This is a genomic window from Marilutibacter penaei (genome assembly GCF_014145395.1).
GTDB lineage: Bacteria > Pseudomonadota > Gammaproteobacteria > Xanthomonadales > Xanthomonadaceae > Marilutibacter > Marilutibacter penaei.
Genome location: NZ_JACHTE010000003.1, coordinates 282380 through 367762 on the forward strand (window position 1 = coordinate 282380; position 85383 = coordinate 367762).

74 protein-coding genes and 1 riboswitch (1 of these 75 running past the window's edge) are annotated in these 85383 nt (G+C 68.0%); of the genes, 51 read left to right on the plus strand and 23 right to left on the minus strand.

Features of this window, described 5'->3' with window-relative positions; translation table 11 throughout:
• From H4F99_RS05540 to H4F99_RS05600, 13 genes are all read left to right on the plus strand, one after another.
• Positions 1-913, plus strand: partial view of a pyridoxal-phosphate dependent enzyme gene (locus tag H4F99_RS05540; RefSeq protein WP_182668729.1) — the 3' portion only. It extends 464 nt beyond the left edge of the window; 913 of the gene's 1377 nt are visible here — the last part of the coding sequence; its start codon lies beyond the left edge, outside the window; its stop codon occupies positions 911-913.
• A 103-nt stretch (positions 914-1016) separates the two neighbouring features.
• The gene (locus H4F99_RS05545) at positions 1017-2195 is read left to right on the plus strand and encodes a cystathionine gamma-synthase (RefSeq protein ID WP_182668730.1); all 1179 of its coding nucleotides are present in this window, start codon (positions 1017-1019) and stop codon (positions 2193-2195) included.
• Positions 2192-3034 (plus strand): ABC transporter permease, encoded by an 843-nt coding sequence (locus H4F99_RS05550; protein WP_182668731.1) that lies wholly within the window; start codon positions 2192-2194, stop codon positions 3032-3034. Before H4F99_RS05545 ends, H4F99_RS05550 begins: the two co-directional genes overlap by 4 nt.
• Positions 3035-3037: 3 nt before the next feature.
• On the plus strand, positions 3038-4213 hold the full coding sequence (locus H4F99_RS05555) for an ABC transporter ATP-binding protein (RefSeq protein WP_182668732.1): 1176 nt from the start codon (positions 3038-3040) through the stop codon (positions 4211-4213).
• Between the two features lie 22 nt (positions 4214-4235).
• A complete protein-coding gene (locus H4F99_RS05560) occupies positions 4236-5621 on the plus strand; it encodes a class I SAM-dependent methyltransferase (RefSeq protein ID WP_182668733.1) in 1386 nt (461 codons plus the stop codon).
• Positions 5622-5682: 61 nt separating this feature from the next.
• Positions 5683-7533, plus strand: coding sequence for a glycosyltransferase (locus tag H4F99_RS14605; RefSeq protein ID WP_182668734.1), 1851 nt, complete (start codon positions 5683-5685; stop codon positions 7531-7533).
• The gene (locus tag H4F99_RS05570) at positions 7526-8815 is read left to right on the plus strand and encodes a glycosyltransferase family 4 protein (RefSeq protein WP_182668735.1); all 1290 of its coding nucleotides are present in this window, start codon (positions 7526-7528) and stop codon (positions 8813-8815) included. Before H4F99_RS14605 ends, H4F99_RS05570 begins: the two co-directional genes overlap by 8 nt.
• Positions 8812-11313 (plus strand): LicD family protein, encoded by a 2502-nt coding sequence (locus H4F99_RS05575; RefSeq protein ID WP_182668736.1) that lies wholly within the window; start codon positions 8812-8814, stop codon positions 11311-11313. Before H4F99_RS05570 ends, H4F99_RS05575 begins: the two co-directional genes overlap by 4 nt.
• An 18-nt stretch (positions 11314-11331) precedes the next feature.
• Positions 11332-11787, plus strand: coding sequence for an adenylyltransferase/cytidyltransferase family protein (locus H4F99_RS05580; RefSeq protein WP_182668737.1), 456 nt, complete (start codon positions 11332-11334; stop codon positions 11785-11787).
• A 49-nt stretch (positions 11788-11836) separates the two neighbouring features.
• On the plus strand, positions 11837-12874 hold the full coding sequence (locus tag H4F99_RS05585; protein WP_182668738.1) for a hypothetical protein: 1038 nt from the start codon (positions 11837-11839) through the stop codon (positions 12872-12874).
• Complete coding sequence (locus tag H4F99_RS05590; RefSeq protein ID WP_220481045.1) at positions 12871-13701, plus strand: CatB-related O-acetyltransferase; 831 nt, start codon at positions 12871-12873, stop codon at positions 13699-13701. Before H4F99_RS05585 ends, H4F99_RS05590 begins: the two co-directional genes overlap by 4 nt.
• 4 nt (positions 13702-13705) lie before the next feature.
• Positions 13706-14413 carry a class I SAM-dependent methyltransferase gene (locus H4F99_RS05595; protein WP_220481046.1) on the plus strand — a complete coding sequence of 236 codons (708 nt, stop codon included), beginning with the start codon at positions 13706-13708 and terminating at the stop codon, positions 14411-14413.
• 100 nt (positions 14414-14513) lie between these two features.
• Positions 14514-17249 (plus strand): glycosyltransferase family 2 protein, encoded by a 2736-nt coding sequence (locus tag H4F99_RS05600; protein ID WP_182668739.1) that lies wholly within the window; start codon positions 14514-14516, stop codon positions 17247-17249.
• 76 nt (positions 17250-17325) lie between these two features.
• Here the strand turns inward: H4F99_RS05600 and H4F99_RS05605 are convergent, their stop codons facing one another.
• From H4F99_RS05605 to H4F99_RS05645, 9 genes are all read right to left on the minus strand, one after another.
• Positions 17326-18444 carry a polysaccharide pyruvyl transferase family protein gene (locus H4F99_RS05605; RefSeq protein ID WP_182668740.1) on the minus strand — a complete coding sequence of 373 codons (1119 nt, stop codon included), beginning with the start codon at positions 18442-18444 and terminating at the stop codon, positions 17326-17328.
• A gap of 53 nt (positions 18445-18497) precedes the next feature.
• Positions 18498-19619 (minus strand): polysaccharide pyruvyl transferase family protein, encoded by a 1122-nt coding sequence (locus H4F99_RS05610; RefSeq protein WP_182668741.1) that lies wholly within the window; start codon positions 19617-19619, stop codon positions 18498-18500.
• A gap of 60 nt (positions 19620-19679) precedes the next feature.
• Positions 19680-20306, minus strand: coding sequence for a sulfotransferase family 2 domain-containing protein (locus tag H4F99_RS05615; protein WP_182668742.1), 627 nt, complete (start codon positions 20304-20306; stop codon positions 19680-19682).
• 7 nt (positions 20307-20313) lie between these two features.
• The gene (locus H4F99_RS05620) at positions 20314-22881 is read right to left on the minus strand and encodes a glycosyltransferase (protein WP_182668743.1); all 2568 of its coding nucleotides are present in this window, start codon (positions 22879-22881) and stop codon (positions 20314-20316) included.
• A gap of 4 nt (positions 22882-22885) precedes the next feature.
• Entirely contained in the window at positions 22886-24343 is a 1458-nt protein-coding gene (locus H4F99_RS05625) for a DUF6212 domain-containing protein (RefSeq protein ID WP_182668744.1), read from the minus strand.
• Positions 24344-24616: 273 nt separating this feature from the next.
• Positions 24617-24973 carry a hypothetical protein gene (locus tag H4F99_RS05630; protein ID WP_182668745.1) on the minus strand — a complete coding sequence of 119 codons (357 nt, stop codon included), beginning with the start codon at positions 24971-24973 and terminating at the stop codon, positions 24617-24619.
• Between the two features lie 236 nt (positions 24974-25209).
• A complete protein-coding gene (locus H4F99_RS05635; protein WP_182668746.1) occupies positions 25210-26151 on the minus strand; it encodes an electron transfer flavoprotein subunit alpha/FixB family protein in 942 nt (313 codons plus the stop codon).
• Entirely contained in the window at positions 26151-26897 is a 747-nt protein-coding gene (locus H4F99_RS05640; protein ID WP_182668747.1) for an electron transfer flavoprotein subunit beta/FixA family protein, read from the minus strand. The genes H4F99_RS05635 and H4F99_RS05640 overlap by 1 nt, the downstream gene beginning before the upstream one ends.
• Positions 26898-27011: 114 nt before the next feature.
• Entirely contained in the window at positions 27012-27863 is an 852-nt protein-coding gene (locus tag H4F99_RS05645; protein WP_182668748.1) for a D-hexose-6-phosphate mutarotase, read from the minus strand.
• 129 nt (positions 27864-27992) lie between these two features.
• Here H4F99_RS05645 and H4F99_RS05650 point away from each other — a divergent pair, with 129 nt between their 5' ends.
• From H4F99_RS05650 to H4F99_RS05665, 4 genes are all read left to right on the plus strand, one after another.
• Positions 27993-29405 carry a mannose-1-phosphate guanylyltransferase/mannose-6-phosphate isomerase gene (locus tag H4F99_RS05650; protein ID WP_182668749.1) on the plus strand — a complete coding sequence of 471 codons (1413 nt, stop codon included), beginning with the start codon at positions 27993-27995 and terminating at the stop codon, positions 29403-29405.
• 83 nt (positions 29406-29488) lie between these two features.
• Complete coding sequence (locus tag H4F99_RS05655; protein WP_220481047.1) at positions 29489-30226, plus strand: CoA transferase subunit A; 738 nt, start codon at positions 29489-29491, stop codon at positions 30224-30226.
• Positions 30227-30264: 38 nt separating this feature from the next.
• Positions 30265-30891 carry a CoA transferase subunit B gene (locus H4F99_RS05660; RefSeq protein ID WP_182668750.1) on the plus strand — a complete coding sequence of 209 codons (627 nt, stop codon included), beginning with the start codon at positions 30265-30267 and terminating at the stop codon, positions 30889-30891.
• Positions 30892-31028: 137 nt separating this feature from the next.
• Positions 31029-33341 (plus strand): reprolysin-like metallopeptidase, encoded by a 2313-nt coding sequence (locus H4F99_RS05665; RefSeq protein WP_182668751.1) that lies wholly within the window; start codon positions 31029-31031, stop codon positions 33339-33341.
• A gap of 140 nt (positions 33342-33481) precedes the next feature.
• On the opposite strand, the gene H4F99_RS05670 is transcribed toward H4F99_RS05665, so the two are convergent.
• Positions 33482-35125 carry an electron transfer flavoprotein-ubiquinone oxidoreductase gene (locus tag H4F99_RS05670; RefSeq protein ID WP_182668752.1) on the minus strand — a complete coding sequence of 548 codons (1644 nt, stop codon included), beginning with the start codon at positions 35123-35125 and terminating at the stop codon, positions 33482-33484.
• A gap of 71 nt (positions 35126-35196) precedes the next feature.
• Here H4F99_RS05670 and H4F99_RS05675 point away from each other — a divergent pair, with 71 nt between their 5' ends.
• Positions 35197-35787, plus strand: a complete 591-nt coding sequence (locus tag H4F99_RS05675; protein WP_182668753.1) for an alpha-ketoglutarate-dependent dioxygenase AlkB family protein — start codon at positions 35197-35199, stop codon at positions 35785-35787.
• A gap of 4 nt (positions 35788-35791) precedes the next feature.
• On the opposite strand, the gene H4F99_RS05680 is transcribed toward H4F99_RS05675, so the two are convergent.
• From H4F99_RS05680 to H4F99_RS05695, 4 genes are read right to left on the minus strand one after another with little or no spacing between them, the layout of a single operon-like run.
• Positions 35792-36442 (minus strand): ABC-type transport auxiliary lipoprotein family protein, encoded by a 651-nt coding sequence (locus H4F99_RS05680; protein WP_182668754.1) that lies wholly within the window; start codon positions 36440-36442, stop codon positions 35792-35794.
• Entirely contained in the window at positions 36439-37365 is a 927-nt protein-coding gene (locus tag H4F99_RS05685) for an MlaD family protein (protein WP_182668755.1), read from the minus strand. Before H4F99_RS05685 ends, H4F99_RS05680 begins: the two co-directional genes overlap by 4 nt.
• Entirely contained in the window at positions 37365-38189 is an 825-nt protein-coding gene (locus H4F99_RS05690; protein WP_343064146.1) for an ABC transporter ATP-binding protein, read from the minus strand. The genes H4F99_RS05685 and H4F99_RS05690 overlap by 1 nt, the downstream gene beginning before the upstream one ends.
• Position 38190: 1 nt before the next feature.
• Entirely contained in the window at positions 38191-39309 is a 1119-nt protein-coding gene (locus tag H4F99_RS05695) for an MlaE family ABC transporter permease (RefSeq protein ID WP_182668756.1), read from the minus strand.
• A 98-nt stretch (positions 39310-39407) separates the two neighbouring features.
• On the opposite strand from H4F99_RS05695, the gene H4F99_RS05700 reads away from it, so the two are divergent.
• On the plus strand, positions 39408-40703 hold the full coding sequence (locus H4F99_RS05700) for a threonine/serine exporter family protein (protein WP_182668757.1): 1296 nt from the start codon (positions 39408-39410) through the stop codon (positions 40701-40703).
• An 83-nt stretch (positions 40704-40786) separates the two neighbouring features.
• Here H4F99_RS05700 and H4F99_RS05705 read toward each other — a convergent pair whose 3' ends face one another.
• The 3 genes from H4F99_RS05705 to H4F99_RS05715 form a co-directional block, all read right to left on the minus strand.
• Complete coding sequence (locus H4F99_RS05705; RefSeq protein ID WP_182668758.1) at positions 40787-41149, minus strand: H-NS histone family protein; 363 nt, start codon at positions 41147-41149, stop codon at positions 40787-40789.
• 169 nt (positions 41150-41318) lie between these two features.
• Entirely contained in the window at positions 41319-43031 is a 1713-nt protein-coding gene (locus tag H4F99_RS05710) for a proline--tRNA ligase (protein WP_182668759.1), read from the minus strand.
• 104 nt (positions 43032-43135) lie between these two features.
• Complete coding sequence (locus H4F99_RS05715; RefSeq protein WP_182668760.1) at positions 43136-43573, minus strand: DUF4124 domain-containing protein; 438 nt, start codon at positions 43571-43573, stop codon at positions 43136-43138.
• Between the two features lie 85 nt (positions 43574-43658).
• Here H4F99_RS05715 and pssA point away from each other — a divergent pair, with 85 nt between their 5' ends.
• Genes pssA through rimI form a run of 3 tightly spaced genes read left to right on the plus strand, consistent with a single transcriptional unit; the run spans position 43659 to position 45390 of the window.
• Complete coding sequence (pssA, locus tag H4F99_RS05720; protein ID WP_182668761.1) at positions 43659-44441, plus strand: CDP-diacylglycerol--serine O-phosphatidyltransferase; 783 nt, start codon at positions 43659-43661, stop codon at positions 44439-44441.
• A gap of 5 nt (positions 44442-44446) precedes the next feature.
• Complete coding sequence (locus tag H4F99_RS05725; protein ID WP_182668762.1) at positions 44447-44896, plus strand: hypothetical protein; 450 nt, start codon at positions 44447-44449, stop codon at positions 44894-44896.
• 17 nt (positions 44897-44913) lie between these two features.
• Positions 44914-45390 (plus strand): ribosomal protein S18-alanine N-acetyltransferase, encoded by a 477-nt coding sequence (gene rimI, locus H4F99_RS05730; RefSeq protein ID WP_182668816.1) that lies wholly within the window; start codon positions 44914-44916, stop codon positions 45388-45390.
• Between the two features lie 6 nt (positions 45391-45396).
• On the opposite strand, the gene H4F99_RS05735 is transcribed toward rimI, so the two are convergent.
• From H4F99_RS05735 to H4F99_RS05745, 3 genes are all read right to left on the minus strand, one after another.
• Positions 45397-48246 carry a valine--tRNA ligase gene (locus tag H4F99_RS05735; RefSeq protein ID WP_182668763.1) on the minus strand — a complete coding sequence of 950 codons (2850 nt, stop codon included), beginning with the start codon at positions 48244-48246 and terminating at the stop codon, positions 45397-45399.
• Between the two features lie 64 nt (positions 48247-48310).
• Entirely contained in the window at positions 48311-48736 is a 426-nt protein-coding gene (locus tag H4F99_RS05740) for a DNA polymerase III subunit chi (RefSeq protein WP_182668764.1), read from the minus strand.
• Between the two features lie 10 nt (positions 48737-48746).
• Positions 48747-50228 carry a leucyl aminopeptidase gene (locus H4F99_RS05745; RefSeq protein ID WP_182668765.1) on the minus strand — a complete coding sequence of 494 codons (1482 nt, stop codon included), beginning with the start codon at positions 50226-50228 and terminating at the stop codon, positions 48747-48749.
• A gap of 146 nt (positions 50229-50374) precedes the next feature.
• Between H4F99_RS05745 and lptF the strand changes: the two genes are divergently transcribed.
• A complete protein-coding gene (gene lptF, locus H4F99_RS05750) occupies positions 50375-51457 on the plus strand; it encodes an LPS export ABC transporter permease LptF (protein WP_182668766.1) in 1083 nt (360 codons plus the stop codon).
• Complete coding sequence (gene lptG, locus H4F99_RS05755) at positions 51406-52557, plus strand: LPS export ABC transporter permease LptG (protein ID WP_425487994.1); 1152 nt, start codon at positions 51406-51408, stop codon at positions 52555-52557. Before lptF ends, lptG begins: the two co-directional genes overlap by 52 nt.
• Before the next feature lie 14 nt (positions 52558-52571).
• Here the strand turns inward: lptG and H4F99_RS05760 are convergent, their stop codons facing one another.
• Positions 52572-53030, minus strand: coding sequence for an RDD family protein (locus H4F99_RS05760; protein WP_182668768.1), 459 nt, complete (start codon positions 53028-53030; stop codon positions 52572-52574).
• A 29-nt stretch (positions 53031-53059) separates the two neighbouring features.
• On the opposite strand from H4F99_RS05760, the gene xerD reads away from it, so the two are divergent.
• The 16 genes from xerD to H4F99_RS05840 all read left to right on the plus strand — a co-directional run bounded on the left by xerD (position 53060) and on the right by H4F99_RS05840 (position 72281).
• The gene (xerD, locus tag H4F99_RS05765; protein WP_182668769.1) at positions 53060-54022 is read left to right on the plus strand and encodes a site-specific tyrosine recombinase XerD; all 963 of its coding nucleotides are present in this window, start codon (positions 53060-53062) and stop codon (positions 54020-54022) included.
• A gap of 105 nt (positions 54023-54127) precedes the next feature.
• Positions 54128-55003 carry a DsbC family protein gene (locus tag H4F99_RS05770; protein WP_182668770.1) on the plus strand — a complete coding sequence of 292 codons (876 nt, stop codon included), beginning with the start codon at positions 54128-54130 and terminating at the stop codon, positions 55001-55003.
• A gap of 126 nt (positions 55004-55129) precedes the next feature.
• Positions 55130-59086, plus strand: coding sequence for a phosphoribosylformylglycinamidine synthase (purL, locus tag H4F99_RS05775; RefSeq protein WP_182668771.1), 3957 nt, complete (start codon positions 55130-55132; stop codon positions 59084-59086).
• A gap of 237 nt (positions 59087-59323) precedes the next feature.
• The gene (gene gspE, locus H4F99_RS05780; protein WP_182668772.1) at positions 59324-61054 is read left to right on the plus strand and encodes a type II secretion system ATPase GspE; all 1731 of its coding nucleotides are present in this window, start codon (positions 59324-59326) and stop codon (positions 61052-61054) included.
• Between the two features lie 4 nt (positions 61055-61058).
• Positions 61059-62276, plus strand: coding sequence for a type II secretion system protein XpsF (xpsF, locus tag H4F99_RS05785; RefSeq protein WP_182668773.1), 1218 nt, complete (start codon positions 61059-61061; stop codon positions 62274-62276).
• A gap of 191 nt (positions 62277-62467) precedes the next feature.
• Positions 62468-62902: a type II secretion system major pseudopilin GspG gene (gspG, locus tag H4F99_RS05790; RefSeq protein WP_182668774.1), complete on the plus strand. Its 435-nt coding sequence runs from the start codon at positions 62468-62470 to the stop codon at positions 62900-62902.
• 18 nt (positions 62903-62920) lie between these two features.
• Positions 62921-63418 (plus strand): type II secretion system protein XpsH, encoded by a 498-nt coding sequence (gene xpsH, locus H4F99_RS05795; RefSeq protein WP_182668775.1) that lies wholly within the window; start codon positions 62921-62923, stop codon positions 63416-63418.
• The gene (gene xpsI, locus H4F99_RS05800; protein WP_182668776.1) at positions 63415-63846 is read left to right on the plus strand and encodes a type II secretion system protein XpsI; all 432 of its coding nucleotides are present in this window, start codon (positions 63415-63417) and stop codon (positions 63844-63846) included. Before xpsH ends, xpsI begins: the two co-directional genes overlap by 4 nt.
• Positions 63843-64493, plus strand: a complete 651-nt coding sequence (locus tag H4F99_RS05805; RefSeq protein ID WP_182668777.1) for a prepilin-type N-terminal cleavage/methylation domain-containing protein — start codon at positions 63843-63845, stop codon at positions 64491-64493. Before xpsI ends, H4F99_RS05805 begins: the two co-directional genes overlap by 4 nt.
• Complete coding sequence (locus tag H4F99_RS05810; protein ID WP_182668778.1) at positions 64493-65377, plus strand: type II secretion system minor pseudopilin; 885 nt, start codon at positions 64493-64495, stop codon at positions 65375-65377. Before H4F99_RS05805 ends, H4F99_RS05810 begins: the two co-directional genes overlap by 1 nt.
• A complete protein-coding gene (locus tag H4F99_RS05815) occupies positions 65374-66732 on the plus strand; it encodes a PilN domain-containing protein (RefSeq protein ID WP_220481048.1) in 1359 nt (452 codons plus the stop codon). The genes H4F99_RS05810 and H4F99_RS05815 overlap by 4 nt, the downstream gene beginning before the upstream one ends.
• Positions 66729-67346, plus strand: coding sequence for a type II secretion system protein GspM (gene gspM, locus H4F99_RS05820; protein ID WP_343064147.1), 618 nt, complete (start codon positions 66729-66731; stop codon positions 67344-67346). Before H4F99_RS05815 ends, gspM begins: the two co-directional genes overlap by 4 nt.
• Positions 67333-68154: a general secretion pathway protein GspN gene (locus H4F99_RS05825; protein ID WP_182668779.1), complete on the plus strand. Its 822-nt coding sequence runs from the start codon at positions 67333-67335 to the stop codon at positions 68152-68154. The genes gspM and H4F99_RS05825 overlap by 14 nt, the downstream gene beginning before the upstream one ends.
• A gap of 10 nt (positions 68155-68164) precedes the next feature.
• On the plus strand, positions 68165-70432 hold the full coding sequence (gene gspD, locus H4F99_RS05830; protein ID WP_182668780.1) for a type II secretion system secretin GspD: 2268 nt from the start codon (positions 68165-68167) through the stop codon (positions 70430-70432).
• A 44-nt stretch (positions 70433-70476) separates the two neighbouring features.
• On the plus strand, positions 70477-71415 hold the full coding sequence (locus H4F99_RS05835; protein ID WP_246371315.1) for a glycosyltransferase family 2 protein: 939 nt from the start codon (positions 70477-70479) through the stop codon (positions 71413-71415).
• Positions 71412-72281 carry a glycosyltransferase family 2 protein gene (locus H4F99_RS05840; protein ID WP_182668781.1) on the plus strand — a complete coding sequence of 290 codons (870 nt, stop codon included), beginning with the start codon at positions 71412-71414 and terminating at the stop codon, positions 72279-72281. The genes H4F99_RS05835 and H4F99_RS05840 overlap by 4 nt, the downstream gene beginning before the upstream one ends.
• 9 nt (positions 72282-72290) lie before the next feature.
• Here H4F99_RS05840 and pyrF read toward each other — a convergent pair whose 3' ends face one another.
• Together pyrF and ettA are read right to left on the minus strand one after the other, a co-directional pair.
• A complete protein-coding gene (gene pyrF, locus H4F99_RS05845; RefSeq protein ID WP_182668782.1) occupies positions 72291-73103 on the minus strand; it encodes an orotidine-5'-phosphate decarboxylase in 813 nt (270 codons plus the stop codon).
• 77 nt (positions 73104-73180) lie between these two features.
• Entirely contained in the window at positions 73181-74842 is a 1662-nt protein-coding gene (gene ettA, locus H4F99_RS05850) for an energy-dependent translational throttle protein EttA (RefSeq protein ID WP_182668783.1), read from the minus strand.
• A gap of 189 nt (positions 74843-75031) precedes the next feature.
• Between ettA and glyA the strand changes: the two genes are divergently transcribed.
• The 11 genes from glyA (at position 75032) to H4F99_RS05905 (ending at position 85278) form a co-directional block, all read left to right on the plus strand.
• Positions 75032-76300 (plus strand): serine hydroxymethyltransferase, encoded by a 1269-nt coding sequence (gene glyA / locus H4F99_RS05855; RefSeq protein ID WP_182668784.1) that lies wholly within the window; start codon positions 75032-75034, stop codon positions 76298-76300.
• Between the two features lie 16 nt (positions 76301-76316).
• Entirely contained in the window at positions 76317-76835 is a 519-nt protein-coding gene (gene nrdR / locus H4F99_RS05860; RefSeq protein WP_182668785.1) for a transcriptional regulator NrdR, read from the plus strand.
• Between the two features lie 42 nt (positions 76836-76877).
• On the plus strand, positions 76878-77999 hold the full coding sequence (gene ribD, locus H4F99_RS05865) for a bifunctional diaminohydroxyphosphoribosylaminopyrimidine deaminase/5-amino-6-(5-phosphoribosylamino)uracil reductase RibD (RefSeq protein WP_182668786.1): 1122 nt from the start codon (positions 76878-76880) through the stop codon (positions 77997-77999).
• Positions 78000-78002: 3 nt separating this feature from the next.
• Entirely contained in the window at positions 78003-78770 is a 768-nt protein-coding gene (locus tag H4F99_RS05870; RefSeq protein WP_182668787.1) for a methyltransferase domain-containing protein, read from the plus strand.
• Positions 78771-79367: 597 nt separating this feature from the next.
• Positions 79368-79542: riboswitch (FMN riboswitch) on the plus strand.
• Between the two features lie 132 nt (positions 79543-79674).
• Positions 79675-80286, plus strand: a complete 612-nt coding sequence (locus tag H4F99_RS05875) for a riboflavin synthase (protein WP_182668788.1) — start codon at positions 79675-79677, stop codon at positions 80284-80286.
• A complete protein-coding gene (gene ribB / locus H4F99_RS05880) occupies positions 80283-81407 on the plus strand; it encodes a 3,4-dihydroxy-2-butanone-4-phosphate synthase (protein ID WP_182668789.1) in 1125 nt (374 codons plus the stop codon). Before H4F99_RS05875 ends, ribB begins: the two co-directional genes overlap by 4 nt.
• 77 nt (positions 81408-81484) lie before the next feature.
• The gene (gene ribH, locus H4F99_RS05885) at positions 81485-81997 is read left to right on the plus strand and encodes a 6,7-dimethyl-8-ribityllumazine synthase (protein ID WP_182668790.1); all 513 of its coding nucleotides are present in this window, start codon (positions 81485-81487) and stop codon (positions 81995-81997) included.
• The gene (nusB, locus tag H4F99_RS05890) at positions 81994-82452 is read left to right on the plus strand and encodes a transcription antitermination factor NusB (RefSeq protein WP_182668791.1); all 459 of its coding nucleotides are present in this window, start codon (positions 81994-81996) and stop codon (positions 82450-82452) included. The genes ribH and nusB overlap by 4 nt, the downstream gene beginning before the upstream one ends.
• A 28-nt stretch (positions 82453-82480) precedes the next feature.
• Positions 82481-83437 carry a thiamine-phosphate kinase gene (gene thiL / locus H4F99_RS05895; protein WP_182668792.1) on the plus strand — a complete coding sequence of 319 codons (957 nt, stop codon included), beginning with the start codon at positions 82481-82483 and terminating at the stop codon, positions 83435-83437.
• 492 nt (positions 83438-83929) lie between these two features.
• The gene (locus tag H4F99_RS05900) at positions 83930-84784 is read left to right on the plus strand and encodes an N-formylglutamate amidohydrolase (RefSeq protein ID WP_182668793.1); all 855 of its coding nucleotides are present in this window, start codon (positions 83930-83932) and stop codon (positions 84782-84784) included.
• Positions 84781-85278, plus strand: a complete 498-nt coding sequence (locus H4F99_RS05905) for a tyrosine/phenylalanine carboxypeptidase domain-containing protein (RefSeq protein WP_182668794.1) — start codon at positions 84781-84783, stop codon at positions 85276-85278. Before H4F99_RS05900 ends, H4F99_RS05905 begins: the two co-directional genes overlap by 4 nt.
• Positions 85279-85383: the final 105 nt, after the last annotated feature.

Sequence of the window (85383 nt, forward strand, 5' to 3'; positions counted from 1 at the left end):
GCACGAGCACGGCACCGGCCCCGAGATCCTCGCGCAGATGGCCGAAGCCGGTGGCCTGGACGCGATCGTGTTCGGCTGCGGCAGCTCGGGCACCATGAGCGGCCTCTCGAAGTGCTTCGCCACGCAGTCCCCGGGCACCGAGCTGATCCTCGCCGATCCGGTCGGTTCGATCCTCGAGGAATACGTCAACCGCGGCACGCTGTCGGAAAAGTCCGCGAGCTGGATGGTGGAAGGCATCGGCGAGGATTTCCTGCCGACGATCTCCGACTTCAGCCGGGTCACGAAGGCCTACGCGATCGACGACCGCGAAAGCTTCCTGACTGCCCGCGCGCTGCTCGAGAAGGAGGGCATCCTGGGCGGTTCGTCGACCGGTACGCTCGTGGCCGCCGCGCTGCGCTACTGCCGCGAGCAGACCACGCCGAAGAACGTGCTGGTGTTCGTCTGCGACACCGGCAACAAGTACCTGTCCAAGATGTACAACGACTACTGGATGCTGGACAACGGCTTCCTGGAGCGTGACCCGAGCGGCGACCTGCGCGACCTGGTCCTGCGCCCCTATTCCCAGCGGGACACGGTCGTCGTTGGCCCGGCGGACCTGCTGGTGACGGCCTGGCAGCGCATGAAGCTGTACGACGTGTCCCAGTTGCCGGTCATGGATGGCGACGCCATCGTCGGCATCGTCGACGAGAGCGACGTGCTGCTGCACGTCTACGGTGACGAAGCCCGCTTCCGCGACCCGGTGTCGACCGCCATGGTCAGCAAGCTGGACAAGGTGCCGGTATCGGCGCCGATCGAATCGCTGCTCCCGATCTTCGACCGGGGCCATGTGGCCATCGTGATGGACGGCGAGCATTTCGTCGGCCTGATCACCCGGATCGACCTGCTGAACTACCTGCGGAGGCGGGTGCAGTAACGCATCGCCGCGGCGACCTGAACGGGGGTTGGGCGCCCCGGCGATGCTAGACTCCGCGGTCGGTCGCAGTCGTGCGTGCGACCCAGGAATGGAACCAGAGGCAATGAAAGAACGACATCCGGATGGCGGGGCGGGACGGCCCGGCCTGGGCACCCTCGCGATCCACGGCGGACAGGCGCCGGACCCGAGCACCGGCGCGGTCATGCCGCCGATCTACGCGACGTCGACCTATGCGCAGGCCAGCCCCGGTGACCACCAGGGTTTCGAGTATTCGCGCACCCACAACCCGACGCGCTTCGCCTACGAGCGCTGCGTCGCGGCGCTGGAAGGCGGCACGCGCGGCTTCGCCTTCGCCTCGGGCATGGCGGCCACCTCGACCGTGCTGGAACTGCTGGATGCCGGCAGCCATGTCATCGCCATGGACGACGTCTACGGCGGCACCTACCGCCTGTTCGAGCGGGTGCGCCGCCGCACCGCCGGCCTGGACGTCAGCTGGGTCGACCTCAGTGACGAGGCCGCGTTCGAGGCCGCAATCCGGCCCGAAAGCCGCATGGTCTGGATCGAGACGCCGACCAACCCGATGCTCAAGCTGGTGGACATCGAGCGGATCGTCGCGATCGCCCGCCGGCACGGCCTGCTCGTCGTCGTCGACAACACCTTCTGCTCGCCGATCCTGCAGCGCCCGCTGGAAAAGGGCGCGGACCTGGTCATGCATTCGGCGACCAAGTACCTCAACGGCCACTCCGACATGGTCGGCGGCATGGTGGTGGTTGGCGCCAACGTGGACCTGGCCGACCGGATGGCCTTCCTGCAGAACTCGGTCGGCGCGGTGCAGGGACCGTTCGACAGCTTCCTCGCCCTGAGGGGGCTGAAGACGCTGCACCTGCGCATGAAGGCCCATTGCGAGAACGCGATGGCCCTGGCGGAGTGGCTGCAGGACCACCCGGCCATCGAAAAAGTGATCTACCCCGGCCTTGCATCGCACCCCCAGCACGATCTGGCCAGACGCCAGATGGACGGCTTCGGCGGCATGATCAGCATCGTCCTGAAGGGTGGCCCCGAGGCCGCGAAGCGCTTCTGCGAACGCACCGAACTGTTCACGCTCGCCGAATCGCTGGGCGGCGTGGAAAGCCTCGTCAATCACCCCGCGATCATGACCCACGCGTCGGTGCCGGTGGAGCGGCGCGAACGGCTGGGACTCAGTGATGCGCTGGTGCGGTTGAGCGTGGGGGTGGAGGCGTTGGAGGACTTGGTGGGAGATGTCCGAGGAGCGCTCGCGTGAGTGAGCCGGCGGCGGTGGATTCCCGCGCGGGCATGGGACGGTCGGTGTATAGAGGCGCTTTCTGGCTGGAACTGGCGGCAAGCTGGCGAAGTCCGGAATTCTGGGCCCTGTCGAGTTGGCTGGAAATTCTGGCGAAGGCCCGCAAGTCGCGATTCGGCCTCCTTTGGCTGCTTGCGCCGTCAATTGTCTACATTTTTGGTCTGGGTTCGTTCTTCGCGGGCATGCAGGGCCGTAGCATCTACCAGTTCGCTGCGCACATTGCCTTGGGTGCGATGGTTTTCCGGACGGTTATTTCGGCGGTGATCAATAGCGCGGGTGTCTTCAGCTCGAATGTATCGTTCATCATGGACGGCCATGTGCGTCTCACCGATTACTTGATGCAGTCGCTGGCCAAGGCGCTGTTCGACATGTGCATGTACCTGCCGGCCACCATCGTGGCCGTGGTGATGTTCCGCGACGTGCACTGGACCGGGCTCCTGTTGGCGCCCCTGTCGCTGGCCCTGATCTTCATCAACGGCCTGTGGATGGGCACGATCTTCGCCCTGATAGGCGCCCGCTTCAATGACCTCGGCCAGCTGGTGAGCAACATTTCCATCTTCCTGTTCCTGTTGACGCCGATCATCTGGTACCCGGAGCAGATGCCCGCCGACAATTTCCGGGGGCAGTTCATGCGGTTCAACCCGTTCTTCCACCTGGTGACGATCTTCCGCGCCCCGATCCTCGGCGAGCCGGTGGGGTTGTCCACGCTGGTGTACGTGGGGGTGATGACGGTCGTCGGGCTCGTCGCCGCGACCTTCCTGTACCGGCGCTACGCACGCTTCGTCCCTCTCTGGATCTGACCGATGAGCGCGTACATCAAGGCCAAGGGGATCTGCCTGGACGTCCCGGCGTTCCTGCAGCGTGAGCGAGAGGCCAGCGGCTGGCTGGGCCTGTTCATGGGCGCAGCCTTCGATCCACCGAAGCGACGGCTGATGCGCCTGCTCAGTGACATCGACTTTGAACTGCACGAAGGTGACCGGCTCGCCATCCTCGGTCGCAACGGAGCGGGCAAGTCGACGTTGTTGAGGGTGCTCAACAACGTCTACCAGCCCACCAGCGGCACACTGGAGGTCAACGGCTCCTGCCAGGCACTGCTGAACATGTCGCTGGGCTTCAGTGGCGAGGCGACCGTCCGCGAGAACATCTACCTGCGCGGTATTGCGATGGGCCTGAAGGCCGCCTTCCTGCGCCACCAGGTGGATCCCATCCTGGAGTTTTCGGGGCTTCGCGAGAAGGCGACGCATCGCTTGCGCACGCTGTCCTCCGGGCAGAAGATGCGCTTGGGCTTCGCGATTTCGACCAGCGTGCAGAACGACATCATGCTGATGGACGAGTGGGTCGGTGCGGGCGACGCGGAGTTCATGGCGAAAGCCAAGGATCGCATGCAAGATCGGGTGGGTGGGGCGAAGATCCTCGTCCTGGCGAGCCACAGCGTGGGTCTTTTGCGGAACATCTGCAACCGCGGCATCCTCTTGGAGCAGGGTCGAATCATTTACGAGGGTGACATCACCTCGGCGCTGAAGAACTATCACGAACTGCTGGCCGAACTCCGTGCACGCAACGTCGTTCCCGAAGTGGCGGAGGAGGCCGCGGGGGGTGCGCAGGTGTATGGCTGCGCGGAGACGATCCGTCTGGAAGACGGCCTTTTCGTCGTCAAGGGCTGGATCCTCAACTCGGAGGGTGCGGTGCCCGGTGGAGTGGTCGTGGAAGTGGATGGACGGCGCTACATCGCCGACCGGGTGGAGCATCACTCGCGTCGGGACGTTGCAGCTCACTTCGGCCTGGCCGACGATCGTTGTGGCTTTCATGCCTACCTCGATATCCCCGGTGCCGAATCGGTCCGCGACCTCGGCGACTCGATCCAGGTATTTGGTGGCGATGCGCCCGAGCGCGCGGACGCGCCCCTGCGCGTGGCGCCCGGCTTCACCACCCAGCTTGTCAACGCACGTCGCAACCGAACGAAGGCAAAGCAGCATTGAAGATCGAGAGAGGCAATACCTGATGGCTCAATACCAGTCTTTTCCGGGCGCACCCGGGGACTCGCTGACGCTGGAAAAGCTGAAGTTGCTATCGCTTCCCGACCTGGCCGGCCGGAGCTTCCTCGACGTGGGCTGCAACGAAGGGTTCTTCTGCGGGTTCGCGCGCTCTCAGGGTGCGGATCGCGTAGTAGGCATCGACCATTCCGCGGGCTACATTGCCCGTGCACGCGAGCGTTTCCCGGAGTGCGAGTTCCATGCCCGGGGTTGGGACGCGCTGCCGGAAGGTCCTTTCGACGTGATCCTGCTGGCGTCTGCATTGCATTACGCCGAGGACCAGGAGGCGCTGCTCCATGAGCTGGCCGGCTTGCTCTCCCGTGACGGCGTACTGGTCGTCGAGCTGGGGATCTTCTCGTCCAGGAAAAGCGAATGGGTGAAGGTCAAGCGCGGCAGCGATGATCGCCTGTTCCCGACCATGCCTAAATTGAAGGAAATACTCGTCGATTACGCTTGGAAATGGATGGGCCCGAGCGTGTCCCAGTCGGGAGACCCGGTGGGTCGCCATGTTGTGCATATTTCGCGCAGACGCCCTGCGGCGTACCTGCTCATGCAGCCGCCTGCCTTCGGAAAGTCGAGTATCGCCCGGTCCTTGTTCCCGAAAGCGGGCATCCCACATGTATCGGGCGACCTGCTGATCGGGCAGGTCGCGGGTTCCAAGGTAAGGGCGTCCGAAGCGCTGACGCGCGCGATCAAGGAGTCCCACTCCCCGTTCCAGCTGGACCAGACGATCCAGCGGGTGTTCGACAGGGGGCTGGCGGGGGACCTGGTGGCGCTCTGGCTCGAGCAGGCCGGTGACGGTGACTTCGCCTTGGATATGTACGTGCCCGCGGAACACCAGGCGAAGCTTCGTGAACTGATTCACGATGCTGGCTATCTGCCTGTCGTGCTGGACTGGGAGCGTCCGGGACCCCGGTTCGTTCCCAAGCAGGTGATCGTCGAAAGGGCGGAGACTTTCTATCTCTCGCTCGACGAGGGCGTCGTTGCCAGTGCACCCCGTTCTGGCGGGATGGTCGGATTTGTCGACGAACTCGCCGTATCCGAAGGCAAGGTCAGGATTCGTGGCTGGGCATCCGATGCCAACGGCGTCATGCCCGATGCACTGTCGCTCACGCTCGGTCGCCGACGCTACGACGTCAAAGCTTTCGAGAAGGAGCTTCGTCCCGACGTGCAACGACACCGTGACCTGCCCCATGCCCTGGTCGGATATCGCGCATGTATTGACGTGCCAGGTGTCGGTTGTCTCGCCGACCTGGAGGGCGACATCGTGGTGAAGGGTTTGTCGGAGAGTTCGGGAGACAATCCCGCATTTACCTTGTCATCGACGGTGAGCGAGCAGTTGAAAGGAGCGTGATGCGGTCCCGAGCCCGACCAAGAGAGGTGTTCATGCCCCCGTACCATGGAGCCAACACAACGTGAACGTCCTCAAGCGAGCCATGCGGCGTCTGCCGCTCCTGCGCGGCCCAAGTGCCCAAGTCAACATCCAGGACGCGCCGATGGCGTGGTCGCCGGATGGCGGCGGCACCCGCGTCGAGACCAAGGTCGATCATGTCGCCCGCATCGGCCGATCCGTTCTGGCCAGTGGCTGGTCGAGCTCGAGTGGCGTAGGCCTTGGCCTTTCCGTCGGTGGTTCGCCCATCGACTGCATCGTGTTCAGGGTCGAGAGGCCCGATGTCAATCGCTACCTCGGTCAGTCGTCGGATGTACGGTTGGGGTGGGTGCTGCTTGCCGTGGATGCCCCGATGGGCGAAGTATCCCTGCAGTGTCTGGGAGCCGGCGGCGCGCCGGTACGGACTGCGGCGCTCCATATTGGACATGGCACGATCAGCCGAGACGCCAGTGTCCAGTTTGAACCAGCGCTTGCGACGCTGAAGCAACGGAACCTGCTCGACGACGCGGAGATCGGACGGCTCGCGTCCGCGTCACTCACCGTGGTGTCCACGAACGGACTTGGCAGCGGAGCACTGGACGACGCGCGCTGCAGCAGCGTAACGGGGGGGGCGGTCGTATCCGGATGGCTGGTGACGGCGAGCGGCGTCGATGCATGGCTGGAGGACTCCAACGGACGCCGGTTCGACCTGGATGAGGCCTACCGCGGTGAACGAAGCGACATCGAAGCTGCTTTGCCCGTGTCTTTCCGGCACCGGGCCCAAGCGGCCGGATTCCTGGCGCGCTTGGACGGCATTGCTCCGGACGAACGCATCAAGCTTGTGGTCAGCGACGGCGACAAGGAGGAGCGGCTGTCCGAGCTGACATGTGTGGACTGGGCGTTGGAACTGGATGCGGCAAGTCGTTGGCTGATGAGTTATCCGACTAACTTGAATGCGCTGGCCGAGCGTATTCGGCGCATCGACCTGCCGCTGCTGGCCCCGATGATCGAGGCGGTTCATGATCGATGGCAAGAGCTCGATGTTTCGGTCGCGCAGGTCGGCATGCCGCCCGCAGCACCACGCGCAAGCCTGATAATTCCGTTGTATGGCCGGTTTGACTTCGTTGAGCACCAATTGTCGGAGTTCGCGCGGGACGCAGCGTTGCTCGCGCACGTCGAAGTAATCTACGTAATAGATGACCTTAATCTCGTGCAGCGAATGGCGAGCGAAGCCCATGTGCTACACGGTTTGTACAAGGTGCCGTTCAAATGGGTCTGGGGAGGTGCGAACCGGGGCTTCTCGGGGGCCAACAACCTTGGAGCCGCACACGCCAGCAGCGATCTGCTGGTGTTTCTCAACAGCGATGCTTTCCCAGTCGAAGCCGGCTGGGTGCAACTCATGGTCGACGCGCTTGATTCGAATCCCGGCGTCGGAGCCGTGGGTGCCCGCCTGCTGTTCCCGGATGGTTCGCTCCAGCACGCGGGAATGGAATTCCGGGCTCGTGATGACCTCGGTATCGTCGTCAATGCCCATCCGATGATGGGCCTGGACCCGGCCCTCGACACCCGTGATGGGCTGGTGCAGGTGGCAGCCGTCACCGGGGCGTGCCTCGCGATCAGCCGGGCCGACTTCGATGCGGTCGGTGGCTGGGATACCGGTTACCTCATCGGCGACTTCGAAGATTCGGATCTCTGCATGAAACTTACACGTGCAGGCAAGGTGATCGGATACCTGCCCTCGGTCACGCTCGTTCACCTGGAGCGCCAATCCTTCAAGCTTCTCGGCGATGGCGACTTTCGAACGCGCGTGGTGATCTTCAATGCGGTGCGTCACCAGACGCGTTGGCCCGACCTGCTTGCGGCGAACCGGATGGCAATGGAGCGCGCGGATGGCTGAATCCATGTTCAAAGAACGCATTCTGGTCGTTGCGCATGCGCATCCCGATTTCAGCTTGGGCGGTGGCGAGATCGCCGCGTACAACCTGTTCAGGGCCTACCGCGAGTGCAGCCAGGTCGAACAGGCCTGGTTCCTCGGGCGTGCCGACAGGGGCAGGAAGAACAGCGGTAGCCTGGGCATGCGTCGCCAGGACGAATACATCTGGGAGCAAGGCATCGGCGACTGGCACCTGATGAAGGCGGCCAATCGCGAAGCTGTCCTCACCTCGTTCGCCGAGTTGGTGCGCTCGCTGAAGCCCACGATCGTGCATGCCCACCACTACATGCACCTGGGGCTGGAGTTCATTCGCGTCATCAAGAACATCGATCCGACGATCCGCATCTACCTCACCCTGCACGAGTACATGGCGATCTGCCGCAATAACGGGCAGATGATCAAGACCGACGGCAAACGCCTGTGCAGCAGCGCGTCTCCCGACGAGTGCCGGGCCTGCTTTCCGCAACACACGCCGGAGGATTTCTGGCTGCGCGAGCATGCATTCAAGCGAACCTTCGACCTGGTGGATGGCTTCGTTTCACCTTCGCATTTCCTCAAGCAGCGCTATGTGGATTGGGGCATCGATCCGGAGCGGATCGCTGTAATCGAGAATGGCCAGGAAGCCCTGTCGCAGGTGGCTCCGCGTGTACCGGAGGAGGGCGAGGGTCGCAACCGCTTCGGCTTCTTTGGCCAGATCACGCCCTACAAGGGCCTGCACGTCCTGCTGGAGGCATTGGCTTGCCTCAAGCGGAAGCAGCGTCGAAGGATCGTGCTGGAAGTGCATGGCGCCAACCTTGAATTGCAGACGGACGAGTACCGCAAGCGCATCGAAACGCTGCGCCAACCCCTGCTCGATGAGGGCGTGGTGCAGTGGATCGGCCCCTACCAGCCCCATGAAATGCGACACCGGATGGCTGGCGTGGACTGGGTGGTCGTACCCTCGATCTGGTGGGAAAACTCGCCGATGGTGATCCAGGAATCCTTTCTTTGCGGGCGCCCTTTGCTGGTGTCCGATATCGGAGGCATGGCGGAGAAAGTCAGGCACGGCGTCGATGGGCTGCATGTAGCCACTGGCAACAGTGTGCAGTGGGGACGTTCGATGTTGGCCGCATCAGAACCCACGGGCCTTTGGGAGCGCGCCCGGGCGGCCATTCGGCAGCCGCTCGCCCATGACGCCTGCGCCCAGGCACACCTGGCCTGGTTCGCCGCCAGGGCGAGCAGTGGTACGACGCGGTGGCACCGATGAGCGCACGTGGGGATCTCCCAGGGGCTTTCACCTTTGTGGCCCACGTAGGCGACGGAAAGACCGGGACGTCGGCGATCCAGAAATCGATGGCTAGCCAGCGCGAGCGCTTGCTCGCACTGCGCGTGTTCTACGCCGGCTTGATGTTCGAGCATATCCCTGCACGATTCGATTGGCAGCGTGCATCCCGTATCGAGGCGTTCCATGCGCTTCCAGCGGAGCGCGCGATCGAGGAGATGACCGCCGTCATCCGTGACACTCTGGCGCTTGCACGCGAACGTGGCTGCACCACGATCGTGCTTAGCAACGAGACGCTGCTTGGTCGCAGCGGACCGATGATCGAGGCACTTGCGCGCGTTGCCGAGGAAGGGGTGACGGTGAAGCCGGTCGCCTACGTTCGCCGGCATGACGCTTGGGCACGATCGGCCTACCTGCAGTGGGGCTTGCGCCACAAGACTTACGAAGGCCCGATCCGGAACTTCGAACAATGGTCAGGACGCCGTGACTTCGGAATCTATCGGAAGCTGGGGCCTTGGCTTGCAGCATTCCCCGATGCCGTCGTGCTGCGAAATTTCGATGCCGTGCCGGATGCGGCACTCGACTTCATGGAAGTGCTCGGCGTAAAGGCTGAAGACACGCGGACGGTGAGAGCCAACGAAACACCTGCCTACGAGGAACTGGCACTACGGGCGCTCTTCAACCATGGCCAAAGAGAACGCGTGACCCCTGCGCGCTTCAATCAGTTGTTCCAGACGCAGGCCATGGACTTCCGGCTGCCGCTGGGAGAGTGGTTACAGGCGCAGTTGCCCAGCAACGCGCAGTTGTCCGCCATTGCGGACCACTGCGCGGATGATCGCAGGCGGCTCAATGAGCTCCTGGTCGCGGGTGGCCAGGCTCCCCTTGAAGCCAACATGCTGGACGAGCGGCCCTTCGACTTTCATCCCGAAGTGGTGATGTCCACCCTATTCCAGATCCTTGGCAGCCAGGCGAAACGCATCGAGGCTCTTGAGAAGCGGATCGAGGGCATTCCTGCGCCAGAAGCGCATTCGGGCGCGTCGACCTCGATCGATTCCAACGTGGCTGAGTCGTTTGCGCAGGTCGATCCCGCCGTCGCCGAGGCATTGGCACCGTCGCTGGGCTACTTCGGTGCCAATCGTTTCGACACTTTGTCGCTTCCGGTACCTGGCCCCATTCGAGAGTTGCGGCTGACCGTCGAAGCGGACAAGCCCACGTTCCTGAATCTCAGGAAGCTCGAACTACTATGCGGCGGTAAAGTGGTCGGCGTCGATGCCGCGCGCGTTGCGGTTGAGCAAAGCAGCGTCGCTGGTGATGAGAGGGTTAACGGAGCACACGCGCTCATGCATGGCGCAGGTATCCACAGTGCGGCGGAGCAGCAGCCGTGGTGGCGTGTGCGTTTCGATTCGCCCCTCCAAGTGGATGAGCTGCGCATATGGAACAGGAGCGATGGGTGGGGCTGTCGCTCCAAGCACCTCAAAGTTAGCGTCGTGGACGTGCACGGCGCGGAACGCGTGCTGTATCGGGGCGGCAGCCAAGTGACGCTCGAAGGGACGCTGGCCGCGGTAGCGCATGCCGCGGGGGTCGGGATGCCCGTACTTCCCGGTTCCGCTGCTGAAGCGGAGACCCTTCGTCGCTCGCTCCTTGCAGGCGTGGCCACTCGAATCCGCTCCGAGAAGATGGACGTTACCAGCATAGACTGGCGCTCCACCATGGCGATGCTCGATATCTGGCGCGATGTGGAGCCTAGTGCCGATGAATGGGGGGTTCTAGCGGGGTATCTTTTCGCTCAGTATCGAGCTAAAGGCGGGACCAGCATCAAGTCCTTCTCCTTGTTGCTGAATACACGGGAGCGCTTGGCTCGGCTCCAGAATGAGCTGAATATTCTCGGTGAGATGCACGAAGGCACTCGCTTCATGCTGACCCGGCATGGCGTGAAGTCCGAAGGGGTGTTGAGGAAGGAACCAGAGCGGTTTCTCGCTCATATGGCCGCAGTCATGGCCGTCCTGGAAGAAGCAGGCCGCGAACCCATGATGGCGTACGGAACGCTTTTGGGCGCGGTGCGCGACCAGAATTTCATCGCCCATGACGACGACATCGATATCCTCTATCACGCTAAAGCGGGCTCTCGAGCGGCGGTGGAGGGGGAATTGATGGAAGTGAAGTCGCTCTTTCAGAGAGCGGGCTTCAAAGTCGTCGACCTGCTGCCCAACAGCATGAATCTGCACGTGATTGACCCGAGCAATGGTTCGGTGATGGATGTCTTTCCCACGTGGTTGGAGGAGGGACAGATGCAGATGCACATGGAGGCCATGAAAGTTCGAGGCATTGAACCAGCCATCCTCTTTCCACGGGGGAAGATGAGCTTCCTTGGCCGGACATTTCCCACGCCCGCTGATCCTCCGGGCTACCTGCTTGAGCGCTACGGGCCGGACTGGAAGGTTTCCGATCCGTTCTTCGAATGGCCCTGGAAGCTAAGTAACTAGGCCCGTCGGAGGGCTGAAATGACTACTGTAATTACTTACGGCACGTTCGACCTGTTCCATGTCGGGCATGTGAACCTGCTTCGCCGGCTCCGGGACCTGGGTGACCGCCTGGTGGTCGGTGTGTCCACTGACGAGTTCAATGCCAGCAAGGGCAAGTCGGCGGTAATGCCGTACGGTCATCGCGCCGAGATCGTCCGTTCGCTCCGTTACGTCGACGATGTGTTCCCCGAGTCTTCCTGGGACCAGAAGCGCGCGGATATCGCCCGCGAAGGTGCTGACATATTTGCGATAGGTGAGGACTGGGTGGGGAAATTCGACGACCTCGGCGACGTTTGCGACGTCGTGTATGTACCCCGGACGCGCGACATTTCCACGACGGACCTGAAGCAGGTGCTGCAATCCATGCAGGAAGAGCGCGTCCAGGAGCTGAAGCGCGCGACCGAGCACGTACTGCAGCTCGTATCGCGGCTCTGAGCCTGAGATGGCACCTGGATCACGCCCGAGCTGCCTGCTCCACGTAGGCATGCACAAGACGGGAAGCTCGGCCATCCAGCTTGCCTTGTCGCGCTCGTTCGACGGCTATGTCGACCTGGGGCGTGGTCCCAACCACAGTGGTGCGCTGCACGCGGCATTCGCCGAAAACCCGGGTGCCTACCACTTCTTCCGCAGGCTCGGGCTGGATGACCAGGAGCTGGCGGGAATCCGCCAGCAGGTCCTGGAACGGCTGGCCACCGCGCTGGCGGACGGCCGCCAACGCTATGTACTCTCCGGGGAGGACATGTGCTCCCTGGACGACAGCGAGCTGGAACGCCTGAAAGCGTTCATCCTCGGCTACGTCGACACGGTCGACGTGGTGGCGTACGTCCGTTCTCCCGCATCGTTCATGGGGAGCGCCTTCCAGCAACGTATCCGCGGAGGCTATTCAAGCTTCAACCTGATGGCCCTGTATCCACAGTACCGCAAGCGACTGCAACGCTTCGACCGCGTGTTCGGGCGCGCACGCACGCGGTTGATGCCTTTCTCGCCGCGGCGTTTCATCGGCGGGGATGTGGTGTCGGATTTCAGCGAGCGTATGGAGCTGGGCTTGGAGCCCGATACGGCTCGTGCGCACGTGAACGTCGGCCTGTCAGGGCCGGCGACCGCCCTGTTGTATGTGTACCGCAAGTTCGGAAGTCCCAGGGGGGAGGGGCGGGAGGACATCCGGATCAATCGCGCCCTGGTCTGGGCCCTGGGGCAACTGCCGGGCGACAAGTTCCAGTTACGCCTCGCTGCGCTGGAAGGCGTGTTGGCCAGGTTCCGGGCCGACATCGACTGGGTCGAGGGTCGCATGGGGAAGTCCTTCGAAGCGGAAATCGAGCATCCCGGCTTCGGCGTCGCGGCGGAGCCTGATCTCATCCGCGTTTACGAAGCGCAGTTGGCATGGCTTCGGGATCTCGATCCCAACCTGCCGGTCGACATGGCTTCGGGGCCCGACGAGGTCGCCCGAGCCGTGCATTCGGTCGTTCCCTTGGTGTTGGAGCGGTACGCCCACGCCAGGAAGCTGGAGAGGTTGGCCGGATGATGGTCGATCGCCCAACGCAGCGCCAGAGCATCGCGCGCGACCTCCACGTCACCAAACCGCTGCTCGAGGCCCTCGCCTCGCATGGCATCATGCTCCGCTACAACCAGCGGGGGCCGGGGCCGTCGCGCATGGGGTGGCTCGAGGTTGGCGACATCCTGAAAATTCGCCGTCGCTATTCTGTGGAACAGAATGTCGGGTTCTACGGAGGGCCCTACATGGGGTTGAAGGGGAGCAGGCCGGCGTCCGGGTTCTGCCCCATGGGCGCGTTCAGCTACTCGTACTCACCGCTTCCGGAACGCTGTTCCGTTGGCCGCTACTGCTCGCTTTCGTCCGGCATCCAGTTCCTGGATTCCCTGCATCCCAGCGACGCGCTGACCACCTCCGCCTTGCTGGTGAACAGCAAGAACGCGCTGTTCCTTCCTGCCGCTACCGATGCGACGCAGGCGCATGCCAAGGCATACAGCGTTTCCCAGGGCAAGCCTTTCCCGACGATCGGGAGCGATGTGTGGATCGGCTGCGACGTGACGCTGGCGTTGGGCATCACCATCGGGACCGGTGCGATCGTGGCGGCCGGCAGTACCGTCACGCGCGACGTGCCGCCTTATGCGGTGGTCGCCGGCGCACCGGCACGGGTGCGCAAGTACCGCTTCGATGAACCCACCATTGAACGACTGCTCGCATCCCGGTGGTGGGAGTTGGATCCCCAGGATGTTTTCGCCGCGGACTTCGATGATCCTTTGGCCTGGCTCGACAGGTTCGAGGCGGCGCCCGGACGTTTCCGGCCTTTCCAACCGCGTCTATTCAGCTTCCACGACTACGAGGAATAACCCGATGAGTGAAGAAAGCAGTCCGCCCCTGACGCCTGAGAGCCTCGTGGAAGCCTTGGAGAAGTGGTTGGGGCATCGCCACACGGGTTATGACTTCGTGAAGATCGGCAAGATCATGGCCGCTGCCGACACGGCACGCTTTGTCCAGGAGCACATGCCGCTCGCGCCGGTGCACCGCCGGAAGCGGGCGTTGCACGAGGACGGCTTCAAGCTCGCCCGTCCCGGAGGACTGTTCCTGGAGTTCGGGGTTGCCGGTGGGCATTCGATCAATTTCATCGCCGACAGCAACAAGGGCGCGACCATCCACGGGTTTGACAGCTTCGAGGGCCTCCCCGAGGCATGGACGGCCACTTACAAGAAGGGCCACTTCGCGCAGGGATTGCCCGAGGTCCGGGACAATGTCGAACTGCACGTGGGTTGGTTCGACCAGTCGCTTCCCCCCTTCCTCGAGTCGCATCCAGGCCCGGTCTCCTATCTGCACGTGGATTGCGACCTGTATTCGTCGACCGTGACCATCTTCGAACTGCTGTCGGAACGGATCGTCGAGGGCACCGTGATCGTGTTCGACGAATACTTCAACTATCCGACCTGGCGCGATCACGAGCACAAGGCGTTCATGGAGTTCGTCGCTCGGCGTAACGTCAGGTTCCGCTACTTCGGCTCGGTGAACTGCAACAAGCAGGTGGGTGTGGTCATCGAAGCGATCGGATGAGCAACGCCGTAGGAAGTCCGGGGTGGGGATATGATCTCGACGCCCGCGCGGTGCTCCGTATCGGGCGTCGCCGGTCCAGGAACATCGAAGGTCGCATCGCATGAAATCGAAGCAACCCGCGCAACTCGACCCGGGCTGGCACCTCGTCTCAGGGATCGCCCCCGGAGGCCTGCCCGAAGGCGCGCACGGCTGGCTACGGAGCGTGGGCACGAAAGACGCCCCACGCCTGCCTCTCGGCCCGCTGCAGGCCGGCGAGCGGTTCGAGGTGGTCCTGTCCGTCGACGGTGGTGAGTTCGAGGCCTTTGCCGAACTGCCGGGTGCGGAGGCGGAACATGGGCCTATCAACGTGGAAACCTTCGCCATTGGTCGCAGGGCGGCATTGTCCCGGATGCTCCGGGGTGAAGGGCGCAGCGCGTCGGCGGGCGCAGTCGCGAGTCGGCTGGCCCGGGCGCTGATGGGACTCCTTCGTGGAGGCGCGCGCGGGGGCGTCTATGCGCTCGCCTCTGCGTACCAGGTGCCCCTGTGGCCCGACATGGGGCGCCATGGCATTCCCTGCACGGTGACGCTCCAGACAGGTATCGGTTGGCGAAGTGCATGGGTGCCGGTGAATGAACTCGCCGGTGCCTGCGGTGAAGACGGCACGGACGTCATCGAGTGGACGGCCCTGGGGGCCGATCCGCAGTTCCAGCTCCGGCGTTCGGGCTTGCCGTTCGGGCTTCCCGCGGGCTGGTACGAGATCCAATTCGAAGCCGAGGTCCTGGAAGGATCGCTGTTGAGCCCTACACTGTTTCCCGACTATGGCCGGGGCTGCCAGCACCATGAGCAGATCCGCCTGCCCGAACCCGGGCCATCGGGCGTGTTGCGAGCGACGGTGATGCTACGCGAGCCGGTCTCCGCGCTCAGGTTCGACCCCAGCGTCCGACAGGCACGTTTCCGTGTGCAGCGCTTCACACTGCGCAAACTGGGCCGCGTGCGCGCCCTGATGGGGCTGCTGGGGGCCCGACGCGAAGCCGATGGGAGTCTCGACTACCGGGCCTTGGCCAACCGCTCTGCGCGTTTCCTGCGTGACGCCACCCGCGACGGGCTTTCCAACGCTGCGACCCGCCTGCATCGGCACGACGACAGCGATGCAGGGGCGACATACGAGAGGTGGGTGCATCTCTACGATACGTTCGACCGGAACGACGTGGCCATGATGCGCACGCGCGCCTCCCGTCTCGTCCATCGCCCCCGATTCTCGATCCTGCTTCCGGTGTACGAGACGCCCGAGAAGTGGCTGCGGCGCTGCCTGGACAGCATCCTTTCGCAAGCCTACCCGGAGTGGGAGCTCTGCGTCGTCGACGATGCCTCGAGCTCCCCGCATGTCAGGCAGGTCCTGGAGACCTACCTGGCGAAGGATTCCCGGATTCGCGTCACCTGGCGTGCCACGAACGGACACATCTCGCGAGCCTCTAACGACGCGCTCGCCATGGCGACCGGTGACTACATCGCGCTGATGGACCACGACGACGAGCTTCGCCCGCATGCGCTCCTCGAAATGGCCGAGCGCATGCAGGCCGATCCCGGCCTGCGGCTGCTGTACTCGGACGAGGACAAGATCGACGTCGAGGGGCAACGGATGCAGCCCTATTTCAAACCGGACTGGAATCCCGACCTCCTGCTGTCGCAGAATTACCTGTGTCATTTCACGGTACTGGAACGGCAGCTGGTGGAGGACGTCGGCGGCTTCCGCGAGGGTTTCGAGGGCAGCCAGGACCACGACCTATTCCTCAGGTGCACCGCAGTGCTGACGGGCGAGCAGATCGGACACGTCCACAAAGTCCTCTACCACTGGCGTGCCATACCGGGCTCGACCGCCCACGAGCGCAGTGCCAAAGACTACGCCTCAAACGCGGGCCTGCGTGCGGTGGCCGACCACCTGGCGCGCCATGCCCCGGGTGCCGAGGTGCTCGACCTGGCCCACGGGCACTACCGGGTCGTCTGGCCGCTGCCGGATCCGGCGCCCCGCGTGAGTATCCTCATCCCCACCCGCGACCGGGTGGACCTGCTGTCAACGTGCGTCGAATCCCTGTTGGCGCTGACGGACTATCCCGACATCGAGATCATCGTCGTCGACAACCAGTCGGAGGATCCCGGAACGCTTTCCTACCTGGAAAGCCTGCGCGAGCGTCCGGGGATCCGGGTCCTCGCCTACGACGCGCCGTTCAACTATTCGGCGATCAACAATTGGGCCGCCTCCCAGGCCTCCGGGGACGTGCTTTGCCTGCTCAACAACGACATCGAAGTCGTGGACGGCGCCTGGCTGCGCGAGATGGTGGGGCACGCGCTCCGCGACGAGGTCGGCGCGGTGGGCGCGATGCTGCTCTACCCGGATTACAGGATCCAGCATGCCGGCGTGGTGCTCGGCCTGGGGGGGGTCGCCAACCACATCTACTGCGGCCTCCCGGACGGAGCTGCCGGGCATGGCGCGCGTGCGCTGGTGGCCCAGGACATGTCGGCGGTGACCGCCGCCTGCCTGGTGGTACGCAAGGCCGTGTACGTTTCAGTCGGCGGCCTGGACGAACGCCTGCAGGTGGCGTTCAACGACGTCGATTTCTGCCTCCGCCTGCGCAAGGCCGGGCTGTGGAACGTGTGGACGCCGTTCGCCCGCCTGATTCACCATGAATCCGCCAGCAGGGGGCGTGACGAAGAAGGCGAGAAACGCGAACGCTTCCTGCGGGAGGTGGCCCACATGGAAGCGGAATGGAAGGACTGGCTGGAGGCCGATCCCGGATACAACCGCAACCTCAGTCTCGAGAACTTCGCCTCCGAACCCGCGTTCCCGCCGCGGGCCTGAGGCGCCCGGTTGCGCGGGCGGGCCACGGGCCGGCCGGCGCCCGTCCAGTGGGGCGTGCGCCGGATCCCGATGAAGATCAGATAGGCGGTGCCAGGCGGTTCTGCACGCCGTTGCGTCGCAGGTACTCGTGGAAACGCCTGTAGTTCTCCGGGTACTTGCGATTGAAGTGGGCCGTGTCGATCTTCTCCTTGACCAGTTCCTCGATCCGTACGTCGGCGGGGATGTCGGCCAGGGCCACCTGGGGCAGGCCGAGGTGATCGCAGAATTCCTTGGTGCGGCTGTCGTGCGTCACCCAGAGCGACGGAATGCCGCGTTGCATGGATGCCATGTTGCCGTGGAAGCGGGTGCCCACGCAGAAGTCGAAGCCCTGGTCGAGGAACTCGAACCAGACGGGCATCGAATAGAACTGGTGGAATGTCTCGTTGATCCAGCGATGGTAGGCCGGGAAACTCACGGCGCCGGACCGGAACAGCTTCAGTTGCGGCGGCGGCAGCAGGGCGAGCAGGTCTTCCGGCACGCTGGAGATGTCCTCGTACACCGGCTTGCCCTTGATCGCGTACTCGAAGTGCTCGCATTGGCCGATATGCGAGGCTCCGGCGCGCATAGAGCTCGCAAGCAATGCCCTTTCCTCGGAGTGGAGGGTGAAGTTGATGATAGAGCGGCTGCCATCAATGTTTGGTGCCAGCTCGGGGAACCGGAAGTCCGGGCGCAGGCTGATGAAGCACGACTGGCAACCGACCACCTCGACGTTCTGGATGCCGAGCGCGTTGCAGAGCTCGGCGGTGAAGGTGCCGCGGACGGCGATGCTCGCCGAGTGGCGCGAGAGGGTTTCGAGCAGGCGTACCGTGTTCGGATTGACCTTGCAGTCGGCGATGGCCGTGTTGAGGGGGGCCTGCGCACCCAGGCCGAACACGACCGTGGGCAGCCCGAGCTTCTCGATATAGTCCGCCAGGGTGACGTGCCCGTTCGTGAAGTCCGGGTTGAAGTTGACCGGGATCGTCGTCGCCGCGACGAACGCGAGGTGCGAACACGTGTCGCGCACCTTCTGCAGGGATTCCTCGCTGGTGTCGCGGATATCCACGTTGATGTGGTCGCCCACGATATGGCGGGCAGCATAGCCATGCAGGAAGTTGCCCGTGTTCTCGCGGAAGCCCTCACGCCCCCTCTCGGTGATCCCGCAGAATGCAATCGTCATCTTGTCGTCTACCTTGAATCTGTTTCGGTCGGCCCAAGCTCGATGGTCCCGCGTCACGGGGTGAGAGTGCTGGGGATGTCGTTCTCGGCGTAGAACGCCATCAGCTCCTGGTGGCACTTGGCGATCGCGGCATTGCACGTCGCCCAGTCGTGCTCGAGCATGGTCGCGACGGGGTCGCGCCATTCCTCGGTGACGTCCTGGTAGGGGAGCTTGTATAGCTGGCAGAACTCTTCCAGGCGCGAGTCGTACGTGTAGTAGTAGCAAGGTGAGCCCTGCAGCAACGCCACCATGTTGCCATGGAAGCGGAAGCCGATGATCGCGTCCAGGTCCCGGGCCTTGGCAAGCCACTCCTCGATGCTCTTGACGCTCACCATGCGCGACACGATGTCGAGCGCGGAAACCGAGCCATCGCCCTGGATTCCCTTCAGCAGGCCTTCGGCGGCCTCGACCCTCTCCTCGAAGGGCGCCAGGCGGTCCGCGATCACGAACTCGCGCATGACGCCCTGCTCGAACAACGAAGTGACGGTGGAGTTGCGGATGGAGAAGTCGATGACCTTGTGGTGCATCGCACGCGCCTCCTGGGGCGCATGGCAGAAGATGTTCCGGGACAGGCCGCTGTGGAGGGAGACGCCGAGGCGACGGTGGGAGGTGGCCAGCAGTTCCGGAACGGCGATCGAGGGCCGCGCCAGCGTGTAGAAAAGGGAAGGGCAGCCGGTGATGCGGATGTTCTTGCCCCCGAGGCGCTCGACCACCGACGCGGTGAAGTCGCCACGCACCGAGATGCTCGCGCCGCGCTCGTTCAGTCGCGCGATGAAATCCCGCGCACCACTGTTGCCGTCGAGGAAGGTGGCGTCCGCGACGGGGTTCTGCGCGCCCAGGCCGACGATGGCCGCCGGCGTTCGAAGGCTGTCGAGCGTCTTGCATGCCGCGGCGAAGTCGAACTGGTCGTGCAGGTAGGTGGAGCCACGGATGACGGCCAGGTCGCTGGGCGCGCTGGAGGTATCGCCGAAGGCGATACGCGAGAACGTGTCCGAAGCGAGCTGGCGCACCACCGATGCGCAAACCAGCATGTCGCCGTAGTTGGGCTTCCACTTGGAGGTGCGCATGTCCGCCCATGTGGTGAGGCTGCCGGACTGGCTATGGTTGAAGTGGATCAGGAGTATGTTCTTGTGCATGTCTCGATCTTCGCCGACGCTTCGGGGGGCTACTACCAGTCGACGACTGGCGGTCGATGGTCAGTCAAGTGTGGGGAGTTCGGTGGAGTAGCCGAAAGTGTCGAAGTCACGTTTGTAGAAATCACAGACGCGCGCGATGTCGCTGGATTCCCACTCGATCCGCATCCCGGCCTCCTTGCCGCTCGCCAGGAGGCGCGGTGCCGGGCCGGTGAACGCCAGGCCGATCGACGCCGCGGCCGCGGAAAGCGCCGCGTCCAGTCCGGACTCGAGCTTGTGGACCTCGACGTTCTTCTCGACGAATTCCCACTGGGGCCGCAGGTGGTTGTCGAACAGCCAGGGCTCCTTGCGGGCCCGGTCGAGCGAGGTTTCCAGCCACGCCGAGAACTCGGGTCCTTCCTTGAAGAATCCGGACTTGTGCATCGACAAGCGCATCCGGTACTCGCTTTCGATCCGCGAAAACGGGTTCCTGACGAGGCAGAAGGCCTCGTGGAAGTAGCCCTTGCCAAACAGCTGGTTGAAGTCCGACATCCGCAGGTGCTGGGGGGTGCACTTCAGCGACGCGGGCACGCCCACGGTCCTGAGGCGCAATGGCGCCACCTGCGACATCCACGCTTCCACGCTCGTCCCGCCCGTCTTGGGCACGTGGATGAAAAGGAGCCGCTTGTCGTTGTGTTCTATGAAGGGCATCTTGGCTTCAGCGCCGGCTCGAGATGATTTGGCTGCAGCGTTGCACCAGGGGCGCAGTCGCAGCGTTCCAGTTGCGCCCGGCGGCCGTGGACGCCGCGCCGCTCGACAGCGACTCGAGCATCGCGCGGTCCAGCGAAAGCTCCCCGAGGATTTCCGCCCCGGCTTCGGCGAACGTGCCCACGGTGGCCCGCGAAGGCAACAGGCGGCCGTTCTCGCCGTCCACCACCAGTTCGTTGATCGCCCCGACATCGGTGACGACCGGCACCACGCCATGGCCCATGGCTTCGATGATGGTCAGGGGCAGCCCTTCCCAGCGCGAGAGCATCAGCAGCACGTCGGCATTGGCGAACTCGCGCTCGAGCTCTTCCTTGTCAAAGATGGCGGGGGAGACGCTGAACCGGGCGGCGCCGGCACTGGCGTTCCCGATCCCGATGTCGTCGAGGAGGGAACTGCCGACCACCCGCCATTCGAGGTCGAGCTTTCGCTTCGCGGCCAGGCGGATGATCGCCTCGAGGCGATCGAGCCCCTTCTGGTAATCGAAGCGACCCAGCAGCAGGACGCGCAGCGGGGCATCGCCATCCGTCCGTGGACGGCGCGGCAGCGCGCCGAAATCGGCCGCGTTGGGCACGGTGACCACCTTGTTCCTGGGCACGCCCATGCCCTTGAGCCAGTCGCCCATCCGCTCCGAGCAGGGCGCCATCAAGTCGTAGGCGTGCTCGTAGGCGAGGGAATGATAGGGGTGGCCCACCAGGCGGCCGGTACTGGACTCGTCGAACACGTGGACCGACGAGACCGTGACGCAACCCTGTCGCTTGAGCTCGCCCGCCAGCCCGTTGAGGTGCGAGGAGTGGAAGTTCAGGAAGACGTCCAGGTCGTGAAGCAACCCGTTGATGTGCGGGTGGGAAGTCTGGGTGGCCGGCAACAGGCGCTGGCCCATGTAGCAGGGCGTCTTGCCGTCGGAGCCCGCGAGCAGCTCCCGGTCGGGGATGATCGAGATCTCGTCGAAGCAGTCGGCGTTGCGGCTGGACACGCGGAAGTCGCCGGTGCCGGCGACCACGAGGCGGGTCGTGTAGCCCTGGGCGCGGAACTCGCGGGCCATGGCGTACGCCACCTGCTCGACGCCGCCGTACGAGGCAACCGGCAGCACGAATCCTGCCGTGGGGGCCCCGGTCCTGCGGACCGGATACAGTGGGCTGGCCTTCAGCAGGCGTCGCGCCAGCTTGTAGCGTTCGGGCAGGTTGGCGATCGTCCGCATGCGCTCGCCTTCGATTGGCGCCACCAGTGGTCCGCCGTTCTCGGCACGCACGTCCTTGAGATAGTCGATGCAAAGCCGGTCGGCGTTGTTGCTGTGCGCCGACTGGAGGCGTACGTTATTGAAGGGCGCGCCTATGCTGAGCCACTCGAGCGTGGTGGAGGTATCGGCGCTGAACTCGCGCTTCGCCCAGTCCAGCTTCTTGTCGGACGCGCAGCTCAGGAACAGCGTGCTGGAGATGAAGAAAAGCGAGGCCCGGCCATTGCTCGACTTCCCGGGCTGGACGCTGATGCGGTCTTCGCTTTCCTCAAGGCAGATGAAAACCCCGTGCTTGTCGTCCAGCCGCCTTTCGGCCGCCCAGAATGCCGACCGCAACAGCCCCTTGTCCTTCAGCACCTGCATCGCCAGGGCAGTGCCGAAGACCAGGAAGGGGGGGAAGTGCGTGGTCTTGCGGGCGCGGTTGTGTTCGATCGCGCTCTCGCAGAAGGGGATTGCTTGCGTACCCTCGGCGATCAGGTCGACGGGATCGGTTGCGGAGAGCATCCGGTTCGACGTGCCCTCGATGAAGCCAAAGCGCGGTGCCTCCTCGGCTTCCAGCGCGAGGATGCTCGCCGGCTTGAACAGGCGTTTCCACTTGCCGCGGATGTACGCCACGATTTCCTCATGGTCGCGGTCCGAGTCGCGCAGCATGCTCTCGGCGCGCTTCCTGTAGAGCAGGCCCAGCTCGTTGTAGCACTCGCCCTTGAAACCGTTGGCGGCGCAGTTGAGCCAGAACTCCCAGCCCTCGTAACCCTTTTTCATGTTCTCGTCGAAGCGGACGCCCGACTCGAGCACGCGGCGCTTGATGAGGCTGCCTGCCTCGCAGATGTTCTGCGAAAGGTTGGTCAGCAGGGAGTACTCGCCGCTGTAATCGAACTTGTGGCGCAAGCCGAACATGTAGATGCCCGGATAGAGCCAGTCGGCGCTGGAGGCTTCCAGCACCCCCCAGGCGCGGCTGACCGCGCGCGGCTGCAGGAGGTTGTCCGCGTCCAGCAGGTAGATGGCCTCCACGTCGGGAAAGTTGGCCAGCACGTAGTCGATGCCGTGGTTGCGCGCCGAACTCAGACCACCATTGGGCTTGCGGATGTAGTGGACACGGGGTTCCGCGAGCGCGAACTCGCCCAGGGTGTGGTCGGTATCTTCGAACGGGCAACCGTCGTTGACTGCCACGATGACGACGCCGGGGTCTTCCAGTGCGGAGTGGATCGCCTCGACGACGAGCCCGGAGTGCTTGAACACCGGCAGCACGATCGCCAGCTTGGTGCGTGAGATGTCCTGGGTCATGGCGTCAGAACACGAGCCAGGTGTCGCCGAAACGGGCCCAGGCGTAAGCCGAGGTGCCGCCATCGGGGATGCGCGTGGCGAGGTAGAGCCTGCCCGCCTTGCCGTTCGATGCCGTGCGCGCCATGCTGGGCTTGTCCGGCGTCGCAAGGCTCCAGCCATCCGTCGAGGCGTCGCCGCAGAGCAGGTCGATGGCCTCCTGGTCATTCTCGGCGATCGCCAGTCGGAACAGCGTGCCTTGGCCTTTCTCGTGGTGGATGGCGACCTGGCTTTCCACCTGGAACTCGCCTTCGGGCAGCACGGTGTCCAGGCGGGCGATGACGGGACCGCCGTCGGCTGGGTGGACCGAGACCAGCGGGCCGGGGAGGCCTTCGACCATCGGCTGGCTGATGCGGGCGTCAGGAACATGCACCTGCTGGACGTCGTCCTTCGACCAGTTGAGCTTGACGCGTCTATCAGGTGCGGGGCTGCGCGTCTCGAACTCGAAGGGAGCCATGTCGAGCGAGTGCGCCACACGGGTGCCCGCGAGTCCGCTCCACAGCTTGATCGCGGGGAACGCGCCCGCTCCGGTGCCCGGCTGCTTGCCCGGCACCTGGATGGATGCGCCCGCGACCGACTGCTTGGACGTCAGGATCGCGATCTTGGCGGGACCTTCCATCTGCAGTTCGATTGCCACCAGGTGGCCGTATGCGATCGGCAGGCTGTCGACGAGGAGGGTCGTCCAGTTGCCCTCGTGCAGCTTGGAGGCGGGGACCGCCCAGTGCGAGAAGCGCTGGCCCGATCGCGCGGACACCAGGGACACGTGCACGGTGGACGCGTCGGCCGCACGGCTTCCACCGTCGAGGACTTCCAGCCAGAGCGAGATCGCCGAGACGCGATTGAGTTCGTAGGGAAGGACGAGCCTGGCGGGCTCGTCGCGCGGGACCAGCACGGGGCGGTTGTCCGCGATCGTCTCGGTGGGCGGAAGCTCGACGAGAACCTTCGGGGTGTTGAGCCCGGATTCGTGCACGAAATGTTCGACACGCTCGAACGCGGCCTGCAGGTTTTCGTGCAGGTGGCGCACCTCGGAAAGCTCGCGGGTGATGGCGAAGTTCCGGCGCGCGAGGCTTTGCAGGCGGGCCGCAGTGCCGGAGGCGACCGCGGCCCTTACGCCCGCGACGAAGGCGCTATCGATCCCGGCCGGGGAGACGGCGAATACCCGCGGCCTGAACGTCGCGCCATCGGCCCCTTCGACCATCGCGGCCAACTCGGGGTATGCCTCGAGGGTCGGCCACCGCTGTTCGTTGTAAACGATCGCGAAAGTCGCGCTGTCGTGCAGGTCACGTGAGCCGAAGCGGTCCGAGTATTCGTGCGACAGCCCGTCCGCCACGTCGTCGGGCAGCGGGCTCTCGAAGCCAATCCAAAGGACGCGGGGGGTAAGGCCTGCAGCGTCGGTCGCTGGTGGCACGATGGCCGGATCGATCATTTCAATGGTTCCCTGTTCCAGTTCTTGAGGTGCCTTCGAAGGTGGGGCGACGGATCGTGTCCGCAGGCGCGTCGATTCGACGCCCGCGGGCCGTTGCGCGCAGGCCATGCCGGGCGCTCGCGTCGCCCCCGGTACCCGTTCCACCCACTTCCGTGTTCGCGAGGGTGCATTGTCCCGGCCACACCCGGTGTTCCGAGTGGAGCAAAGATACATGACACGCATGTACTCGGCGGTACCCGGCCCGACATGCCGGGTCGTGGCCGGCCCGCGCCATCACGGGGCGGCGGGGGAGGCGTCCACGGGCCAGTCGAACTTGAGCACGCCGACCGCCGCGGGGTTCACGGGCGAGTCGCCCGGGTCGGCCTGGTACGACACGTTGATGCGTCCGTATCCACCCTTGCGGAACGCAAGGCGCTCAACGCCGTCTTCCTTTTCGGGAATCGCGATCGTGCTGAAGCCGCTTGCCTCGAGCGCGCTGCCGATCCCCCGCGCCACGGTGCCCGCGTCGCCGTCGAGCAGCTCCAGCGTGCTCACGCGCCGCTGGTCGCCCCCACGCGTGGTGTAGAAGCGGTCGCTGCGCACGTGGAAAGGCAGGTCGAGCACGACGCCGTCCGGCAGGGGGTCGTACATGGGCTTGGGCACTTCGGGAGCCGGCGCGGGGGGGCAATCCACGGACGCCTCCGCGGTCGACTGGGGTGCCGGTTGGGGGCTGTTGCAGGCGGACAGCGCTATCGCAGTCGCAATTACGAAGCTCAGGCGTTTCATCTGGGGTCTTGTCCTGTGGGTGGGGGGCTGTCGGCGAAAAAAAGTCGGGTCAAGCTTTGAGTCCGCGCCTCGCCGGTGGCGAGGGGCGCGCAGATGGCGCCTCAGCCCAGCGCCGCTTCCAGCTCCGGGAGGACCTTGAACAGGTCGCCCACCAGGCCGATGTCCGCGATCTCGAAGATCGGCGCGTCGGCGTCCTTGTTGATCGCCACGATCGTGCCTGCATCCTTGATGCCGGTCAGGTGCTGGATCGCACCGCTGATACCGATGGCGACGTACAGTTCGGGGGCGATGATCTTGCCGGTCTGGCCGACCTGCATCTCGTTGGGGACGTAGCCGGCGTCCACCGCGGCACGCGAGGCGCCGACGCCGGCACCGAGCCTGTCGGCGAAGTCGAAGATGATCTTGAAGTTCTCCGCCGAGCCCACGCCACGGCCGCCCGACACCACGCGCTTCGCGCTCTGCAGGTCGGGGCGGTCGGAGCTGCCGGCCTCCAGGCCGACGAAGCGGGTGTGGGTCGGCAGGGTCACGTCGACCGACGTGGCCTCCACCGGCGCGCTTCCGCCCGACTTCGCCTCCGGCCAGGACGCGGTGCGCACGGTCGCGACGACCGCGTGGTCGGCCGGGGCCTCCACAGTGATGATCGCGTTGCCCGCGTAGATCGGGCGCTTGAACGTATGGCTGCCTTCCACCGCCATCACGTCCGACACCTGGGCCACGCCCAGCAGGGCCGCCACGCAGGGCATCAGGTCCTTGCCGAACGTGGTCGAGGGGCCCAGGACATGGCTGTAGCCGGCGGCGAGGCCGGCGACCTGGGGCGCCAGCACCTGGGCCAGCGCATGGGCGTTGGCTTCGTGCGCGACGGCCAGGACCTTCGACACGCCTTCGATCGAAGCCGCTTCGGCGGAGACGGCGGCCGGGTCGGCGGCGAGGACGACGACATCGATGGCGTCGGGCTCCAGCGCCCGCGCGGCGGAAACGCACTTCGCGGTCGAGGCGTTCAGCTTGCCGTCCAGGTGCTCGGCGACGATCAGTACCTTGCTCATTACAGCAACCCCTTCTGCTTCAGTGCGGCGACCAGCTCGGCCGCGTCCTTGACCATGACGCCCTTGCTGCGCTTGGGCGGCGGCGCGTAGCGGGTGGTCTTGAGCGTGTCGCCGGCGTCGACGCCGAGGTCGGCGAACGCGATCGTGTCGATCGGCTTGCTCTTGGCCTTCATGATGTCGGGCAGCTTGATGAAGCGCGGCTCGTTCAGGCGCAGGTCGGTGGTGACGACGGCCGGCAGTTCGACTTCCAGGGTCTCCAGGCCGGCATCGACCTCGCGGGTCACCGTGGCCTTGCCGTCGGCGACCTCCAGCTTGCTCGCGAAGGTCGCCTGCGGGCGGCCCCACAGCGTGGCCAGCATCTGGCCGGTCTGGTTGGCGTCGTCGTCGATCGCCTGCTTGCCCAGGATCACCAGGTCGGGCTGCTCTTTCTCGACCAGCTTGAGGAAGGCGCGCGCGGCGGTGAGCGACTGGATACCGCCCTCGCTGACCACGTGGATCGCGCGGTTGGCCCCCATGGCCAGCCCATTGCGCAGGTGGGCCTGGGCGTCGGCCGGCGCGATGGTGGCCACGACCACCTCGGTGGCGATGCCCTTGTCGCGCAGGCGCAGGGCTTCTTCCAGCGCGATTTCATCGAAGGGATTGGCGGACAGCTTGACGCCATCGGTGACGACGCCGGAGCCGTCCGGCTTGACCTGGATGCGGACGTTGTAGTCCACCACGCGCTTGTAACCGACGAGGATCTTCATCGAGCGGGGATTCCTCAATAGCCTGGAGGGGAGGGCCGGGGCACGGTGGCCTCGGCGGACTGCCGATTCTAACGCACCCGCGTGGGCATCGCCGGAACTGGGCAGGGCCCCTGGTCAACCGTCTGCGCGTAGCGAAAAGACCTGTTCACCCCGCCAGGATTCACCGGGTGGGAGCTCGACAGGCGAGAGGATCCGCGCGGCTTCGATACAGATGAACCTGCGATGGTCGCCGGTCGCGAGGTCGGGCAATCCGGCAGCCTTCTCCGGCCCGGGATTCCACAGCACCACGTCGCGGAAACCGGTCATGGTGATCGCGAGTCGCTGCTGGCCATCCTCGTAGTGCAGCGGTGCCTCGACATCGGCATAGATACGGTCGATCTCCCGGCTGTCTAGGGTGAGCGTCGGTCCGGGATCCAGGGCGTCCTCGCCGCGGGTACTGTCATGGAAGTGGTGGCCCTCCAGCCCCGACAGGCGTGCCCGGGTGACGTCATCCGTCCGGAGGTAGGTGTGCAGGGCGGCGGCGAAATCGAAGGGGGCCGTCCCCGTGTTGCAGACGTTGAGTGCAACGGACAGCGCCCGGGGCGAGAGAAGGGCTTCCAGCTGGAGGCGGAAGGGATGGGGCCATGCCTGGCGTGTGCTCGCATCATCCTCGAGCATGAAAGTGAGGCGGCCGGGCACATCTTCCGCAACGCGACGCCAGCTCACGCGGCGCGCGAAACCATGGCGTCCCCCGCTGCCGCGCATCGCGAACTGCGGGAAGATGACGGGGATGCCACCGCGCACTGCGGTGCCTTCCGCATGGCGATCAGCGGGGCCCCGGAACAGCCGTTCGCGGCCATCCGCGATCCACGACAGCACTTGCCCCCCGAAGGTCGTCCCGGCGACCGACATGCCATGGGCTTCGGCACGATACTGTCCGAAATTGGCGCGATCGTTCGTTGGACCGGGCGACGGGTCTGTGTCCATGGCGGCGGCGGACTCGGGGCGGGAGGTCATTATGAACGGACCGGCGACGGTGCAAGGAGCCGTGTCCGGCCTGTCTACGCTGCCCGCTCGGTTAATCTCTCATCACTTCGACGTTCCAGGGAGCGGTAGATGCTTCATCCGGTAATCCTGAGCGGTGGCAGCGGCACGCGCCTGTGGCCGTTGTCGCGCCAGAACCAGCCCAAGCAGTTCCTGTCGCTGATCGGCGACCGGTCCCTGTTCCAGGAAACCCTCCTGCGCGCCAGCCGGCTCGACGGCGCGCAGCCGCCGGTGACGGTGTGCAGCGACGATCATCGCTTCATGGTCGGCGAGCAACTCCAGGCGATCGGCCTGGACAGCGGCGGCATCATCCTCGAACCGGTGGCACGCAACACCGCACCGGCCATCGCCCTGGCGGCGATGCACGTGGCGGCCGGCGATCCCGATGCGACCATGCTGGTCATGCCGGCCGACCACCTGATCGAGGACGAGGCCTCGTTCCGCACCGCGGTGGAGACCGCACTGGCCGAGGCCGGCCAAGGCTGGCTGGTGGCGTTCGGCATCACCCCCGACTACGCGGAGACCGGTTACGGCTACATCCTCAGGGGGAACGCCCTTGGCGAGGGCGCCTTCCGCATCGAGCGCTTCGTCGAGAAGCCCGACCTGGCGACCGCCGAGCGCTATGTCGCCGAAGGCACCTATGCCTGGAACTCGGGCATGTTCCTGTTCCGCGCCGCGCGTTACCTGGAGGAGCTGGAGCGGCACGCGCCCGACATGCTGGCGGCGGTGCGCGCGGCGTACGACGCGCGCGAAAGCGACCTCGATTTCACCCGCGTGCCCGAGGCGGCGTTCGCCCGGAGCCCGAACGATTCCATCGACTACGCGGTGATGGAGAAGACCGACCGCGCCGCCGTGGTCCCGGTCAGCTGTGGCTGGAGCGACATCGGGTCCTGGTCCTCGCTTTGGGCGGTGGCCCAGCGCGACGACGACGGCAACCTGCACGAGGGCGACGTGATCTCGGTCGACAGCAGCGGCAGCCTGGTGCGTGCGTCGGAGCGCCGCCTGATCGCCACCATCGGCGTGGACGACCTGGTCATCGTCGATACGCCCGACGCCACACTGGTCGCGCGCAAGGACCGGGTCCAGGACGTCAAGGCCGTCGTCGACCGGCTGAAGCAGGCCGGCCGCCAGGAGCACCTGTTCCATCGCAAGGTCTACCGGCCATGGGGCAGTTACGATTCGATCGGCGTGGGCCCGCGTTTCCAGGTCAAGCGGATCGTGGTCAAGCCCGGCGCGGCCCTGAGCCTGCAGAAGCATGCCCATCGCGCCGAGCACTGGGTGGTGGTGTCGGGCATCGCCGAGGTGACCTGCGACGACCGCGTGTTCGACCTGCGCGAGAACGAGAGCACCTTCATCCCACTGGGCAGCGTGCACCGCCTGCGCAACCGCGGGGACGTGCCGGTGGAACTGATCGAAGTCCAGTCCGGCAGCTACCTGGGGGAGGACGACATCGTCCGCCTGGAGGACGTGTACGGCCGCTCCTGAGCCCTCGCCATTGCCCCAACGTACGGTTCGGTCCGGCCACCCCGGCGCGCTAGACTGGGGGTATCCCGCAATGGAGTGGCCCCATGTCCCAGACTCCCGCTGCGTCGCCGGCCGGCGGCGCGAGCCAGAAACTGTATCCCGATGCCCGGAGCGCACTGGACGGCGTGATCGCCGACGACCAGACGCTGGCGGTCGGCGGCTTTGGCCTGTGCGGCATCCCGGAGGCGCTGATCGGTGCGCTGCGCGATTCGGGCGCGAAGGGACTGACCGCGATTTCCAACAATGCCGGCGTGGACGGTTTCGGCCTGGGGCTGCTGCTGGAGACCCGGCAGATCCGCAAGATGATTTCGTCCTACGTGGGCGAGAACAAGGAGTTCGAGCGCCAGTTCCTGGCCAATGAACTCGAGCTGGAGTTCAATCCGCAGGGCACGCTGGCCGAGCGCCTGCGCGCGGGCGGCGCGGGCATCCCGGCCTTCTTTACCGCCACCGGCTACGGCACGGTCGTGGCGGAGGGCAAGGAGACGCGCGAGTTCGGCGGCAAGCACTACGTGCTGGAGACCGCGCTGACCGCCGACGTCTCGCTGGTCAAGGCCTGGAAGGCCGACAAGGCGGGCAACCTGGTCTTCCGCAAGACGGCGCGCAACTTCAACCCTGCCTGCGCGATGGCCGGCAGGGTCTGCGTCGCCGAGGTCGAGGAGGTGGTGGAAGTGGGCGAGATCGATCCCGACCACGTCCACCTGGCCGGCATCTACGTCGATCGCATCGTCCACAACCCGACCCCCGAGAAGCGCATCGAGCAGCGCACCGTGCGCGCCGCCTGAGCGTCGCGCCCGTCCCCGAACAGACAAGGATCCCGCACATGCCCTGGACCCGCGATCAGATGGCGCAGCGCGCCGCGCAGGAACTCACCGACGGCGCCTACGTCAACCTCGGCATCGGCCTGCCGACGCTGGTGGCCAACCATATTCCCGAAGGGGTCGACGTGTGGCTGCAGAGCGAGAACGGCCTGCTCGGCATCGGCCCGTTCCCGACCGAAGCCGAAGTCGATGCCGACCTGATCAACGCTGGCAAGCAGACGGTCACCGCGCGCGCCGGCGCCAGCTACTTCGGCAGTGACGACAGTTTCGCGATGATCCGCGGCGGCCACATCGACCTGGCCATCCTGGGCGCGATGGAAGTCACCGAGAAGGGCGACCTGGCGAACTGGATGGTGCCCGGCAAGATGGTCAAGGGCATGGGCGGCGCGATGGACCTGGTCGCGGGCGTGAAGCGGGTCGTGGTCCTGATGGAGCACTGCACCCGTGGCGGCGACCCGAAGATACTCCCCGAGTGCACCCTCCCCCTGACAGGGGTGGGCGTCGTTGATCGCATCATCACGGACATGGCCGTGATGGATGTCACGGAAAAGGGTCTGGCGCTCGTCGAACTCGCGCCGGACGTCACCCGCGAGGCGCTGGATGCCGCCACGGGGTGTGTCATTCGCTGAGCGTTCATACCCCCTTCCTCGGGGATCTGCAACCGCAGCCACATCGCGCTAGACTCAACCCGCCTGCAAACATTTTCGCAGGGGGGAGCGGGGCGAGCCATGCCTCCGCAAGTGTTTCTACTGACAGGTCTAGTGTTATGAAAAAGATTTCGTGGCTCTTGATGCCGGCGGTCCTGTGTGCGTGCACGCAGGATGCGACGGTGGAAGTCGGGGGGAAGGCGGCTGTCGAGGAGGTGGCGCTTCTGCGCAGTGATGCGTCGAGTGCGAGACCACTGCCGGCGCGCCGGGACGGGTTAGCGTTCGCGTCCGCGCAGGACCGGGGTTCGCTGGTTGCTTACCCGGTGGGCACGGCGGTCCGTCGTGCGGGTGCCTACACTTGGCATGCGGCAGACGTGAGTGAAGAGCACGCGTTCCGTGCGATCGAGAATGGCGAGATGACGTTCATGTCGCCAGAGGGTGTTCCGATCAGGCTGGCCTATGAGCGCCATGTCGAGCACGACGATGGCAACTGGACCTGGATAGGCAAGGGGGCGGACGGACAGAGTGCCGTGATCACCTTCGGCGATGAGGCGGCCTTCGGCGTGATTCCGCAGGGTGATGGACTCCCGCTCCGGCTGGCGACGTCCGGGGGCAAGGGATGGGTCGTGGAGACGGATCGCGCGCTTCTTGCCGCTGTCGACAACGAAGCCACCAACCCGGAGCGTCCGGATTATCTGGTGCCGCCCAAACTTGCCGCCGCGGGTGGGAAAGAGCGGAGCATGGCGGGTGCCCAGGTACAGGCTGCCACCAACGGTCGTACGGTCATCGATGTCCTGATCGGCTACACCAACGGGTATCGGGCCGCGAAAGGTGGAAAATCCGCCACGCAGACGCGGCTTCAGAACCTCGTTGACATCACCAATGATGCCTATGTGACGAGCGGTATCAATGCAGAGGTGCGCCTCGTGCATTCGATGGAAGTCAATTTCCCGGACAATACCGCGAACGAAGATGCGCTCTCCAAGCTGACGGGATTCAAGGCGCCGTCCACGCAGCTCACGCCAGACGCGGCGTTTACTGCGCTCCGTGCAGCCCGCGAAGAGTACGGCGCGGATCTTGTATCGCTGGTGCGCCGGTTCCAGACGCCTGAAAACGAAGGATGCGGCATTGCGTGGTTGTTGGGTGGCGGCCTGACTCAGATAACGTCCGCGGATGAGTACTTTGGCTATTCCGTGGTGAGCGACGGTCAGGATCCGGGAGAGGACGGCAAGACCTATTATTGCCGGGAGGAAACCTTCGCGCATGAGCTGGGACACAACCTGGGCTCGACGCACGACGCGGACACCGCTGACAACGAGCCGGGCGCGTTCAGCTACTCATTCGGCTACAAAATCACGTCTGCCTCGTCGAATTTCTACACCATCATGGCCTATGGCGATGATGGCCAGACACCGTACCGAGTGTTCTCCAGCCCGAGCCTGACGGCATGTGGAGGCAAGGCATGTGGTACCGCTACGGCGGACAACGTGCGTAGCCACAACCAGACAGTCGGGATCATTGCGGGATTCCGCCAGACGCAAGTCGAGCCTGAGCCTCAGCTGGCTGTTCCTTATGACTTCAATGGCGATGGAGTATCCGACATCCTGTGGCGAAATTCTGCCAATGGCAGTGGCACGATCTGGCTTGCAGGCAATTCTGCGCAGCGTCGAGCCTTCTCGACCATTGCAGACAAGGCATGGGAAGTCGTTGCAGAAGGTGACTTCAACGGTGACGGATTCGCGGACGTTGCCTGGCGGCATCGGACTGATGGGCGGAACACGGTTTGGCTCTCGGGTCAGCTGTCCACCCAGATGGCGATGACCCGTATCAAAGATGCCGGTTGGAAGGTGGTGGGTGCCGGAGACTTCGACGGAGACGGCAAGTCGGATCTGTTCTGGCGACACGCGACCACCGGCCGGAACACGATCTGGCTCTCGGCGAGTTATTCCACGCAGCGTTCGGTCAATACGATCTCCGATACACGGTGGCAGGTCCAAGGCGTGGCCGACTTCGATGGAGACGGTATAGACGATGTACTGTGGCGACACGCTGCGACGGGTGCGGGATCCATCTGGCGTTCCGGTAGTTATGGCAGCCGCATGTCGATTACGCGCGTGTCCAACCTCAACTGGCAGATCGTAGGGGTCGGTGATTTCGATGCCGATGGCCGGTCCGATATCCTGTGGCGTGACATGAAGTCGGGTGCCAATACCCTTTGGAAGGGAGGCAACTACTCGAACAACCAGTCGCTCGGCAGGGTTTCCTCAATGGCCTGGAAAGTGGTGGCTGTAGCGGACTACGATGCAGACGGACGCTCAGACATCCTGTGGCGCAATTCTTCGGATGGACGCAATACGATATGGAGGGCCGCAAGCATCTCCAACCAAGCGCCTGTTGCGAGAGTGTCTAACCAAGCCTGGCAGATTCACTAGATCGAGGAACATACGCTGAAGCGCCGCGCGCGAATGCAGCCAGCGATAGGTGTTCGCAATTTTATGAGAGGCCCGCTTTCAGCGGGCCTCTTCTTCTTTTTTGGAAGAGGGCAGGGCGCCGTCGAAACGGCCCCATGTGCTCAAAGATTCTGGTAATTCGGCCCCGCACCACCCTCCGGTGTCACCCAGTCGATGATCTGGTAGGGGTCCTTGATGTCGCAGGTCTTGCAGTGCACGCAGTTGGCGGCGTTGATCTGCAGGTGCCGTGCGGGAGTGCCCGTGGGGTCGGGTTGCTCGACGATCTCGTAGACGCCCGCGGGACAGAAGCGGGTACAGGGGTTGCCGTACTCTTCGGTGCAGCGGGTGACGCAGACCGTGGTGTCGGCCACCTTGAGATGCACCGGCTGGTCCTCGTCGTGCTCGGTGGCGGCGTAGTACACGCCGGCCAGGCGGTCGCGAGGTTCCAGTGAGCGCTCGACGTAATCGCGACGGGGTTGCTCGTGCTGGCCAAGCCGGTCCAGCGACGACCAGTCGGCCTTGTTCTTCAGGGTCCACGGCGAGCGGCCGCCGGTCACGGTTTCCCAGGCGGCATTGAGCATGCCGAACCACAGGCCACGCTTGAATCCGGGCTTGATGTTCCGGACCTTGCGCAGCTCGTCCATGACGTCGGAGGCGCGCAGCCGGGCGTCGAAACCTTCGGGCGACAGGCCCGCCGCCACCGCATGTTCGGCGGCCAGCATCCCGCTGCGGATGGCCTGATGGGTGCCCTTCACCTTCGGCACGTTGAGCAGGCCGGCGGTGTCGCCGATCAGCATGGCACCCGGCATCTCCACCCGCGGCAGGGACTGCCAGCCGCCCGTCACGATCGCGCGCGCGCCCGCCGAGAGGATGCTGCCTCCTTCGAGCAGGGGCTTGATCATCGGGTGGTTCTTCCATTGCTGGAACGCTTCCCAGGGCCGGTAGTCGGGGTCCTGGTAATCGAGGCCGCTGACATAGCCCAGGGCGATCCGGCCCTTGTCCAGGTGATAGAGGAAGCTGCCGCCGTAGGTGCGGTTGTCCGCCGGCCAGCCGAAGCTGTGCACGATCTTGCCCGGCGATACCCGCTCTTCCGGGACCTGCCACAGCTCCTTGATGCCGATCGAGTAGCCCTGGGGGTCGCTGTCGGCGTCGAGATGGAAGCGTTTGACCAGGCGCTTGGTGAGGTGGCCGCGGGCGCCTTCCGCCAGCACGGTGAGCTTCGCGCGGATATCGATGCCCGGCGTATAGCCGGGCTTGTGGGAACCGTCCTTCGCGATGCCCATGTCGCCAATGCGCACGCCCTGGACGCTGCCGTCTTCGCCATGGAGGGTTTCAGCGGCGGCAAAACCGGGGTAGATCTCCACGCCCAACGCCTCGGCCTGGGGGGCGAGCCAGGCGCACATGGCACCGAGGCTGACGATCACGTTGCCATGGTTGTGCATGCCGGGGGGCACCGGCAGCTTTCGGCCGCCGTGCTGGCTGAGCAGCCAGAATTCGTCGTCGGTGGCGGGCACGCAGATCGGCGGCGGATTGTCCCGCCAGTTGGGCAGGAGGGCGTCCAGCGGTCCGGTCTCGATCACCGCACCGGACAGGATGTGCGCGCCGATCGTGGACGACTTTTCTATCACGCAGACCGAGAGGTCGGGAGCGAGCTGCTTGAGGCGGATCGCGAAAGCCAGGCCTGACGGCCCTGCGCCGACCGTGACGACGTCGTACTCCATCACGTCGCGCTCGATCTCCGGGGCGTCGTTGGGGGGCTGGCTCATGCGGGAGACTCCACGGGCTGGCTTGGTCAATACTCCCATTGTCGCAAAAACGCATTGGAGCGGCGTGGAACATGACCTGGCAGCCGTTGGACCTGCCTGATGCCGACGTGCGGCTGCATGCCGGCTGGATGGCGCCCGTGGAAGCCGACCGCTTGCTGGACGAGTGCGTGGCCGGCTTGCCGTGGACGGTGCATCGCGTGCGCCTGTTCGGGCGCGAGCAGCCGGCACCGCGGCTGAGCTGCTGGCTGGGCGACCCGGGCGCGGTTTACCGCTACTCCGGCAGTCGCCATGTGCCGCACCCGTGGACGCCGGGGTTGGCCCGTCTGCGCGACCGCTTGCAGGCCCTGCTGGGATGCCCGTTCAACAGCCTGCTGGCGAACCTTTACCGCGACGGCAACGACGCGATGGGCTTGCATTCGGACGACGAGCCGGAACTGGGCCGGGTACCGGTCATTGCCTCGCTCAGCCTGGGCGGGACGCGACGTTTCCGGCTGAAACATCGAGAGACACCGGTTATCCAGTGCACGCTGCAACTGCGGCATGGCGATCTGCTGGTGATGGCGGGCAGCACCCAGCGGAACTATCGCCATGCGCTTCCGCGGACGGCCCGTCCGGTGGCGCCCCGCGTGAACCTGACGTTCCGGCACGTCGCCTGTGCGTAGACCGTCAGCGGCGGCCTGGCAGTGCGTCATGGTGGCGCTGGCCCTCGACCAGTACCCAGCCCGCGATGTCACCGCTGTTGCGGTTGAGTCCGGTTTCGAATGCACTCACCACGTCGTTGACGCCGGGGCTGCCGGCCGCAATCGCCTGGGAGAAGATCCGCGAGGCGACGATCGACTGGGTCCCGACATGGAGCAGCTTGGCACTGATCTCGATGTCGGCATGGGGGAGCGGGTCACCGCCGTAAACCGCCTCGAAGCGCCGCAGGTCGAGGACCAGGCGGTAATCCGCCGCGATGCCGCTGCCCTGGCGGGCGACGGCCTCGATCCGATCCGAGTCCTCCAGGGCCTGCAATACACCGTCGATGACCATGCCGCTGGGCAGCTGCGCCCAGCGCACGCCCTTGTAGACCTGCAGCTCGTTGCCCCGGGGGCGTACCACGATGCGCAGCGTATCGATGGAGCTGGCGACATCCGGGTGGGTGAGCGCGAGCTGCCAGTCCACCTGCGGCCATGCCGGATCGGTTTCGACGTGATGCAGAGGCGCGTAGCGGACGACCGCATCCTCGGGCTTGGGCGGGTTGAGCACGCCGCAGCCCGCCAGCAGGGCGGCGGTGGCGAGGGTCAGCAGCAGACGGGCAGGGGCAGGGCGGCTCATTCGGGTTCGAACTCCTTCGGCGCGTCGCGGCCGAGCAGGTAGCCGGTCGGATTGTTGTCGAGGCGATCGCTGATACGGCGGAGGTCGCGAACCAGCGAGCGCAGCTCGGTCAGGGTCGGTCCCAGTTGCGAGAGGCCATCGTTGGCGAAACTGCCGATCGCGGCGCGGTTCTCGCTGAGGATGCCGTTGGCGTTGCTGGCAGCGGAGTCGAGGTTGGCCAGGGTGCCCTCCAGGCTGTCCACCAGGCCCGGCAGCTTGTCGACCAGTTCGCGGTCGATGTTCTCGATCGCCCCGCGGGTGGTGACCAAGGTCGCCTCCAGCTGTTCGCTGGACTTGCGGGCCTCGACGATCAGCGTGCGGATGTCCTCCCGCTGGTCGGCGATCGATCCGGTGGCGGCCTCGATGTTGGCGAGCGTGTTGGCGACGCGCTCCACGTTTTCCTCGCTGAGCACCTTGTCGAGGCGCGCGACGAGGCGGTTGGCGGTATCGGCGATGTTCTGCAGCGCCGAGGGCTCGGTCTCGATCAACGGCACGTCACGGTTGTCGACGTCGACCAGCAGTCGCGCACCGGGGCTGCCGCCGGTGAGCTGGATGATCGGGCTGCCGGTGATGCCCGTCATGGAGATCTTGGCCCGGGTGTCGGTCTTGACGGGTGCGTCGGCCTGGACGCGCAGGCGCGCGAGCACGCGGCGCGGATCGTCCGGCGCGAGCCGCAGCTCCTCGATCGTACCGACGGCGATGCCGTTGTACTGGACGGTGCTGCCCTCGGTCAGCCCGGTCACGGGCTCGTTGAAGACCACCCCGTAAGCCTGCCAGCTCTTTTCCGAGGAGTACTTCGCCGCCCACAGCGCGAACAGCAGCAGGAACAGCGTCACGATGATCGTGAACGCGCCGATGAGGACGTAATTGGCCTTGGTTTCCATCAGTCGGTGCCTGCCTGTGGTTCACGGGCGTCCCGCGCCGCGCGGGCGCGGGGGCCATGGAAGTATTCCTGCACCCAGGGGTGGTCGAACCGTTCGACCTCCTCCAGTGGCGCGCAGGCCACGACCTTCCGGTCCGCCAACACCGCGATGCGGTCGCAGATAGCGTACAGGGTGTCGAGGTCGTGGGTGATGAGGAATACGGTGAGGCCGAGGGCCTGCTGCAGCGTCCGGATCAGCCGGTCGAAGGCGGCAGCGCCGATCGGGTCGAGGCCAGCGGTCGGTTCGTCCAGGAACAGGATCGGAGGGTCCAGGGCCAGTGCCCGCGCAAGTCCTGCACGCTTGCGCATGCCGCCCGAAAGCTGCGCCGGCAGTTTGTCCAACGCATCCGCAGGCAGTCCGGCCAGCTTCACCTTCAGCAACGCCAGCTCGTACAGCAGCGAGTCGGGAAGGTGTGGATGGTATTCCTTGAGCGGCACCTGCACGTTCTCGCCGACGGTCAGCGACGAGAACAGGGCCCCGTCCTGGAACAGCACGCCGGTGCGGCGCTCGATTTCCCGGCGCATGTCCGGGTCCTCGTTGCGCGCGTCGATGCCCAGCACTTCGATCTCGCCGGCATTGGGGCGCCGCAGGCCGAGCAGGGTCCGCATCAGGACCGACTTGCCGGTGCCCGAGCCGCCGACGACGCCGAGGATCTCGCCCCGGCGCACCGACAGGTCGAGGTCTTCGTGCACCACCTGCTCGCCGAACCGGTTGACCAGACCCTTGACCCGGATGATCGGGTCGGCCTGGTGAAGCCGGGCGCGCGCGTCGTTTTCCACGTCCACGTCAGACCCCCACCTGCATGAACCAGATCGCCATGAACGCGTCGATCACGATGACCATGGAGATCGCCTGCACGACGCTCGAGGTGGTGCGTTCACCCACCGATTGCGCGGTGCCCTCCACCTGCAGGCCTTCGAGGCAGCCGATGAGGGCGATGATGATCGCGAACAGCGGTGCCTTGGCCAGGCCGACGAGGAAATGGCGCAGTTCCATCGTCTCGTGCATGCGGGTGAGGTACTGCTCGGGAGGGATGTCCAGCCCGTAGGCCCCGACCGTCAGACCGCCGAGCAGGCCCGCGACCATCGCCACGAAGGTGAGCAGCGGCAACATCACCACCAGGGCGAGCACCCGCGGGATCACCAGCAGGTCGACCGGGTCCAGGCCGAGCGTGCGGATCGCATCGACTTCCTCGCGGCTGACCATCGCGCCGATCTGCGCGGTGAACGCGCTCGCCGTGCGACCCGCCAGGATGATCGAGGTGAGCAGCACCGCGAACTCGCGCAGGAACGAGATGTTCACGAGTTCGACCACGAAGATCGTCGCGCCGAAGTCGCGCAGGATGTTCGCGCCCAGGAACGCGATCACCGCGCCGACCAGGAAGCACAACAGTGCCACCAGCGGCACCGCATCCAGCCCGACCTGTTCCATGTGGTGCACGGTCGCGGTGGGACGGAAGCGGCGGGGTTCCCGGGCCATGCGCAGCAACTTCACCAGCACCTCGCCGAAGAAGCCCAGCAGCGCCAGGAATTCCAGCCAGTTGCGATGGACCGCACGGCCCAGCCGGGCCAGCGCTTCCCCGACGCCGTAGGCGCGCTTGCGCGAGGGCCGGTCGTCGACCACGTCCTCGATGGCATTGACGAGGTTGCGATGGTCGTCGTGGAACAGGCAGTCGTCGAGGTCGATGTCGCGGCGGCGCGCGAAGCGGATCAGTTGCAGGACCCCGAAGGAGTCGAGCCGCGTGACCGTGCGGGCGTCGAAGGCCGTGGCGTCCTCGGGGGCGCCGCGCAGTGCCTCGCCCAGGGCCTCGGCATGATTCAGCGTCCAGCGTCCGGCGAGCGTGAGCCGGTGGGGCTGGTCGGGGGCGGCCTCGAGCCGCGGCTTGTCCGGAGGGGGCAGGGTCATGGGCGTCGCGGTCGAGGATACAGGCTGGCGGTATCCGTGTTCATCCGGCGCCGGTTCCGGGCTGGGCGGCGGGGGCGGGGCATGCCATCCTTCCTGTCATGTCCAGTCCGAGCCCCGCCGCGGAGTCGCCGCCGCAGACTCCGCCGTCGCGCAGCCGCCCCCTGAGCGACGCCCGGTATTCGGAGCGCATCCGTTTCGTCTGCGAGCTCGCCGAGCGCCTGCATGCCTACGGGACCACCTCGCAGCGCCTCGAGGGCGCGATCACCCTGATCGCGGAGAAGCTGCAGCTCGAGTGCGAGCCCTGGGCCAATCCGACGGGCCTGATCCTGACCTTCAGCGATCCCCTGCGCCCCCCTGGCGAGAGCGACGTGACCCGGGTGATCCGGCTCTCGCCGGGCGATAACGACCTCGCCCGGCTGGTCGAGACCGACCGTGTCGCCGAGGCGGTGCTGGCCGGCGACATGGGCCTGCAGGAGGCCTACGCGGCATTGGAGGCCCTGGATACGCCGCCTGCGTGGCCGTCGCGCGTCCTGCTGGCGTTCGGCTACTGCATGTCGGCGAGCGCGGTCGCGGCGTTGTTGCGGCTGCCCTGGCTGGACATCGGGGTGGCGGCGATCAACGGCTTGATGATCGGCGTGCTGGTGCAGATGGCCGATCTGCGCCCCCGGCTGAAGGAGGGCATGGAGACGATCGCGGCATTGATCGCCACCGCGACCACGCTCCTGATCGCCAGTCACGTCGCGCCGCTCAACCAGAACACCGTGATCATCGCGTCGCTGATCGTGCTGTTGCCCGGGCTGGCGCTGACCAATGCGGTCAGCGAGTTGACCAGCCAGCACCTGATCTCGGGCTCCGCGCGCTTCGCCGGCGCGGTCACGACCGTGCTCAAGCTCGGCATTGGCACCGCCCTGGCGATGTACATGGTGAGCCTGGCCGGGCTCGATCCGCAGGTTCGCGGGTGGCGGCCACAGCCTGCATGGGTGGAAGGTGCCGCGGTGGTCGTGGCGGCCTGCGCCTTCGCGATCCTGTTCCGCGGACAACGCCGGGATTATCCCGTAGTGATGCTGGCGGCCGCGAGCGGTTACCTGATCTCGCGCCACGTGGGTCTGGCCCTGGGCAGCCCGGTGGGCATTTTCCTGGCCGCGCTGGTGATTACTGTCGCCGGCAACGCCTATGCGCAGATCACCAAGCGCCCCGGGGCCGTGATCCGGGTGCCCGGCATCATCATGCTGGTGCCCGGCAGCGCCAGCTTGCGCGGACTGCTGACGCTCATCCAGCAACAGGACGTGGGCGCCGGGAACCAGGCATTGCTGGCGGTGTTCAATATCCTGCTGTCGCTGATCGCAGGCCTGATGATCGGCAACCTGCTGTTGCCATCGCGCCGGAACCTGTAGCGCCAGGACCGTTTCCCACGGACGGCAGGTGCCGGAATGCCGACGCCGGCCCAGGGAGCCGGCGTCCAGGCAGTACGACCGGCTTACTTGACGATCAGGAAATCGTCCGCGTTGCGGCCTTCGGCGGTGTACGCCGCCAGCCAACGCGGCTGCTTGCCGCGCCCGGTCCAGGTGTTGGCGCTGTTGGCGGGATCGCGGTACTTCGGCGCCACCTTGCCGGTCTTGCGGCCCTTGCGGGGGCTCGCGGCGCGCGGCGCGGCGCCCGTCGCCCGCTTCGAACCGAACAGCTCTTCCACCGTGTAGCCCTCGGCCTTGGCCAGTGCCGTGACCTTGCGGCGCACCGATGCGATCGGCTTGCGCTTGGCGAGGGTGGTCTTGCGCTTCTTGGCCTGGGTGATCAGGGCGTTGAGTTCTTTCTGCGACAGGGCGTTCAGATCGATGGTCATGGGGCCTCCGGATGGGATGGAAATGCGCGATATCCATCCATGGAAACCATCAAAGGATAATCCCGATGGTTTTTCGCGTAAACCGATCGGGGCGCGTCCGCCGGGTATTCAAACCTCCCGCGGCGGATTTTCAGGCCGCCGGCTCCGGCGCGTCGCCAGCAACGCCTGCTCAGGAAGACAGGCGCCGGAACAGCGCGTCGCGGTCGAGGTTCTCGGTGTCCTCGGCCTGGCGCGCGCGGTATTCGTACGTGCCGCTTTCCAGACCGCGACCGGAAACCACGACCCGGTGCGGAATGCCGATCAGTTCGATATCGGCGAACATCGCCCCCGGCCGGAGGCCACGGTCATCGAGCACGGTTTCCACGCCCGCGGCATTCAGGTCGCGGTACAGCGCCTCGGCGGCCTCGGTCACCGCCGGGTCCTTCTTCGGGTTGATCATGCAGACCACCGCGCGCCAGGGGGCCATGGCTTCCGGCCAGCGGATGCCATTGGCGTCGTGGTTCTGCTCGATCGCGGCCGCGACGATGCGAGATACGCCGATGCCATAACACCCCATGGCCGGGACGCTCGCCTTGCCGGTCTCGTCGAGCACGGTGCATTTCATGGCCTCGGCGTATTTGCGGCCAAGCTGGAAGACATGGCCGACCTCGATGCCCCGGCACAGCGCCAGCGTGCCATGGCGGTCCGGGGAGAGGTCGCCTTCCACGACGTTGCGGATGTCCGCGACGGCATCCGGCTCGGGCAGGTCGCGACCCCAGTTGACGCCCGCGAGGTGATACCCCGGCCGATTGGCGCCGACGACGAAGTCGGCCATCGCGGCGACGCTGCGGTCCGCCACGACGCGGATCGGTGCCCGCGGGTTGACCGGGCCCAGGAACCCCGGGGTGCTGCCCAGGTGGGCCTCGATTTCCGCTTCGCTGGCCAGCCGGTGCGCTTCCAGCCCCGGAACCTTGGCCAGCTTGATCTCGTTCAATACGTGGTCGCCGCGGACCAGCGCCAGCACGAACAGCGGCGCGCCCCCGGCATCGGCGCCCATCAGGGCGATCGACTTGACGGTGCGCTCCAGCCCCAGTCCCAGGAGCGCGGCCACGGCCTCGCAGGTTTTCTGGGTGGGAGTCTCGACCTCCCGCAGGTCTTCCTCGGCGGCATGCCGCTCACCGGTCGGCAGGGCCTCCGCCAGTTCCACGTTGGCCGCATAGTCGGAGTCGCTGGAGTAGGCCAGGGCGTCCTCGCCGGAATCGGCCAGGACATGGAATTCGTGCGAGGCGCTGCCGCCGATGCTGCCGGTATCCGCATACACCGCGCGATACTGCAGGCCCAGGCGGGAGAAAATGCGGCAATACGTGTCGTACATATTGCGGTATTCCCGGCCCAGGTCCTCGTCGGAGATATGGAAGGAGTAGGCGTCCTTCATCAGGAACTCGCGCGCGCGCATCACGCCGAACCGCGGGCGGATCTCGTCCCGGAACTTGGTCTGGATCTGGTAGAACGTGACCGGGAGCTGTTTGTAGCTCGCCAGTTCATGGCGCGCGAAATCGGTGATGACCTCTTCGTGGGTCGGCCCGTAGCAATACCAGGCGTCCTTGCGGTCCTGCATTTTCAGCAGCTGGCCGCCGAACTTCTCCCAGCGATCGGTTTCTTCCCACAGTTCGCGGGGCTGCACGGCCGGCATCAGCAGCTCGACCGCGCCGGCGGCATCCATTTCCTCGCGGACCACCTGTTCCACCTTGCGCAGCACGCGCAGGCCCAGCGGCGACCAGGTGTAGAGACCGGCGGCCAGCTTGCGGATCATGCCGGCCTTGAGCATCAGCTTGTGGCTGGCGAGCTCGGCCTCGGCGGGGGTTTCCTTGCTGGTATGGAGATGGAACTGCGACAGGCGCATTGGCGAGCTTCAATCGGGCGGAAACCGCCATTCTGCCGTGCGCGGGCGCGCGAGGCGAGTCCGGCCGGGCCGGACATGCATCCGCGAGGGGAAGGACGACCGGTTCAGGCGTCGCCGTCGTTGCCGGAGGCCGCGGCGGGGGCGGTGCAATGCACGCGTATGGCCGCCTCGGCGAGTTGTTTCTGGGCCGCGCGCTGCGCGTCGTTCAGGGTGCCATCCGCCTTGCCGTCGCCGTCCTCGTCGATGCCGACCGGTCCGCCGGACTCGAGCTGGCTCAGGTTGGCCCGAGCGGACTGGCAGTTCGGATTCTCGGTCGGAGCCCCGGCATCGGCACTCGTGACCTGCGGGTCGCGCACCGCGAGCTGCCGGGATTCGTACGGGCTTCCGGCGGGAGGGGAGTCGGAATAATGGGTGACGCCATTGGCATCCTTCCACTGGTACACCTCCCCGGCGATCGCGGGCGTGCAGGCGACCAGCAGCACGGCCAGGAGCGTGACGGGACCGCGGACGCGGCTGGAGCGGAGCAGACGGAAGCGGGTCATCTAGAGACTCCAGACGCAATATTCGGCGGGATTGCTCCGATTCCACCACCGCTGCGACGGTCAGGCAAGCGATACACTCTATGCCATGCCAGAAACCCCACCTCCGTCACGCAGCCTGACGCAGCCCCGCGGCCGCGGCATCTACCTGCTCCCCAATCTGTTCACCACCGGCGGTCTGTTCGCCGGCTTCTACGCCATCATCGCGGCCTCCCAAGGGCATTTCGACGATGCGTGCATCGCTGTGTTCGTCGCGGCGATCCTGGATGGCCTGGACGGCCGGGTGGCCCGTTTGACCAACACCCAGAGCGAGTTCGGGGTGCAATACGACTCGCTGGCGGACCTGATCAGCTTTGGCCTCGCGCCGGCGATGGTCATGTACCACTGGGCCCTCGTCACGATGCGGCTGGACGGCATCACGGCCGGCAAGGTCGGCTGGATCGCCGCGTTCCTGTACGCCGCGTGCGCCGCATTGCGGCTGGCGCGTTTCAACGCGCAGGTGGGCGTGGTGGACAAACGCTGGTTCATCGGACTGGCGAGCCCCGCGGCGGCCGGCCTGCTGGTGAGCTTCGTCTGGACCGCGGAGGAGCTGGGCCTTACCGGTGAGGCCATGCGCTACGTGGCCCTGGCGGTCACGGTGAGCGCGGCCTTGCTGATGGTGAGCGGGCTGCGCTATTCCAGCTTCAAGGGAGGGCCCCGGCACGACCGGGTGCCTTTCCTGGCGATCATCGTGGTGCTCGTGGTGCTGGTGGCGATCGCCATCGACCCGCCCACGGTCCTGCTCGTGATCGGCACCCTCTATGCACTGTCCGGTCCTGCATGGTGGCTGTGGCGTCGCGTCCGGCGCAGTCGCGAGGCCCCCCCGGCGTGATGGCGATGGCCGAACCGGTGTGGACCGCGGAGCAGTGCCGCTGGCTGCGCGCGCTGGATCTCGAGCCCTGGGTGGTGGCCGGGCATGGGCTCGAGGAAGAGGAGGCGTTGCCGATGCCCCGCGCGGAGCCGGCACCTCCCGCCGATGTCCCCGCAAACGCAAGGCCCAGCGTACCCGTCGCGCCGCAGCGCGGAACGGACCCGGGCCGGGCGCGCCACTCACCGTCGTTGCCGGGCGGGGAAACCCCCGGGGAGGCGGCTGCCATGCCGACCCGGCTGGACATGTCCGACCCGCTGTTCCGCGCCCTGCTGCGGGCCACGCGTTGCCGGACGCCGCGGGAAGGCCAGGCGATGCTGGCCCGGGTGGAGGTGGCGCCCGAAGCGATGCGTGCCGATCCCGCGGCCAAGCGGGTGGCGTGGCAGCGACTGCGGCGCCTGAGGAGGGCAGGCGCGTGAGCGCGCAGCCGGTGGGCATGCGGCCTGAAGCTGCTTTGCAGCCGGCGGCGCTGCGGCCGATGCGGGAGGGCGACCTGGACGATGTCTACGAGATCGAGATCTCGGCCTACCCATTTCCGTGGACGCTGGGCATCTTCCGTGACTGCCTTCGCGCCGACTACCCGGCCTGGGTGCTGCACGAACAGGGCCGTATCGTCGGTTACTTCCTGATGAGCGTGGCGGTGGGCGAGGCGCACCTGCTCAATATCTGCATCGCACCCGGACTCCAGCACCGCGGGCATGGGCGACGCCTGGTGCAGGCCATGCTGCACGTGGCCCGGGGGCGGGGAGCGGAGCGGGTATTCCTGGAGGTGCGACCCTCGAACGGCGTCGCGATCCGCCTGTACGAACAGGAAGGCTTCAACGAGATCGGCCGGCGTCCCCGCTATTACCCGTCGCATGACGGGCGCGAGGACGCGCTGGTGATGGCGAAGGAGCTGCTCCCCGCCGAATGAGCCCGGTCAGCCCAGCTTCGTGCGCTGGGCGACGAGCGCGTCGTGCTGCTGGCTCCAGTCCGCGAGGCGCTTGCGTTCCTGCTCGACCACCGCGGCGGGGGCGTTGTCGACGAAGGTGGCGTTGCCCAGCTTGCCGGTGCACTTGGCGATCTCGCCGGCGACGCGCTTGATCTCCTTGTCGAGGCGCGTGCGCTCGGCATCGAGGTCGACCAGGCCTTCCAGCGGCACCAGCAGCTTCAGTTCGCCGACCACCGCGGCGGCTGCGGGGGGTGCCTCCGCTTCGGCCTCCAGCACGTCGATCGACTCGATCCGGTTGAGGAAGCGCAGCGATGCGCCGAAGCGCTGCGCGCGGGCGAGATCGGCCTCGCTACCGCCGGCCAGCAGCAGGCGGACCTGCTTCGACGGGGCGACGTTGAGCTCGCTGCGCACGCGGCGCAGTGCGGACACCATGGACTTCAGCCACTCGATGTCGATCTCGGCCGCCTCGAAGCCCTCGACGTCGAGGTCGCCGGCCACCGGGTAAGGGCGGTGCATCAGGCTGCCGGCCAGGCCCAGTCGCGGCGCGACGGCCTGCCACAGCTCCTCGGTCACGAAGGGCACCAGCGGGTGGAGCAGCGCCAGCAGGCGTTCCAGCACGTACAGCAGGGTGTGGCGGGTGCTGGCGGCCGCTTCGGCGTCCTCGCCATTGAGCGCCGGCTTGGCCAGCTCGACGAACCAGTCGCAGTACTCGTTCCAGGCGAACTCGTAGAGCGCCTGGCTGAGCAGGTCGAAACGGTACTCGGCGAAATGCCGGGCGGCATCGCGGGTTGCCGCATCCAGGCGCGCGAGGATCCAGCGCTCGGCATCGGTGCGCGGTTGCGGCACGCCCTCGAAACTCGCGCCCTCGGTGTTCATCAGCACGAAGCGGGTGGCGTTCCACAGCTTGTTGCAGAAGTTCTTGTAGCCCTCGGCCCGGCCGAGGTCGAACTTGATGTCGCGGCCGGGGCCGGCCAGGGCCGCCAGGGTGAAGCGCAGCGCGTCGGCGCCGAACGCGGGGATGCCCTCGGGGAACTCGCGGCGGGTCGCCTTCTCGATCTTCTCCGCCATCTTCGGCTGCATCAGCCCCGAGGTGCGCTTGGCCACCAGCGCGTCGGCGCTGATACCGTCGATCAGGTCCAGCGGGTCGAGCACGTTGCCCTTGGACTTGGACATCTTCTGGCCGTGCGAATCGCGCACCAGGCCGGTGATGTAGACGTCGCGGAACGGCACTCCACCGGTGAAGTGGTCGGTCATCATGATCATCCGGGCGACCCAGAAGAAGATGATGTCGAAGCCGGTGACCAGCACCGACGACGGCAGGTAACGGTCGAAGCCGCGCGCGGCCATCGCCTCCGGATCCGGCCAGCCCTGCGTGCTGAAGGGCCACAGCGCCGACGAGAACCAGGTCTCCAGCACGTCGTTGTCCTGCGTCAGCACGGCATCGTCGGCGATGCCGTTCATTGCGCGCACTTCCGCTTCGTCGCGACCGACGAAGACGTTGCCTTCGGCGTCGTACCACGCCGGGATGCGATGGCCCCACCACAGCTGGCGGCTGATGCACCAGTCCTGGATGTTCTCCATCCAGTGGCGGTAGGTGTTGATCCAGTTGCCGGGGACGAAGCGGACCTCGCCGGGCTTTCCGTCGGTGCCGGCCGCGAGCTCCAGGCCGCGCGCGCCCAGGGTGTCCATGTCCACGAACCACTGGTCGGTCAGGTAGGGCTCGATCACCTGCCCGGTACGGTCGCCGCGCGGCACCTGCAGCTTGTGCGGTTTCTCCTCGACCAGCAGGCCGTTCGCGTCGAGGTCGGCGAGCACCGCCTTGCGCGCGTCGTAGCGGTCGAGCCCACGGTACTTCGCCGGCGCTTCCTCGTTGACGGCGGCGTCCGGGGTGAGGATGTTGATCGTGGGCAGCGAGTGGCGCTGGCCCACCTGGTAGTCGTTGAAGTCATGCGCGGGCGTCACCTTGACCACGCCGGTGCCGAAATCACGCTCGACGTAGGCATCGGCGATCACCGGGATGCGACGGCCGGTCAGCGGCAGTTCGACCGACTGGCCGATCAGCGACGCATAGCGCGGGTCCTCGGGATGCACCATCACCGCGGTGTCGCCGAGCATGGTCTCCGGGCGTGTGGTCGCGACGACCAGGTAGTTCCGCCGCTCACGCAGGAGCTCGTTGCCGTCGGCGTCGACGTCCACGTGCTCGTAATCGGCGCCGTCGGCGAGCGGGTAGCGGATCGACCACAGGAAGCCGTCTTCCTCCTGGTTCACCACTTCGAGGTCGGAGATCGCGGTCTTCAGCACCGGATCCCAGTTGACCAGGCGCTGGCCGCGGTAGATGAGGCTCTCGCCGTGCAGGCGCACGAAGGCCTCGGTCACGGCTTCGGCGGGCATCGGGTCCATCGTGAACACGCTGCGGGTCCAGTCGCCCGAGGTGCCGAGGCGGCGCATCTGCCGCTCGATGGTGTCGCCAGAATGCTGCTTCCACTCCCAGACCTTGCCGATGAACCCCTCGCGGCCGAGCGAGTCGCGGGTCTCGCCCTTGCCCTCGGCCGCCAGGTTGCGGCTGACGACCATCTCGGTGGCGATGCCGGCGTGGTCGCTGCCCATCTGCCACAGCACGTCGAAACCGCGCATGCGGTGGTAGCGCACCAGCGCGTCCATCAGCGTGTGCTGGAAGGCATGGCCCATGTGCAGGGTGCCGGTGACGTTCGGCGGCGGCAGCAGGATGCAATACGGCTCGCCCTGGCCGGACGGCGCGAACGCGCCGCTGGTTTCCCAGTGCTGGTACAGGCGGGACTCGAACTGGGTGGGGTCGTAGCTGGAGGCGAGGGTGGTCATGGGTCGGCTTCAGGTGTCGGTGTCATGCGCCGTCCGGATCCGCGCGGGCGGCCGGCTTGGCGCGTTACATGTCGTGCTTGTTCAGGTCGATGCCGCGGGCCTGGTACTGCTTCCAGCGCTCGCGCAGCGGGCCGCGTGCGCTTTCGTCCGCAGGCACGACTTCCAGTACGCGCTCGAACGTGCCTTCGACCGCGCCGTCGCGCAGGTTGACCACGATCGGGCGAAGGGGGACATCGGCATCGGGCGCGGCGATCAGCACGTCCGCTTCGTCCTCGTCCATGTCGAGGCCGGCGATCTGGTGCGGGATGAAGGCGTCCGGCTCGAACGACCACAGCAGGTCGTCGAGCTGCTCGGCCTGTGCGGCGTCGCGCGCGAGCACCAGCGTCGGCAGGCCTTTCTCGTAGGCCCGCTTCACCAGCTCGCAGACCAGGCGCAGCGGTTCCTCGCGGAACCGCGGCTTGGCAATCAGGTAGAAATCGGCGCGCGCCACGGACGGGGCGTCAGGCGGCCGACTGGTCCAGCAGCCACTGGCTCAGCAGCCCGACCGGGCGGCCGGTCGCCATGCCCTTGCGGCCTTCGTCGCTGGCGCTGCCGGCGATGTCCAGGTGCGCCCAGCGCTGGCCTTCGGTGAAGCGCGACAGGAAGCAGCCCGCGGTGATCGCGCCGGCCCAGCGGCCGCCGATGTTGTAGACGTCGGCATAGGTCGAATCCAGCATCGGCTGGTATTCGTCCCACAGGGGCAGGCGCCAGGCGCGGTCGAACACCTGCTCGCCCGCGGCCAGCAGCTCGTCGGCGAGGTCGTCGTGCTTGCTCATCAGGCCGCTGGCGTACTTGCCCAGTGCGACCATGCAGGCGCCGGTCAGGGTGGCCACGTCGACCAGCGCCGCCGGCTCGAACTTCTGCGCGTAGGTCAGCGCGTCGCACAGGATCAGGCGGCCCTCGGCATCGGTGTTGCCGACTTCGATGGTCTTGCCGGACATGCTGGTCAGCACGTCGGACGGGCGGTAGGCATCGGCGTCGGGCATGTTCTCGACTGCCGGGACGACCACGACGAGGTTGACCGGCAACGCCATCCCGACCGCGGACACGAAGGTGCCCATGACGGTCGCGGCGCCGCACATGTCGAACTTCATCTCCTCGATGCCGCCCTGCACCTTGAGGTTGATGCCGCCGGTGTCGAAGGTGATGCCCTTGCCGACCAGCACGTAAGGCCTGGCGTCGCCAGCATTGTTGTACTTGAGGACGATCAGGCGCGAAGGATTGGCCGAGCCGCGGCCGACCGCGAGCAGCGAGCCCATGCCCAGCTTCTCCATGTCGGCAACTTCCAGCACCTCGCAGGAGGTGTTGTCGAAGCGGTCCGCGAACTTGCGGGCCTGCTCGGCCAGGTAGCCGGGGTTGCACACGTTTGGCGGAAGGTTGCCGAGTTCGCGGGCGAACTGCACGCCGGCGGCGGTGCCCTTGCCCAGCGCCAGCGCGGCCTCGTCGTCACCACTGATCGCGAGCCGGGCGAGGCCCTTGTGGTCGCGGGCCTTGTTCTTGGCGCCGAGCGTGGCGGTATAGCGGTAGGCGGCGTGGTCGGCGGCGATCACCGCCTGGCGGATCGCCCAGGCGGTATCGCGCCCGGTCACCGGCAGCTCGGAGAGGGTGAACAGTGCGTCGGCCACCGGGCCGGTCTTCAGCGCGCGGACCGCATCGGCCACGGCCTTGAGGTACTGCGGCACGCCGAACTTGCCGGCTTCGCCGAGGCCGACCACGAGCACGCGCGGGGCGGCGACGCCCTCCAGATCGTGCAGCAGGGCGGTCTTGCCGGGCTTGCCACTGACGTCGCCACGCTCGGCCAGGGCCTTGATCCGGCCGCCACTGGCAGCGTCGAGCGCGGCGGCGGCGGGGGAGAGGGTCGCGTCGGCGAACATGCCGACCACCACGCAGTCGGTCTGGGCCTGGGTGGGTGCGTCGCGGTTCAGGTCGAATTCGAGGGCCATGAAACAGATTCCCGGGGTATGAATGGAGACTTTCCGTACAATCGGCGGCGGACGGCCCGGCCGGGCCGGCCATCGGACGGGTCGCGGCCTGGGCCGCGCCATCACCGGATCTCGACGGATAAACCCCCGATTCTAAAGCAAGCCCGATGCTGAAGCTTGACCGCTACCTGCTGAGCGAGTTCGTCCAGGCGGTGTTCGCCACCACCGTCGTGTTGCTGTTCGTCTGCGTGGGCGGGGCCCTCACCGACGTCCTGGGCGACATCGCGCGCGGCCGCCTCCCGGCCGGGCTGCTCATCAGCCAGCTCGGCCTCGTGCTGCTGAACTGGCTGCCGGTGATCCTGCCGCTGGCGCTGATGCTGGGCCTGATGCTGGCGGTCGGCCGCCTCTACCGGGATGCGGAAATGCCGGTGATCGCGTCGATCGGGGTCGGGCCGAGGCGCTTGCTCCGCCCGCTGATGTGGGTGGCGGGGCCGCTCGTGCTCCTGGTGGCGGCCTGCTCCCTGTGGCTGGGGCCCTGGGCGGAGCGGCTCTCCCGCGAAATGATCAACGAGGCCAACCGCAACCTGATCGTGGCGGGTCTGGAGCCGGGCCGGTTCACTGAACTGCCCGGCGGTGCAGGCGTGGTCTTCGTGGGCGAGATGGCCGGCGAAGGGCAGCAGTTCGACCGGATCTTCATCTATCGGAAGCGGGACGACCGCATCAACGTGGTCACGTCCAACCATGGCGCGCTCAAAACCGGCGAGGACGGGCTGCGCTACCTGGTGCTCGAAGACGGCTTCGAAGTGGAAGGCCCCGGTGGCGCAGGCAAGGACTACCGCCTGATGCGCTATGCCAGCAACGAAGTGCGCATGCCCGCGGGCAAGGAAAAATACGATCCGGACGATCCGGAGGCGATGCCGACCCTGGCGTTGCTGGGGAACGACAGTCCCGGTGCGGTCGCCCAGTTGCACCGTCGCCTTGCCCCCCCGCTGCTGGCGCTGGCGTTCGCACTGATGGCCGTGCCGCTGGCGCGGAGCATGCCGAGGCAGCCGCGCTACGGGAGCATGTTGCTGGGCTTCCTGGGCTATCTGGTCGGCGTGATGCTGATGCTGGTCGGCACGGGCTGGCTGGCGGCCGGGAAAGTCCCCGCGGCGCTGGGCCTGTGGTGGCTGGTGGTCCCGGTGGTGGCGCTGGGGACGTGGATGTACCTGCGCGACGGCAGCATGCGGCGACCGCGGAGGCACGCATGAGCGGGCCCCTGCTGAAGGTCCACGACCGGTTCGTGGCGAAGGCGATCCTCGGCTCCATCCTGTTGACCTGGGGCGTGCTGCTGGGCCTGGACGTGATGCTCGCGCTGGTGAGCGAGCTGGGCGACCTGGGCAAGGGTCGCTACGGCTTCGTGCAGGCGATCGCCTACGTGGGCTTGACCATTCCGCGGCGGGCCAACTACCTGTTTCCGTACGGGGCGGTGATCGGCTCCCTGATGGCGATGGGCCAGCTTGCGGCGACTTCGGAGCTGACGGCGCTGCGCGCGGTGGGCCTGTCGCGAAAGCGCATCAGCGTCACCGTGGCCGCGACGGTGGCTGCGCTTACCCTGCTGATGGTGGCGAGCGCCGAAACGGCGGGGCCGATCGGCCAGCGCCGGGCCGATGCGCTCAAGGCGTCGGCCAAGTCGGACGACATGATCGTCGCGCAGTACTCGGGGGTCTGGGCCCGCGAGGGCGACACCATCCTCAATGCCGCGGCCGGGCAGGAGAAGGTCGAGGGCGACGATCGCTGGATCGAACTCCACGACGTGCGCCTGTACGACTTCGATGCCGCCGGGCGGCTGGAGTCGATGGCCACCGTGAAGGTGGCCGAGCATCGCCCGGGAGGCTGGTTGCTGAAGGACGTGACCCGGACCTTTTTCGCCGACCGCTCGGTGACCGAGAGCCATGTCGACCAGGAACGGTGGGAATCGCGGCTCGACGCGACCGCCCTGACTGCCGGCACCGACCGGCCGCGCTACCTCAGCGCGGGCAACCTGCGCGAAGCCATCGACTACCGGCAGCGCAACGCGCTGGATTCCAGTGAGTTCGAGGAGCATTACTGGGGGCGCTGGTTCTACCCCATCAACGTGATCGTGCTTTGCCTGGCGGCCTTGCCGTTCGCGTTCGGCCTGTTGCGCAGCGGCGGCACCGGCAAGCGCCTGTTCGTCGGCATCCTGTTCGCGCTCGGCTTCTACCTGCTGCAGTCCCAGTTCGTGCAGCTCGCCAAGGTGCTCCGGTTCGACTTCCGGATCGCCTACCTGTTGCCGACGCTCGGCATGGTCGCGATTTCGTACTGGCTGTTCCGGCGGCGCTCGGGCTGAGGCCGGCGGGCGGTTCAGGCCGGTTCCCGGGATACGGGCTCGCGGACCATCCGGGTACGGCTGGCACGGTCGTGCCAGGTGAGCCGGTCGCGGTCCAGCCACGCCCACCAGAAGCCGAGGCCTGCCGCCAGCAGCGACACCCCACCCACCGCATAGCGCAGCCATAGCGCCGTCACGGTGGCCGGGCTGCCGTCGCCACCGACCACGCGCAGGCGCCATGGCCGCATGCCCAGGGTCTGGCCGCCGCGTCGCCAGCTCATCACGGCATACACCCCGGTCACGGCCCACAGCGCCGCGAACTCCAGCAAGCCGAGCGCCCCGCCGGTTACGGCGTCGCGGTGGATGGCGACGAACGTCGCGGCCACCAGGAACCACAACCCGAAGACCGGGAAGAGGTCGTAGGACAGGGCCAGCAGGCGCCAGCCGACCAGGGCGGCGCGGCGCGGCGCGGTGGGAGAAGTGCGGGATGCCATCGCGAAAGGATAGTCGCTAAGCTCGTCCGATGAGGCCAGACCCCGCACCGCGCAGGACGCCGGCCGAGCGCCGGGCCCGGATGATGGCGCTGCCGCCGCTCTCCGACGACGATGGCGGGGCCATCGACCGGTTCGTCGATGCGATCTGGGCGGAAAGCGGGCTGGCGCGGCCCACGCTGGAGAGCTATCGGCGTGACCTGGCGGGGCTGGCGCGCTGGCGACGGGGTGGAGGGCTGGCCAAGGCGACGCGGGCCGACCTGTTCGACTACCTCGCCTGGCGCAGTGCGGAGGGCTATGCCGCCCGCAGCAATGCCCGGTTGCTGACGGCGCTGCGTGCGTTCTTCGGCTGGCAGGTGCGGGAGGGCCACCGGCCGGACGATCCCACGGCGCTGCTCGAGCCGCCCCGGCTGCCGCGGTCACTGCCCAAGGCCATCACCGAAACGCATGTCGAGGCGCTGCTGGCCGCGCCCGACGCCTCGACCCCGGATGGCCTGCGCGACCGGGCGATGCTCGAGCTGATGTATGCGTGCGGGCTGCGCGTCAGTGAGCTCGTCGGCCTGCCCGCGACCGGCGTGAATCTCCGGCAGGGTGTCCTGCGCGTCCTGGGCAAGGGGAGCAAGGAGCGCCTGGTGCCGATGGGAGACGAGGCCCGGCACTGGCTCGAACGGTACCTGGCCGAGGCACGTCCACGGCTCGCAGGCCGGCAGGTGCACGCGACCCTGTTCCTCACCCCGCGGGCCGGGCCCCTCTCCCGCCAGCAGTTCTGGCACCTGGTGAAGCGCCATGCCGCGGTCGCGGGCATCGATCCGGCCCGGATCAGCCCGCACGGCCTGCGCCACAGTTTCGCGACCCACCTGCTCAACCATGGCGCGGACCTGCGTTCGCTGCAGATGCTGCTGGGGCACAGCTCCCTGTCGACCACGCAGATCTACACCCTCGTCGCCCGCGAGAAACTCAAGCAGTTGCATGCCCATCACCATCCACGGGGTTGACGACGGACGGGGGCGTCCAAGCTGAACGTCCGTCTCTGCCTTCGCCAGCGACGCATGCCACAATCGGCGGATGCCGCTGACTGGCACCGACACAGGACCCGATCGATGAAGCGCACCCTCCTTGCCGTACTCGGCGCCGTGAGCCTTTCCGCCTGCGCACAAGGCCCCGAGGGGGCGTCTGCCGGCACCGAAGCGTCGGCCCCGGTGGTCGCGACGACCACGCGCCCGGCACCGGCGCCTGCTGCCGGAACGGCCGACGCGCGCGCCCTGGAGGCCGTCCGCACCCTGAACGCGAACCTCAACCCCGAACACATCGGCCAGGCGCCGCTGCCGGGTTTCCGCGAGGTGATCGTCGCGGGCCAGGTGGTCTACGTGTCGGACGACGGCCGCTACATGTTCCTGCCCGGGCAGGGGGGCGCCCTCTACGACACCGTCGCGGAAGAGAACCTGAGCGAAGCGGCGTTCTCCACCCTGCGCCGCGACCTGCTCAAGACCATCCCGGAAGACGAGCGCATCGTCTTTGCGCCTGCCAATCCGAAGTATCACGTCACCGTGTTCACCGATGTCGAGTGCGGGTACTGCCGGAAGATGCACAACGAGATCGCCGACTACAACGCGCAGGGCATCGCCATCGAATACCTGGCCTTTCCGCGCATGGGGATCGGCAGCGAGGACTACAACAAGATGGTCGCGGTCTGGTGCTCCGCCGACCGGAAGAAAGCCCTGACCGATGCCAAGAACGATCGCGCCGTCAATGCGGCGACCGACTGCAAGAACACGGTGACCATGCAGTACAGCATCGGCCAGCGCGTGGGCCTGACCGGCACCCCGATGATCCTGACCGAGGACGGCACCCAGGTCGGCGGCTACGTGCCACCCGCGGCGCTGCGTGAGCTGCTGGACAAGCGGGCGGCCGAGGCCGGTGCCGATGCCCCGTCGGCCACGTCCGCGGCCGCCGCGGAGAGCGCAACGGCGGGATGAGGCACGGCCCCGCGTTCTGGACGGGCCGGACGCGGGGTTGCATTCAGGGGCCGGCTGGCTGCGGGCAGGCGCGCCGGTACCTGCTCCGGTACAATCGGCGCCCCGCCAAAGCCTGGTTGCCCGGACATGATCGTCCTCGAGGGCCCGCAGTCCCTGTCCGCGTTCCGTCTCGAACGCCTCCAGTCCCGCCTCCAGTCCATCCATCCCGACCTGCGCCTGCTCGGTGCGTGGCCGGTCTACTGGGTGCAGCCGGAAGCCGGGGCCCGTCCCGACATCGACGCCCTCGGCCGGATCCTGCAGGCCGGCACGTCCCCGGCGGTGCGCGCGGATGGCGCGGTTTCGCGTTACGCCACGCCACGCCTGGGCACGCTGTCGCCCTGGTCCAGCAAGGCCACCGAACTGCTGCACGGCGCCGAACTCCCGGTGCATCGCGTCGAGCGTGGCCTGCGCTACGACCTGTCCGGCTGGCCGGCGGACGACGACACCCGTGCGGCCGTTGCCCGCGTGCTGCATGACCCGATGACCCAGTCGCTGCTGGACAGCGTCGAGGCGGGGGACGCGCTGTTCTCGACGCCCGCGCGCGGCCAGCTGGAGCGCATCGCGCTCGACGGCCTGGAGGCGGCCAATGGGCGCCTCGGCCTGGCACTGGCGGCGGACGAGATCGACTACCTCCGCGAGCGCTACGGCGCACTGGGCCGCCAGCCGGCCGACGTCGAGCTGATGATGTTCGCGCAGGCCAATTCCGAGCATTGCCGGCACAAGATCTTCAACGCGAGCTGGACCATCGACGGGCGCGAGCAGAAGCTGTCGCTGTTCAAGATGATCAAGAACACGCACGCGGAGACGCCCGAGCACACCCTGTCCGCCTACAGTGACAATGCCGCGGTGGTCGCGGGTTACGCCAGCCGCCGCTTCCGTCCGGACCCCGCGACCGGCGCGTGGCGCACGGAGGACGAGGTCGACTCGGCGTTCTGCATCAAGGTCGAGACCCACAACCACCCGACCGCGATCGCGCCGTTCCCCGGCGCCTCGACCGGCAACGGTGGCGAGATCCGCGACGAGGGCGCGACCGGCCGCGGCGGCAAGCCGAAGGCGGGCCTGACCGGTTTCTCGGTCTCGCACCTGCGCATCCCGACCCTGCCCCAGCCGTGGGAGTCGCCGCGTGCGCTCAATCCGCGCATGGCCTCGGCGCTGGAGATCATGCTGGAGGGTCCGATCGGCGGCGCCGCTTTCAACAACGAGTTCGGCCGCCCGAACCTGACCGGCTACTTCCGTAGCTTCGAGCTGGACGAAGGGCGCGACGGCGACGCCGCGCTGGTGCGCGCCTACGACAAGCCGATCATGCTGGCCGGTGGCCTGGGCGCGATCGACCGCGTGCAGGTCGAGAAGCATTCGCTGCGGCCGGGCCATGCGGTCATCGTGCTGGGCGGCCCGGCGATGCTGATCGGCCTCGGCGGCGGTGCCGCCAGTTCGGTCGCCTCGGGCACGAGCTCCGAGGACCTCGATTTCGCCAGCGTGCAGCGCGACAACCCGGAGATGGAGCGCCGCTGCCAGGAAGTGCTGGATCGCTGCGTTGCGCTCGGCGTGGACAATCCCATCGCCAGCGCCCACGACGTGGGGGCCGGCGGCCTGTCCAATGCGATCCCCGAACTGCTGCACGACTCCAGCGTCGGCGGCGTGATCGACCTGGACAAGGTCCCCAGTGACGATCCGTCGCTGTCGCCGATGCAGCTGTGGTGCAACGAGTCGCAGGAACGCTACGTGCTGGGCCTGCCCGCCGACCGCGTCGACGAGTTCGAGGCGATCTGCCGGCGCGAACGCTGCCCCTTCGCGGTGGTCGGTTTCGCGACGGCCGAAGAGCGGCTGGTGGTGGGCCATGGCGCCACCGTCGCCAATGCGTCCGAGCCGGGCCGCGACTGGGCCATCGACATCCCGATGGACGTGCTGTTCGGCAAGGCGCCGAAGATGCACCGCGACACCGCGCGCCCGGCCGACGCGCCGTGGCCGTCGCTGGACTGGAGCGGACTGGACCTCCATGACGCCGCGCTGCGGGTGATGGCCCACCCGACGGTGGCGTCGAAGAACTTCCTGGTGACGATCGGCGACCGCAGCGTCGGCGGGCTGACCGCGCGCGACCAGATGGTCGGTCCCTGGCAGGTGCCGGTCGCGGACTGCGCGATCACCCTGGCCGGCTTCGATGCGCACGTCGGCGAGGCCATGTCGATCGGCGAACGCACGCCGCTGGCGCTGCTGGATGCGCCTGCCGCCGCCCGCATGGCGGTCGGCGAAGCGATCACCAACCTGTGCGCCGCGCCCGTCGAGTCGCTGAACCGCATCAAGCTGTCGGCGAACTGGATGGCGGCCGCGTCCCACGACGGCGAGGATGCGCGTCTGTTCGACGCCGTCCGCGCGGTCGGCATGGAGCTGTGCCCGGCGCTGGAGCTGAGCATTCCGGTCGGCAAGGATTCGCTGTCGATGCAGGCGCAATGGTCGACCGACGCAGGCGCGCAGAAGTCCGTCGCCCCGGTGTCGCTGATCGTCAGCGCATTCGTGCCGGTGGTCGACGTCCGCCGGCAGCTGACCCCGCTGCTCGACCGCGAGGTCGAGTCGGAGTTGTGGCTGATCGGCCTGGGCGCGGGCAAGCAGCGCCTTGGCGGTTCGGTGCTGGCGCAGTGCCATCCCGATGCGGTGGTGACCGGTGCGAACGGCAGCGACCTGCCGGCCTTCGCCGGCCAGCCCTCCGAAGACGGGCGCCGCAACGTCGGCGTGCCGGACCTCGACGACCCTCAGCGCCTGCGCGACTTCTTCGAGCTGATCCGCGACGCGCGCGAGGCGGGTCTGTTGAAGGCCTACCACGACCGCTCCGACGGCGGCGCCTTCGCCACGCTGTGCGAGATGGCCTTCACCTCCCGCCTGGGCCTCGACATCAATCTCGACGGGTGGGGCGACGATCCGTTCCGTACCCTGTTCAACGAGGAACTCGGTGCGGTCGTGCAGATCGCCACCGAGGACCGCGCTGCGTTCGCCGACCTGGTCGCGCGCCATGGCCTGATCGACTGCGCGCAGCGCATCGCGCGCCCGACCACTGCACCGGTGGTGCGGGTCAACGAGGATGGCGAGACCCTGGCCGAGTGGCGCTGGGACGCGCTGTTCGATGCGTGGTGGGGTACCACCCACGCGATGCAGATGCTGCGCGACAACCCCGAATGCGCCGACGAGGAGCGCGAGGTGGCCCGGCAGTTCGCCGCTCCGGGCCTGCGCCCGAAGCTCGCGTTCGATCCCGCGGAAGACGTCGCCGCGCCGTTCATCGCCACCGGCGCGCGTCCGAAGGTCGCGATCCTGCGCGAGCAGGGCGTCAATGGGCAGGTCGAGATGGCGCGTGCGTTCGACCGGGCCGGTTTCGAGGCCTTCGACGTGCACATGAGCGACCTGATCGAAGGCCGTTTCAAACTGGCCGACTTCATCGGCCTCGCAGCCTGCGGCGGCTTCAGCTACGGCGACGTGCTGGGTGCGGGCCGCGGCTGGGCAACGTCGATCCTTGAGCGGCCCGCGCTGCGCGACATGTTCCAGGCCTTCTTCGAGCGGGGCGAGAGCTTCGCGCTCGGCGTATGCAATGGTTGCCAGATGCTCAGCCAGCTGAAGCCGATCATTCCCGGGGCCGACCGCTGGCCTGAGTTCCTGCGTAACGGCAGCGAGCAGTACGAAGCGCGCCTGGCGCAGGTCGAAGTCATGGAGTCGCCCTCGGTGCTGCTGCGCGGCATGGCGGGTTCGCGGATCCCGGTGGTGGTGGCGCACGGTGAGGGCCGGGCGAACTTCACCGACCGCCTCGACCCGGCGACGGCCCCGGTCGCGCTGCGTTTCGTCGATGGCGATGGCGGGGTGGCGACCCGCTACCCGTTGAACCCGAACGGTTCATCCGCGGGCATCACCGGCCTGAGCAGCGACGACGGCCGCGTGACCATCATGATGCCGCACCCCGAACGGACCCTGCTCACCGCGAACCTCAGCTGGGCGCCGGCCGAGTGGGGCGACGCCTCGCCGTGGCTGCGGATGTTCCGCAACGCACGGGTGTTCGTCGGCTGATCCCGGGGGCTGTCGCCGGCCCCTGAACAGGCCGTGATGCATCGGGACGCCATGCGCCCGATCTGTGATGCGTCTCTCGCTTTGCTGCGACCGACGTCCGCCGGAAAATCCGTTTCCACCTGATAGAGTCGGTTCCGGCCTGCCGGGCCGGATCGTCCGACGTGGCCGCAGGCCGCGTCGCACCGGCGCGTGGAGACAGGTGTGGAACCCAACAGCACAACCCCGGACACCCCAGGTATGGATACCGCGAACGAACAGGCCGTGGCCGCTTCCGATGCCCCGCTGGGCGTGGATGAGCGGATCGTCGAGGCCCTGCTGGCCAAGGGGCGCCTGAAAGAGGCCGACCTGGGCCGCGCCCGCCGCCTGCAGGCCGAAACCGGCGGAAGCCTGCTCGCCCTGCTGGGCCGGCTGGGGCTGGTGTCGGAGCGCGACCATGCCGAGACCGTGTCCGCCGTGACGGGCCTGTCCCTGGTCGCGGCCAAGGATGCGCCCGATCTCCCGCCGGAAGACGTCGCGCTCAGTGTCCGGTTCATGAAGCAGTTCCATGTGTGCCCCCGCAACGTGACCCAGCACGCGGTCGAGATGCTGATGGCCGATCCCCAGGATCCGTATGCGGTCGACGCCCTGCGCCTGGCGCTGCAGCGGCCGCTGATCCTCAAGGTGGGCCTGCGCTCGGAAATCGATGCCCTCATCGAGCGCTGGTACGGCCAGGGCCGCAGTGCGATGGGCGCGATCATCGAGACCGCCGAGGGCGAGGGCAGCGGCGACATGGACGACGTCGAGCACCTGCGCGACCTGGCGTCCGAGGCGCCGGTGATCCGCCTGGTCAACCTGGTGATCCAGCGCGCCGTCGAACTGCGCGCCTCCGACATCCACATCGAACCCTTCGAGAACCGCCTCAAGGTGCGCTACCGCGTCGACGGCGTGCTGCAGGAAGGCGAGAGCCCGCCGCCCAACCTCACCGCCGCGGTGATCAGCCGCATCAAGATCATGGCGAAGCTCAACATCGCCGAGCGGCGCCTCCCGCAGGACGGCCGGATCATGCTGCGCGTGCAGGGCAAGGAGCTGGACCTGCGCGTGAGCACCGTGCCCACCGCGCACGGCGAGAGCGTGGTGATGCGCCTGCTCGATCGCGAGACGGTCGTCTTCGACTTCAAGAAACTGGGCTTCACCGACCATTTCCTGCCGCAATTCCAGAAGGTGCTGGACCAGCCGCACGGGATCCTGCTGGTGACCGGCCCAACCGGCTCGGGCAAGACCACCACGCTCTATACCGCGCTGAGCAAGCTCAACACGCCCGACGTCAAGATCATCACCGTCGAGGACCCGGTCGAGTACCAGATCGAGGGGATCAACCAGATCCAGGCCAAGCCGCAGATCGGGCTGGACTTCGCCCAGGCCCTGCGCTCGATCGTCCGCCAGGACCCGGACACGATCATGATCGGCGAGATGCGCGACCTGGAGACCTGCCGCATCGCGATCCAGTCGGCGCTGACCGGCCACCTGGTGCTTTCGACCCTGCACACCAACAACGCCGCCGGCGGCATCACCCGCCTGCTCGACATGGGCGTGGAGGACTACCTGCTCACCTCCACGATCAACGGCATCCTTGCCCAGCGCCTGGTCCGCCGCCTCGAACAGCGGCATGCCGAGAAGTACCTCGCCAGCGTCGAGGAGATCGAGAAGTTCGACCTGCGGCGCTACCAGCCCGAGGGCGACATCCACCTGTATCGGCCGCGGCCTTCGGCGGTGTCGCCGACCGGCTACTCGGGCCGCACCACGATCATGGAGTTCCTGGTCATGAACGACGCCCTGCGGCGCGCGGTGATGCGCCACGCAGGCATGGGCGAGCTGGAGCAGATCGCCCGCGAGTCGGGCATGCGCACGATGTACGAGGACGGCATCGCCAAGGCCCTGGCCGGCGAGACGACGATCGAGGAAGTGCTTCGCGTGACCGAGGACGCGTGACGCGATGGCGCTGTTTTCCTACAAGGCGCTAAACGCACGCGGCGAGACCCTGGAAGGGCAGATGGAAGCTGCCAGCCGCGATGACGTGGCCCAGCGCCTGCAGGAGCAGGGCCACCTGCCGGTCGAGGCACGGCTGGCCAGCGAAGGGGGTGGCGGTTCACTGCTGAAGACCCTGACCCGGCCCCGTCCGTTCGCTGGCGAGCGGCTGGTGCAGTTCACCCAGCAACTGGCGACCCTGCTGGGCGCGGGCCAGCCGCTGGATCGCGCACTGAGCATCCTCCTCGAGCTGCCGGAGGACGATGCCGCGCGTCGCACCCTGGTCGAAGTCCGCGATTCGGTGCGGGGGGGCAGTGCGCTGTCCACCGCGCTGGAACGGCAACACGGCACGTTCTCGCGCCTTTACATCAACATGGTGCGTGCGGGCGAGGCCGGTGGCAGCCTGCAGGAGACCCTGTCCCGGCTGGCGGAGTACCTCGAGCGCAGCCGTGCGCTGCAGGGCCGGGTCGTCAATGCCCTGATCTACCCGGCGATCCTGCTGGTGATGGTGGGATTGAGCCTGCTGTTCCTGCTGGGCTACGTGGTGCCGCAGTTCGCGCAGATGTACGAGAACCTCGATGCCGCGCTGCCGCTGTTTACCCAGATCGTGCTGGGGGTCGGGCTCTTCGTGCGCGACTGGTGGATCGTCCTGCTGGTCGTCCCCGCCCTGGCGGCGTGGTGGTTCGACCGCAAGCGGCGTCAACCCGCGTTCCGCGAAGCGCTGGATGCGTGGATCCTGCGCCGTCGCTTCTTCGGCGGGCTGGTGGCCAAGATGGAGACGGCGCGTCTCGCGCGCACGCTGGGCACCCTGGTCCGCAACGGCGTGCCGCTGATGGCCGCCCTCGGCATCGGACGCAACGTGCTGGGCAACCGGGTGCTGGCCGCGGATGTCGAGGCGGCCGCCACCGAGGTCAAGAACGGCGTGGCGCTGTCCACCGCCCTCGCCAGGGGCAAGCGGTTCCCCAAGCTCGCCCTGCAGATGATCCAGGTCGGCGAGGAGTCCGGTGCGCTGGACACCATGCTGGTCAAGACCGCGGAAACGTTCGAACAGCAGACGTCGCTCGCGCTGGACCGGATGCTCGCGGCGCTGGTTCCGCTGGTGACGGTGGTGCTCGCAGGTGTCGTCGGCCTGGTGGTCCTCGCCGTGCTGACGCCGCTGTACGACCTGACCAATGCGATCGGCTGACCGCGCGCCGTGCCATGGCGGGAACCTGAACGCCCGCTCCGCGGTGGGGCCCGTGCAGCGGCAACCGGGTGCCGATTGCGGTACACCGGCAGGGGCATGGACGCGTCACCCCGTTCCGGCGGCGGCACCGGTGCCGGTTTGCAGCAATTGCTAGGTGTTCGAAGCATTTTCAATCCACAAGGAGGCTTGCCATGAAGAACCGTCGTTCGATGACCCATGCGCCCTCGGCCCTGCGCCAGGCCGGCATGAGCCTGATCGAGATCATCATCGTCATCGTGCTGATCGGCGCCGTGCTCACGTTCGTGGGCAGTCGGGTGCTGGGGGGCGCGGACCGCGCCAAGGCCAACCTGGCCAAGTCCCAGGTCACCACGCTGGCCCAGAAGGTGGAATCGTTCCAGATGGACACCGGGCGCCTGCCCGGCTCGCTCGACGAACTGGTCACCGACCCCGGGAACGCGCCGGGCTGGCTGGGTCCGTATGCCAAGCAGCAGGAACTGGCCGATCCCTGGGGGCATCCGGTCGAATACCGCACGCCGGGCGAGACCGGGCCCTTCGACCTGGTGATCCTCGGCAAGGACGGCAAGGCGGGTGGCACCAGCGTCGACGGCGACGTGCGCTACGAGTAAACGCGCCTCCCGCCCTCCATGCGCGTGTCCCCGTCTCCCCTGCGACACGAGCGCCGCAGGCCGGCCAAGCCGGCGCGCGGCGTGTCGCTGGTGGAAATGCTGCTGGTGGTGGCGCTGTTCGCGGTCGCCAGCCTGCTGGCCGCCGCGGTGCTGACCGGCGGCATCCGGGGGATGCAGTTGCGGTCGGCCGCCAAGGACGTCGCGGCGGCGCTGCGGTATACCCGGGCCCAGGCGCTGGCCTCCGGCAAGCCGCAGCGTTTCGTGATCGACCCGCAGGCCCGCAGCTGGAATGCCCCGAACGGCCGTGACGGCGAGATTCCACCCGCGGTATCGGTTCGCTTCACGGGCGCGCGGCAGGCGCAGGCGACCGAGGGGCAGGGCGCGGTGATGTTCTTCGCCGATGGCGCGGCGACCGGCGGGCGCGTGGAGTTGTCGGTCGAGGATGCCGCCTGGCATGTCGACGTGGCCTGGCTCACCGGCCAGGTGAAGCTGCGTCGTGCGGAGCCGGGGTCGTGAGCGGGCCGCGCCAGCGCCAACGGGGTTATACGCTGATCGAGGTGATCGTTGCCTTCGCCCTGCTGGCGACCGCGCTCGGCTTGTTGCTGGGCACGCTTTCGGGCGCGACCCGGCAGGTGCGCTGGTCCGGTGACGCCGGGCGCGCCGCCCTGCACGCGCAGTCGCTGATGGACCAGCTGGGCGTGGCCATCCCGATCCGGACCGGTCGCGAGGAGGGCGATTTCGAGGACGGTCGCTACCGCTGGACGCTGGAGATGGCCCCCTGGGAAGACCCGCAGACCCCGCCCGAACTCCAGGGGCTTCCCAGCCCCACCGGCAACCGGCTCTACGAACTCGTGCTGGCGGTCGAATGGGGCGACGGAGGGCCGGCCGGCAGCCTGCACCTGCGCACCCTGCGGCTGGTCCAGTCGGGGCTCGAAGCGCCATGAAGCGCTCGCGCGCCCGGGGATTCACGCTGGTGGAGGTGCTGCTGGCGACGGTGTTGCTGGCCGCCGGGCTGGCACTGGCCTTCGCGACCCTGGGCGCGGCAACCCGCACGGTCAACCGCGGCGAGGCGATGGCCGAACGGGGCGAGCGCGAACGCGCGGTGCTCGGTTTCCTGCGCAGTCGCATCGCCGCTGCCCGGCCCGTGGCGTTCGGCCTGGACGAGGACACCACCCTGCCGCTGCGCTTCATCGGCGAGCCGGACCGCATGCGTTTCGTCGCGAACCTGCCGGATTACCTGGGGCAGGGCGGGCCGTACCTCCATGAGTTCGGAGTCGAGCGCAACCAGGACGAACGCCGGGTCGTGCTCGACCTGAAAGTGGTGCAGGCCGGCCAGACGTTCGAGGACCTCCAGCCCAGGCCTCCGGAGCTGTTGATCGGCGCACTGGGCGAAGCGCACTTCCGCTATCGGGCGCTGGACGGCAACGGTGAACTGACCGAGTGGCTGGACCGGTGGGAGACCAGCGAGCAACTGCCCCTGCTGGTCCAGGTGACCCTGGTCGACATCGATGGCCGCCCGTGGCCGCCGCTGGTGGTGGCCCTGCCGCAGGCGGGCAACCTGGCCGGCGGGTCGTTCGTGGGGGGGCTGTGATGGGACATGCCCGCGCCCGGGGTGCCGCGCTGCTGCTGGTCCTGTGGCTCATCACCCTGTTGACGGCGCTGGTGGGGGGGTTCGCGCTGGCGGCGCGCGTGGAAGCCCTTCAGGGCCGCGTGCTGGTCAGTGGTTTCGTGGCGGGCAACAGCGCGCATGCCGGCATCGACTACGCGATGACGCGGGTGGACCTGGCCGATCCCAAGCGGCAATGGCGGCCCGACGGACAGCCGCACGGCTGGCACTATGGCGGCGCGGAGATCGAGGTGCGCATCGTCGACGAGAACGGCAAGGTCGACTTGAACCAGGCCGACATGGCCCTCCTGTCGCAGTTGCTCCAGGTGCTCGGCAGCGATCCGCAACAGGCCGCGCAACTGGCATCGGCCATCATCGACTGGCGTGACCTGGACATCCTCACGCAGGTCGCGGGCGGGGCCGAGGACCAGGACTATGCCGCGGCGGGCCGTCCCTACGGTGCGAAGGATGGCGAGTTCGAAAGCGTGGCCGAACTCGAGCAGGTGCTCGGCTTCACGCCGGAACTGTATGCGCGAATTGAGCCGCACGTCACGATTTATAGCGGCCTCGCGCGGCCGGAGCCTGCGTTTGCTTCTTCCGAGGTGCTGAGTGCGATGGGGCTGGACGGAGAGGCCATCATCGAACAGCGCCGGCAACTCGACCCGGTGACCGGACTGCCGGTGGGCGTCACGCCGGATGGACAGTCGCTCGTGGGCAGCCGGAGCGGAACGTATAGTATCGACAGTCGCGCGCGGCTGACGGATGGCCGCGAAACGGTGGTGCGCGCCGTGGTCCGGGCCGGGGGGAGCGCGGTGCCCGGCAAGGCCTACACCGTGTTGCGCTGGGAGGAGGGAGTTTCACCACGATGACAGGATGGCGTGACCGCCTTGGGCCGACGATGGCCCGGCTGTGGCCGGGTGCGGACCGCTTTTTGAGCTGGTGGGGCCACAACCTCGCGGCCTGGCTGCCCGACCGGATGCGTCGTGCGCTGGGGGTCGGGCGTGGCCGGCTGACGTTCCGGGCGTCCGGCGCCGAGATCGTGCTGGCCCGCCAGCGCGACGGCGTGCTCGACGAACTGGCCCGGATCCCCGCGCATGGGGATGCCACGGTCCCGCCTCCCTTCACCGGTGAGCCGGTGGCGGATCCCCTTGGGCGCCTGCTGGCCCCGCGGATCGCTGAACTGCCACGCTGGCTGCTGCTGCCTGCCGCCAGCTGCCTGCGCCGTCGCCTGGCGCTGCCGGCGGCCGCGGCGGATCGCCTGCGTGACGTGGTTGGCTTCGAAGTCGACCGGCAGACGCCGTTCGAAGCCGCAGACGTGGTGTACGACGCCCGCCTGCTCGGACGCCGTGAGGCCGACGGCCAGCTCGACGTGGAACTGGTCGTGGTGCCCCGCCATGCCGTCGCGCCGCAACGTGCCGCGCTCGGTCCGCTGGCCGATGGCCTCGCCGGCATCGACGTGATGGGCGAGGACGGGTTGCCGATCGGCGTCAACCTGCTGCCACCGGACGCCCGGCGCCAGCAGCGCGATCCCTGGAAGACCTGGAACTGGGGGCTGGCCCTGCTGGCCGTGGTGGCGTCCGCGTTGATGCTCTGGCAGGTGTTGCAGAACCGGCGCGCGGCCGCGGATGCCTTCGAGCAGCAGATCGCCGCGCGTGCGGAGGCCGGCCGGCACGCCGCGCAGCAACGCCAGCAACTGCAGCACCTGGTCGACGGCCAGCGGTTCCTCGATGCCGCGCGTGCGGCCCGGCCCACCTCCATCGACGTGATGGAGGAGCTGACGCGACGCCTGCCGGACAGCACCTACCTGGAAAAGCTGTCGCTGGAAGACACCCGGATGATGCTGATCGGGCTGAGCAGCGAAGCGCCGGCGCTGATCAGTCGCCTGCAGGGCGCCCCGTACTGGCGTTCACCGGCGCTGGCCGGGGCGCTCCAGCCCGATCCGGCCAGCGGTCGCGACCGGTTCACGCTGACGGCCGAGCTGGTGAATACCGCCGTGCAGACCCCGCTCGAGGCAGGCCCGGTGCCGGTCGCGCCCGGCGATGGTGAGGATCCCGCCGAAGCGCCTGCAGCGGCCATGCCGGACGCGGGGTCCGGGACGCCACCCGTCGGCGCCCCGTCGCCCGAGGCCGCGTCCGAGGCCGCGATGCCGGCTCCGCCCGCCGACATGCCGCCGCCCCCGCCGCCGCCCGCCGAGCACATGAACAATCCGGGAGGCGCGCCGTGACGCCCGCCCGGAGAGACCGCTGGCTGGCGCTGGGCCTGCTCGTCGGCCTGCTGGTGCTGGGCTATTTCGTGCTGGTCCATCCGTGGTGGACGGTGCCGATGATGGCGGTCGACGACCGCATCGATGCCCTGCAGCAGCGCGAACTGCGGCTGAGGATGCAGATCGAGCAGCAGCCGGAGGTCGAAGCGCAACTGGCGCGCCTGCAGGCGCTGCAGTCGCGCAACCCCGGCTTCATGCCCGAGTCCAACCCGGAGCTGGCCACCGCCACCCTGATCCAGCGGCTGGAGCGCGTGGTGGAGGCCGCGAGCCCGGGCAACCGGAGTTGCGGCATCGTCAACCGCTCGCCGCTGGAACCGAGCAACCGCGAGCCCTACACCCGCGTGACCGTACAGGTGCGGCTGAGCTGCGGTGCGCGCGAGACCGCCGCGGTCCTGCATGCGCTGGAAAGCGGTTCCCCGCGCATGTTCATCGGCAACCTCAACATCCTGGTGCAGCGACGCTACTACACGCCCGGGAGCGGCAACGACAGCAACGAAGGCGGCCAGGACGTCAGCTTCGACCTCTACGGTTACCTGCTGCCCAATGCACGGGAGGCGGCCGATGCGCCTCGATAATGCAGGCCCCCGTACCTGGTTGCTGGGCGGTGCCGCCGCGTGGTCGGTGCTGGCGCTGCTGCTTGCCTTCGCGGGGATGGGCCGGTACGTCGGCCTGCTGTCGGGCAGCGAGGACGACCGGCCCGCGTTGCCCGCGCTGCCGACCACCGGACCGGCACCCCTGGGGCCGCTGGAGCAGTATGCCGAGATCGGCAACCGTCCCTTGTTCAGCGACGACCGCGCACCCAAGCCGTTCGTGCTGCGTGGCGACGACGGTGAGGAAGCCGAGGACGCCGTGTTCGACTACGTCCTCAGCAGCGTGCTGATCACCCCGCACCTCAAGATGGCGATCATCCAGCCCGCCGACGGCAGCGAATCGGTCCGGGTCAAGCTGGATGAGGCGCCCGAGTCCCACCCGGCGTGGCGGCTGGTCGAACTGGCCGCACGCTCCGCGGTGTTCGAAGGGCCCGAGGGCCGCCGGACCATGGAACTGCGGGTGTTCGACGGGCAGGGCGGTGCGGCCCCGACCGCGATCAGTCGCCCGGCCGATGGCCTCCCCGCGCCGCCCGCAGACGCCGGGGAGGCATCGCCTGGCGGAGAGCCGCGCAATCCCGGTCAGGTGGCGGATGCCGATGAAGCCCCGGCCGACGCCGACGCCCAGCCGGCCATGACGCCCGAATCCCAGATGGAGGCGATCCGCCAGCGCATCCAGGCGCGCCGGGAAGCCTTGCGCCAGCAGGCCGAGAACCGGCGCAATCCCCCGCAGCGGCCCACGCCGCCGTCGCCCCCTTCCTCCCCGCCATCCAGCCCGCCTCCCGAGAGCCGGTAGAGTGCCCGCAATGAAGCCAGCCACACGCTCCAGCATCCCCCACGCCGCCGCTTGCCCGACGCCCGGACCGCTTGCGAGGCCCGCACGTCCCGAGAGCGTGGGGCGGCAGCTGCTGCTGGCGGCCACCATCGTCGCCCTGCTCAACGCCTGTGCGTCCGCGCCGGTTCCCCGGATCAGCCGCGATGCAGACCTGGGCACGCCAGCCGGGACCGCCGGCACCGGTACGGCCGACATGCCAGCGGCGGTGGCGGGCGAGCCGCTCGACGACCCCGCGGCCGGCCCGCAGCCGCAGATCCGCCGCGGTACTGGCCAGGTCCTGAACCAGCAGGCCGCCGCCGCGCCGCCGCCCAACCTGGGCGCCACCACCGGCGAGGCCACCTTCAACTTCGAGGGCGAATCCCTGCATGCGGTGGTGAAGGTCATCCTCGGCGACATGCTGGGCCAGAACTACGTGATCGCCCCCGGTGTGCAAGGCACGGTCACCTTGGCCACGCCCCGGAAGGTAAGCGCCGCCAACGCGATGAGCCTGCTGGAGATGGTGCTGGGCTGGAACAACGCCCGCATGGTCTATGCCGACGGCCGCTACAACATCGTGCCCGCCGACCAGGCGGTGGCCGGCAACGTCGCGCCGCGCACCGGAAGCCCGGCCAGCGCGCGCGGCTTCGAGGTCCGTGCCGTCCCCCTGCGCTACATCTCCGCCGAGGAAATGAAGAAGGTGCTGGAGCCGTACGCGCGCCCCAATGCCATCGTGTCCACCGATCCCGCCCGCAACATCATCAGCATCGCCGGTACGCGTTCCGAACTGGAGAACTACCTTCGGACCATCGATATCTTCGACGTCGACTGGCTGTCGGGCATGTCGGTCGGCGTGTTCCCGATCCAGAGCGGCAAGGCCAGTGAGGTCGTCGCCGACCTCGAGAAGGTGTTCGGCGAGCAAAGCAATTCCCCGGTGTCCGGCATGTTCCGCTTCATGCCGCTGGACGGTGCCAACGCGGTGCTGGTGATCACCCCGCAGGCCGAATACCTCGACGACATCCAGCAGTGGCTTGAGCGGATCGACAGCGCGGGCGGCGACATGCAGCTGTTCACCTACGAGCTCAAGTACATCGACGCGGCGGACCTGGCCGAGCGCCTGTCGGAGGTGTTCGGGAGCGGACAGCGCCAGAGTGGCGGTGGAGGTCGAGCCCCCTCTCTGATGCCGGGCCTCGACCCGGTCGAACTGGAGAGCACGGACGGCGGCAGCGTCGCCAATATCGGCGGGCGCTCCGGAAGTGGGATGGGAAGCGGCTCCGACGGTGGGAGCATGTCGCTGGGAGACCGCGAGGGCGGGGGCAACGCCAGTGTGATGCTGGAAGTGCAGGGCGCGCAGGTCGGCGTATCCGCGGTGCCGGAAACCAACTCCCTGCTCGTGCGGGGCTCTCCATCCGCCTGGCGCTCGATCCGGGACGTGATCGAGCGGCTCGACGTCATGCCCATGCAGGTACACATCGAGGCGCAGATCGCCACCGTGCAGCTGACAGGCGACCTGTCCTACGGCGTCAACTGGTATTTCGAACAGGCGGTCAATGCGGCGACGGACGACGGCGGTGCCGGCTTGCCGAGCGCGCTCGGCCGGACGATCTGGGGCGATCTCGCCGGTCGGGTCACCAATACCGGTTTCGGCTGGACCTTCCTGGGCGTCAACGCCGCAGCGGTCATCAGCGCGCTGGACAGCGTTTCCGACGTCCAGATGCTGCAGTCGCCCTCGCTGTTCGTGCGCAACAACACCGAAGCATCCTTCAATGTCGGTGCGCGGATCCCCATCCAGTCGGTGACGGTGGATCCCGGGCTCGGCAACAGCTACGGGCAGGTGCAGTATCTTGAAACCGGCACCATCCTCAAGGTCCGGCCGCGCATCACCCGCGACGGCACGGTCTTCCTCGACATCGTCCAGGAGATCAGCGCGCCGGCCGGGGACCCCGACGAGTTCGGAAACGTGCGCATCGACACCCGCAAGCTGCAGACCGAGGCCGCGGTCAAGAGCGGCGAAACGGTCATGCTGGCGGGCCTGATCAACGAGGGCACCAGTCGCGGCTCGAGCGGTTTGCCGGGCCTCAGCCGGATTCCGGTGATCGGCGGGCTGTTCGGGCGCCAGACGTCGAATTCCAAGCGCGAGGAAACCATCATCCTCATCACGCCCAGGATCGTGCGCGATCCGCAGGAAGCCCGTAAGCTCACCGATGACTATGGACGCCAGTTCCGGGCGCTGGAGCCGCTCAATCGCACGCCGGACCGCTGAGCCAGCATCGCTGGCGCAGTGTGTCCGGACCTACGGACACCTGCATGGCTGAACTGCCCGTCGTCGTGATCCCCGTCGGGACCGACGAGACGTCCCTCGATGCCTGCCTCGGCGCGCTGGACGCCTGCACGCCACGCGGCACGCGCGTGTGGCTGGCCGACGATGCGGAGTCGGGACCGCGCGGGTACGCACTGGTCGAGCGCTGGATGGCGGGAACGCGCCTGCAGGCCGACTACACCCGGCGCCAGCAGCGGATCGGGCCGGTCGCGCACCTGGACGAGGTGTTGCGGGCCTGCGGCGATGCCGACGTGGTGGTCCTCTCGCCGGACGCGCGGCCGACGCCGGGCTGGCTGTCCCGCCTTGCCGGTTGCGTGCGCGGTGATGCCTCCATCGGCACCGCGACGCCCTGGTGCAATGCCGGCGAGGCCGCGGCATGGCCCCGGATCGGAGAGATCTCGCCGATGCCGGATCCGGTGGCGATCGCCGGCGCGGCGGCCTCGATGCCGACCTTCAATCCCGAGCTGCCCGCGGCGGTGGAGCATGCGGTGCTGCTGCGCGGCAAGGCACGCCTGCGAGCCGGCGGGCTGGATACGGACAGTTACGGCTCCTGGTACGCGGCGCTGGCGGACCTGTCGCTCCGCCTGGCCGGCCTGGGGTGGCGCAACGTCCTGTGCGAGAACGCCTTCGTGCTGCGTGAGCGCGAGGGCAGGCCATTCGACGGCGACATGGACCGCCTGGGCGCGCGCTGGCCCGACTGGCACCCGCGGCTGGCACGCTTCCTGATGCAGGACCCGCTGCGCGAGCCGCGGGCCCGGCTGCATGCGTGCCTGGTCGAGCAGGACCGGGACGATCCGCAACGCGACCTGTTCTTCCACGCCGCCGATCCCGCCGATAACGTCGGGGCGGCTGTGTCGGGCGAAGCACGCGACGCGGGCGAGTCAGGCCGGTCCGGCCCACGGTCGTCGGCGACGGAGGCACCATGACGCCGTCGGACGCGCCCATCGCGGCCGTGGTGGTCAGCTACCGCAGCGCCGAGACCATCGACGAGTGCCTCGATCGCCTGCAGGCCTCCGACGGGGTCGCCGAGATCCGCGTCGTCGACAACGGCTCGGATGACGGCACCCTCGAGATCGTGCAACGCCATGCCGCGCGCGACCCGCGCGTGCGCTTCATCGCCAACCCCGACAACCCCGGCTTCGCCGTGGCCTGCAACCAGGGCGCCGGTGACAGCCAGTCGCCGTGGCTCGCGTTCGTCAATCCGGACTGCCTGCTCGAGCCGGATGCGCTCGCGCGCCTGCGTACGTGGGCGCGCTCGCTCGAAATGCCCCTGATCGGCGCCGACCTGGTCGACGAAGACGGCGTCCGCGATGCCGCGGCGCGGCGGCGCGATCCGGACTTCGGGTCCATGCTGCATGGGTTGCTGGCCGGCACGTTCCTGCGCCGCAGTACGGCGCACGTGATGGCCGTGCCGCCCGACGACGCGACCGAACTGCAGCCGGTGCAGGCCGTGTCCGGCGCGCTGATGCTCATGCCGCGCACGCTGTTCGAGCGTATCGGGGGCTTCGACGAAGGCTACCGCCTGCATGCCGAGGATCTCGACCTGTGCCGGCGTGCGCGTGAGGCCGGGGCCCAGCTCGCGGTGGCCAACCGGGTCCGCGTCCTGCACCTGCGCGGCGTGTCGAGCCGCAGCCGACCGTTCTTCGTCGAGTGGCACAAACACCGGGGGCTGGCGCGCTACTTCCGCCGTTTCGAGGCATCGCGACTCCGCCTGCCGACGCGCATGGCCGTGCTCACGGCGATCTGGCTGCGCTACCCGTTCGCGGTGGCGCGTGCGGCACTTCGCCGTTAAGCCAGCGCGTCAGTGCGCGCGGTTGATCGTGTCGCGCAGCGCGCGCGCCTCGCGGGCGGCTGCCTCGGCGTAATCGTCGCCGCTGGAGGCGTACAGGATCGCCCGCGAGCTGCTGATCACGAGGCCGCTGCCGTCGGCGGTCCGCGCATGGGTCACGACGGCGCCCGCGTCACCGCCCTGCGCACCGACGCCGGGGACGAGGAAGGGCACGTCGCCGACGATCGCGCGGACCTCGCGCAGCTGCTCCGGCCAGGTCGCGCCGACCACGAGCATGCAGTTGCCGTGGGAGTTCCACTCGTTCGCGACCTTGTCCGCGACGTGCTGGTAGAGCGGGCGACCGTCCACCACGAGGTCCTGCAGGTCGCCGGCGCCCGGGTTCGACGTGCGGCACAGCACGACGACGCCGCGGTCGGCGCGGTCGAGGAAGGGCTGCACCGAGTCGCGGCCCAGGTAGGGGTTGGCGGTGACCGCGTCGGCCGCGTAGCGGTCGAAGGCTTCGGTCGCGTAATGCTGGGCGGTGCTGCCAATGTCGCCGCGCTTGCTGTCGAGGATCACCGGCACGCCGGGGTGTTCGGCGTGCACATGAGCGATGAGCCGCTCGAGTGCGCCTTCGGCCCCGAGCGCGGCGAAGTGCGCGATCTGCGGCTTGAACGCGCAGGCGAATTCCGCGGTGGCGTCGACGATGTCGCGGCAGAACGCGAAGACCGCGTCCGGATCGCCGGCGAAGCGCGCCGGGAACTTCGCCGGTTCCGGATCGAGGCCGACGCAGACCAGCGTCCCGGCCTGGTTCCAGCGCGCGTGAAGGGCCTGCATGAAGCTCATCGGGGGACCTCGTCCAGGCGGCGACCGGCCGCGGCATCGGGCCCGCCCGCGCACTCGCGCGGGCAGGCGGTGGGGCTTTACTTCAGCGCCTTGAAACGCAGGCGGTGCGGACCGGCGTCGTCGCCGAGGCGACGCTTCTTGTCTTCCTCGTACTCGCGGTAGTTGCCCTGGAAGAACTCCACGTGCGAGTCGCCCTCGAAGGCGATGATGTGCGTGGCGATGCGGTCCAGGAACCAGCGGTCGTGCGAGATCACGAAGGTATTGCCCGGGAACTCCAGCAGGGCATCTTCCAGCGCGCGCAGGGTCTCGATGTCGAGGTCGTTGGACGGCTCGTCGAGCAGCAGCACGTTGCCGCCCTGCAGCAGAGTCTTGGCCATGTGCAGGCGGCCGCGCTCACCACCCGACAGGCTGCCGACCATCTTCTGCTGGTCCTGGCCCTTGAAGTTGAAGCGGCCGATGTAGGCCCGCGACTGGATCTCGATGCCGTTGATGTTGAGGATGTCCAGGCCGCCGGAGATTTCCTGGAAAACGTTGTGGTTGCCTTCCAGCTTCTCGCGGCTCTGGTCGACGTAGGACAGCTGCACGGTCGGGCCGACCACGATCTCGCCGGAGTCCGGCTTCTCCTGCCCGGTGATCATCTTGAAAAGCGTCGACTTGCCGGCGCCGTTCGGGCCGATGATGCCGACGATGGCGCCGGGCGGAATGATCATCGACAGGTCGTCGATCAGCAGGCGGTCGCCGAACTTCTTCGAGACGTTCCTGAACTCCATCACCGAGTTGCCGAGGCGCTCGCCCGGCGGGATGAAGATCTCATTCGTCTCGTTGCGCTTCTGGTAGTCGACCGACTGCAGCTCGTCCAGGCGGGCCAGGCGCGCCTTGCCCTTCGAGCGGCCGCCCTTGGCGTTCTGCCGTGACCACTCCAGTTCCTTCTGGATCGCCTTCTGGCGGGCTTTTTCCTGGTTCTCTTCCTGCTTCAGGCGCTCGTCCTTCTGGACCAGCCACTCGGTGTAATTGCCCTTCCACGGGATGCCGCGACCGCGGTCCAGCTCGAGGATCCACTCGGCGGCGTTGTCGAGGAAGTAGCGGTCATGGGTCACGGCCACCACGGTGCCGGTGTAGCGCGCCAGGAACTGCTCCAGCCATTCGACCGACTCGGCGTCGAGGTGGTTGGTCGGCTCGTCGAGCAGCAGCATGTCCGGCTTGCTCAGCAGCAGGCGGCACAGCGCGACGCGACGCTTCTCGCCGCCCGACAGCGGGCCGATCTTCGCATCCCACGGCGGCAGGCGCAGCGCGTCGGCGGCGATCTCCAGCTGCTGCTCCAGCGTGTTGGCGTCGCCACTGGCGAGGATCGCCTCCAGGCGCTCCTGCTCCTTGGCCAGCGCGTCGAAATCGGCACCGTCCTCGGCATAGGCGGCGTAGACCTGTTCCAGCGCGGCCTGGGCCTGCAGCACCTCGCCGACGCCTTCCTCGACGGCCTGGCGCACGGTCATCTCCGGGTCGAGCTGCGGTTCCTGCTCCAGATACCCCACCTTGATCCCCGGCTGCGGGCGGGCCTCGCCCTCGAAGTCGGTGTCGACGCCGGCCATGATCTTCAGCACCGTCGACTTGCCCGCGCCGTTCAGGCCGAGCAGGCCGATCTTGGCCCCCGGGAAGAAGCTCAGCGAGATGTCCTTGATGATCTGCCGCTTGGGTGGGACCACCTTGGACACGCGGTTCATGGTGTAGATGTATTGCGACATGGGGGCTCCGCAGGGCGACGGCGGCCGCCGCCGAGGGGCAGGGGCCGTCCAGGTTCGATCAGGTGACCGCGGATTATCCCGTACCGCCGGGGGCGATGCCAGCCGGGACGCGGCGCGGGCCGTGCCGGCGTTCAAGTTCGCGTAGACTTCGAGGTCCCCTCCCACCCCACCACGACCCCCGGAGACGCAATGTTCCCGCGCGACGTCCGTATCGAAGGATTTGACCCCGAACTGGCCCAGGCCATCGCCGCCGAAGCCCAGCGCCAGGAAGACCATGTCGAGCTGATCGCCAGCGAGAACTACGCCAGTCCCTGCGTGATGGAAGCCCAGGGCAGCGTGCTGACCAACAAGTACGCCGAGGGCTACCCGCACAAGCGCTACTACGGCGGTTGCGAGTACGTGGACGTGGCCGAGCAGCTGGCCATCGACCGGCTGAAGGCGCTGTTCGGGGCCGGCTCCACGGAGAACATGTACGCGAACGTGCAGCCGCATTCCGGCAGCCAGGCCAACCAGGCCGTCTACCTGGCCCTGCTGGCGCCGGGCGACACCATCCTCGGGATGTCGCTCGCGCACGGTGGCCACCTGACCCACGGCGCCAAGGTCAATGTCTCGGGCAAGCTGTTCAACGCGGTGCAGTACGGCGTCGACGACGCCGGCCTGATCGACTACGACGAGGTCGAACGCCTCGCGCTCGAGCACAAGCCGAAGATGGTCGTGGCCGGCTTCTCGGCGTACTCGCAGAAGATCGACTGGGCGCGTTTCCGCGCGATCGCCGACAAGGTCGGCGCGATCCTGTTCGTCGACATGGCGCACGTCGCCGGCCTGGTCGCCGCCGGCGTCTATCCGAATCCGCTGCCGCATGCGCACGTGGTCACCTCGACCACCCACAAGACCCTGCGCGGCCCGCGTGGCGGCATCATCGTCGCCCAGGACCCGTCCGAGGAGCTGGTGAAGAAGCTGCAGAGCATCGTCTTCCCTGGCATCCAGGGCGGCCCGCTGATGCACGTGATCGCCGCCAAGGCGGTGGCTTTCAAGGAGGCGCTGGACCCGTCGTTCAAGGACTACCAGCAACAGGTCGTCAAGAACGCGCAGGCCATGTCCAAGGTGGTGATCGAGCGCGGCTACAAGATCGTCTCCGGCGGCACCGAGAACCACCTGATGCTGATCGACATGATCGGCAAGGGCGTGACCGGCAAGGCCGCCGAGGCGGCGTTGGGCAAGGCCCACATCACCGTCAACAAGAACGCGGTGCCGAACGACCCGCAGAAGCCCTTCGTCACTTCGGGCCTGCGCATCGGCACGCCGGCGGTCACCACGCGAGGTTACCTGGAAGCCGACTGCACCGAGCTCGCGCACTGGATCTGCGACGTGCTGGACGCGCCGGAGGACGAGGGCGTGATCGCCACGGTGCGCGACAAGGTCACCGCGCAGTGCCGGAAATTCCCGGTCTACGGCTGAGCAGGCGAGGCCGCCCTTGCACTGTCCGTTCTGCCAGCACGCCGACACCCGCGTGATCGACTCGCGGGTGTCCGACGACGGCGCCACCATCCGCCGTCGTCGTGTCTGCGAGGCCTGCGGGGAACGCTTCAGCACGCTCGAGACCATCGAGCTGAAACTGCCGGCGATCATCAAGAGCGATGGCCGCCGCGAGGCCTTCGACGCGCGCAAGCTGCGCGCCAGTTTCGACCGTGCCCTGCAGAAGCGCCCGGTGTCCGAGGAGGACATCGAGGCCGCGGTGCGCGCGGTGGTCCACCAGCTGCGGATGACCGCCGAGCGCGAGCTGGCCTCGCTGCGCGTCGGTGAGTTCGTCATGGCCGAGCTGCGCAAGCTCGACCACGTCGCGTACGTGCGCTTCGCTTCGGTGTACCGGTCCTTCGAGGACGTCGCCGACTTCCGCGAGGAGCTCGACCGGCTGGAGAGCGACCACGCGGGCGAGGGCCAGCTGCCCCTGCTCGACTCGCCGGAGCCCCCCGCCCGGGGCCGCAAGCGCTAGCGGCGGCCCCGGCACGCACCCCATCGAGGAGGATGCCGTTCCATGCCCGGAACCCCGCCGCCGGCCACTGCCTTCACCGCCGCCGACCACGCCTTCATGGCCCGCGCCCTGCGCCTGGCCGAATGGGGCGCCTACACCACCAAGCCGAATCCCATGGTCGGCTGCGTGCTCGCGAAGGACGGCGAGGTCGTCGGGGAGGGCCTGCACGTGCGGGCCGGCGAGCCGCATGCCGAAGTGAACGCACTGCGTGCAGCCGGCGACGCCGCGAAGGGCGCGACCGCCTACGTGACGCTGGAGCCCTGCGCGCATACCGGGCGTACCGGCCCGTGTGCGGAGGCGCTGGTCGAGGCCGGTGTCGCGCGCGTGGTCGCGGCGATGCAGGACCCGTTCCCCGATGTGTCCGGCAAGGGCTTCGAGCGCCTGCGTACGGCTGGGATCGAGGTGGCCTGCGGACTGATGGAGGCGCAGGCCCGGCATCTCAACCGCGGCTTCCTGTCGCGCATCGAGCGCGGCCGCCCGTGGGTGCGGGTCAAACTGGCCACCAGCCTGGACGGCCGTACGGCGCTGGCCAATGGCGAGTCGAAGTGGATCAGCGGTGAGGCCTCCCGCCTCGACGTGCAGCACTGGCGCGCGCGCAGCAGCGTCATCCTGACCGGCGCCGGTACCGTGCTGGCCGACGACCCGTTGCTGACCGCGCGGCTCGAGGACGACCGCCCGGTCATCCCGCCGATGCGCGTGGTGCTGGACCCGGGCCTGGCCACGGTCGCGCGCGGCCGGGTGCGCGAGGGCGACGCTCCGACCCTGTACGTGCACGCCCCGGACACCAAGCCGCCGCGCGGGCTCGATGCGCAGATCGTGTCGGCGCCGGTCAAGGCCGGGCGCTTCGATCTCGACGCCGTCCTCCGAATGCTCGCCGAGCGCCACCAGGCCAACGAGGTCCACGTGGAGGCGGGCGCGACGCTGGCAGGGGCCTTCCTGCAGGCCGGCCTCCTCGACGAACTCGTGCTGTACGTCGCCCCGGTCCTGCTGGGGGGCAAGGCGCGTCCCCTGTTCGACGGGCTGGACATCGCGACGATGGCCGACCGCCTGCGGCTGGAGGTGCTCGACAGCCGCCGCTTCGGCGAGGACACCCGGCTCGTCCTCGGGCCCGCTGGCCGGGGCTGAGTCGTGGCCGGCGCCGGCTTCAAGGACCATTTCTCCGGTGTCGCCGGCGCCTATGCCGCGGCGCGGCCGGGCTACCCCGATGCCCTGTTCGACACCCTGGCGGCGGCCGCCCCTGCCGGCCAGGCGGTGTGGGAGCCCGGCTGCGGCAGCGGTCAGGCCACCCGCGGGCTGGCGGCGCGCTTCGGCGTCGTGCATGCGCGCGACCCGAGCGCGGAGCAGCTGGCGCGGCACTGGGCGCACGACGCCGCCGGAAGCGGCGTGGACCTCGCGGTCGAACCGGGCGAACGCACGGCGCTGGGCGCCGCCAGCGTCGGCCTGGTCGCAGTGGCGCAGGCGCTGCACTGGTTCGATCGCGCCCGCTTCTTCGCCGAATGCGAACGCGTGCTCGTGCCCGGTGGCGTGCTGGCGGCCTGGGGCTACGGCGATTTCCTGCCGCCGGCGGGCATGGACGCGGCGGTGGGCGACTACCGCCGGCAGATCGAGGCCCACTGGCCGCCCGAGCGGGCCGAGGTCGATGCCGCCTACGCCGGTTACGCGTGGCCGTTCCCGCCGGTACCGGCCCCCGCGTTGATGCTTGAAGCCGACTGGACCCTGCCGCGTTTCCTCGGTTACCTGGCCAGTGGCTCCGCCCGCGCGCGCTGCCTCGCCGCGACGGGCGACGATCCGGTCGAGCGCCACGGCCCGGCGCTGGCCGCGGCCTGGGGTCCCGCCGACCGCATCCGCCGGCTCACCTGGCCGCTGTTCCTGCACCTGCGCCGGAAGCCGGACTGACGCGAGGGGGACCGCCGCGACCGGCCGGACGCCCCGGCGCGATCCGGTGGTCTTCGCGACGAATGTCCCCCGGCGGCCGCCAGCGGCCGCCTCCTCCTTGATTTCGCCGCGAAGCCCCCCGGCCACGCCGGTGCCGTCGGCGCGTGGAGATAGGGGCCGGCCGACTGGGATTCGGAAGGCCACCGATTTCTGGACACTCCGCTTGCGCTTTCAAGAACACCCGAAGCCCGGAACTCCACGGTCGCGGAAGGCGCCGGTCGACGGGATGGGGGGTGCGGAGAGCCGGACAGGACGTCCGGCGACCCGACTTGAAGACAGGACGTCGTCAGGAGGGCGCAGCAACCCCCATCCCGGCGGGCGGCGACGCTGTCCGAAGCCGTCTCCGCGCAGCCGGTGTCATGGCAGCCCAAGGCCACCTGCTTGATCCGCGAGCCTCCGCGCCAAATCCGCGACCTTCCCGCCATACCCGCGAACCTCACAGCGATATTCCCGAGCCCCCATCGGGACACCCCGTTCCACTGCCGTTCCGGGGCGTCCCCGGCCCCGGTGGTAGAATCCCCGCGCCGACGGCCCCTTGGGTACGCCGGCAGACCACATCGACGTCTTCAGGGCGGGGTGGAACTCCCCACCGGCGGTAGGCCTTTCGAGGCGAGCCCGCGAGCGCCTCCGGCACCGCCGGAGGGTCAGCAGATCCGGTCCAATGCCGGAGCCGACGGTCACGCTGCGCCCGGCCTGCCGGGACGGCCCACAGTCCGGATGGAAGAAGACGGCAACGCACGCACCCACGGATTTCCGCGGGGCGCGCGTGCCTCATGCCTGCAAGGCGTTTTTCGCCCAACCACGCGGGAAACGTTATGACCAGCCACCGCTCCACCCAGCGTCCCGCCTCCCCGGAGGCGTGCTGATGTTCACCGGCATCATCGAAGGTGTCGGCCACCTCGCCGCCACCGAAGCCCTGGGCGGCGACGTCCGCCTGCACCTCAAGGCCGGCAGCCTGCCGTTCGACGACGTCCGCCTCGGCGAGAGCATCGCCGTCAACGGCGTCTGCCTGACCGTCATCGACTTCGACGCCGAAGGCTTCGCCGCCGACGCCTCCAACGAGACGCTGGCGCTGACCAGCCTCGGCCACCTCGAGCCGGGTGCGCCCGTGAACCTGGAGCGCGCGATGCGTCCCAGCGACCGCCTCGGTGGCCACCTCGTGAGCGGCCATGTCGACGGCCTCGGCCAGGTCGTCTCGATCACCGACGACGCGCGCGCGCAGCGCTGGCGCTTCACTGCGCCCGCCGCGTTGCTGCGCTACATCGCCAAGAAAGGCTCGATCTGCGTCGACGGCGTCAGCCTGACCGTCAACGAGGTCGACGGCGATGGCTTCGAGGTCGCCCTGGTGCCGCATACCGTCGCGCACACCGCGTTCGCGCAGACCCGCGTCGGCAACCTGGTCAACCTCGAGATCGACCTGGTCGCGCGCTATGTCGAGCGGCTGCTGGCCGGTCGCGACGCGGAGGACAAGGCATGAGCTTCGCGCCGATCCCCGAACTGCTGGAGGAGATCCGCAACGGCCGCATGGTCGTCATCGTCGACGACGAGGACCGCGAGAACGAAGGCGACCTGATCATGGCCGCCGAGCTGGTCAAGCCGTCGGACATCAACTTCATGGTCACCCACGCGCGCGGCCTGGTCTGCCTGTCGCTGACGCGCGAGCGCTGCGCCCAGCTCGGCCTGCCGCCGATGGTCCGCGACAACACCTCGCAGCACCACACCAACTTCACCGTCAGCATCGAGGCCGCCGAGGGCGTCACCACCGGTATCAGCGCCTACGACCGCGCGCATACCGTGCGCACCGCGGTGCGTCCGGATGCGAAGCCCGGCGACCTGCACCAGCCCGGCCACATCTTCCCGCTACAGGCGCAGCCGGGCGGGGTGCTCAACCGCGCCGGCCACACCGAGGCGGCGGCCGACCTGGCGATGCTCGCGGGGCTGGAGCCGGCCGGCGTGCTGGTGGAGATCCTCAACGAGGACGGCTCGATGGCGCGGCGCCCTCAGCTGGAGGCCTTCGCCAAGGCGCACGGCCTGAAGATCGGTTCGATCGAAGCGCTGATCGGCCACCGCCTCGATACCGAGCACACCGTCGAACGCGTCGATGCGCGCCCGATCGACACCGAGCACGGCGAGTTCCAGCTGGTCACCTACCGCGACCGGCTCAACCACGGCCTGCATTTCGCCCTGGCCCTGGGCGAGGCGGTGCCGTCGATCCCGACCCTGGTACGGGTGCACCCGATGAACCCGCTGGCCGACGCCCTGCACTGGCGCCGTCCGGACTTCGGCCCGGCGGTCGGTGACGTGCTCGCGGCGATTGCCGCCGAAGGGCGCGGCGTGCTGGTCGTGCTCGGCGGCGACGCCCCGGGCCCCGACGCGCTGCTGCGGCGCATCCAGGCGGCCCCGCGCGCCGAGGCCGAGCCGGCCGGCGACGGCGGCGGGCGCGGGCAGGCGCTGAGCGAATGGCGGCGGAACGGCGCCGGCAGCCAGATCCTCGCGGACCTCGGGCTCGGCAAACTGCGCGTGATGGGCACGCCGCGCAAGCAGATCGGCCTGGCCGGTTTCGGCCTGGAAGTGGTTGAGTACGTGGACCCGGCCTGAGCGCGGATGTCGGCCCGATGACGGTTTGTCACAAACCAGCCGCTAAACTGACACCTTTCCCGAGAACCGGCCCCTCCATGTCCCATATCGAAGGCGACCTGCGCAGCCCCGACGGCGCGCGCTACGCCATCATCGCCAGCCGCTGGAACCCGCGCATCACCGACACCCTAGTGGCCGGGGCGCGCACGACCTTCACCGGGAACGGCGTGGCCGAGTCCGACGTCGACGTGATCCGCGTCCCCGGCGCCTGGGAGATCCCGCTGACCATCGCCCGCCTGGCCCATGCCGGCGGCTACCGCGCCTTCGTCGCGCTGGGCTGCGTGGTGCGCGGCGACACCCGCCACTACGAGCAGGTGGCCGACGGCTGCTCCAATGCGCTGATGCAGGTATCGCTCGACCACGGCGTGCCGGTCGCCAACGGCGTGCTGGCTGTCGACCGTTTCGAGGACGCCGAGGCCCGCGCCGGCGGCAGCCACGGCAACAAGGGCGAGGAAGCCGCCCTGGTCGCGATCGAGATGGCCCACCTGTTCTCGCAGCTCCCCGCCGGCGCGTTCGACCTGCCCGACTTCATCGAGGAAGCCCAGCCATGAACCGTCGCCGTCCCGATGGCATCGACCCGGTCGCACGCACCCGCGCCCGCCGCCGCGCCCTGCAGGCGGTCTACGCCTGGCAGATGTCCGGCGCGCCGGTGCGCGAGGTGATCGCCCAGTTCGCCCATGAGCAGGCCCGTGAGCAGGCCGACCTCGCCTATTTCGAAGACCTGGTGATCGGCGTCGACGCGCACCGCAAGGAACTGGACGAAGCGCTGGCGCCCTTCCTCGACCGCAAGGTGGAGGAGGTCGACGCGATCGAGCGCGCCGGCTTGCGCATCGCCGCCTATGAACTGCGCCACCGCCTCGACGTGCCGTATCGCGTGGTCATCAACGAGGCGATCGAGAGCGTCAAGAAGTTCGGCACCGAGCACGGCCACACCTACGTCAACGGCGTGCTCGACCATGCCGCCGCCGAGTGGCGCGTGGCCGAGGTCGGCGCCGCGCGCGGCTGACCCGCGCGACCGGTCGGGGGCACGGCGCGTGGCCGAGTTCGACCTGATCGAACGCATCCGCCGCCGTGCCGGCGTGCGCGACGACGTGGTGCTCGGCATCGGCGATGACGCCGCCCTGCTGCAGCCGCCGTCCGGGCGGCAGCTCGTCGTCGCGATGGACACCCTCAACGACGGCGTGCACTTCCCGCGTGGCACCGCCCCTGCCGACATCGGCTGGAAGGCGCTGGCGGTCAACTTGTCCGACCTCGCGGCGATGGCGGCCGAGCCGGCCTGGTGCACGCTCTCGCTGTCCCTGCCCGATGCCGACGCCGGCTGGCTCGACGGCTTCCTCGATGGCTTCCTGACGCTGGCCGACGCCCACCGCGTCGCCCTGGTCGGCGGCGACACCACCCGCGGCCCGCTGTCGGTCTGCGTGACCGTGCACGGCCTCGTGGCGCCCGGCCGTGCGTTGCGGCGCGACGCCGCGCGGGTCGGCGATGCGGTCTGGGTCAGCGGTACGCTCGGCGATGCCGCCGCGGCGCTGGCCCTGCTGGAGGGCGGCGCGCCGGTGCCGGCGGCGCTGCGCGCGCGCCTCGACCGGCCGGTCCCGCGCGTCGCGCTGGGTGCCGCGCTGGCCGGGCAGGCGAACGCCTGCATCGACGTCTCCGACGGCCTGCTGGCCGACCTCGGCCACGTCTGCGACGCCAGCGGCGTCGGCATCCGCCTGCATCGCGACGCACTGCCGGCATCGGCCGGACTGCGCGCCGCCGTTGATGGCGAGGCGCTTGCCCGTTGCCAGGCCAGCGGCGGCGACGACTACGAACTGGCCTTCACCGCGCCCGCCGCGCGCGACGACGCCATCCGTGCCGCCGCCGCGGCCGCCGGCGTGGCGGTGACCCGGATCGGCGACGTGGTCGCCGGCGAGCGGGTGCGGGCCTTCGACGCCGACGGCGCCGAGTGGCAGCCGCCGGCCCGCGGCTACGCGCACTTCCACCGCGACGCCTGAGACCTGGGGGGGCCGGCGGCGAGCCCCGGCCCGCTCGCGAATGACACTGCGACGGCTCGCGGACGCCCCTCCGGGAGTCGTACGCGAGCCGTCACCCGCTCGTGCGCGAGTGCCCGGCGCCTCGTCCGCGAGCGGTCACCCGCCCGTGCGCGAGTGCCGGGTCCCTCGTCCGCGAGCAGTCACCCGCCCGAGCGCGAGCGGCTGATGCCGCGCCCGCGAGCAGGGAGCCGCTCGTGCACGAGTGCCTGGAACCCCACCCGCGAGCCGTCACCCGCTCGTGCACGAGTGCCTGGAACCCCACCCGCGAGCAGGTATCCGCCCAAGCACGAGTGCCCGGCGCCTCGTTCGCGAGCAGGTAGCTGCCCATTCACGAGTGCCCGGCGCCTCGTTCGCGAGCCGCGCCATGCGCATGCACGCCGTTCCCGCGCGTTTCTTGAACGCACCGTTCAGCCGCTCACCCGGCCCTCATGACGCGGGTGGAAGCATCGGCCCATGGACGGAAAGAGCACCGACACGCCTGCCGGCGGTGGCTTCTTCACCCGCGCGGCCCCACTCGCGCTGGCCCGGCCGGACGAAGACTGGGACCTGGTCCTGGGCGACGGCCCGGTCATCGCCACTGCGATCCACGACGGCCATGCGATGCGCACCGCGCTGCTTCCGCACCTGGCGGTGGACGACGCCGGCCGCCGCCGCGAGGAGGACCCGCTGACCGGCGCGCTGGTGGCGGCCGGCGACGTCCGCCTGCGCGTGCGTGCCTCGCGCTTCCAGGTCGACCTGAACCGGCCGCGGGCGCTGGCGCTGTCCACCGACCCGGCCGACACCTGGGGTCTGCGGGTATGGAAGGGCGCGCTGCCCGAAGCGGAAGTGGCGACCTCGCTGGCGGCGCACGATCGCTTCTATGCGATGTTCCGCGAACTCGTCGACACCCTGCTGCAGCGCTTCCCCGCGTTGCTGGTGCTGGACATCCACAGCTACAACCACCGTCGCGACGGTGCCGGCGACCCGCCCGCACCGGAGGCCGGCAACCCCGACATCGACGTCGGCGCCACCACCCTCGACCGCGCCCGCTGGGGGCACGTGGCCAAGACGCTGGCGGCCGGCCTGCGCGCCCATCGCGCCGGCGGCCGCGAACTCGACGTGCGGGAGAATGTCCGCTACGACGGCGGCGGCCACTTCCCCGAATGGCTGCATGCCACCTGGCCGGAACGGGTCTGCGCAATCTCGCTCGAATACAAGAAGGTCTACATGGACGAGTGGACCGGCAGTGCCGACATCGCGGTGCTGGACGACCTGCGGCGCGGCCTCGAGGCCGCGGTGGCGTCGGTGCGCGGCGAGTTCCTGCCATGAGCGCGATCGCCGCCGCGGCCCCGCGCGCGCTGCCCCCGGTGGCGGCCGCGGTCGACGAGGCGCTGGTCGCGCTGGACCGCGACATCGACTGGCTGCTGGCGCTGACCCCGGTGGCCAACGACGCGCTGTGGGCGGGTTTCGAGGCCAGCGGTTTCGCCGGGATGCCGCCGTTGCGCTACATCGACCTGGAGATCGATCTGGACGAGGCGCGCGATCGCCTCGACGCCTTGCCGGTCGACGCCATCGAGTCGCCGTTGCTGGCCGGCGTGCTGTCGGAGAAGCAGCGCGAACTCGAGCGCCACCTGCAGCTGGTGCGCCTGCGTGGCACCGAGGGCTTCCGCAGTGCCAGCCTGGACCTGTTCGGCGGGGTGGAAGCCGGCCTGCTGACGCTGGCCCGCCGGATCCTCGCCGAGGTGCCCCCCGGCACGCCGCTGCAGGCCGATGCCGGCATCGACGAGGTGGTGGAGGCGGTGACAATCACATCGCCTTATTAATCAATTGGTTGCGGTGCTAAACGCCAGAAATGCCCCCATAAATACCCCCAGAACGCATCGACTGGTCCTAACGCCTAATTCGTCTCGATCTTAGCGCTCCTCCGA

Coding starts and splice junctions, on each gene's coding strand:
- H4F99_RS05685 (WP_182668755.1), bottom strand. CDS start 37,365: ATGGAAACCAAGGCCAATTACGTCCTCATCGGCGCGTTCACGATCATC.
- H4F99_RS05675 (WP_182668753.1), top strand. CDS start 35,197: ATGACCTGGCAGCCGTTGGACCTGCCTGATGCCGACGTGCGGCTGCAT.
- H4F99_RS05645 (WP_182668748.1), bottom strand. CDS start 27,863: ATGGACACAGACCCGTCGCCCGGTCCAACGAACGATCGCGCCAATTTC.
- ettA (WP_182668783.1), bottom strand. CDS start 74,842: ATGTCGCAATACATCTACACCATGAACCGCGTGTCCAAGGTGGTCCCA.
- H4F99_RS05700 (WP_182668757.1), top strand. CDS start 39,408: ATGTCCAGTCCGAGCCCCGCCGCGGAGTCGCCGCCGCAGACTCCGCCG.
- H4F99_RS05680 (WP_182668754.1), bottom strand. CDS start 36,442: ATGAGCCGCCCTGCCCCTGCCCGTCTGCTGCTGACCCTCGCCACCGCC.
- H4F99_RS05760 (WP_182668768.1), bottom strand. CDS start 53,030: ATGGCATCCCGCACTTCTCCCACCGCGCCGCGCCGCGCCGCCCTGGTC.
- H4F99_RS05570 (WP_182668735.1), top strand. CDS start 7,526: ATGGCTGAATCCATGTTCAAAGAACGCATTCTGGTCGTTGCGCATGCG.
- gspE (WP_182668772.1), top strand. CDS start 59,324: ATGGATACCGCGAACGAACAGGCCGTGGCCGCTTCCGATGCCCCGCTG.
- H4F99_RS05770 (WP_182668770.1), top strand. CDS start 54,128: ATGAAGCGCACCCTCCTTGCCGTACTCGGCGCCGTGAGCCTTTCCGCC.
- H4F99_RS05635 (WP_182668746.1), bottom strand. CDS start 26,151: ATGAGCAAGGTACTGATCGTCGCCGAGCACCTGGACGGCAAGCTGAAC.
- H4F99_RS05905 (WP_182668794.1), top strand. CDS start 84,781: ATGAGCGCGATCGCCGCCGCGGCCCCGCGCGCGCTGCCCCCGGTGGCG.
- H4F99_RS05835 (WP_246371315.1), top strand. CDS start 70,477: ATGGCTGAACTGCCCGTCGTCGTGATCCCCGTCGGGACCGACGAGACG.
- pssA (WP_182668761.1), top strand. CDS start 43,659: ATGCCAGAAACCCCACCTCCGTCACGCAGCCTGACGCAGCCCCGCGGC.
- H4F99_RS05810 (WP_182668778.1), top strand. CDS start 64,493: ATGGGACATGCCCGCGCCCGGGGTGCCGCGCTGCTGCTGGTCCTGTGG.
- H4F99_RS05625 (WP_182668744.1), bottom strand. CDS start 24,343: ATGATCGATCCGGCCATCGTGCCACCAGCGACCGACGCTGCAGGCCTT.
- ribH (WP_182668790.1), top strand. CDS start 81,485: ATGTCCCATATCGAAGGCGACCTGCGCAGCCCCGACGGCGCGCGCTAC.
- H4F99_RS05825 (WP_182668779.1), top strand. CDS start 67,333: ATGCGCCTCGATAATGCAGGCCCCCGTACCTGGTTGCTGGGCGGTGCC.
- H4F99_RS05545 (WP_182668730.1), top strand. CDS start 1,017: ATGAAAGAACGACATCCGGATGGCGGGGCGGGACGGCCCGGCCTGGGC.
- H4F99_RS05735 (WP_182668763.1), bottom strand. CDS start 48,246: ATGACCACCCTCGCCTCCAGCTACGACCCCACCCAGTTCGAGTCCCGC.
- purL (WP_182668771.1), top strand. CDS start 55,130: ATGATCGTCCTCGAGGGCCCGCAGTCCCTGTCCGCGTTCCGTCTCGAA.
- H4F99_RS05705 (WP_182668758.1), bottom strand. CDS start 41,149: ATGACCATCGATCTGAACGCCCTGTCGCAGAAAGAACTCAACGCCCTG.
- H4F99_RS05655 (WP_220481047.1), top strand. CDS start 29,489: ATGTCCCAGACTCCCGCTGCGTCGCCGGCCGGCGGCGCGAGCCAGAAA.
- H4F99_RS05590 (WP_220481045.1), top strand. CDS start 12,871: ATGATGGTCGATCGCCCAACGCAGCGCCAGAGCATCGCGCGCGACCTC.
- H4F99_RS05815 (WP_220481048.1), top strand. CDS start 65,374: ATGACAGGATGGCGTGACCGCCTTGGGCCGACGATGGCCCGGCTGTGG.
- H4F99_RS05660 (WP_182668750.1), top strand. CDS start 30,265: ATGCCCTGGACCCGCGATCAGATGGCGCAGCGCGCCGCGCAGGAACTC.
- ribD (WP_182668786.1), top strand. CDS start 76,878: ATGCCCGGAACCCCGCCGCCGGCCACTGCCTTCACCGCCGCCGACCAC.
- H4F99_RS05670 (WP_182668752.1), bottom strand. CDS start 35,125: ATGAGCCAGCCCCCCAACGACGCCCCGGAGATCGAGCGCGACGTGATG.
- gspD (WP_182668780.1), top strand. CDS start 68,165: ATGAAGCCAGCCACACGCTCCAGCATCCCCCACGCCGCCGCTTGCCCG.
- H4F99_RS05595 (WP_220481046.1), top strand. CDS start 13,706: ATGAGTGAAGAAAGCAGTCCGCCCCTGACGCCTGAGAGCCTCGTGGAA.
- H4F99_RS05605 (WP_182668740.1), bottom strand. CDS start 18,444: ATGACGATTGCATTCTGCGGGATCACCGAGAGGGGGCGTGAGGGCTTC.
- xpsH (WP_182668775.1), top strand. CDS start 62,921: ATGCGCGTGTCCCCGTCTCCCCTGCGACACGAGCGCCGCAGGCCGGCC.
- H4F99_RS05575 (WP_182668736.1), top strand. CDS start 8,812: ATGAGCGCACGTGGGGATCTCCCAGGGGCTTTCACCTTTGTGGCCCAC.
- rimI (WP_182668816.1), top strand. CDS start 44,914: ATGCGGCCTGAAGCTGCTTTGCAGCCGGCGGCGCTGCGGCCGATGCGG.
- H4F99_RS05665 (WP_182668751.1), top strand. CDS start 31,029: ATGAAAAAGATTTCGTGGCTCTTGATGCCGGCGGTCCTGTGTGCGTGC.
- H4F99_RS05600 (WP_182668739.1), top strand. CDS start 14,514: ATGAAATCGAAGCAACCCGCGCAACTCGACCCGGGCTGGCACCTCGTC.
- lptF (WP_182668766.1), top strand. CDS start 50,375: ATGCTGAAGCTTGACCGCTACCTGCTGAGCGAGTTCGTCCAGGCGGTG.
- H4F99_RS05650 (WP_182668749.1), top strand. CDS start 27,993: ATGCTTCATCCGGTAATCCTGAGCGGTGGCAGCGGCACGCGCCTGTGG.
- H4F99_RS05900 (WP_182668793.1), top strand. CDS start 83,930: ATGGACGGAAAGAGCACCGACACGCCTGCCGGCGGTGGCTTCTTCACC.
- H4F99_RS05695 (WP_182668756.1), bottom strand. CDS start 39,309: ATGACCCTGCCCCCTCCGGACAAGCCGCGGCTCGAGGCCGCCCCCGAC.
- H4F99_RS05555 (WP_182668732.1), top strand. CDS start 3,038: ATGAGCGCGTACATCAAGGCCAAGGGGATCTGCCTGGACGTCCCGGCG.
- H4F99_RS05715 (WP_182668760.1), bottom strand. CDS start 43,573: ATGACCCGCTTCCGTCTGCTCCGCTCCAGCCGCGTCCGCGGTCCCGTC.
- gspG (WP_182668774.1), top strand. CDS start 62,468: ATGAAGAACCGTCGTTCGATGACCCATGCGCCCTCGGCCCTGCGCCAG.
- H4F99_RS05620 (WP_182668743.1), bottom strand. CDS start 22,881: ATGACCCAGGACATCTCACGCACCAAGCTGGCGATCGTGCTGCCGGTG.
- H4F99_RS05580 (WP_182668737.1), top strand. CDS start 11,332: ATGACTACTGTAATTACTTACGGCACGTTCGACCTGTTCCATGTCGGG.
- H4F99_RS05805 (WP_182668777.1), top strand. CDS start 63,843: ATGAAGCGCTCGCGCGCCCGGGGATTCACGCTGGTGGAGGTGCTGCTG.
- xpsF (WP_182668773.1), top strand. CDS start 61,059: ATGGCGCTGTTTTCCTACAAGGCGCTAAACGCACGCGGCGAGACCCTG.
- glyA (WP_182668784.1), top strand. CDS start 75,032: ATGTTCCCGCGCGACGTCCGTATCGAAGGATTTGACCCCGAACTGGCC.
- ribB (WP_182668789.1), top strand. CDS start 80,283: ATGAGCTTCGCGCCGATCCCCGAACTGCTGGAGGAGATCCGCAACGGC.
- H4F99_RS05585 (WP_182668738.1), top strand. CDS start 11,837: ATGCACAAGACGGGAAGCTCGGCCATCCAGCTTGCCTTGTCGCGCTCG.
- pyrF (WP_182668782.1), bottom strand. CDS start 73,103: ATGAGCTTCATGCAGGCCCTTCACGCGCGCTGGAACCAGGCCGGGACG.
- H4F99_RS05710 (WP_182668759.1), bottom strand. CDS start 43,031: ATGCGCCTGTCGCAGTTCCATCTCCATACCAGCAAGGAAACCCCCGCC.
- H4F99_RS05560 (WP_182668733.1), top strand. CDS start 4,236: ATGGCTCAATACCAGTCTTTTCCGGGCGCACCCGGGGACTCGCTGACG.
- H4F99_RS05875 (WP_182668788.1), top strand. CDS start 79,675: ATGTTCACCGGCATCATCGAAGGTGTCGGCCACCTCGCCGCCACCGAA.
- H4F99_RS05745 (WP_182668765.1), bottom strand. CDS start 50,228: ATGGCCCTCGAATTCGACCTGAACCGCGACGCACCCACCCAGGCCCAG.
- H4F99_RS05615 (WP_182668742.1), bottom strand. CDS start 20,306: ATGCCCTTCATAGAACACAACGACAAGCGGCTCCTTTTCATCCACGTG.
- H4F99_RS05610 (WP_182668741.1), bottom strand. CDS start 19,619: ATGCACAAGAACATACTCCTGATCCACTTCAACCATAGCCAGTCCGGC.
- H4F99_RS05725 (WP_182668762.1), top strand. CDS start 44,447: ATGGCCGAACCGGTGTGGACCGCGGAGCAGTGCCGCTGGCTGCGCGCG.
- H4F99_RS05640 (WP_182668747.1), bottom strand. CDS start 26,897: ATGAAGATCCTCGTCGGTTACAAGCGCGTGGTGGACTACAACGTCCGC.
- H4F99_RS05840 (WP_182668781.1), top strand. CDS start 71,412: ATGACGCCGTCGGACGCGCCCATCGCGGCCGTGGTGGTCAGCTACCGC.
- nusB (WP_182668791.1), top strand. CDS start 81,994: ATGAACCGTCGCCGTCCCGATGGCATCGACCCGGTCGCACGCACCCGC.
- H4F99_RS05630 (WP_182668745.1), bottom strand. CDS start 24,973: ATGTACGACCCCCTGCCGGACGGCGTCGTGCTCGACCTGCCTTTCCAC.
- xerD (WP_182668769.1), top strand. CDS start 53,060: ATGAGGCCAGACCCCGCACCGCGCAGGACGCCGGCCGAGCGCCGGGCC.